Here is a 115,343-nt window from a genome sequence, read left to right as displayed (position 1 = left end):
GCTGCGACAGGATCCGAACATCGCGTTCCAGATCCTGCTCAGCCCGATGGTGTACACGCCGCGGCAGTCGCTCGGCTTCCTCGCCGCGCAGGACTTCGCGCTCGTCGGCGCCAACGACGGCTACCAGTCGATCGTGCGGCGCGTGTTCAGCGCGGACGCGACCGTGATCGGCCTGACCAACTTCGACCTTCCCGACGTGCCGAACACGGCCGCCTACTCGATCCCCACATTCGTCGCCTACGGCTCCAAGGACGTGATGACCGCGCAGGTCGAAGGCACCGAAACGATCTTCGACCTCGCGCGGCAGGCCGGCAACACGGACGTGACCGTGCGCGCCTATCCGATCGCGAACCATGTCATGCGCCTCGGCAGCGACGAGGAACCCGGCACGCCGTTCGCCGACGACTACGTGCGCGACCTGACCGACTGGGCCGTGGGCACCGTCGCGGGGCTCGTGCAGACCAGCGAGCGCGTCGCCGGCGACTCGCTCTACCAGTCGATCGCCGTGCCCGACGACCTGACCGCGCGCCGCGGCATGACCGTCTACGGGCTGATATTGCACGCGTCGATGCTCGTCATGGTGCTGGTCGACCTGATCGTGACGATCGCGGCCGCAATCGTCACGCTGCGGGCACGGCTGGGCCGCCGGCGCCAGCGCAATGCGCTCGGCTTCGCACACGGATTCGGCAACGCATTGCTGACCATGACCCTGACCACGCTGGCGACGCTGCTCCTGTTCGCCGCCGGACTCGGACAGGTCGTCATGGGCGTGGTGCGGCTCGCATGGGGCAGTGCGCCCGACGACGACCCGGGGCTCACGCAATGGAGCTGGCCGGTCATCCAGATCGTGTGCACGCTCGTCGTGTGGGCGTGGAGCGGCGTGTTCGCGCGGCTCATCGAAGTGGCCGCCTCGCGCGGCATGCTCCAATGGCCGCCGCGGGCCGGTTCGATCCGCGCCGTGGTCAGCGGGCGCGAACCGGTGCTCGCCTCCACGCGGCTCGGACGCGTGCTGTTCTGGATCACGGCCGCCACCATGCTGTACGTGCTGCTGTTCTTCGCGTTCTGGGGGCTGTTCGTGTACTGAGGGCGCGACCGAACAAGCCCGAACCGATTTCGAACAAGTCGAAAGGAGCCGACAGCATGCCGCTGTACCGAGACGAAGCCGTCGTCCTGCGCACCACCAAACTCGGCGAAGCCGACCGCATCATCACCATGCTCACGCGCTCCCACGGCAAAATCCGCGCCGTCGCCAAAGGCGCGCGCAAGGTCAAGTCGCGTTTCGGCGCCCGGCTCGAACCGTTCATGCGCGTCGACGTACTCGTCGCCGTCGGTCGTTCGCTCGACGTCGTCTCCCAAGCCGAATCGGTCGCCGCCTACGCCGCGCCCATCGCCGCCGACTACGACGCGTACGTGGCCGCCAACGTCATCGTCGAAACCATCGACCGGCTCGTGCCGACCGAGCACGAACGTGTGCCGGCGCAGTACCGGCTGCTCATCGGCGCGCTCAACGTGCTCGCCAAACACGCGCACGCCCCCCAGGCGATCGGCGACTCATACGTGATGCGCGCGCTCGCGCTCGCCGGCTGGTCGCCGCGGCTCGTCTCGTGCGTCGTGTGCGGCGAGCCGGTCGGGGCTCCCGCGTGGATGTCGGTCGCGTCCGGCGGCGTGATGTGCGAACGCGACCACACGCCTGACGCGCACCGGGTCGAACCGGCCGTGCTGCGGCAGTTCACGGCGCTCGTGCACGGCGACTGGAGCGTGCTGGACGGGCCTGTTGCCGAGGTTTCGGATGGGCTGCCGGATGGTCTGCCGAATGGTCTGCCGTCTCACACGACGGCCCGGACGATTTCGACGCATGACGGTCCATTGCTGCCGGCGACGCGGCGTCTGGTGGAGGAGTGGAGCGAGTACTACATGGAACGGCCGATTCGTTCGCTGCGCTTGCTAGATTAGCGGGTATGGCTTTTGAGAACGTCGACTACACGTCGCTGGACATTCCGGCGGCGCCCTTTTCCGACCCGTCCATCATCCCCGATTTTCCGAAGAACAAGGTGCCCCGCCATGTGGGCGTGATCATGGACGGCAACGGCCGGTGGGCCAAGCAGCGCGGCATGATCCGCACCAACGGGCATCAGGCCGCCGAGCCGGTGGTGTTCGACACGATCGCCGGCGCGATCGAAGCGGGCGTGCGCTACCTGTCGCTGTACACGTTCTCAACCGAAAACTGGAAGCGCTCCCCGCAGGAAGTGCGCTTCCTCATGGGCTTCTCGCGCGAGATCATCCACCGCCGCGTCGCGCAGATGGACGAGTGGGGCGTGCGCGTGCGCTGGTCCGGCCGCCGGCCGAAGCTGTGGAAGTCGGTGATCGACGAGCTGGAGATCGCGCAGGAGCGCACCAAGAACAACAAGGTCATCGACGTGGTGTTCTGCATCAACTACGGCGGCCGCGCCGAAATCGCCGACGCGTGCGCGGCGATCGCGCGCGAGGTGCGCGACGGGCGCATTTCCGGCGACCGCGTGACCGAAAAGATGATCGCCGATCACCTCTACCTGCCCGACGTGCCCGACTGCGATCTGGTGATCCGCACGTCCGGCGAGCAGCGGACCAGCAACTTCCTGCCGTGGCAGGCCGCCTACGCCGAGCTGGACTTTGTGCCCGAACTGTTCCCCGACTGCGGACGCGAGGTGCTGTGGCGGTCGATCGACCACTACATCCACCGCGACCGTCGCTTCGGCGGGGTGACCAAGTAGGGTTGCTTGGCTTTTAACGCGACGGGTTCTGACTACCCCTCAGTCACTTCGTGACAGCTCCCCTGACAAGGGGAGCCGAGAAAAGAAATGGGGCAGTCTCAATCCGATAAAGTGGTAAAGGTTGCAAGTTTTCTGGTTCCCGGGATTCGGTCCGACAATCCCGGGAACCAGCAGCCGCACAATAACGAACAAAGGCCGGAACCACATTGGCGTGATTCCGGCCTTTGGCATGTTCAACTGAACACGCTCCGGTTCCCGGGATTTTTGCGGGAAATCCCGGGAACCGGAGCTGGGCAGGGCGGGGAGACTACTCCAGCCCGATGGACTTGAGATGGTGGATCTTGAGCGCATCCACCTTGAGCGACCCGGACTCGGCCACCAGCTTGACCGCGCGCGGGCCTTCGGAGGCGTAGGCGTAGGAGCTCAGCACCTGATGGCCGTGGTTCACGTACACCTCGACCGAACCACGGTCCACGAACACGCGCAGCTCCAGCTTGCCGGTCAGCTCGTCCGCGTCGAGCGGCGCGGCGCGGTAGCCTCGGTCACCATTGCGCATCGCGCCGCGGTCGACCACCACGCGGCCGATCTGCTCATCGAAGCCGATCGCCGTATACGCGCCGTCGCCGGTCGCCTGCACGCGCAGGCCCGCACGCTCCGCGGTCGACGCGTCCAGGTCGATCGTCATCTCGATCTCCACGGCCTCGGCGTCGTCCAGCAGCACGCGCTCGCCGTCCTGCGGCAGTTCGATCGCGCCGAAATCGATCGTGTCCTCGCGTAAGGCCTCGACCTCCGCGACCGGCGCGGTGTGCAGATCGCCGCAGCGCGAGCCGAGCGTGATCTCGCGCGGGAGCGTGAGCTGGCCGCACCAGCCGTCGTCCTGCATCGGGACCGGCTCGATGAACGGGCTCATCCAGCCGTACATGATCTGGCGGCCGTCGCGGCCCGGCGTCTCGGTGTCGCCGGGAACCGTGTTGAACGACTGCGGCGCGTAGAAGTTGTGGCCGCAATCCCACAGGCGGAACTCGGATTCCGGCACGAACGCCTCGCCCGGCGTCCACGAGCCGATCATGTAGCCGGCGGCCGACGTGCTGTGGATCTCGAAGCCGCGCTTCTTCGCGCCCATCGCGGAGAAGCCGATGACCCACTTCTCGTTGCCCTCCGCGTCGCGGATCGGGAAGAAGTCGGGGCATTCGAGCATGAACACGTCCGGATCCGGATGTTCGAACAGCACGGTCCTGAACGTCCACTCGACCATGTCGTCGGACTCGTACAGCCACATCTGGCCGCGCTTGTCGGCCGAGCTCACGCCGAACGTCATCCACCACTTGCCGGCGGTCTTCCACACCTTCGGATCGCGGAAGTGATGGTCGACCTTGCCTTCGGGGCAGTCGATGATCATGCCGCGCTTGGTCTCGTGCGTCAGGTCGTCGTCGTCCGGCTCGGCGAGCATCTGCACCTGCCAGTCGCCGCCCGTGTTGTCCACACCGTTCGACCATCGGTGGCCGGTGTAGTAGAACTTGAGCTTGCCGTCGTCGCCGATGACCGCGGAGCCGGAGAACACGCCGTTCTTCTCCTGTTCGAGGCTCGGCGCGAACGCGATCGGCTCGCGGCGCCAGGTCACCATGTCGGCGCTGGAGACGTGGCCCCAGTGCATCGGGCCCCACTGGGAGCTGTACGGATGCAGCTGGTAGAAGACGTGCCAGCGGCCCTTGTAGAAGCACAGGCCGTTCGGATCGTTGATCCAGCCGCCGTTGGAGGCGATGTGGAACTTCGGGTACCAGCGGTTGTTGCGGGTGGCGGCGAGGGCCGCGACGCCGGCTTCCGCCTTGGCGAGCTCCTCGTCGTGGTCGGCGAACGGGGTGAGGGTCGGTTCGAATGCGCTCATCGTTGAGTGTCCTTTCCTGCTAGGTTGCGGATGCCGCCGGCGGCTGGCCGGAACACCCGTTGATTTGGATTGTAGGTGGTTTGCTGTGGTTGTGGGGGAGGCGGCGAGTCCCGCCGACCGGGCCCGGATTGTCTGCGGGCGCCGGCCGACAAGGGGAAGCGGGATCCGCCGCCGGTTGGCGCCCGGGCAAAAAGGGGAAGCCCGGGCGCCAAGTCTTGCATTGCCGTCGTCAGGCCTTGGCCGCGGCCATCGCGCGCAGCTGGCGGTCGGTGTGGAACGGGTCGCCGCCGACGTCCTGATCGTCCTTCTTGATGACGAAGAAGCCGTAGATGAGCGCCGCGAGCACGATCAGCGAGATCAGCCAGAAGGTGACGCGCGAACCCATGTCGTTGTTCGGCAGCAGCGTCTTCATCTGGCCGTGGAACCAGCCCAGCGGTGCGGAGAAGACGATCTGGCCGACCTGCGAGGCGATCTGGAAGCCGACCATGTACAGCGTGGCGGACAGCTTGGTGTCGAAGTGCAGCGTGAAGTAGCGGAACGCCGGCAGGCAGAACAGCGGCACCTCGATGGAGTGGAACAACTTGACGATGGAGACCATGACCGGGTCGTGGAACACGCCGCACAGGCCGATGCGGGCGAACATGACGAACGCGCCGAGCAGCAGCGAGTTGCGCACGCCGATCTTGCGCATGATGATCGGCACGACGCCCATCATCGCGGACTCGAGGAAGACCTGGAAGCCGTTGAGCGTGCCGTAGGTGGCTTGGCCGATTTCCGGGGTGGCGAACAGGTTACGGTAGTAGACGGGGAAGAACTGCTGGTCGAACACGACGTAGAAGGTGTTGGTGAACAGCATGAACACGACGAGCACCCACAGGGTCGGCATGCCGAGCACGGCGACCATTTCCTTGAACGTCGGGCCGGACTTCTCGGCCTGCGGGTCGGCGGCCTTCTTCAGCTCCTCCTTCTGCTCGACGGGCACCCAGAACGCGTAGATGCCGAGCATGGCGAGGCCGCAGATCGAGCCGACCCAGAAGTTGATCGTCGGGTTGACGTTGAACATGAAGCCGGCGCACAGCGCGACGATCGCGTAGCCGAAGGAGCCCCATGCGCGGGACTGGCCGTATTCGAAGTTGAACTTGCGGCTGTAGCGTTCGGTGACGGCCTCGAGCAGCGAGCAGGCGGCCATGAAGCCGGACGACAGCACGATCGCGCCGATCAGCGCGCCGATCCAGCGCACCGCGCCGCCGGCCATGAGCATCGGATGGTAGACGAACTGGACGAACGGCCCGACGAGCGCCGCGATGACGGAGATGACGATCACGAGGTTGCGCTTGATGCCGAGCTGGTCTTGGATCGCGCCGTACGCGAACATGATGAGCATGGTCGCCACGGAGTTGATGGAGTAGATCCAGCCGATTTCGGTGTCGCCCAGATTGAGCGACTCGAGCCAGATGCGGAAGAACGACCACCACACGCCCCACGAGCAGAAGAACATGAAGATGCCGAACGAGCTTTGCAGATAGGAGGGGTTCCTCCATGCGCGGTTTTGCGCTGCCATTGTTTCTCTTTCCCCCGAGACGGCCCGCTGCCGCGCGGTCCGTCGATGTGCCGTGTTGTGTGTCGGATGACTGCCGTAACGGTTTCCGTCGCGGGCTTCCGTGCCGCTCGTGAAGCCGTCACGGAAGCGATGATAGAACGTCAAACGATTTACGTCAATCGTTTGACGCTTGGCGTGTCGTTCACGCCGCGGGAGACGGGGCGCATAGCCGCGCCGACGATGATTGCGCTCGTCGGGATTGCGCAATGCCGACGAGCGATACGTGCGGCCGATGCCGGCATCGCGCGTCGCCAAAGCCGGCAGTTGACGACCGTCGATGCCGTGCGTCAGTCTCGCACGGACCCCTTCTCGATCAGCGTGCAGTGGATCTTCGCAGGCGCCGGCGTATCCAGCGGCGGCAGGGGGGCGGTGGTCGTCGGCGGGGTGAAATCCGCGAGGTCGCGGTCCTCGATCATCGACACCAGCTTCATCGTCGACCAGTAGCCCATCTCGTAATGCGGAAGCTCGACCGTCGTCAGCTGCGGATAGAACGTCTCCGCGAACACGCGGTGATTGTCCACGCCGACCACGGAGATGTCGCGTCCGACGGTCAGCCCGTGTCGGGCCGCGCACTCGTACACGTACCATGCGCGCGCATCGTTGAAGCAGAAGAACCCGTCCGGCCGCTTCCGGTCGAACAGGTCGCTCACCGCCTGCAACGCCGGCCCGTTGTTGAACACGTTCGTCACCAGCGATTCGTCGTATGTGCGTCCCGCGTCCTCGAGCGCGCGGCGATATCCCGCCAGACGCCCCTCCTGCGCGAGCATGGTCTCCGCGCACCCGACGTATGCGATGCGCTCGCAGCCGGCCCTGACGAGCCGGGACGTCGCGTCGTACGCGATGCGGAACTCGTCCGGCTCGATGCTCGGGTAGGAACCCTCCCGGTCGGTGGCGTCCACGAGCACCAGCGGATAGTCGCGCAGCACGTCCGGCACGTCGGTGTACCGGTTGGACATCTTCGCGTACATGAACCCGTCCACGCCGTAGCGCTTGAGCGCGGCGATCTCGCTGTCCTCGTTCGCGCGGCCCTCCGTGTTGACGGTGAGCAGCATGTAGCCGAGCGCGCTGGCCGCGTCCTGCGCACCGAGAATGATGCCGCCCGCGTACGGCGTGGTGGCGATCTGCTCGCTGACGAAGCCGAGGATGCGCGTCTTGCCGGTGCGCAGCGAGCGCGCGAGCGGGTTCGACTTGTAGCCGAGTCGCGCCGCCGTCTCGCGGATCGTCGCGGCGATTTCCGATTTGACGCGGCCCTCGTCGCGATGGTTGAGCACGAGGGACACGGTGGATACCGAAACGCCGGTTTGTTTCGCGATTTCCTTCATCGTCGTCATAGGTCAAACGATACACCGATGATGTTCGATTACGGGGGCGCGTCGGTGTGATCTCGGTGCGTGTCGCGTGAGCGTGCGCGTGAGTTGAGGATGTCTGTTCCATGCGGCGCGGATGATGCAAACGTATTCGCCTTGCAATGCGAAAACGTGACACGTTTCACAAAATGAAATGCTGAAAATGATGGCAATGCGGCGTTTCTGTCGCGACACGCTGCTATCGCGCGCGTGTAGGGCTCCCGATAGCATGGATGGGCCCCTTCCTCTTGAGGTAGTGCGGGGTATGCGGTGAACAGAGAGGAAGGTGCTCGAAGTGACTGCCGACAAACCGGTTCGATACGCGGCCGGCATCGCCGACAGGTTCGTGGATGCGGCCCAGCAGCGTCTTGCGCGCACCATGTACTGGCGTTCCGTGGTGAACGTCATGTTCATGGCCGCCGACGCGCTCATGTTCGTCATCGCCGTGCTCGCCGTGCAGCTGTTCCGCGACGATCTGCGCGACCTCAACGCCGCGCGCATCAACTGGCTCATGCCCATGATCGTCGGCGTGCTGTGCTCGGCCGTCATGTGGGTGGTCAGCCTGTCCGTCGCCGGCATCTACCACCGGCACGTCATGGGCGACGGCTATCAGGTCAACGTCATGATCCTCAAGGCCGGCATCATCTGCTGGTTCATCCAGTGCGCGTTCAGCTTCGTCGCCGACCTCGACCTCGCGCTGGCCGGCCTCAACCTCGCGCTGGCGCTCGGCGTGGTGCTCACCATGATCGAACGCATGGCGCTGCGGCCAGTCGTTGTGCGCACGCGCAACCGGCGCATGTTCTCCTACGCCACCGCCGTGGTCGGCTCGCCCGAGGGCATCCGCGACACGCTCGACTTCCTTGGGCAGCGCCAGCAGCTCAGCTATCATCCCGTCGTCGTATGCCCCATCCGCTGGAACGCACGCGATCGGCGCATCGAAGCCGACCGGTCGTGCGGCGCGGCGGACTTTACTTCGAACGGAACCCCGATCGCCGTCGTCGAATACGCGCCCGCCCGCTTCACCGGCAAACTCGCGGAAGCCGGCGTACAGACCGTCATGGTCTGCGACGTATTGCACCGCTTCTCCGACGCGTTCAACACGTTCTCCGTGCGCATGGAATCCATGGGCATGGAGGTCGCGCTCATCACCTCCGCGGCCGACGCCGCCGGACACGAAACGCAGATCCGCTCCATGCAGGACACCACCATCCTCACCCTGCGCCTGCCCCAATACTCGGCAGGTACGCGCATCGTCAAGCGCGTCTTCGACGTGGCGCTTTCCGTCATCGCGCTCGTCGCCTCCGCGATCGTCACCGTTCCCGTGGCCATCGCCATCAAGCTCACCGACGGCGGCCCCGTGTTCTACACGCAGCGGCGCATCGGGCTCAGAGGCGAACCGTTCGACATGATCAAATTCCGTTCCATGGTCGTCAATGCGGACGCGCTCAAGGCGCAGCTCGCCAAAGACAGCGGCCAGGAAGGCCGGTTCATCTTCAAAATGAAGGACGATCCGCGCATCACCCCCGTCGGCAAGTTCATCCGACGGTTCTCCATCGACGAACTGCCCCAGTTCATCAACGTGCTGCGCGGCGACATGTCCATCGTCGGCCCGCGGCCGCCGCTGCCCGAGGAACACGAACGCTACAACCAGATCTACGCCACGCGCATGCTCGTCAAGCCCGGCATCACCGGCCCATGGCAGGTCTCCGGCCGTTCCGACCTGAGCGCGGAGGAAAGCGAGCGGCTCGACGTCTCTTACGTGCAGAACTGGTCGATCGTCGGCGACATCGTGCTCATGCTGCGCACCGTATCGGCGGTCGCCATGCAACGGGGAGCGTACTAGCCCGCACCGCATCGCACGTCATTCACCGACCCATCCAATCCGCGCCGTGACAGCAACGGCCCCAACGACCTTCCCCACACCAACGACATGCAACACGGAACCCGCAACAGTAAGGAACAGCAAGTGACCATCGCAGACATCCTCCAAACGCTGAAGAAGCATCTCGTCGCGGAACTCGTGGTGCTGCTCGTCGTGCTGGCCGGCGGCTTCGTCTACGTCAGCCGCCAGACGCCCCAGTACACGGCCACCGCGCAAATGTTTGCCAGCTTCAACCACAACGTGAGCAGCTCCGGCGAGGAGACGTCCAAGCCCGGCTTCGCGCAGATCCAATCCGAATCCGACTACGTGACCTCCATGCTCGGCACGCTGCCCACACTTGTCACCACGCCGGCCGTGCTCGACCCGGTCATCGACCAGCTCGGCCTCGACACGACCGCGACCGCGCTCGCCGCGAACATCGCCATCGGCACGTCGTCCTCGTACTTCGTGAACATCGCGGTGAACGACACCGACGCGCAGCGCGCCGCCGACATCGCCAACGCGGTCGGCGAAAGCCTCAAGACTCAGCTGTCCGACGACTCGTACAGCTCCGAGAAAACGTACGTGCTCAGCTACCTCAACCTGTCCGTCGTCAAGGAGGCCACCGCGCCCGGCGAACCCAGCTCGCCCAACGTCAGGTCGTTCATGTTCAAAATGGCGCTCATCGCGCTCGTGGCGGCAGCCTGCGTCGGCATGACCATCGAAGTGCTCGACAGCCGCCTGCGCCAAATGGCCGACCTGCAGCGCATCGCCGACGCGCCCGTGCTCGGCACCGTCATGAAGGACGCCGAATTCCGCGCCGGCAAGCCCGTCGTGGTCGCCAACCCCTCCGGCAACGCCTCCGAAAGCATCCGCCGACTCGCGATCAACCTGTCGTTCGTCTCGCCTGACCGCACCAACCGCTCCAACGTGATCGTCGTCACCTCCAGCGGCGCCAACGAAGGCAAAACCACCATCGCCGTCAACCTCGCCGCGGCGCTCGCCGAGAACGGCGCCAAGGTGCTGCTCATCGACACCGACCTGCGCAAGCCGTCCGTCGCCAAGCAGCTCGGACTCGACGGCACCGTGGGACTCAGCCACCTGCTCACCGGGCAGGCGTCCTCCTCCGACGCCATCCAGCAGTACTGGAAGCCGAACCTGCACGTGCTGCCGGCCGGCGAGCAGACCACCAATCCAAGCATCCTCATCAACTCGAACGCCATGAAAACGCTGCTCGACAAGATCTCCGGACTCTACGACCACATCATCATCGACACCACGCCGCTGCGCGTCGCCAACGACGCCGCCGTGTTCGCCAAGGACGGCGCGCGTCTGCTGCTCGTCGCCAGCCAGGGCGTGACCATCAAGCGCCAGCTCAAGGACGCGGTGCAAGAGCTCGCCATGATCGACGTGACCGTGGTCGGCTCGGTGTTCAACCAGATGCAGGCGCGCAAGGGCGGCGACGATTACTACTACCACTACGGCTACTCCGGCAGGAACAAGGGACATAAGGGTCTCGAACTGCCGTCGTTCGGCAAGGACCAGTCATGAGCCGGCTGAGTGCGTGGCGGAGCATGGGCCGCACGGGCCGAGGCCGGGATGCAAGCCGAGGCATGGGCCGGCGGGATATGGGTCGGGACATGAACCGAAACGCGGCGCGCACGCGCGTGCTGCTCATCCAGGAGGCCATGGGTGGCTGCGGACGGCACGTGGTCGACCTCGTCAACGGGCTTGACCCGGAGCGCTTCGACGTGACCGTGGTCTACGGCACGTCGCGCATCGACGACTACTATCGCGCCGCACTGCCCAGCATGTCGGAACGCGCGCGCATGATCCCGTGCGCCGACCTCGTGCGCGACATCAGCCCGAAGCATGAAATGCGGGCGGTGCTGACCGTGGCGCGCGTCATGCGCGAATTCCGCCCCGACGTCGTCCACTGCCACAGTTCCAAGGCCGGCGTGATCGGCCGCGCCGCCGTGGCCCTGTGCGGCCGGTTCTGCGGTGTCAGGCGCGTGTTCTACACGCCGCACGCCTACTCGTTCCAGGCACCCGAATTCAGCGGGTCCAAGCATCTCGTGTTCGTCGCGCTGGAACGCTGGATGAGCCGGCGCATCACCGACACGACGTTCAACGTGTCGTCGGGGGAGCGGGACGCGGCGCTCGCCAAGCACGTCGACCGCCCGGACAAGTTCGAAGTCGTGTACAACGGCATCGCCGACGAGCCGGTACCGTCGCGCGCCGAGGCGCTTGCGGCGCTGGGGCTGGCCGGCGTGATTCCGGACGGGGCTCCCGTGGTGGGCGTGACCGCGCGGCTGGTCGAGCAGAAGGATCCGATGACGTCGCTCGGCGTGGTGCGCCGGGTGATCGCGCTGCGTCCGGACACGCACGTCGTGTACGTGGGCGACGGCCCGTTCGAGGACGAGATGAAACACTACTGCGCGGCGCACGGCATTGCCGACCGCGTGCATTTCGCCGGATACCGCACGGACGCCGAGCGCATCGTCGCCGCGTTCGACGTGTACCTGCTCACGTCGCTGTACGAAGGCATGCCGTATTCGCTGGTCGAAGCGCTGCGCGCCGGCGTGCAGATCGCCGCGACCGACACGGCCGGCAACGACGAGATCGTGCAGCCGATGGTCAACGGCATGCTGTTCCCCGTCGGCGACCCCGACGTCGGCGCTGGCGTGGTGGTCGACCTGATCGACCACCCGCTGCCGAAGGAACAGGTGCGGCGGACGTATCTCGACCGGTTCACCGTGGACCGGATGCTGGACACGATCAGCGCGCATTATCTGGGGAAGGCTGCGGCTGACGGCGGTGACGTTGCGGCTGGCGGAGCCGACGTTGCCGTTGACGGCGACGCTGTGGATGAGGCTGATACGGCGAACGACGGAAAGGACCTGCGATGATCCTGTTCAAGCTTTGGTACCACTTCACCGGACTGCTGCTCAAGGCACTGTACAAGCTCGTGTACGGTCGGCACATGCGCTGGGGGCGCAACTTCCACATGCGTAAGGGCTTTCAGGCAACCTGCGACCGCGCGGGCGGCGGCCGCACCGGCGACATCGTGATCGGCGACAACGTGTTCTTCAACAACGGGTGCGCCGTGCACGCGATGGAATCCATCACCATCGGCAGCGAGACGATTTTCGGCGAAAACGTGCGCATCTACGATCATAACCACCGCTTCGCCGACCCGACGCTCGCCATCAAGGAGCAGGGATATTCGACCGCGCCGGTGCATATCGGCTCGCACTGCTGGATCGGCTCCAACGTGACCATCCTCAAGGGCGCGAACATCGGCGACAACTGCGTGATCGGCGCCGGATGCGTCATCAGCGGCGACATCCCGTCCGGATCCGTGGTGCGCGCGGAAACCACGCTGCGCATCGACCCGGTGCGTGCGGCTCAGTCGGCGGGGACGACGCCCGGTGCCGTCGATCCTGCCGTCTCAGCCGTTGCCGCGGCTTCTTCCGAGGATTCCCCCGCGACGCCGACTCCCGTGTCTTCCGTGTCTTCCGCGGCACAGAGCCCCACCCGAGTGCTCGTGCTCGACACGGTCATGGACCGCGGCGGCGCCGAAACCATGATGATGAACTACCTGCGCCACATGGATCGCGGCAAGGTCACCTACGACTTCCTTGTCAACCGCGACTACCGCGCCGCCTACGAGGACGAGATCGAGGCGCTCGGCGGGCGCGTGTACCGCATGTGCCCAATGTACCCGCAGTATTTCGGCCGGTACAAGAAGGAGATCCGCTCGTTCCTCAAGGCGCATTCCGAGTATCGGATCGTTCATTCCAACCTGGAGGAGCGCAGCTACTTCGGCCTGCGCGAGGCGGCCAAGCTCGGCGTGCCCGTGCGCATCGCCCACGCGCACAACCGGCCCGTCGGATTCGACGTGAAATCCGTGTTCCGCGAATACTTCCGCCTGCGCCTGCCACGCTACGTGACGCACATGTTCGCATGCGGCGAGGAGGCGGGCGACTGGCTGTTCGGCGCGAAGAACCGTGGCCGCGTCATCCAGCAGCGCAACGCCATCGACACGTCGCTCTACCGGTACGATCCGGCGGTCGCCGCTAAAGTGCGCGCCGAATTCGGAGCGGGCTCCGACACGTTCGTGCTCGGCCATGTTGGTCGGTTCTTCCCGCAGAAGAACCACGAGTTCCTCATCGACATCTTCGCCGCGCTGCACAGGATCCGCCCGAACAGCGAACTGTGGCTGGTCGGCGGCGGCGAACTGAACGACGAACTGAAGAATCGCATGCGGGAGAAGGTCGCCTCGCTCGGTCTCGACGACGCGGTGCGGTTCCTCGGCGTGCGCTCGGATGTGAACCGCATCATGCAGGGCATGGACGCGTTCGTGTTGCCCAGCCTGTTCGAGGGACTGCCCGTCACCATGATCGAGGCGCAGGCCGCCGGCCTGCCATGCACGATCTCCGACCGTGTGCCGGTCCAGTGCGACGTCACTGGCAACGTGCAGGTCGTGGCGTTGGACGCCGCTCCCGAAGAGTGGGCGAAGCGCATTCTCGCGCAGGCGGAATCGTATTACGGGAGCTGTGTGACCGTTGCCGGTGACGGTGCCGCGTACGCGGCCAAGCGCGAGCGTGGTCCGGAACTGGTCACCAAGGCCGGCTTCGACATCACGGCCAACGCCGAATGGCTGCAGCGATTCTATCTGGACGAACTGGCCAAGGCTGAACGCGGTTCCGCGTCTCGGGGCGTGCGTTCGTCGGCGGCCAATCCGTCCGCCCATGCAGAAACGAGCCGTCGATGAGCGCCACGATGACCCCCGCCGCCATTCGCGGCATGACCCGCACGGAGCGTCGCCGGCGCAGGTTCGCCCTCGAGACGCGCAACAAGAACACGCTCCTCGCACTCGTTGTGCCGGTGATGATCGCCGCCAAGATCATGGTGGCGTATGTGTTGCCGCCGAAGTATTTTTACGACAACAACCGCATTCTTGGGCAGGTCACCGGCAACGGTTTTATGCAAGCGTGGGGCGGTAGCTATGAGGTCGCCGCCGACCTGTTCCGCAGCGTCAACTTCTTCGCTCTGGAGACGATGGTTGACTGGTCGATCTGCCTGGGCATCATCTTCACGGCACTGGCGGTGCTCATGATCATCCGCGCCGACGCGCCCGACTTCCTGCAGTCACTGTTCGTCCTCGCGACCGTGGGACTGCTCAATATCTACATTTTCACGATCGGCAAGGATATCATCCAGTTCTCGTTCTTCCTCGCCGTGTACATGATACTGCTGTTGCCGATCGACAACTCGCTGGTGAAGATCCTGCTCAGCTGCGGTGTGCTGTATTACGAAAGCACGTTCTTCCGCGAATACTACGTGATGATCGCCGCGCTGATCCTCGCCGTGTATGTGATCCTCGCGCTCTTCCACAGTCGGCAGCAGCTGGGCGTCGGCTCTATGCTGATCATCATCGCGCTGCTGTTCGCAGTGATCTATGCGATGATGATGACTGCGCAGCGCATCATGCCGGATGAGTATCGGCAGATCATGGATCTGCGTGCCGGATACGACATTGCGTTCGGCGACAGCGCCGATTCGGCGACACTGATACTTAACCTGATTCCCGGCGACGGTTTGCCACTGTTCATGGTCAACTACGTCATCAACGCGTTCCGCATGATGATTCCGATCGAACTGGCCATGCGCGGCGTGTATTATCTCCCGTTCTTCGTGTTCCAGTGCATGGTGACCGCATACATGGTGAATCTGCTGCGCCAGATCAACAGGATCAACGATCCCACGCTGTTCCTCGCCTTGTGCGTGTTCCTTGGCTATGCGCTTGGCTCGTTCATCTTCGAACCGGATTTCGGCTCGTGGACCCGCCATGAGGCCGCCACGTTCCCGGTGTTGCACCTGCTCGTGCTCAACCGGTACCAGAAAGTGCCGCTCACGCAGGAGGAACGGTTGCTTGTGAAAGGACTCGACTCATGAACACCGCTGAGCTGATTCGTTCAGACTGTTTCCGCTATGCCGCGGCGTCCTCTCGCAAGGACATGCTGAACACGCGCATGATTCAGGAAGGGTTCAGGTTCACGTCGTTGCTGCGCAAGGCTCAAGCTCATCGCAGCGGATTGCTGCATGTATGGTATCGATTTCGGTTGTTGAGACTGTCCAAAAAGACCGGTTTCCAGATCGGATACGGCGCTCGCATTGACACCGGACTGTTCATCGGACATCGCGGCACGGTGATCGTGAACGGCGAGACCCGACTTGGCAGCAACGTGAACCTGAGTCCCGGCGTGGTGATCGGACAGGAAAATCGCGGCCGTCGCGCCGGTGTGCCGCGGATCGGCAACCGCGTGTGGTTCGGTTCCAACGCGGTCGTGGTCGGCGGCATCCGCATCGGCAACGATGTGCTCATCGCGCCGAACGCGTATGTGAACTTCGACGTGCCCGACCACAGCATCGTCGTAGGCAATCCGGCCCGCATCATCCATCGCGAGAACGCGACGCAGGGCTATTGCCACAATCTCGTCCCGGAACTGGTTCCTGACGAAGAGTACTCCGTAGCGGAAGGAGGAATCCGATGACCGGCTCCCGGCAGCCTCTGCACGTCGCCTTTTTCTCCGGCGACATCACCCGCTCCGGCGGCACCGAAAATGTCTCCATCATGCTCGCCAACGCCCTAGTGTCTGAAGCCTTGCTGCCTGAGACAAGCAATCAGGAAGCTGGCGGAGCCTCGGCCCCCTCGGCTGGGCCGAGCCGCAAAGAAAACGCCGGAGGTGTTTTTAGGCGAGGAACGAGCGACAGCGAGTCAGACAATGCCGCGCGTAGCGCGTCCGGAATTGCAGGACGGGCTGTCATGCGTAGCATGACTGGGGGAGCGTACGCTCAACTACCTTTGAAGCTCAGCTTCATCAGCCTGTTTGAAGAGAACCCGAAGCCGTTCTTCCCGATCGACCCGCGCATCGCCCGCCACACGATCTACCCGACCGTCACCCACGGCATCCAGCACTACTTCGACACGGTCCGCCGCCTCAAGCGCATCGTCAGGCAGCAGCATGTTGATATCCTCGTCGACATCGACGGCATACTCGACATGTATTCGTTGCCGCTCAAACGAGCCACCGGCGTCAAGGTCATTTCGTGGGAGCATTTCAACTACCACCAGAACCCCGGCGTGCCCTATCGCAGGCTCACCCGCCGCTGGGCCGCCCGCAAGGCGGACGCCATCGTCACGCTCACCGAAGCGGACAAAAAACTGTATGAGGACAACGCGCATCCCAAGTGTCCGGTCATCGCCATTCCCAATCCGATGCAGCGGATCACGCCCGAACCGGTGTACGACGCGGACTCCCGCACCATCATCAGCTCCGGTCGCCTCACCTACCAAAAGGGCTTCGACATGCTGGTGGACATCGCCGCACGAGTCCTGCCCCAACATCCCGACTGGCGGTGGCTGATACTCGGCGAGGGCGAAGACCGTCCGATGCTGGAGGAGAAGATCGCTCAAGCCGGCATCGGCAAACAGCTCATCCTCAAAGGCCGCGTCGACAATATGGCCGACTACTACCGTCAAGCCGCCATGTTCGTCATGACGTCCCGTTTCGAGGGATTGCCGATGGTACTGCTCGAGGCCAAAGCCCACAAGCTGCCCATCGTCAGCTTCGACTGCGAAACCGGCCCCGCCGAGATCGTGGCCGACGGCGTGAACGGCGAACTGGTCGCCCCCGGCGACATCGCCGACATGGCCGGTCGGATAGACCTGCTGATCGACGATGAGGAACGGCGCGTCAAATACAGTGCTCAGACATTGGACGATGCGGAAAAGTTCGATATGGCAACGATCGTCGAACAATGGCAACGATTGCTGACAATGGCCTCATCAGTGTGCTGAATGCGCATGCGCATAATATGCAGGAGCAAATCATGATCAAGTATCAGCCGTTGGTGTCTGTCATCGTGCCGGTGTATGCAGTGGAACGGTATCTGGGTCGATGCGTGGCCAGCATCGTGAACCAGACGTATCGCAATCTGGAGATCATCCTCGTCGATGACGGATCGCCGGACGGTTGCCCGGCGATATGCGACGCATGGGCGATGAAGGATAATCGCATCACAGTGATTCACCAGAGCAACGCCGGCGTATCTGCTGCGCGCAATCGCGGCATCGAAGAGTCGCATGGTGACTATCTGTATTTCATGGACGCCGACGACTATGCGGAACCGAATCTGATCGAGGTGTTGGTTGCACGTGCCACGGCCGATGATGCGCAAATCGTATTTTGCGGGTATGAGACGAATATGCAGATGCCGGATGGTTCGTCGCTGACAGTAGATAGCACTCGCCCGTATGATTTGACGTTTGCCGACAATGCGGCATTCGCGATGAGGTTTGCTGGACTCGCTGCGGAGCGTTTTGCATATCCATCATGGAACAAGTTGTTCCGCACGGATTTTGTGCGTGGAACAGGAGCGCATTTTCCCGTAGGCGTGGTGGCTGATGAGGATTCGTACTTTGATTTCCCGTTGTATGCGGCGGCTGAACGCGTGAGCATGGTGCCGGAGCGCCTCTATCATTATATGGTGCGTTCCGGAAGCGCCGCCAGCCGTTATCAGCCAGCTCTATTCGCCAGCCGCAAGGCGGTGTGGAAGCATGTGGCTCCTATCGTCTCCCGATGGAATCCATCGTTTTCCGATACGTTCGACAACTTGTTCCTGAGTGGTATCGGATTATGCTTGAACTTCCTGTATGAGGATCGTTCTCAGAACGGTCGTTGCCGGCGTGAACAGGTTCGCATGATCGTATCCGATGAGACGGTATATGGTTTTGTGCGCCGGGTCAGGCCGGTTGGAGTGCGCAATAGGTTGATAGCGATGTGTCTTCGCAATGTTGCGGCATCCCATTGTTACGGATGGCTGATCGCCGCTTTGAAACGCTTACGTCGGTGAGGAAGGACAATCGTTGATCCCATATGAATTATCTATCGCCCTTTATGATAAAGCATGTCGATTTTTTTTATCAACCGCAAAGTGCGGTTTTAGGATGCCTTATGTCAAAACAGTGTAACGTCCCCTTTCCATTGGTCTCCATCGTCATCCCGATTTATGGTGTGGAACGGTTTCTGCCTGCATGTCTCGACAATGTCTGCAATCAGACATATTCCCATTTGGAAATCATACTCATTGATGACGGATCTCCGGATCGTTGTGGCGAGATTTGTGACGAATACGCCAGGAAGGACGCAAGAATCGTTGTCCATCATGTTGCTAATGGAGGAGTGGGGGCAGCGCGAAATATTGGCTTAGATGCCGCCAGAGGTGAGTTCGTGCTGTGTATCGATCCTGATGACATACCTGAAACGACATATGTCGAGACCGCTATGAATGCAGCATGGGAGTATGGGTGCGATATCGTCACGGGGCGTTTCCGCTGGATCGACGAAAACGGGAATCCCTATCAGTATGATTCACCGCATAACCGATATGATTCGTTGTTCGTGCTCACGAGAGATGAAGCCGTCGACCAGATATTTCATAATCGCATGGAATCATTTCCTTGGATTTATCTGATCAAACGAGAACTATGGAACAGTCCCAAAACGCGTTTTCCGAGAGGGCGGGTATTTGAAGACGCCGCTACTATGTACAAAATAATTGCCAACAGTACCAAGGTCGTGAAGCTGCCCAATACGCTGTACTCCTACCGGTACCGTCGTTCCTTGGCCACCAATTCGTCGGGCAAACGCCTGACGTTGGCAGCTGCGGAGAACAGCATGGAACGTCTCGTATTTATCAATGGGACTGAGCTTCCCGATGCCGTAAGGCGGGATGCCATCATCAACGGCTTTAACATGTTGATTGCCTGTTATTATGACCTGTTGCGCCGCAACGATGCAAACGATGCGGAAATCAATCATGTGAAGTCATATGTGCGGCAATATGCCCCGAGCGTACGGGATATGCCTTTGCCGAAGTGCACTAGTGTACGGTGGATGCTGATGCGTTTTCATATGGAAAAACCGTTGCTGCTTATCGACGCTATAAGACGAGGATGAACCGTGTGCGGTGCTGGCGGGATGGGTTCATCCCGCCAGCACGGGTTAGCGGAACATTTGGTTCAGGGTGTAATAGAAGCTTGGCCAGTGGCTGAAACAGAAGATGCGTGCCTTACGGGCCAATGACACTTTCTCGTCACGGTAGACGGGTCGGGCGGCTTTTCGTAGCTGCGCAGCGTATTTGCCGATCTGGGCTTTGGGACGATGCGACTGTACCATCGAGAACAGTACATCGTAATGCTTCTGCATGCGGTAATAGCTCATGCCTGCGGTATTGGCGTAGCCCAATGCGTGGAGCTGACCGATAATCAACTCGCCGATGGCGATACGGTCAAAGGAATGCGATGAGAAGGTACTGTTGGTAATGGATCCCGGACGCATACGGTACTGGTACAGAGTTTGGCCTTCGGCATATACGCGGCGTGAAAGATGGAAAGCCATGGCATTGAAATAGTAGTCTTCGCTGCTGAGTCCTATAGGGAATCGAAGAGTATCGGATTTGTCCAACAGTGCTGATCGGTACAGTTTGCCCCACGCGCAGTCCAGAATGGTTCCGGTGCAGTAGAGGAACTCGTCCAAGGCCTGTTCTCCGGTGAACGTTCGGGTCGCCGGCGCCATCGGGGCGATGACGGTCTTGAGATCCTCGGATACCTTATCGGCTCCGCAGGACACGATGTCCGCATCATAGGCAAGGGCATCATTCACCAGTGTCTCGATCATCTTCGGCGCGATGACGTCGTCGCTGTCCACGAAGGAGACGTATTCGCCTCTCCTCGCGTCGATGCCGCTGTTGCGGGCTGCGGAGAGACCTCCGTTGCGTTCGCGATGGATGACGCGAATGCGTTTGTCCTTTTCCTCCCATCGGTCGCACAGTTCGGGGCAACGGTCGGGGGAGACGTCATCGACGATGATGATGTCTAGGTTGCGGTATGTCTGATCGACGATGCTGGAGATGCACTCATCCAGATACCGTTCGACGTTGTACACGGGGACGATGATCGATGCCAACGGTGACTGTTGCATGGGCGATTTCCTCCGACAAGCGAAACCGGGCTTTCTTTATGCTCCAATCGTTAACGGTGGTATGGACGTGTTGCCAGGGGAATGCGCGGCGATGTGGTAGAAGGCATTCGATATATTGGAGACAGCATTCGATCCATTCCTTGGTTTGTGAGATAAGGAAGAATCCTATGGCTTCAAGTGCTTCCGCGAAACGATACGGCATCGTGACCATCAATGATACCGCGAGCAACTACGGCAACCGCCTTCAGAACTACGCATTGGAGATGCTGTTGTCCGACTACGGCACAGCGACGACGATCCAGCATTATCTGGACGCGGCGGATGCCAGTTCCCTCGCGAAGATAAGCGCGCGGAGAACTCTGTCGGAAGCGAAGAAGGCGGTGCTGGGACATGTGCCGAATCCAGCCAAGCTGGAGTACCGCAGAAGGTGGGAGGAGCTCAGATTCACTGCGCGGTACATTGGCCGGTCGCCGGTGACGATCTCTCAGGCCAGAGGGCTTTCCGCCAACGGGAAGAATCTTGACAAGATAGTGCTTGGTTCTGATCAGATATGGAATGACCGTTGTCTGTCGCAAGGCGATCTGAAGATCCGTCTGGGAATGTTCATGCCGTCCGAACAGGTGATATCCTACGCGGCCAGCTTTGGCGTTGACCACGTCAAGAAGGAGCATGAGGGGATTTTCCGTCTGGCGCTGGAACGCATGTCGATGATTGGCGTGCGTGAATTCCGTGCGAAGGAGTTGGTGGAGGAACTGTCCGGCAGGAAAGCCACTGTGGTGCTTGACCCGACATTGATGATTCCCGCCGAGCGGTGGCGGACGATCACACGTGGCTTCGTGCCCGAGGGGGAACGTTATGTGCTCACGTATTTCCTAGGGGGTATCTCGGAAGATCGTGGTGCTGCCATCGAGGCGTTTGCCAAGACCCATGGCTGCAAGGTGCGCAAGATCCTGGATCCGTCAGATCCCGCGACATACGTGGCGGGTCCGCAGGATTTCGTCGAATTGTTCTCCAAGGCTTCGTACGTGTGCACGGACTCCTACCACGCCTGCTGCTTTTCCCTGCTGTTCGGCAAGCCGTTCCGCGTGTTCGCACGTGAGGGAGTTAAGCAGGGCAACGGAATGAACTCTCGTATGGAGACGCTGTTCCGTCTGTTTGATCTCGATGCATCCATCGAGGGCGGTGCGGATGTGACGATGCCGTCACTCGACTATGCGCGAATCGGCGATGATCTGGAGAAACAGCGTGAACGTTCACGTGCATGGTTGAAACAGTCCGTAAACGCGTTGTGAGCAATACGAAGGATATTCGACAGAGAGGAGGCGCTGAATAGGATATGTCGATCAAAAGCAGCTCCATGATTCGTAAGGTTCTGGATTTTCGTTGGGATGTCATGGAAAAACGACGTCTGATGGCGGAAAGCCGTTCTCAGTCGAACAGGTTCAATCGTTTCTATTCACGCACCTATTCCGTGGGGACAGGACAGGTGGAGACGCGGATCCTGTTCCATACGCACCAAATTGAAAAAGGTTTGAGTCATAAGGATTTCCGCCCGGGATTCGGCAAGGACGCGTTGCGTTGCCTTGCCATTGCGTTGGAACAGCTGCGTGGCGATGATCCTCGCTATGAGGGCAATGAAGTGTATCGTATGGCGCTCTCCGCTTTACATGAATATGTGCGTAGACATCAGACATTGAAGTTCGATCTTTCATACATGCAGTCCATGTTTTCCAACGAATTGTGGGACGAAGTGCTCTCGTGCGAAGATAAGGCTGCGGGAAGCGAAACGATTCTGCGTGAGTCGAAACTTGCCAATGAACAAGATACGTTCGCGCGGATCGCTCATGGCAGATATGCCGTACGCGAGTATTCTTCGCACCCTGTTTCTTCAGAAGAACTGTTGAAGGCCGTGGCATTGTCCATGAAGACTCCATCCGTGTGCAACCGCCAGCCGACGCGTGTCCATATCGTTCTCGACAAAACAGTGATTCAACGGCTTCTTGACATACAAGGCGGGTACAGGGGGTATCCGACGCCACCGGCGTTGGTCCTTGTTTCATCAGATTTACGGGCGTTCATGAATCACACCGAACGTAACGAACCGTATGTCGATGGAGGACTGTTCGCGATGTCATTGCTGTACTCATTGGAGTATTACGGATTGGCGGCATGCCCCTTGAACGCGATGTTTGACAAGGCGAAGGAGACCGCGACAAGACCCCTTATCGGATTGCCCGACTATGAGGTTCCCGTTATGTATATTGCGGTCGGCCATTTCGCCGAAGAATCCACTGTCTGCAGGTCCGCCCGTTTTTCGGCAGAACGCATCACTACAGTCATCAAGTGAATTGATTGAATCGATGAGCGAGAAGAAACGATTGGCCGTGAACATGGCCGCCACGGTCATCGCATTCGCGGTGCAGTTCGGCGTCAACTTCTTCCTGACGCCGTATATCGTCAATACGTTGGGGACAACGGCTTATGGCTTTGTCCCGCTGATCAACAACATCATCGGCTACACGTCGATCCTTACTACGGCGCTGAATTCAATGGCCGGCCGATACATCGCCTTGGCATACAACCGCGGAGACATGGACAAGGCGAACATGTACTTCAAGTCGGTGTTCATCGCCAATTCGCTGCTCGCCGTGGTGCTCGCCGTGCCGGGATTCCTGTTCTCCGCGTTCCCGCAGTGGATCATGAACGTACCGGCGAACCTGCTGGACGATGTACGCTGGGCGTTCCTCTTTTCCATGCTGGGCACCGAGATCTCGCTCGTGCTATCGGTATTCGGATGCGTGTATTACGTGCGCAATCGACTGGAGAAATCCTCGCTGCGCAATATCGAATCCAATCTCCTGCGCGCGGCGATTCTCATTGGCCTGTTCGCGGCGCTCCAGCCGAAGATCTACTACATCACCGCCACCATGCTGATCGTCACCGCATATAACTGTGCGGCGAACATCCACTACACGCGGACGCTCACTCCGGAACTCGGGATGAGCAAGGGTCGGTTCCGTGTCAGTGCGATCAAGGAGCTACTGTCGTCAGGTATCTGGAACTCCATCGACTCGTTAAGCTACACCCTGCTGATTACGTTGGGACTGTATCTCGCGAACCTGTTCGTCGGTCCGCAAATCGCCGGCGAATTCTCGTTGGCGAAGACCGTACCCAGTGTGTTGATGTCGCTGGGCAGCACGCTGGTGGGAGTGTTCGCCCCGCAGCTTATGCAGTACTATGCCAAAGGGCGGCAAGCGGATTTCCACCGCTTCATGGAGTTCTCGCTTAAGGTCGTGGCCGTCACGTATGCGCTGCCGGTGGGATTCCTTATTGTGTTCGGCACATCATTCTTCGATCTGTGGGTGCCGGGGCAGAACGTGGAATTCCTGCAATGGATGTCGGTGTTGACGTTGATCCCCACCTTATTCTCGTGCGGCAGTATGGTGCTGAACAACGTGTTCATCGTCACCGGCAAGCTCAAGGTGCCCGCACTGGCGTTTCTCGTATGCGGCGTATTGAACATCGTCATCGTCATTCCGCTGCTACTCTGGACCGATGCCGGCATTTGGGCGATCATCCTTGTGCAGGCGATACTTGACACGCTCAAGAACTTCATCTTCTTGCCGTGGTATGCGTCCCGATGCCTCAGCTATTCGTTTCCGGACATGTTCCGGATGCTGATGCGCAGCGTATGGTGTCTGGCTCCTGTGCTTCTTGTATGTGCGGTGTATGCGTATGTCGTCCCGGTGACGAGTTGGCCGGGGTTCTTTATTGCAGCGTCGGTCTGCATGCCAGTCGCCTTGATCGCGAACTGTCTTATCATGCTGAGTGGCGAGGAACGCGGACGGGCGTTGCTGATCCTCCGTCGCAGGCGTGGGTGATCACGGGACTCGTGATGCGGTTCATCGGCGCCGATGAACCGCATCACTCTGAATTATCGGTTCAGGAACTTCCTCTTCGCGCGTTTGTACTGGAATCGCAGATCTCCGATGAGAATCTTCCGACGATGATTGGTTCTGTGCTTCCATCTTATGGTTTTGAAATTGTCCTTGGTGACGGTATCGGCCGGAAGGACAGTGAACAGCCCGGGCAGAATATGGATTACAGTATTCGCCTTTGTACGGGTCAGTGCCGGATCAACATCCATATGGCGACGTTGCAGGTGCATGTACATGAGTTCATGCGTTCGGAACTCGCCTAAGCGATAGTATGAGCGGCTGAGAATGCCGTTGCTCCATGTATAAACAGCACGCAACGGACGCTCCGTCATATAGGTGTCCAATGCCGCATCATAATGGGTCAGTCGGAATATACTGCTGCGGGAGTCGGTGTTTGCGGACAGATCATTTGTGAAGATGGGAAGGCCGTTCTGGTCGAAGATGCGGTTCACGTTCGTCGGCAGATAGCTTTCGTCGAAGGTGAACGCACGATCTTCGGTAAGGACCTTTCGATAGATCGGTTCGCCGTTCAACGGCAGCATGAACGCGTGGTTGGCGATCTCGTCGTTCTTGTAGATGGAGCAGTGCCCCTGCGCGAAAATCTTCTCGTACCGGTCCAGCATGTCGTCGGTGACGAAATCGCTGAGCTTGCCGAAAATCAGGTCGCAGTCGCAATGACCCCAATGCGAATAGTCGGTCAGATAGTCGGCGAAGAGAAGTCCATATGCCGGTCGGTAGTCGCACAGTTTGTATGGGCTTTTCAGACTGATGGGGAAATCGAAGCAATGTTGTGCACGCTCCTGCATATCCCTGAACGTCTCGTAGCGGACATGCACGTTGGCCGGATAATCGTACTCCGTGCGATCGTCGGTGAAGACCAGCCAATCATAGTCCGGGTTTTTGCCGCAGCTATCTAGGAAAAGCTGGAAATAGTTGGGAAACTTCCCGTAATACGGAATAATGAAGGCGCATTTACGCGTTGCCATGGTCCTCTTTCGTGTCGCTCCGAAATGATTCCATGATACGTGGTTCCGCAGAGAAGCCGGTGCCTTCGTGTCAGCGGTATTCAGGTATCATGTTGCCTGTCATACGAACGGATACGGGTCGGCAATAAAGATTGCCGGCATAGCAAATACGTAGCAGAAAGATAATCCCGATGATTACCCAGCATTTGTCGCACTCGTTCGTCGTTACCGCTTACAAGGACATGGAGAATCTGGAGCGGCTCATCGACCGATTGAAGGACAATCACAATATCTTGCTCCATGTGGATGCGTCGTCCACAGTCATCGGCGATGATGATGTAGCACGTTTTAACATGCTGGAAAACACCTACGCCGAGAAACGGCACGCCATTTCATGGGGAAGTTACAAGCATCTGTTGGCGTTGCTGGAACTGACGCGTCGGGCCGTTGCGTGTACGGAAGGCGACGGCTACATCCATCTCATCTCCGGACAGGACATTCCGATTCGGTCCGATGCGGAATTCGGACAATTCTTCGATGGCGATCATCGCATCTATATGGACTGCCGCACTGTCGACCAGATGGCTCCTCATCAGAAGGCCATGTACCAGTTGAAGAACCGTTTCTGGCGATACGATTACTGGAACAAGACGGTGCATGCCTTGCGCGATATCGACATCGCCCTGCAGAAGACGCTGCATATCGTCAACGATAGTTTCGGCGGGGAGACGAATCTGGCGCAGGGACTGGTATGGATGTCGTTGCCCGTGGACGCGGCGAGGTATGTGCTTGATTTTGTGGATGCCCATCCGAAATTCATGAAGGATCTCTATCAGGCGCAGATTCCTGAAGAGTTCCTGTTCCAAACCGTGCTCGTCAATTCGCCGTATGCCAAAGACATCGTGCCCGACAATCTGCGATATATGGATTGGCATAAGCGCAACGGAAGTCTGCCCGCATATCTGGATGCGTCGGATTACCCCAAGGCGATGGAATCGGGATCCTTCTTCGCCAGAAAAATCGACTCCGGCATCTCGAGGGATTTCCTGCGCAAAGCCGGCTATCTCGTGGACGGGGAGCGCGGTGAATAGCGGGGCAAAGAAGAGCGGTTCAAACAATAATCGCGATGTGCGTTTCGAGATGCTTCGCATCATGGCCATGCTGCTGATTGTCAGCTGTCATTTCGTCGCCAACATGGGATGGGATCTCGAAGACTCGGGGCCGCTTCTTTCACGGTCGGCCGCCTGGGCATGGAATCATTGCGCGGGGCAGATAGGCGTATGCCTGTTCTTCCTGCTATCCGGATATTTCCAGGTCAACAAGGAGTTCCATCTGCGCAAACCGGTTTCGGTCATGGTGCAGACGTTCCTCTATACGGCCGGCATCTTGTTGCTGCAGGCGTGTCTGCTGATCGTGCATCCCACAGACGGGATCCGCGCGATATTCGCGCCGGCGGAGCTGTTCCGCACCCTGTACACCGCCCTGCTGCCGGTATTCAACGGAACGTACTGGTTCATCACGGCTTATGTGCTGATGATGATGGTGTCGCCGTATCTGAACATGGTGCTTCATCATGCGACGCGACAGGCATCATTGCGTCTCATCATGGTGCTGATGTTCGTAAGTCTGATGCCGCTCGTTTCGCTGGCACCGTTGTTCTGGACCACATGGACGTATGCCATGGCAGGCTATCTGATCGGTGGGTGGCTGCGACTGCATGGCGAGAGCAGCCGATTGTACCGATTTGTCAATCGGTGGACCGCATTGGTCGCCATGGCGGTGGCATACCTGGTGCTCGTTCTGTTCATCTATGCGGCGCTGCGATTCGGATTCTGGGATTGGCTGAGGTCCGATAGCCGCAGCGTATTCGGAGTTGTCCCCGCAGTGGAGCTTGTCGCTTCGTCCATGGTGTTCGTCGCCATGATGAAGGCTCCGGCTATTGATGCGGGTCGTATATCACGATATGTCATGCCGGTCAGCGGCAGTGTGTTCGGCGTCTATCTGATTCATGAGAACCCGTACGTCAGGGCCAATGTGTGGACGGTTTTGACCGCCATCCTGCCGCACCCGAACACCGTGCTCACCGTGGTGGGGCTGATGATCCCGACGGTGGCGGGCTTGTTTGCCGCGCTGACGATGTTGGCGTTCGTTTACGATGGCGTCATCGTCAAACCGGTGCAGCGAATGCTCGGGCTTCGTTCCTGAGGGCGAGGGGAGAGACAAATGAGACAGCATAGCAGTGATGTCGTTGGCACATTGCCAGTGTTGCCCGCATCAAGAGGCCGTATCCTCTGGGTGGATTATGCGAAGGCGTTCGCCATTATCGGCGTGTTCGTCATGCACGGTGCGGCGCCGGACGGATTGTCAGCGGTGGTGTCCGCCTATGACATGATGGTGTTCTTCTTCCTGTCCGGATTCGTGTTCTCGACCCGCAAATACCGTTCGTTTCCGCCATTCCTGCGGAACAAGGTGCGCACCTTGATCGTACCCGGACTGTTTCTCAGCGTCGTGCCGTTTCTCGTCGAACGATTGATCGGCCTGCTCCATGGAGAGACTTGGTCTCCTGCCGCATATCTCACATGGTTCGCCGGGTATGCGATCAACTTACGCGGGCATGATGGATTCGGCGTCATTCCTTGGTTCCTTACCTGTCTGTTCATGATGGAGGTCGGCGGCTATGCGCTGCTGCGGTTCCTTGACCGGTTCGGGCTGCGGGGGCGTCGGCGTGATGCCGCATTGGTCGTGGCCGCAGTGATAGCGGTGACGCTGGGTTGGACATACAGTGCGTATGTCTATATCGTGTTGCCGTGGGGTTGCGATGTGGCGTTGTCGATGTTCGGATTCTTCGTGCTGGGCATCCTGTTGCGCCGCCACGCGCGGGCGTTGCGCCGGGCGCTGTCGGCGTGGGTCATTCTGCCGGCCGCCATGGTGCTGATCGTATCGGTGTGGGTGAACGGCCATGTGTTCCATGGGTCGGTGAACCCGTATATGAACGATTTGGGCAATCCGGCGTGTTTCGTGGTCGGTGCTGTTTCGGGTGTGTGGATGGTGCTGGCCGTGTCCCGTCTGATCGCGGATGTACCGGCCATGAATCGTGCGCTGGGAGGGACGCTCTCGTATTGGGGACGTAATACGTTGGTGTTCTATTGCGTGAATGCTCCGATCTATCCGTCGTTGATTCCGTGGCTGCTCAGCCTGATCGGTCTGGATACTACGTCGTCCGATATCGCCATGCGGATGGCATGCTGCTTCGGCGCGATACTCATCAACCTCGCCATTTGCACGCCCTGCGCCGAGATCATGAACCGCTGTCTGCCGGGCATATTGGGCAAGACTCAGCGGTCTTCGGCCGTGGCTGCGTATGACGGCGCGATTCGGTGATCTTGGTTGATGGTACATACCGTCGTCTACGGTCGGCTGGGAGTCTGAGGAATTGTGACATGCACAGGACACCGCTCATAAGCGCGGCACGTCAAGCAGCGTATCGGTGCGCGGTACAACGTGCTGCGGTTCGTCAACGTACGGCTGCGGCACGGCGATCATCTGCGGCGGCTCCCGCGTGACGGTCTGATACAGACATGCGAAATCAAGCTCTTCGCATTTTGGTGTGTACGGGCGTTGTCCCGGTGGTGTCGGGATCACGCTGTCGCGTGATGCTGTGTTGCCGTGAGATTGCGCGATAGCGCAATCCCAGCATCGCGCTGCCGCGCGATGAACACGGCATTGCACTCACGCGCAATACTGTTTCCAGCGGCGGCCCGGCCGCCGCGCTTGCCAGTGTTCAACGCACTATGATGCTGGCGGAGCCTCGGCCCCCTCGGCTGAGGGGGGCTGTCACGCGAAGCGTGACTGGGGGAGCGTCCGCGGCGCCGTGCGCCGCCAACAACACGGCATCGCGCACAGCGCGATTCCGATACCACCCGCGCATCCACTACACTCAACCCATGAGGGAATGTCACAAGGCCAACACGCCTCTAGCCAAACAACTGCGCAAAAACATGACCCCATGGGAGCGCAAACTCTGGTACCGGTTAGCACCCATACGCTGCGCTGGCAGCGGCAGACCCCGATCGGCCGGCATATCGTCGACTTCTACTGCGCGAAGACCAGACTTGTGGTCGAACTCGACGGTGGCGGCCACTACACGTTGAAACAACAGGAAAAGAACGCCATTCGCACCCGGGACTTGGAGAATGAAGACCTGCTGGTGGTGAGGTTTGCGAACAATCAGGTGGATCGCATGTTCAATGAGTGTGCATGGAGATTGACCGGGTGGTAGCAGCAAGGATTGCCATGCGATAAGAGGGCATTGCGGCTCTGGTATTGGTATCGCGCTGCGCGCGATGCCGTGTTGTTGGCGGCACTAACGTGCCGCGACGCTCCCCCAGTCGACCTGTCGGTCGACAGCCCCCTCAGCCGAGGGGGCCGAGGCTACCGCCAGCGTCACAAGCGTTGAACACTTGCCTTGGCGGCAGCTACAGCTGCCGCTGACAGCACAGCATCGCGCGATAGCGCGATTCCGATACCTCGGACCGCACGACTCATACACGCCAAAATGCGAAGAGCCCGAAATCAAGCTCGTCGCAGTCGTGCACGATCCTGTCCTGCGTGCCGGCGATCGTTTTTCATTCGGTCTGCGGCTCGGCGTTCCTGAACTCGCGGGACAATCCCTTGACGTGCTCTCCCATGCACGTCACGGCCATCGCGACGGCGTTCTGCGTCTTGTCGTCGTTGAATTCCTCCTGTCCGTCCTCACTCGTCCGGTTCCGCTCCGCATTGGCGATTTATTTGCCTGAATGATGCCGCCAAGCTGCGGAAAGTTCGATAATCGTTGGAATTCCGCCAAAAATTTATTTGCTTGGTATTTGCTTTGCGGTATGCTGCGGCGATACACTGAAGGCATTGATCGTCATTGTCGAGCGGAAAGTAGGTGGGCCGATGCCCGAAGATTACGTGGCGCTGGTGATTCGACTGGCGCAATCCGTGTCGGAAACGCAGACGATAGAGTTCAAGGATTCCAACGCTCGATTTGAGATGATCGGACGTGATATCGCCGCCTTGGCGAATTCCGCTGTAGTGGAAGGTCAGGATTATGCCTATATGGTGTGGGGAATCGACGATTCCAGTCATGCGGTCATTGGAACATCATTCAATCCGCTGACCGCCAAGCGCGGCAATCAGGAGTTGGAGATCTGGCTTCGCGTGAAGCTGTCCGATAACGCGGAGTTTCAGTTCATTCCCGTGGAAATTGACGGGAAAACCGTTGTGGTGCTGCGAATCTGGCCGGCCATTGGATATCCGGTTTCCTTCGACAACGTCGAATACATCAGATCGGGAACGTCCACACAGCCGTTGCAGAAGAACACGCAACGTGAACAACGACTTTGGGATTTGACGAGAACCGGCGCATTCGAGGATCAGATCGCCATGCGGTGGCTGAGTCGCGATGAAGTACTGTCCAAACTGAATTGGGCCAGATACTTCACCCAAACCGGTATCCCCCTGCCGGAAGGCGGGTCGGGCATACTGCACTATTTGATTGCCGATTCGATAGTCAAGCCGTTGGACAGCGGACAATACGCTATCACCAATTTAGGCGCATTGCTGTTCGCCGTGAAAATGGACGATTTTGAAACCGTTTCCAGAAAGGCTATCCGCATCATCCGGTACACAGGCAAGGATCGGCTATCCGCAACCCGGTCAAAGACATTCCCCGGAGGATACGCGGACATCGACGCCATACTGGATTACTTGCAGGCGCTGCTTCCGGAACGGGAAGAGATCGACCGTGGTCTTCGCGTAACTGTGCAAGGATATCCTGAGCTTGCGATTCGTGAGTTATTAGGCAACATGCTCATTCATCAGGATCTCACGGTGAGGGGCAGCGGACCCTTGGTGGAGATCTTCGAAGATCGTGTGGAATTCTCCAACCCCGGATCTTCTCTGATCGAAGTATCGCGTCTGGTCAACGATCCGCCGCAATCACGGAATCCGAAGCTGGCAAAACTGGCACGGAGACTGAACATGTGTGAGGAAGCCGGTTCCGGATGGGACAAGATCATACGTTCCTGCGAACTTATGCAGCTTCCGGCTCCGGAGATTCAGGAAACACGTGGAGATGCCCCCAGTATGAGAGTGCGGCTCATGCAGCGTCGGCCTTACCGCAACCTGACAGTAGCTGAACGCATGCAGGCGTGTTATTGGCACGCGTGCGTGCAGTATGCCAATGGCGATTTTCTGACCAATGCGTCGTTGCGCATGCGCTTCGGTCTTCCGGCCACGTCCAGCTCGCAAATCTCGCGGCTGATATCGGAAAGCATCGAAGCGGGACTGATCCGCCTAGCTGACGCGGATGCGGCAAACAAGAAGAGGCAGTATCTGCCGGCATGGGCGGGTGTCTCAACGGCTGCGGATATTGCGCAGAATTTATTTGCCTGAATGATGCTGCCAAGCTGGGAAAAGTTCGATAATCGTTGGAATTCCGCCAAAAATTTATTTGCCTGGTATTTGCTTCACGGATGATTCACAGACGATCCGGCTATGTTTATGAGCGCGAGTCTTGAGTCGGGGATGATGCCGAGACGGAGCAGAAGAGCGTCCGCGACCCGTCCCCGCCGCCTCCCGCGCAACCGCAGGGCAAGACCAATGCCGCGTGTCGATGGCGTTCCGTTATACAATGCCAATGATTGCACATACCCGGCCGCGAATCCGGCCAACTCACAGAGAGGGGTCAATGATGATTGAAACGGCACAAGCGTTCGGCGTGGACATCGGCGGTTCCGGCATCAAGGCGGCGCCGGTCGACCTGGAAAAGGGCGAATTCGCCGAGCCGCGCCTGAAGATCCTCACCCCGGCAGTCTCCACCCCGCAGGCCGTCGCCGCGATCGTGCGCCAGCAGCTCGACCACTTCGAGGTTCCGGACTCCGCACCGGTCGGCATTGCGTTCCCGGCCCCGATCAAGCCCGGCCAGAAGCTCGACTTCATGGCCAACCTCGACCAGTCGTGGATCGGCGTCGACGTGACGGAAGTCTTCTCCGAAGCGTGCGGCCGCCCGGTCGTCGTCGTCAACGACGCGGACGCCGCCGGTCTCGCCGAACAGCAGTACGGCGCGGCCAAGGGACAGAACGGCCTCGTCATTGCGACCACGCTCGGCACCGGCATCGGCACCGCACTCATCATGAACGGCACGCTCGTGCCGAATACCGAGCTCGGCCACATCATCCTCGACGAAAAGCACCTCGACGCCGAAAAGTACGCGTCCTCCGGCGTGCGCGAACAGAAGGAACTCGGCTACAAGAAGTGGGCCAAGCGACTCACCAAGTACTACGGCCTGATGGAAAAGTACTTCAACCCGGACCTGTTCGTCGTCGGCGGCGGCGTGAGCCGTCAGAGCGACAAGTTCCTGCCGTACATCGACATCAAGACGCCGATCGTCCCGGCCAAGCTGCGCAACGAGGCCGGCATCGTCGGCGCCGCGTACTTCGCCAGCACCAAGCAGTGACGACACTTCGCGCGTAAATCCTTACCGGCTCCTCCCTTGTGGGGAGCCTTTTTGCTGCCATATGGGCGATGTTGCTCTCCCTCGTGGCGGAAAATGCTCACTGAGATCGCCGTGAGCGAGCATTTTCTGCCACGACGTGGTCGGAGTGGCGGTTTTCGCTCACTGACAGTACTGTCAATGAGCGTTTTCCGCCACGGGTGATTGACGGGTTTTCGTGATGCGTGGCTAGACTGACAGCCATGCGATTTTCCTCAAGAGTCGACATCAGCGCGCCCAATCCGATCGCCGCGGCGGAAGCGGCCGCCAAGCGCCAAGGCACCGTGCTCGGCAAGCTCAACGATTCCAACCCGACCCGTCACGGTCTGGCCCCGGCACTGGTGCCGGAAATCTACACGGCCGATCCGCGCGGCCCGCGCAAGGCGCGCGAGGCGCTCGCCGCGTTCCTGACCGCGACCTATGCTCCCCGTGCCGCTGCCGACGATGATTCCGTCGCATTCGACGCCGACGGCTCGGGATCGGACACTGCGAGCAATCGTACGAATGCGGGGGCGGTTGGTGCCGCCGATTCGGTCGAGCCGGTCAATCCCGACAGCCTCTACATCCTCAGCTCCACGTCCGAAGCGTACTCGTGGCTCATCAAACTGCTGTGCGACGCGGGCGACGCGGTGCTCGCGCCCAAGCCCGGCTATCCGCTCATCGAATCGATCGCCCGTCTCGAATGCGTTGACACGGTCGAATACCAGCTGCAGTTCGACGGATCGTGGTACATCGACGTCGCCGAACTCGAAGCACTGCTCGACGACGCGAACGTTGGCGAGCGCATCCGCGCGCTCGTTCTGATCAACCCGAACAATCCGACCGGCTCGTACGTCAAGCCCGCGGAGCGCGAGCGGATCGTGGCGTTGTGCCGCAAGCGCGGCGTCGCGATCATCGCCGACGAAGTGTTCTACGACTACACGCTCGAGCCGTTCGCCGGCAACGCGCGGCTCGCGGGGGAGCCCGGAGTGCTTACGTTTGCACTGGATGGGTTCTCGAAAATGCTCGCCGCGCCGCATGCGAAGGTCGGCTGGATCCAGGTGTCCGGTCCGGCCGGCGACGTGGCCGAAGCGCAGCGTCGGCTCGACGTGATCGCCGACGACTATCTGCCGATGAGCGACATCATCGCGCGTGATATTCCCGCGCTGCTCGACGCGGCCGGCAGCCAGACGGATCGCGTGCGCGCCCGCGTGCACGGCAATCTCACGACGCTGCACCGGCTGCTCGACGCGGACGAGCACGGGCTGGTCAGCGTGCTGCGCGCGGAGGGCGGCTGGAACGTGCTGTTGCGTGTGCCGAGCGTGATCGACGAGAACGAGCTCGTCCTCGCGATGATCGAACGGCACGGATTGAGCGGCCAGCCGGGATACTTCTTCGACATGGCGTCGAACGGATATCTCGCGATTTCGCTGCTGCCCGAACCGGCCGAGTTCGAGCGCAACGTGCGCGCCGTGCTGGATACGGTCAACGGGCTGGTGGGGTAGCAGTAGCGGTATCACGTTTTGCGTGATGCTGCGTTGATAGCGGCACGCCCGTGCCGCAGACGCTCCCTCAGTCCGCTTCGCGGACAGCTCCCTCAGCCGAGGGAGCCGAGGCTCCGCCAGCTCTTCACGCGTTTACTGACGTTGCTTGGTTTCCTCGTACTTCTTGCGAATGAGATCGGTGTAGCACGCGGCGGCGTCGGCGGGGGAGCCGTCGAAGACGATGTCGTGCTCGTCGAGCACGATCGTGCGGTCGATCGCGTACTCCGGGCGCTGGATCAGCTCGAGGTCGTGCGTGGCGAAGATCACCTGCTTGTCGTAGCTGAACAGGGCGCGCGCCACGTGCGCGGATCCGATCTCGTCAAGTCCCTTGGTCGGCTCGTCGGCCACGATCGCCGCCGGCGCGAAGCTCAGCGCGGACGCGATCGCGAGCAGATGCCGTTTCTCGCTGTCGAGCGCGCTGGCCGGCTGCATCGCCACGGACGTCAGGTCGAAGTGCGCGAACAGCGCGCCGATCGTCTCCTGCCGCGCGGCCTCCGGCACCTTGTGCTTCTTGAGCGGCTGGTCGATCGCCTCGCGGATGTCCTTGGCCTGATAGTAGCTTTCCGGAATCTCCTCGCGGCGCACGCGGCCGACCAGATCCCCGATGCGCTTCAGGTCGCGGCGGTTCGCCGTGTCGAGCGTCTCGCCGCCGGCCGTGACCGTCACCGTGCCGACGGACGGCTTGAGCGCGCCGTCGAGCAGCTTGAGCAGCGTCGTCTTGCCGGATCCGTTGAGTCCGATGATCGCGACGCGGCGCGTGTCCGGGCCGATCGTCAGGTCAACCGGCAGCAGGCCGATCCCGTTGTCGTCGTAGCGGTGGCCGGCGCCGGCGACCGTGAACGTGACGGACGACGGCTTGTCCGCCGCGCTTTTGCCGCCCAGAAAATCAAACAGTCCCATGCTTCCACAGTGTAGTCGGCATGGGACTGTTCGAGATGAATGATGCGGTGGCTCTGACGCTCCCCCAGTCAGCATCATAGGGCGTTTGCAGGCGAGGAGCGAGCGACAGCGAACTGACAACACAGTCAGCCGAAAGACTGTCCTGCATTGCACACGCTGCGGCTACCGCCGGTTCCGGAACGGGCCTGGGATCTCAGGCGAAGTAGAAGCCCTTGAAGTCGTACTGGTAGACGCGGTAGATGTACGCGGTGTTGAGCTCCATCTTGTACTGGACGAGCTGGTTGCCGTCCGCGTCGTACTGGCCGAACAGGCCCTGCATACCCGAATCGATGAGCACGTTGCCGTTGGACAGCACCTGCGCGGAGCTTACGTACGGCGAGTACGGCACGTCGAACGAGGTGACCTCCTTGTATGTGCCGGCCTTCTCGTCGACCAGATACTTGCGGTACTGCGAGTTGGAATCCTTGTCCTTGCTCGACTGCGCGGTCGAAATGCCGCTGATCACGGTCCAGTCGAAGTCGGGGCGGGTCATCGCGTAGCCGAAGTTGTTGTCGAACATATAAATGTAGTACTGGCCGTCCTCCAACGAATCGTCGGCCACGTACGTGATGGAGTGCTGGCCGCCGGTGTCGCCGAAGTCGCCGTCCTTGGTCAGGAACGCGTCGGCGTACGACGTGCCGTCCCACACGGACTTTTCGCCGATCATGTAGTCGAGCGTGGGCGTGCCCTCCAGATCGTTCACCTTGATGATCGTGGACGTCTCGCGCGCGGAGAACAGCGCGGAGCCGTCGGGCAGCAGCTGGATCGTGTTACAGTGCAGCCAGTCCCAGCGGTTCGTGGCGGTCGGGTCGGATTCGTCGATGCCGGAATGGTCGGTGGTGGACTTGTAGTCGGCGAACATTTCGCCGAAGTCGAGCAGCAGCGTCGTCTTGCCGGTGCTCGTGTCGAGCTTGACGACCTGGTCCTGCACGGCGTGGTCCTCGCGGCTCAGATCGGTGGCGAGCAGCACGATGTTGCCGTCCGCGTCGAGCGCGTAGTCGTGGTGGAGGATGAAGTCGCCGCCCAGATCGTAGATCTTCTCGAGCTTGCCGAGACGGTTCATGCCGACCATCGTGTGCGTGGACGCGGAGAACCACATGAGACCATTGTCGTCGAACAGCAGGCGGTGCGAACGGTAGTACTTGACCGGCACTTCGCCGCGCAGCACGCCGTTCGTGTCGTAGTAGTACATGAAGTCCTGCTCGTTGCTGTCGTTGCCGAGGATCGCGTACAGGCCGTTGCCGAGGTCCTCGCCGTCCTTCGCGGAGACGGTCTGCTCGAGCGTGACCGCCTCGGTGCCGAGCAGCTTCGGGCCCTGATGCGTGATCGTGTAGTCGAGCGAGAGGCCGTTGTCGTCGGTGAGTGTGAACTTGATCGTGTTCTCGACGCCCGGAATCAGGCCCAGCACCAGAAACTCGTGTTCGGTCTGGTACTCCTTGTCCTGATAGGCGGTGGCCGTGAAGTCCGGATAGCCGTCGGCGGAGACCGTGTACGTCACCTTGGTCTCGTACTGCGAGTTGAAGTACACGTACAGCGACGTCGTGTTCGTGCCGTACGGGTTGTCCTGCACGTAGATGTCGTCGACGGTGCGCTCCTTGGCGTCGCGCGCCTTGACGAGCTTCTCCTCGGCCATCTGCTGATAGTCGTCGGTGTACACGTTCGCGATCTGCGCGTTAAGCCGTTCGATGCGGTGCTGCTTGATGCTCGCGTCGACGTTGTCGTACGAGAACAGGCACAGGCCGACGGCGACGACGAGCGCGACGGCGGCGGAGACGATGCGAATGGCGGTGCGTTTGCCCGACATGACGGTCTTGGGACGGGTGGGTTGGTTCATGGTTCGATTAGCTCGGTTCCTGCAAGATGAATGGTCGGTAACGTGCGGATGAAGAATTCGCTATCGTCCATTAGTATGACTCGAGACTTGGAAAAACCGGGCGTGTCGCTGAACGTCAGCTGAAATTCAGCAGCGCGAACCAGCAACGCACCTCGTAGAACAGCCCCGGATTGTTGGCGGTCAGCGAATCGTCGCGCCCCGGTACGAAGCACGAGGCGATCATCACGGCCAGGCAGGCGAGCATCACCAGCATCATCAGCAGACGCACTGCGCGCCGGTGCAGCGGCACGCGGCGATACTTCGGATCGTCCGTCTCGTCCGCCTCGTCGGCCAACGGTTCGAACGCGTCGCCCCCTTCCATCAGCCGCAGCATCGCCGGCATTGCGGGCAGCGCGAACAGCCATCCGAAATCGGCCATGTACCGCCATCCAAGGCCGCCGGCCAGCGAGTCGATCACCACCATGGCCAACGCCAGCACCAGCGACACCATCATCGCGCCACGATACGGGCGCGGCACCAGCCGTCGCAGGCGCGGCATCAGCAGCGCCAGCAGCGCCAACGGGCACAGCACGAAGAACCCGCCTACCATCGGCTCCGTGAACCCCCATTGCGGCAGCGGCGCCGGACTGATCGACAGATACGGGAACGACCACGTGAACCGCAACGGCAGCAGCAGATAGTAGACGATCATGTACGGCAGGTCGACGGGCGGCAGACTGTAACGCGTCATGTCCGTGACCGTCAGCTGATAGTCGCTGCCGAAATCGAGCGGACCGCCGAACCGCGCCGCATTGTACGCCATCAGCGGGGCGACGACGACCAGCGCCGGCACGACGATCGCCAGCGGCGCGCGCAACGCGCGGGACAGGCGCACGCGACGGGCCGCCAGCCCGCGCACGATGCCGCGGATCTGCGGCCAGAACAGCGGAAACGCCAGCAGCGCGGACAAGGCGAACGTCGGACGGCAGCCGAAATTCGCGGCGATGCACACCGCGCCGCCCGCCAAATGCGGCAGCGACAGGGGAGCGCCGTCCGCAACCGTCCAATCAGCCACCACCGTCACGCCGCCGTCCGGCCGGCCGTCGCCGACCACGCGGTGCGCCGGCTGGATCGCGCCCAGCCACAGCCACAGGCCCAGACAGGTAAACATCAGCGAAGCGGCGATCGGCACCGAATAGAAATTCGTGCGGAACCACAGATAGCTCGCGTTCGTGGCCAGCAGGAAGAACACGACGATCATCGACGCGCTCGCCACCGACGTGCGCGGCGCGACGCGGGCCAGCAGCCGCACGACCAGCAGGCACGCGAACACGAGAAAACCGAACATGAGCAGCAAATCGGCGGCTCCGGTCGGCAGGCTCAGGCCGCCGTCCACCCACAGCGACGTGACCGCCTGATACGGCACGAACAGCAGCACGGCCGGCAGTACGCCGAAATACGAATACCAGCGGCCGTCATGAAACGCGTGATCCCAGTAGATCGGCGTGACGCCCTCCGCCAGCAGCCGGTTGCGCGTGACGATGTCGTACGGGTTCGCCGCATCCGCCAACGCCTGCGGCACCGGCAGATCCAGCCACGCGTGGCCGTGCAGCAGCGCGTCCGCCGTCTGCGCGTACTGGTCGAAATCGTACGTGTATCCGCCCTGCTCGTGGAACGTCAGCGGGGCGGCGTTCGCGATCTGCCAGCCGACCGCCCACAGCGTCATCACGGCCGGCACCGCCAGCGCCAACGTCAGCATCCGCCGCTGACGGCCGTCCGACGGGTCGAGCCGCGTGCGCCACAGACGCGACCCCGGCCGCCACAGCATCACCAGCATCACCACGAACGCCAGTACGGCCACGCGCAGCCAATCCCACTGGAACGGCACGCGCACGTTCGCGCGCACCGCGGCGATCGGCACCACCGAGTCCTTCGGCTCCTCGACCCACATGCGGATCGTCGACGCGGCGTCCGTGCGCACGAACCGCGAGCGCGGCGACGCCGTCGACACCGCCTGCGCACGGCCCGCATCCATTCGGCCGGTCCGCGTCGTGTCGTTCAGCCGCACATGGAACGTGGACAGCGGGCGTTCCTGCGTGGTCTGCGTTGTGCCTGCGCCGTCGTCCGTCTTGCCGGCGCCGTCGGTCTTGCCGGTGTCGCCAGCCGTGCCTGCGCCGTCCGTCTCGACCAAGTCGACGCGCGCATACGCCGACGTGCCGTCCGCCTTCACCTCGAGCCACGCCCGCGTCGGATCCGTGACCTTCAGCATGCCGCTCGCCGTGCGCTCGAGGCCCGGGCCGAGCGTGTTCTCGGCGGCCGACGTGTCGGTGCTGGCCGCGAGCGTCGTCCAGAACGGCAGATTGAACACGGCGCATTCGAGCGCGACGATCACCAGCATGGACGCGCAGATGCACAGCAGCGTGCGCGGGCGGACGATCGGACGGCGGAACTGACGGAGAGAAGAGGGCATCCCATTATTCTATCGGCTTTATTCTATCGGCTTCATGTCGGGTTGGTCGGGAAGAATGTGGGGCATGCCACAGCACACACCACACCATAATCATGGCCTCGGCGTGCCGGCCGTGATCGATCGGCTGGTGCGTACCCTCGACGCGCGCTTGCGCGGCCGCAGGCCCACGTCCGGCAACTCGTCCAACCCGCTCGGAGCCGCGCTCAACACCCTCGGCGACCATGCCAGTGACGAGGATCTGCTCAAGACGTTCAAGGAACACGCCATCGTGCTGTCGCCGTTCGTCAAGCGGCGCGTGTTCGACCAGCTGACCGGCGTGCCCGACGGCATCACGCTCGGATGGGCGCAGCTGCCCGTCCGGCAGGGCAGCGTGCTCTCGCTCGGCGTGTTCTCCGACCGCACCCATTTCGCGCAGCTGGCGCTCGCCGACAGCAAGGGGCGCGTGTTCATGTGCCATGATCCGGAAACGGACACGCAGGGCATGCAGTGCGCGTTCATGTTCGGCAAGGAAAGCGATCTGAAGCTGCCCGACGGGCCGCGCTTCGGCCATGATGCGGCGGCGAAGGGGCGCGCCGCGGGGCACTCCGGCCGCTCGCCGCGCGTGCTGGACGTGGTGCAGGGCGGCATCGTGGGCCGCGACGAGACCGGACGCATGATCTGGCTCGCCTCGTGGCTGAAGGCGGGCAACCGGTACACGCTCGAACAGGTGCGCGCCGAACTGCCGCCGTCCATGCGCTTCGACCTTGAATACCGCGACGCGATCGCCGTCGCGTTCTTCGCCGCGTACCTGCTGCCGATGTTCCACGGGCTGCTCATCGGATTCGGCGCGGGCAACATCTTCCGCCGACTCAACCGCGAGGCGCCCATGGGCGCGATCCGCCGCTGCCTGCGCGACACGCTCGACGCGCGCGCGCACGGCATGCGCGCCTCCGGACTCGAGGACCATTTCGCGGACCTCATGCACGAGGCCGGCGCGCTCGAACCCACCGCCGGGCTCGAGGCGGTGCACGGCGCCGAGCCGATGCACCTGTACACGTCCACGTATTCGGGCAACTACTTCTTCACCTGGGATTCAGGCCTGCAATTCCCGGCGGCGTTGAAATCGCTGCGCATCGAGGGCAACCTCAACCGGTTCGCGGCCGTGAGCGCGTGGCTGGAACGCAACGCGAAGCTCGGGCTCACGCCGATCGAGGACACGGTCACGCGCGCGCAGGCCGCGCAGATCGACTGGATGCTGCTCGAGGATCCGGCGTTGATCGCGCTGTCCAGCTCGGACGCGACGAACGGGGCCGCGGACGACGAGGCCGGGCGCGACGGCTGGCATGCGGTCATGCGTCTGGTCGACGAGGCGCGTGCGCAGGCCGGGCGTATCGCCGAACGCAATCCGGATCCGGCAGGGGCTTCCGGGGCTTCCGGTGTCGGTGCATCTGGCGTATCCGGTGCATCCGGCGCCGGTTCGGAATGGCTGTACCGGCAGACCGTGTCCACGCTGCTGCGCAGGCTGCGTCTGCCGTACCGCTTCGACGTGGAGTTCCGCTCGAATCTCGCCTCCGGCGAGGCCGCGGTCGGCTTCACCACGGCCGGTCCGATGATGATGCCGTCGAGCCGTTACGATGCGGCGCGCCACATGTGGGTCGCGCTGTCCGACGACGAACGCGCGGCGATGAGCGCCTCGTACAATCTGCGCGTCGGCCTGATGATCGCGGCCATGATGTTCGGTGCGAACGATCGCATCCGCAGCGTGTCGGTGCACGTCGACTCGATCGGGCTGGAGGAGGCCGTCGCCGAACAGGATTCGGCGATTTCCGACATGGCCCAGCAGATGATGCACACGCTTGACCGGTTGCGTTTCGGCGACGTGGGACTCGGCGGCGGCAAGGCCGATCCGAAGGACGGCGACTGGCACGGCGACCCGTCGCGCACGCCGCCCATGTCGGTCGACGAAGGCCCGTCCGCGGACATGCCCGACATGTCCGGCGCGACGGAACCGTCCGATGACGCGCGCGCCGCGGGTCCCGCGCTCGGCGACGGGGCGGACGACGCGTCCGCAGCGTCCGGCGACGGGGACTCCGCCGCGTCGCGGGACATGGACCATGCCGACAAGGCGACCGTCGACAGCCAGTTCGAGGATCTCATGCGCGGCGTCGACTTCGACGAGGTCGCGTTCAACATGCCCACCGGCAACACCGGCGATTCGACCGACGACATGGGCGGCGACGTCGACGACGCCGGCGGCGACGTCGCGCTGCCGGCCGACCCGAGCGACCCGCTCAGCGCCCTGCGCGCCAACCCGACCGTGCGCACGCTGGCCACCGTCACGTTCACACGCGACGCGCTGCTCGCGCGGCTGTATCAGGACGGGCTCGAACACCCCGCCGACACGTACCGCATGTTCGACGCGAACATGTCGCTCGACGGACACGGTGCGCTGCGCGAAACCGACGCCGGCTTCGACCTGCGCGACAGCCGGTTCGCGCCCGCCGGCGCGCAGGAGGAACCCGAACTGTCCGAAGCGGCGTTCGCGCCGGCCGTCTCGCGCGTCCTCGGCGCGCGCGACGCGGCCGACCTGTCCATCCAGCGCGTCGACCTGCTGCAGCACGGCGTCGCCGAATTCCACCGTCTCGCCGCCGACGACGCACTGCCGTCCGTCGACAAGGCACAGCGCGCCATGCGGCTCATCGACCGCATCGCCGACCCCGAGCTCAGCCGTCTCGCGCCGCAGGTCACCAGCGCGCTCATCGACGGCCGGGACACGCCCGACATCACGTTCCAGCTGTCCGACGAGCTCAACCGCGAGCGCGGCAAGGCGCGCGACCTGCTCTTCTCCGGGCAGATCGACCGCGCGATCGACGTCATCGAGGCCGAACTCGAACGGCTCGACGTCATGTACGCGAACAATCCCGGCGTGCCGCGCTACTTCAACTCGTACGCGGAACGCGTCGTGTACAACCGCCTGTTCGCCACCTCCGGCGAACAGACCGTGCTCATTCCCGACGACCTGTTCTACGCGCACATGGAAGTCGCCGACATCCTCTCGCAGGTCAAAGGCGCGCAGGCCGCGCTGCCGCATCTGAACGCGATGGTCTCCTATGCGCCCGCGTATCCGCTGTCGCATCTGAAGCTCGCCATGCAGCTGGCCCGCAGTGAGGACTGGGATTCGGCGCGTGCCGCATGCCTGAACGCGCTGCGCGTCGCGCTCGACCGCGACGACGCCGCGTTCGCCTACTACCGTTTTGCCTACGCGGAATGGATGCGCGACCAGTTCGACGTGGCCGTGGCCGCGTACATCATGAGCGATCACATCAGCCCCGGGCAGATCGGCGCGCTGGACGGCGAACTGCGCGAGCTCGTCGCGCGCGCCGACTCGCAGTGCGTGCCCGTGCCCGACGGCGTCGACGCGGCCAAGGCCGTGCTCGCCGCCCATGATCTGCCGATCTGGCCGCACACCGAGGTCGCCGGCATCGTGAGCGACGCGGCCCGGGTGTGCGTCGACCACGGCATGTTCGTGCCCGCGCGCACCCTGTCGGTCGCGTGCGCGCGCATGAACGACGACGAGAGCGATGGGATCGACGTGATTCAGGCGCAGTTTTTGCGGTCTCTTAATGCTTAGGGCTTAGGGCTTAATGCTCTTAGGGCTTGGGGCTTAGGGCTTAGGGCTTGGGACGGCCGGGGTTTCTTTCTGGTTCCCGGGATTTCGCTGAAAAATCCCGGGAACCAGAAACCTCACATTTTCAAACAATCGTACATTGCGGTTTGGCGGAAAATAGCGGTTGTAACATCCAAAACCTCACACGCCTGGTTCCCGGGATTTTCTCGCCACAATCCCGGGAACCGGGAAGGATCATCCAAACACTCTGGCGAGTCCCATCAGGCGCATCTGCCGCTCCATCATCATCCTGATCACCTGCACGATCCGCTGTCGGGCAGCATCATCAGCCAAGTCGACCGCCGTGACCAATATGATCTCCCATCCAGCCAATCTCAATCTATTGAGCTTTCTGGCATCTGCGCGCATCTGGCTGACTCCGGCATGATATCCGCCCTGATACTCTATGCCCAGTTTGATGTCAGGATATGCAATGTCTATGAAGTAGCAATCGTTTGGCCCAAACGCGACGCGATGGTTGACCGAAGGCGTACCCAGCCCGTTCCTCATCACCAGAACATAGACTTGGGATTCGGGCGGCGAATCGGTGTTCGCCACAAGGAACGGCGCTATATTCAGGCACTTTGTGCGTCCTTGAAATCCTTTGACATCCGTTGCATATCGGACCAGTTCGTCAATGGATGCGACTCTGCGGCGACGGTCCCGGCATGCGAACGATCCCGCTATGACCGCCAGGCTTTCCTCGCTGCAATATCTGGCCATTTGCGCCCATGTCATGGCCGGGCTTGCCACGCCATAGGATCCTGCATGCTTGGTCAGAAAGTCACCTTTCCACGAATGCGTGACCACGTTGTCATATCGACGGCGTTTGGCTTTCTCGGCAAAGACAATATGATGCAGGTCAGTGGACAGCGTGCAGTCGGGAGGCGGAGAGGTTCCCCAGTATTCCAACGCGCTGCAGTGTGAGAACACAGGGGTGATATCCAATTTGCTGGCCAGCGCGGCGCATTGATCGCGTCGTTGCCGCATCAGCTGCAGAGCCTCATCATACATAAAAGAGTTCATGTGGCGAGGCTATAGGCGGAAGCCGGGTATGGCAAGTCAAAACGGGGTATGTGGTCGAAAGGTCCGAGTTATCCACAATCCTTGGTTCCCGGGATTGGGCTGGAAAATCCCGGGAACCAGAAACCTCACATTTTCAAACAATCGCACATGGCGGTTTTGACGGAAAATGGCGGTTTCATCCCCTAAAACCTCACACGCTCAGTTCCCGGGATTTTCCCACCCAAATCCCGGGAACCGGCTGCCTACAGAACCCACGTCAGGAATGGCAGGATGACCGTGCCGACCAGCGCCATGCCGCCGCCAATCCTGGTCATCACAATATAGAAGTCGGTCGGCTCTCCTCCGCGCACGTCAAGGAAATGCTCGATGTGCCACATCGTGTTCGGCGCAAATAGGGCACATGCGCCGCCAGCGATCAGCAAGATCTCCACCAGAACGAACATAAAGATAGTTGACGCGTCCATAATTGCCTCCTTTGGCATACTGATATCAGTTTAGCCAGTTCCCAAGATCGGCATTCGAGAATCCCGGGAACCGGGCGGGTGCGATTTGAACGCGAAGAAGGCCTGGTTTCCGCCAAAACGCCATGTGCGATTGCGCGAAAATGTGCGATCTTCGGTTCCTGAGATCGTCCCGTCCAATCCCGGGAACCAGCAGTCACCGGTAGACTGGAGTGCGATCGATCATGATGGAGGGCTTATGACGGACGAACAACTGGCATGGGATTTTGACGCGCCCGCGGACGGCGACGACGGCAAGGCCGGTATTCCTGCCGTGGTGGACAACACCGGTCTCAACCGGTTCGCGCCGGGCAGCGACCAGTGGATCGCCGCATTGCAGCCGGACGACGAGGACGCGCTGCGCCTCGACCGGCTCGACGTGGACTCGTTGAGCGCCGAAGCGGCCGCGCGACTGTGGGCGCGTGTCGCGGCATGGGTCGAATCCGACCAGATCGCCTACTACATCGACGACGCGCCCGTCTCGTCCGACGCGGCCTATGACGCGCGCTTGCGCTGCCTGCAGAGGCTCGAAGCGTCGTTCCCGTCGCTCGACTCGCCGCAGAGCCCCACGCATCGCGTCGGCGGCACGTTCTCCAACGATTTTGCGTCCGTGCGCCACCCGTCGCGCATGATGAGTCTCGACGACGTGTTCTCGATCGAGGAACTGCGCGACTGGTACGACGGCGTGATTCGCGACCTCGACTGGCCCGAATCCAAGCCGCTGCCGATGAGCTGCGAGGTCAAGATCGACGGCCTCGCGCTCAACCTCATCTACCGCAACGGCGTGCTTGAACAGGGGCTGACGCGCGGCGACGGCGTGACCGGCGAGGACATCACGCTCAACGTGCGCACCATCGGCTCCATCCCTGCAAACCTTGGCGGTCCGGCCGAGGACATCCCCGAATTCGTGGAGATCCGCGGCGAGGTGTTCATGCGCTGGGACGACTTCCGCACGCTGAACGCCGAGCAGGAGGACGCGGGCCGCGCCCCGTTCGCCAATCCGCGCAACGCCGCCGCAGGATCCCTGCGCCAGAAGGACCCGCGCATCACCGCGACCCGACGGCTCAGCTTCTACGCGCACGGCATCGGCACGCTGCGCTGGGGCGAGGGCCGTGCGGCCGGATCGCACGACGTCGTCAACGACCAGTCCGAAGCGTACGAACTGTACACCAAGTGGGGCGTGCCGGTCTCGCCGCACAATCGCACCGTCACGAACTTCCGGCAGATTCTCGACATGATCGACTACTACGGCGAGCACCGCGGCGACATCGAGCACGCGCTTGACGGCATCGTCGTCAAAGTCGATGATCTGGGACTCCAGCGCGCGCTCGGCGCGACGTCGCGCGCGCCGCGCTGGGCGATCGCGTACAAGTATCCGCCCGAGGAAGTCAACACGGAACTGCTCGACATCACCGTGCAGGTCGGCCGCACCGGCCGCGTCACGCCGGTCGCCGTGCTCAAACCCGTGTACGTGGCCGGCTCGACCGTCGCGCGCACCACGCTGCACAATCCGTCCGAAGTCAAACGCAAGGGCGTGCTCATCGGCGACACGGTCGTCGTGCGCAAAGCCGGCGACGTGATCCCCGAACTGGTCGGGCCGGTGCTGGAGCGTCGCAAGGGGCGCGAAGATACGTTGCGCGAGTTCGTCATGCCCGAGTATTGCCCGTCGTGCGGTGCGAAACTTGCGCCGGCCAAGGAAGGCGACAAGGACATCCGTTGCCCGAACGTGGAAAGCTGCCCGGCACAGCTGACCGAACGCATCATCAACCTCGCGTCGCGCAAGGCGTTCGACATCGAGCATCTGGGCGACCAGTCAGCCATCGCACTGACCAATCCGGAGGAGAACCGGCCCGATTCGGTCGCGACCTACGCTCCGGGGCTGACGGAGATCGTGGTCGCGCCGGGCGAGGAGCCGGATCCGTACGAGCCGGTCGCCGGGCTGGAACTGCCGCCCGTGCAGACGCCGGTCCTGTCGAGCGAGGCCGGACTGTTCGGCCTGACCGCCGCCGACCTCAAGGACGTGCGCGTGTGGCGTGAGGCCGCGATCATCGAAGTGCACGAGACGACCGACGCGAACGGGCGCAAGAAGAAGGTGCGCCGCAGGATCGGCGGGTCGGGATTGTGGCATCAGGTGCCCGCGTTCTGGACCGCGCCGACCTCGGCGAAGAAGCTCACGGCCAAGCAGCTGGCCGAGCGGGCGGCCGAGGCCGACGGAGCGGCCGGCGCGCCGACCACGGCCGGCCCTGACGACGTCGTTTCCACGGACACGAATGCGGGCACAGTTTCTGCCCCGTCGACCGTCGCCGCATATCCCGACTACGACGTGCCGGCCGACGCGGTCGTCGTGCGCGTCGAGCACAAGACCACGCGCGCGGGCGCGACCGATGTGCCGGTCATCATCCGGCCGGGCGAGAACACGCGCAAAATGTTCGACGAAATGGACAAGGCACGTCACGCCGACCTGTGGCGCGTGCTCGTCGCGCTGTCCATCAGGCGGCTCGGCCCGCCCACCGCGCGGCTCATCGCCTCCGCGTTCGGCTCGTTGGACGCGATCGAACGGGCGAGCGCTGAGGAGCTGTCGGCCATCGACGGCATCGGACCGGAAATCGCCGAATCGGTGGTGCGATGGTTCGCCGAAGCGCGGGAGCCTGGCAACTGGCGCGGCGCGGTGCTTGACGCTTGGAAGGCGGCCGGCGTGGGTGTCGGACATGCCGAAGTGAGCGGACTGCCGCAAACCCTGGCAGGCAAGACGGTTGTGGTGACCGGCTCGCTTGAAGGCTATTCGCGCGATTCGGCCAAGGAGGCGATCATCGCGCGTGGCGGCAAGGCGGCGGGGTCGGTGAGCAAGAAGACCGACTGGGTGGTTGTCGGCGCCAATGCCGGGTCCAAGGCCGCCAAGGCCGAGGAACTGGGCATCCCCATGCTCGATGAAGCCCAGTTCGCCACGCTGTTGGAGACGGGCGAGATCTGATCTGGTCCTGTTGCCGGTTCCCGGGATTGTGGCCAAGAAATCCCGGGAACCGGGTGTGTGCGGTTTGTCGGGTTGAATCCGCTGTTTTCCGCCAAAATGCTATGTGCGCTTGTGCATCAATGGGCGGTTGCCGGTTCCCGGGATGCGTGTGCCTGATCCCGGGAACCGGTCGATTGCCTCTGGCATGGCGGGCGCTCGCACGCTAGGCTAGGTGGGGCACATAAGGAGGATGATTCATGACAGCAGACACTCGGCACATCGAAGCGGCCATCTATGAGCGGCTCAGCAGGGTCATCGACCCCGAACTCGGCCGGTCGGTCACCGATCTGGGCATGATCGCGGCGATCAACGCGGTGTCGGCGGACGCGACCGACGCAACCGGGGAAACTGGGGAAACCTCGGCGGCCGGGGCGACTGCCGACAGCCAGCCGGCCTACGACGTGACCATCCAGGTCGAACTGACCGTGCCCGGCTGCCCGCTCTCGGAGACGATCACCAACCAGATCAACGGCGCAGTCGCCTCCTATCCGGACGCGCGACTTACCCCGCATATCGAGGTCACCTCGATGAGCCACGACAAGCTCGCCGACCTCGTCGCCGATCTCAAGGCAGAACGCAAGCAGAACCCGTTCAACAAGCCCGGCATCAAGACGCGCATCTTCGCGATCGCCTCGGGCAAGGGCGGCGTCGGCAAGTCGTCGGTCACGGCGAACCTCGCCGCCACGTTCGCCGCGCTCGGCTACGACACCGCCGCCATCGACGCGGACATCTACGGTTTCTCGCTGCCGAAGCTGTTCGGCGTGCACACGCAGCCCACGAACCTCAACGGCATGCTCATGCCGGTGACCGCGTGGGGCGTCAAGCTGATTTCGATCGGCATGTTCGCCGGCGCCGACCGGGCGATCCTGTGGCGCGGCCCGCGCCTGCAGCGCTCGCTCGAACAGTTCCTTGCCGATGTGTGGTGGGGCGAGCCGGACGTGCTGCTGCTCGACCTCGCGCCCGGCACCGGCGACATGGCGATTTCCGTGGCGCAGGCGCTGCCGAACGCGGAACTCGTGGTCGTCACGACCCCGCAGCCGAGCGCGTCCGACGTGGCCGTGCGCTCGGGATTAGTTGCGCTGCAGGTGCCGATGAAGGTGCGCGGCGTGGTCGAGAACATGAGCTGGTACGAGCACAAGGGCGAAAAACTGCGCATCTTCGGCGAGGGCGGCGGACAGCGGGTGAGCGAGCAGCTCACCGACGCGCTCGGCTACGACGTGCCGCTCATGGCGCAGCTGCCGCTCGAGCCCGAACTGCGCGAGACGGGGGAGTCCGGCCGGCCGGCCGTGCTCACGCCCGAAGGCGCGCTGCGGACCGACGGCATCGGACGCGAGTTCCGCACGCTCGCCGAACGGCTGATGCGCTGATTTCGGTGCGGCGATGCGGCGCCGATGATGGCAGGGTCTGCCACCGGGCGCCTGCCATCGGGCGCATCACGCCGCGAACCGACGATAATACGGGCTGATCCGCGCCACTTCGTCCGGCGTGCCGGCGGCCTCCACCGTGCCGCCGTTCAGCACCACCACGTAATCGGCGCTACGGGCCTGCGACGGGTCATGCGTGACCTGCACGATGGTCCACCGGTCCTTGTGCGCATCGAGATCGGCAAGAATGCGCGCCGCCGTCTCGTGGTCGACCGCGGAAGTCGCCTCGTCGAGCAACAGGAAACGGGGAGCGCCTGCGACGGCCCGTCCGAGTGCGATGCGCTGCGCCTCGCCGCCGGACACGTTGGAGCCTCCCTCGTTGAGCATGGTACCAAGTCCGTCCGGGAACGAGGGCACGCGGGCCAGATCGGCGGCCTGCCGCAGCGGCTCATCACTGTCGGCCGATTCGTCACGGTCCAACCCGTAGGCGAGGTTCTGCCCGACCGTGCCGGCGAAAATGTACGGATGCTGCGGCGCGTACCCGAATGCGGCGCGATAGCGGTCCAGCGGAATCCCGGCCGCGGGAACCGCCGCCGACGAGCCCGTCTCTCCCGTCGCATCGGCCTTGCCGTCGCGCAGTCCGATCGATCCCGAGGTCGGTTCGTACAGACGCAGCAGCAGCTTGAGCAGCGTGGACTTGCCGGCCCCGTTGCCGCCGACGATCGCCGTGCGCTTGCCGTGCGGAATGACCAGCGACACGTCGCTGAGCGCGAGACGACCGTCCGGGTAGGCATAGGTCACGTCATCGACGACCAAATCGCCGTCGACCGTCGCGCTAGCCTCCGTTTTGCCCGCGGCATCGGGCGTGACGATCGACGTCGCGCTTCCGACGGCCGACGCCTCCGCATCGCCCGACTCGCCTGTTCCGATCGGTTCGACGGGCAGGCTCATGATGTCGCCGGAATGCTTCAGTCCGCCCTGCGCGCCCTTGATGGCCTGATACTGCACCACGATCTGCTGCAACTGCGTGTTGACGTTGCCCAGATAGGTGGAAAACACGTTGATGCCGTCATGCGGCAGTTCGCGGCGCCGGATCATGCCGCTGCCGAACACGGCGACGGCGATAGAGCTGATCGTGCCGTACAACGTGTTGATCGGCACGATGACGGCGTAGATGAGGCCCATGAACAGTCCGGCCCGGTACTTGACGTCGATGGCGGCGTCGCCCTGCGCCGTCTCGTCGCGTACCGCGTTCTGCGCCTTCACGTAGCGGATGTTCGCCAGGTGCTCGGAGAAGAACTCGGTGGTCGCCTTGGTGCCGTCGTAGTAACGCTTCGCCGCCGCGAAGAACAACCGGCCGCCCAGAACGAACAGCAGGATGAACACCGGCACCAGCAGGAGCAGGAAGCCGGTCAGACGCGCGTTGTATCGGAACAGGACGATGAACGCCTTGCCGAACGCGTACAGCGAGGACGCCAGCGTGATGGTGCTCGTGATCGCATATCCGGCCCATGTCACGGACGTGGTGACGCCCGACACATAGGAGGACGGATTGTCCTGTTCGCTCACGCGCAACGGCAGCCTCAGGATGCGTCCCCACACCAGATTGCGGGCGTTGCGCGTGGTGCGCTGCTCGGCGTACGCGCTGGTCATGCCTTGGGCGAGCGCGAGAATCGAATTGCCGACGGCCAACGCCACGTAGCCGATGATGATGCCGTTGTCGAGCTTGCCGTTGTACAGCTGGACGCTGTATGAGGACACGCGCACGGTCAGATCGCCGTAGACGATGCCGATGACGAAGCTGATCGCATACAGCCACCACGGGATGCGCAGCGTGCGATAGAACGAGAGGAATTGCCTCCACAGCCCCTTGCGCTTGCGGCCATTGGGGCTGGCGCCAGTGCCGATGCCGGCCGTATTGCCGCCGGGAACGGCGTTGCCGGGAAGCGTTGCAGTCGCAGTCGTTGTCATATCAGTCCTCCTCGATTCCGGCGATCCTGCGGTAGTCCGCATTGCGCGTCACCTCATCCGGCGTGCCTTCCGCCACGGCATGCCCGTCATTCACGACGATCACATGATCGGCGCGGCCCAGCGCGCCGTCGTCATGCGAGACGGCCACGATGGTCGCACCCCCGGTCAACTTGCGAAGTCCCGACCATGCGGTTTCGCGCCTGTCGGCGTCAAGGTCGCTCAGTGCCTCGTCCAGCAGCAATATCTGCGGGCGTTTCAGCACGGCCCGGACCAGCGCGAGCAGCTGCCGCTCGCCGCCGGACAGTCCTTCGCCGGACTCCGCAAGCCGGTGATCGAGCCCGCCGTCCAGCGCACGCAACAGACCGCCGGCGCCCACGGCGTCGATCGCCCGTTCGATCTCGTCGTCGCTCACGGTTCGGTTCGCGCCGTACAGCAGGTTCTGCCGTATGGTGCCTTCGAAAAACACGTTGCCCTGCGGCACGAACACCACGGCATTGCGGTAGGAGTCGAGCGCATAGTCCTGTATGTCGGTCGCGGCGTCCGCCGCGCCGGCGCTCTCGTTCGCTACGCGAACCGAACCGGAGTCCGGCGTGCGCAGACGGTCGAGCAGCGTCAGCAACGTCGTCTTGCCGGCGCCGGACTTCCCGACGATTGCGGTGACCTTTCCCGCCGGGATCGTCGCGGACAGTCCGTCCAGCGGACGGCGGTCGCCATAGGCGAACGAGACCTTGTCCAGTACGATGTCGCCGTGCAGGTCGTCGACGGGAACGCCTGTGCCGTCGTCCTCGCCATGCCGCTCGGCGATGTGCGAGATGCGGTTGATCGAACCCTGCGCTCCCTTGAACGAACTCCAGTAGCCGATGGACGCCAGCGAGATGATCTGGCTGGAGAACATGAAGAACGCCACCCACTGCTGCGCGTTGATGGCGCCGGAGGCGAGGAAGGATCGTCCCACGAGCGCCACGACGGTGAACTGTATCGCGGTTGCGATCGCAAACGCCGGGGAGCTGAGCTGCGAGACCCAGCTGCCCTTGACGGTGTACCGGTACAGGTCCTGGATGCGCGAGGCGCTGCGCGCCGCCTCCCGGGATTCGCGCCCGTTCGCCTTCACGACGTCCGCATGCGTCACGGTTTCCGACAGGTTGCGCGTGAATTCGGCGTTGGCGGTGTTCGTGCGGTCCGCAATGCTGTACGACAGCTTGCCGAACACGAAGTGGACGGCCACGAACAGCGGCAGCGTGGCGGCCAGCGCCCAGGTCAGGCGCGGATCGTAAGTGCCGACGGTGTCGAGCACGGCCCACAGCGAGTACACCTGCACGATGAGCTCCAGCACCACGTTCACCACCAGCTGGCTGACGCTCTCCACATCCGAGACCACGCGGGAGATGAGCTCCTTGGGCCGGTTGCGTTCAAAGAACGACAGCGGCAGCGTGAGGATCCTGCGCCACACGGCGCGGCGCATCCGCCGGTCGATCAGCGACGAGCAGACGTAGCTGACGAACGTGGACACCGCCGTCAGGCCGGCGTTCGCCAGCGTGAACGTCACGAACGGCAGCACCACGGTCACGAAGCCCACGTCGCCGGTGTACAGGCGAGCGCTGTACGTGGTGGCGTCGATCGAAAAACGGACCAGTACGATCCGCAGTGCCAGATAGCCGATGATCCATGCGATGGGCAGTCGCGCGATGCGCAGCACATTCCAGAATCGAGCGTAGATGCCGGTGTCCCGCTCGCGCAGCCCGTCCAGAAGACGTGCTTGGCCGGATGCGACCGACCGTTTCCCCAATGATGTGTCCAGAGACATTACGATGTATTCCCCTCATATATGCGCGATAGGTTCGATCGCGCACGCATAGCATAGCCATGACGGTTGGGAAGAAATGCGAGAGTTGATATATCGATAACCTATGACGAGATATCAGCCATATAGTCATCATCAAGCGATATGCACATTAACGTTAACCATGTTCAAGATGACTTATCTCCGACATTGGACGCGTCCGACACGCAAGCATCACTCCCACTTGGCGAGCCACGGCCCGATGTTCGCCGCGATGATCCACGCGCCGCCGATGGTCCATGCGCCGCAGAGCGATCCGAAGACGATGTTCCATGCGGTGTTCCCGTGGGGCCGGTTGAACGTGGCTCGCGCGGCTTTCGGGTCGTCGGGATCATAGTCGATGTCCATCGGGTCGCCGGAGTGGTATTCGCGGTCGTAGTCGATGCCGCGCGTGTTCAGCTCGTACGGGATCCCGTCCACCTCGTACCGCACCACGTAATGGTGGTCGATGACCGTATCGTCGGAGCCCTTGTCCTCGACTCTGCGCAGCACGGTGCCGACGGTCATGGCGGTGGCCCGCTTGGTCAGACGATGCTCGCCGAATATGTCCGCGACGAACATGAAGAGCATTAGCAACCCGGACACCACCATGATGGCGCCTCCAAACAGCATGACGCCCCCCCTTGTCACCCGTTCGTTAAACCGATACCCTCATTATCCCACTCCGACCCCTGAAGAAGAAGTGGCCGCGCTGACAGGTATCCCGCCGAAACATGTGCGCGCCGAGGCAAGAGTGGGTGGCTGCGATGCCGACTGAGATGGAGTAGCAAAAGAACCCCCGTCAACATGGCGGGGGTTCTTTTTACATTTAGCTTGTATCCCAGTTCGTTAAGAACTGGCGGAATCAAGCCATTTTCAACACCTGAAGATCAGATGTGGAAGTACAGCTCGTACTCGAGCGGGGTCGGGGCCAGACGGGCCTGATCGATCTCGCCGCGCTTGATGTCGATCCACGTCTCGATCAGGTCGTCGGTGAACACGTCGCCGGCGGTCAGGAAGTCGTGGTCGGCCTCAAGGGCGTCCATGGCCTCGGCCAGGGAGCTCGGGACCTGCTTGATGCCCGCGTGCTCTTCCGGCGGCAGCTCGTAGAGGTCCTTGTCGACCGGCTCCGGCGGCTCGATGTGGTTGAGGATGCCGTCCAGACCAGCCATGAGCTGGGCGGAGAAGGCCAGGAACGGGTTGCAGGACGGATCCGGAGCGCGGAACTCGATGCGCTTGGCGGCCGGGGAGGTGCCGGCCAGCGGGATGCGGATGGCGGCGGACCGGTTGCGGGCCGAGTACACCAGGTTGACCGGGGCCTCGAAGCCCGGGACCAGACGGTGGTAGGAGTTCAGCGACGGGTTGGTGAAGGCCAGCACGGAGGAGGAATGCTTGATCAGGCCGCCGATGTACCAGCGGGCGATGTCGGACAGGCCGCCGTAGTTCTTCTCGTCGTAGAACAGCGGCTTGCCGTCCTTCCACAGGGACTGGTGGCAGTGCATGCCGGTGCCGTTGTCGCCCGCGAGCGGCTTCGGCATGAAGGTCGCGGCCTTGCCGGCGAGAGCGGCGGTCTCGTGGACCACGTACTTGTACTTCATCAGGTCGTCGCCCGCGTGCTGCAGGGAATTGAAGCGGTAGTTGATCTCCTGCTGGCCGGCGCCGGCGACCTCGTGGTGGGAACGCTCGAGGATCAGGCCGACCTTCTGCAGGTTGGCGACCATGTCGTCTCGCAGGTCCTGGGTGTGGTCGATCGGCGGAACCGGGAAGTAGCCGCGCTTGACGCGGTTCTTGAACGCGATGTTCGGGGTGCCGTCCTCTTCGGTGTCGAGGCCGGTGTTCCACGGGGCCTCGATGGAGTCGACCTCGTAGAAGGAGCGCTGCATGGAGTTCTCGTAGCGGACCTTGTCGAAGATGAAGAACTCGGCCTCCGGCGCGAAGGACGCGGTGTCGGCGATGCCGGTGGACTTCAGGTAGGCCTCGGCCTTGCCGGCGACCTGACGCGGATCGCGGGAGTACGGCTCGTCGGTCAGCGGGTCGACGATGGAGAAGGCCACATCGAGGGTCTTGTGCTTGCGGAACGGATCGACGAAGGCGGTCGTGACGTCCGGCACGAGCTTCATATCGGACTCGTTGATGGCCTGGAAGCCCTCGACGGAGGAACCGTCGAACGGCATGCCGTCGGTGAACGCGTCCTTGAGGAACTCGCTCGCCGGCACGGTGAAGTGCTGCTGAACGCCGATCAGATCGGTGAAACGAACGGAGACATACTCGATGCCTTCCTTGTTGATAAGGGCCTCGGCGTCTTCCTTGGACTTGAGTTCGGTCACGGGACCGCTCCTTTCGTGAAGTAACTTACAGGCTTACAGTCTAGGAACGAGCGTTTCGCCCGCTCGTCATTTCGGTTACGAGCATGTTTCGTACGGGCGACGCCGACGTGCCGGCGGACCTGATTCCGCGGAATATCTTGATTTTTCGATTACGTCGTGGTAAGCGGTGCGGTTGCGGTGCGTTCGATTGGTGAGATCGGATATGGAAAAGCCCCGGGAGTCGGTTGACTGCCGGGGCGATGATGACGGCCTGACACGGCCGTGCGGCCGGACTGGTGCCGTTGCCTGATGCCGCTGCCGCGATCAGCGGCCGCGCATGGCGCGACGGCTGACGCGCTGCGGTCGGTTCGGATCGATGCCCTTCGGGATGCCGTAGCCGGCCTTGGTCTGCAGCGTCTTGAGACGGGCGTTGAGCGTGTCCAGCTCCTCCTTGGTGAGCATGAAGCGCGTGGTCGGCTTGATCTTGTACCACATGGTGTCCCACCAGCCGGTCGGCTGGGACTTGGGCTGGTACGCCTTCTGCTTGAGGATGGTCTTGCGCAGGTTCTGCAGGCGGACCTGATGCTCGCCGGTGCCCACGTAGATGCGGTAGACCGGGATGCGCGAGCCGGCGGTGACGCCCTTGATGCTCTGCTCCTGGCGTTCCATCGGGCGCTGCAGGCGGTTGTAGTCGCCTTCGGCGAGCAGGTAGATGCCGTTGTATCCGGTGCCGCGCCAGATCGCGTCCTTGGTGCGCGGGTCGATCCACACGGGCTGTTCGGGGAAGCTGAAGCCGGCCTTGCTGATGTTGCCGAGCACGCTGACGGCGGCGCCCGGACGGCCTTCGATCTTCTTGTATCCGACGCGGTCGGCGCGGTTGGTGAGCACCATGGTGGCGAGCAGCATGCCGAGCATGATCGCGGTGATCACCAGCAGGATCCACGACAGGATCGTCCAGTGGAACGCGATGCCCAGAATGATGAACAGGACCAGCGGACCGAAGCCGGCGCCGGCGAGCATCCACGGCAGGTTCTTGTCGTCGGCGACCGTGTACTTGTAGATCTTCCTGATCTGCTCGATGGTGGTGGCCATGTTCGAGAACAGGCCCTTCTTCTTCGGCTTCTCGGCCTTGTCAGCCATGTAATTCCTCACTTGCTCATGGGTGGACACACTATTCCACCACCTTACCAGCACCGCCGCCCCGCCGCACCGCTTCACCGCGTGTGCAGCGGTCGGCCGTCGGCCTTGAGCAGCGCCTCGCCGAGCGTCTCCGCGAACGTGGGATGCGGGTGGATGAGCCGGGCCGCATCGTGTAGCGGCACCCGGTTGCCGACCAGTTGCTCGGCCTCGGCGATCAGATCGGAGGCGAGCGGCGAGACGATGTGCACGCCGAGCACGACCGGCACGTCCGGATCGGACGCGTACGCGCCGGACACGATCGACATCGATCCGGCCGAACCGGACATGAGCATGCGCGCGTTGCCGAGCATCGGGTACACGGTTTCGCTGACCGACTCCAGATCGTCGCGCGACTGCGCCTGATCGAGCGTGAGTCCCACGCTGGCCGCTTCGGGCGCGCTGAACACGACCTGCGGCACGGTCGCGTCGTCGACCGGCTTGGGATCGATCCCGGCGATCGCCTCGGCCACGACGATGCCCTGTTCGAACGCGCGGTGCGCGAGCGCCGGGCCTTCCGTGATGTCGCCCACGGCCCACACGCCCGGCAGGTTGGTGCGGCACCGGTCGTCGGTGACGACCATGCCGGCCTGGTCGAGCGTGACGCCGGAATCGGCGAGCCACGCGGCGTCGGTGATCGGATCGCGGCCGATCGCGGCGAGCGCGATCTGCCCCCATACCGTGTGCTCGCCGTCCTCGCCGTCGCGCGTGTAGCGCACGGTCGCGCCGAGGTTCGCGCCCGTGTCGATGCCGGTGACGTGGCTGTGCGTGATGATCTTGACGCCGTGACGCTTGAGTTCGCGCGTGAGCGTCACGCCGGCGCGGCGGTCCCATCCGGACAGGACGCGGTCCTTGCGGATGAGCAGCGTGACGTCGCAGCCGGCCGAATTCCACATGGACGCGAATTCGAGCGCGATCGCGCCGGAGCCGACGATGACGGCGCTGGCCGGGAATTCGTTGATTTCGAGCGCATGCGTGGAGTCGATGACGGCCGCGTGGAACGGGATGCCGGGCAACGGGCGCGGGCGCGAGCCGGTGGCGAGCACGACGTCGCGCGCCGTGACCGAAACGGTTGCGCCGACGGGCTCTCCGACGCCGGCCTTCGCATAGCGTTCGACCTGGCCGTCGGCCGCGGCGGGGGAGGCGTCGACGGTGAGCGCGTAGCGTGCCGCGTTGCCGTCGCCGTGATCGGCGAGCGCCGACAGTCCGGCGACTTCGCCGCGGTACACGGTCACGCCGCGGTGCGCGAGCAGGCCGGCCAGTCCCTTGGTCATCGTGTCGATGATGTGCAGGCGATAGTCGTGCAGCCGGCCGAAGTCGATGCCGTCGACGCTCGCGTTCACGCCGAGTTCGGACACGCGACGCACGGTGTCGATCGCGTGCGTGGCGGTGATGAGCGCCTTGGAAGGGATGCAGCCGCGGTTCAGACAGGTGCCGCCGAGCGTCGCGTCGCGTTCGATCAGGGCGACGCGACGGCCGAGCTGCGCCGCGCGCAGGGCCGTGGAATAGCCTCCGGGGCCCGCGCCGACGATCGCGATGTCGTACTGTTCTTGTTCAAGCTGTGTCACGATTGCCTCCTTGCCGCTTTCCTGGCCCCCTCGGCTGAGGGGGGCTGGCAGCGAAGCTGACTGGGGGAGCGTCAAAGCCGCGGAACGTTCCGAAGTTGTTGACTACCCCTCAGTCATGCTGCGCATGACAGCTCCCCTGGCAAGGGGAGCCGAGAGAGGATGGATATGAAAAATGGCTCCCCGCGCAGGGGAGCCATGGACGATCACTCGGGGAAATGACCGCGCTTGGGGTAGCGCGGCTTCGGCAGCCTCCAGCGGCGCACCTGAATGGCGCGGCTCCAGGCGTACGTGCCGGAGCGCATGCCCTTGGCCACGGCCTTCTCGCCGTACTTTTCGACGAGCTTGACCTTGAGCTTGCGCCACATGAGCCACACGTCGATAATCACCGCGAACAGGTAGACGTACATGAGGATCATGAGCGGCAGCGACAGCTGCGGGTAGACGGTGGTGACGATCATCGAGCCGAACAGGATGACGATCGCGACCGGAATGAAGAACTCGCCGAGGTTGAAGCGGGCGTCCACGTAGTCGCGGATGTACACGCGCCACGGCAGACGCTCCGCCTTTGGCATGTGGTTGATGTCGCCGGTCTGCATCGCCTCGTACTCCGCGTCCTCCTTGGCGCGCAGGCGGGCCTTCGCCTCCTTGGCGCTGGCCTTGCGGTCGGCCGGCACCAGCGGACGCAGGTTCTGGTTCTGCGCCTGCTTCATCTTCGGGGTGGGGCGGTTCTTCTTCTCGCCCCTCGCCGGTGCGGGGGTCTTGGCCTCCTCGACCGGCTTCTGGGCCTCTTCCTTCTTGAACGGATTCCATGTCATGTCTGCCCACACTACGGGCACGCATAGACGCGCTGGCGGGCCGCAAGCCGCCGCGACAAGCCGTTAGAATGGCTTGCGGAATCGTACGAAACACAACGAAGGAGCATCATGGCAGCACTTACCGCCAGCGACATCCGCGCCCGCGTCGAGGGCGACTGGAGTCGCATCGTCGAACTGCTCAGCCGCAAGGTCGCGCTCAAATCCGTCTCCGCCGAGGGCATCACCGGCGAGCACATGAAGCGTTCGGCCGAATTCGTCGCCGACGAACTGCGGCAGGTCGGCGTCGATGCGAAGGTCGTCCAGTCGCACAACCCGGACGGCACCCCGGGAGCGTGGGAGGTCATCGGCTCGCGCATCGTCGATCCGAACGTGCCCACCGTGCTCCTGTACGCGCACCACGACGTACAGCCCGTGCCGGACCCGGCCGAATGGGACACCGACCCGTTCGTCGCGACCACCGTCGGCGACCGCCTGTACGGCCGCGGCTCGGCCGACGACGGCGGCGGCATCGCCATCCACTCCGGCGCGCTCAAGGCGCTCGGCGACGATCTCAAGGTCAACGTCAAGGTCTTCATCGAAGGCGAGGAGGAGATGGGCTCGCCCAGCTTCATCCCGTTCATCGAGGAGCACGCGGCCGAATTCGAATCCGACGTGATCGTCGTCGCCGACTCGGGCAACTGGGCGGCCGACATCCCGTCGCTCACCACGTCGCTGCGCGGCAACACGACCGTCGACGTGACCGTCCGCTCGCTCACGCACCCCGTCCACTCCGGCCAGTACGGCGGCCCGATCCTCGACTCGAACACGCTCGCCGCGATGCTCATCGCGTCCCTGTACGACGCCAACGGCGACATCGCCGTGCCCGGCATCGCCGCGGACGAGCCGGTCGGCGGCCTGCAGCGTGACGTCGACGAAGCCGGTGTGCGCGCCGACGCGGGCATCGTCGACGGCTACCGTCTCGCCGGCACCGGCTCGCTCGCCTCGCGCCTGTGGACCAAGCCGTCGCTCACGGTCATCGGCTTCGACGCGCACCCGGTCGACGGCTCGTTCAACGTGATCAGCCCGGCCACGCGCTTCCGCCTGTCCCTGCGCACCGCGCCGAGCCAGCGGACCGAAGAGGCGCAGGCGGCGCTCGCCGATTTCCTGCGCGCGCACGCGCCGTTCGGCGCCGAAGTGACGGTCGAAGCCGGCGACAACGGCATGGGCTGGGCCATGGACCCGAACGCGGAGGCCACCAAGGACGCGCTCGAGGCCATGAAGGAGGCGTTCGGCGTCGCCCCGATCAACCAGGGCCAGGGCGGCTCGATCCCGTTCATTCCCGAACTGCAGCGCATCTTCCCGGCCGCGCAGGTGCTCGTGACCGGCCCGGAGGATCCGAAGGCCAACGCGCACAGCCCGAACGAGTCGATTTCGCTGCCGGGACTGCGCGACAACGTGATCACCGAAGCGCTGCTGCTCGCCAAGCTCGGCAAGTAGCAACGGCCGTGTGTCGGCCGGCTCGCGGTGTTCGTTCTCGGATGCCGCGGGCAGGTCGCCGCCCGTGCAAGGCGTCGCGGCGGCGTACGCGGAACGAAAATGGACGGAAGACGGCCGAAATGATGGACAACGGGAACGGTATGGGTTATGCTCGGGAGCGTTGACACGGGGGCCGCGGCGGGCGCACAGCGCACACGCCGGGGCTGAGAGGGGTTTCTTCCCGACCGATTGAACGTGAATCCGGGTAATGCCGGCGCACGGACGTCGCTCTTCCTCCCGTGCCTTGAAGACGCGCCGAACAGCGGCGCGCGAAAGAGAGAAAGGCACATCATGACTGCTGCAACCGTAAACTTCAAGTGGCGCGTCGTCGACATCGCCGTCGCGTCCGTGATCGGCGTGGCCAGCGCATTCATCTACTGGATCGTCGCGCTCGTCATCAACGCGCCGTGGGCCGCGCTCGACGCGATCATCCCGGGCCTGGCCGGCCTGCTCAACGGCCTGTGGCTGTTCGCCGCGCCGCTCGCCGCGATCATCGTGCGCAAGCCCGGCGCCGCCGTCTACGCGGAAGTCGTCGCCGGCGTGCTCGAAGCGCTCATGGGCAACCAGTGGGGCGGCCTGTCCACGTTCGCCATCGCCCTCGTGCAGGGCCTGTTCGCCGAACTCGCGTTCCTCTTCGTGGCCTACAAGGTGTGGAACCTCGGCATCACCATCCTCTCCGGCGCGCTGTCCGGCGTCGGCTGCTGGGGCTACAGCTTCTTCAGCAACCTGCAGGCCATCGACCTGACTGGCCCCTACGGCATCATGTACCTCGTCTCCACCGCGCTGTCCGGCCTCGTGATCGCCGGCGTGCTCATGTGGTACCTGTACATCGCCATCGCCAAGACCGGAGCGCTCGACAAGTTCGCCTCCGGCCGCGAAGTGCGCGGCTGAACGCCGCCGCATCGCCGGAATCGCAATCCAATCATGACGCACATGACGCACGCGCGCATCCGCACGCCGCACATCGCCGTCATGTGACGATCGATTCATGACGCGCCGTCCGCGCGAACCGGAACGCCAGACCGGCATCCGGTCGCGCGAACGGCCGTTTTCGTATCATCGCAGTCTGCGCGGCCATCGAACCATCCGACGTTCGGACGCAACGGACGAACGTCGCCGCACATCAATCCAACCGAGGACCATCGTGCCGAACACCACTTCAGCGAACACGACCACCACGAACGCAACCGTCCGCAACACGGCGACGGACAACGCCACGCTTACCTTCGACGGCTGGGGCTATCGTCACGCCTCGCGCAAGCATTTCGCCGTGCGCGGGCTCAGCCTGACCGTCGAAGCCGGGCAGCGCGTGCTCCTGCTCGGCGCGTCCGGCATCGGCAAATCCACGATCCTCGAAGGCGCGGCCGGACTGCTCGGCGCCGACAGCCAAGCCGTCACCGCCGACGACGGCACCGTCAGCCAGCTCGACTCCGACGGCGGCGTGACCGAAGGCCGCGTGCTCATCGACGGCGTGCCCGTCAACCAGGCGCGCGGACGCGTCGGACTCGTATTGCAGGATCCGGACGCGCAGGCGATCTTCCAGCGGCTCGGCGACAACGTCGCGTTTGGACCGGAAAACCTCGACGTGCCGCGCGACGAGATCTGGAAGCGTGTCGACGACAGCCTCGCGGCCGTCGGCATGGCCGGCGTGCAGCTGCACCGCTCCACCATGCACCTCAGCGGCGGGCAGATGCAGCGGCTCGCGCTCGCCGGCGCGCTCGCCATGCGCCCCGGCGTGCTGTTGCTCGACGAGCCGACCGCGAACCTCGACCCCGACGGCGTCACGCAGATCGTCGGCGCGGTGCGCGACGTGCTCGACCGCTACCATTCGACCATGGTGCTCGTCGAACACCGCGCCGGCCCGTGGATCGACATGATCGACCGCGTCGTCGTGCTCGGACTGGAAACCGACGACATGCAGCGGGCGCGCGTCGCGCAGACCGGCGACGAGGACGAAGTCGACCGCAGCGGCTTCCGCCGCACCGTGATCGTCGCCGACGGCACGCCCGACGACGTGTTCCGCAACCCCGACCTCGACTTCGCCGAACTCGGCATCTGGGTGCCGGCGAAATACCGCCGACCGGGCGACGAGATCACGCGCATCCACACCGTCGACGAACCCTCGTATTCGGCGCGCACCGGCAACGGGCAGGTCGTGCTCACCACCGACGACCTCGCCATCGGCCGCAACGGCAAGGCGATCGCCGAACACATCGACCTCGCGTTCTCGTCCGGACAGATCACCGCGCTCGTCGGCATGAACGGCGCCGGCAAATCCACGCTGTCGCTCACGCTCGCCGGACTCCTCGAACCGGTGTCGGGACGTGTCCGGGTGTCGGACGAACTCGCCGCGGGGGCGAGCGGCGACGACCCGTTCGCGTGGAAATCCACCGAACTCGCCTCGCGCATCTCCTACGTGTTCCAAAACCCCGAACACCAGTTCGCGCGCGGCAGCGTGCTCGAGGAAGTCATGCTCGGCCCCCTGCGCACCGGCTGCGACGAGGCCGAAGCGGAACGCCGCGCGCGCGAACTGCTCACCCGGTTCAACCTCATCCAATACGCGAAGGCCAACCCGTACACGCTCTCCGGCGGCGAAAAGCGGCGGCTCACCGTCGCGGCGTCCCTGGCCGCGGCTCCGCGCGTGCTCATCCTCGACGAACCGACGTTCGGACAGGACCGGCGCACGTGGATGCAGATCGTCACGCTTATCCACAGCCTGCGCGGCGACGGCGTGAGCATCATCGTCGTCACGCACGACCGCGAGCTCGTGACCGCGCTCGGCGCGCGGCTCGTCGAACTCGTGCCGGCCGACACGGCGGGGGAGTGGCGCACGCGCGAGGCGGCGCAGACCGACCAGTCGCACGCGGGCGTCCCTCAGGTGGTGCCGGTGAGCGCGGTCAACGAGCGCACCGAACCGCCGAAGCCGTCCAGCCGCTCGCGCGTGCTCGCCTCCATGAACCCGGCCGTGCGCCTCGGCGGCGCGTTCCTGACCGCCCTGCCCATGCTGCTCAGCCTCGACTGGGTGTCCGCGTCGGTGGCGCTCGGCCTCGAATTCGTGGCGCTCATGGCCATCGGATTCACGCCGTGGCGCATCGTCAAATCCACCTGGCCCGTGTGGGTCGGAGCGCCCGGATCGGCGCTCGCCGTGCTCCTGTACGGCAAGGCCGGCGGCGACACGTGGTGGCAGTGGGGCATGATCCACATCACCGACCGTTCGTCGCAGCTGGCCATCGCCACGGCCATCCGCATCCTCGCCATCGGCATCCCCGCCATCATCACCGTGCTCGGCGTCGACGCGACCGACCTGGCCGACGCGTTCAGCCAGAAACTGCGCCTGCCCGACCGGTTCGTGTATGGCGGCCTCGCCGGCATGCGGCTCTTCTCCGTGCTGCAGGACGACTGGTCGGCGCTCACCGCGTCCCGCCGTTCGCGCGGACTCGGCGACGACAACAAGTTCAAGGCGTTCTTCCCGCAGGCGTTCGCGCTGCTCGTGCTGTCCATCCGCCGCTCCACCACGCTCGCCACCGCCATGGAGGCGCGCGGGTTCGGCGGCGACGGGCCGCGCAGCCACGCGCGCGTGAGCGAAACCCACGTGCGCGACTGGGTGTTCATGGCCGTGTGCCTCGCCATTCCGGTCGTGGCGCTCGTGTGCGCCGGATTCGCCGGCACGTTCGCGTTCCTCGGCGGCCAGTAGGGCGGCGACCGAGGCAAAGCCTCTTCAGACAACATTCAGGAAACGGTCACAAAACTGGGACGGGACGGCCAGAGACGGTACAGTCCCGTTCCAGCGGTTTGCCACGCGACGGCGGTTTCATGGCACAGTAGACGGACCGCCCAAGTTCGGTCCGGTTGAAACCACAGGCATACCGACCAAAGGACCATCATGTTCGTAGTGAAGAACGCATGGCGGAACGTCATACGCAACAAGGGGCGCAACATCCTCATCGCCATCATCGTCGCGATCATCGCCGCGGCGGCCACCATCGGCCTCGCAATCCGGCAGGCGGCCGTGACCGCGCGCGAAACCGGACTCGAAAACACGACCATCACCGCGCAGATCAGCTTCGACCGCAGCAAGGCGATCAGCGAACTGCGCGAATCGTCGTCATCCTCCGACTCGTCGTCATCCGATTCTTCATCGGACTCGTCGTCCGACTCCTCCGACTCCAAGCCCGACTTCGACGCGATGCGCGAGGCGATGAGCGACAAGCAGCTCACGCTCGCCGACTACCAGAAGTACGCGAAGGCGTCCAGTGCGGTCAAGTCCACGTACTACACGGAAACCGCGTCGCTGGCCGCGACCGACGACTTCCAGCCGGTCGAGGATTCGACGTCCGGCTCGTCGTCATCGTCTGACTCAAGCTCTTCCTCTTCTTCGTCTTCCGATTCGTCGTCCGGCTCGTCTGATTCGTCCGACACGTCCAAGTCCGACGCGAACGGCAACGGCGGCGACGGCCAGCAGCAGCCCGGCGGCCAGGGCGGCGGTGACATGGGCGGCGGCATGGGCGGCATGACCATGACCACCGGCGACTTCTCGCTCGTCGGCTTCTCCTCCGACGAAGCCGTGTCCAACGCCGAAAACGGCACGTTCACCATGAGCGACGGCGAAGTGTTCGGCTACGGCACCGACTCCGACGGCGACGTCATCATCTCCAAGGAACTCGCCGACTTCAACAACCTGTCCGTCGGCGACACGATCACCGTCGAAAACGCAAGCGACAGCGACACCACGTACAAGCTCACCATCGTCGGCATCTACGAAAACAGCACCGAATCGTCCAACCAGATGGGCGGCCCGATGCGCTCCACCGCATCCGACCCGGCCAACGCGATCTACACGTCCGTCTCCACGCTGAAGTCGCTCGGCCTCGACGCCGACTCGACCACCGAAACGACCGATTCGAGCGGCAACACCACCGAAACCGCGGCCGCGCAGCTCAACTACACGTACGTGTTCTCCAGCAAGGACGACTACGAGACGTTCGTCTCCGACGTCGCCAAGGCCGGCCTGAGCGACGACTACACGGTCTCCTCCGCGGACGTCGAACAGTACGAGTCCAGCCTCGTGCCGCTCAATAACCTCGCCCAGTTCGCACTCACCCTGCTGCTCATCGTGCTCGGCGTCGGCGCGGTCGTGCTCGTCGTCATCACCCTGTTCAACGTGCGCGAGCGCAAGTACGAGGTGGGCGTGCTCACCGCGATCGGCGTGAAGAAGGCCAAGGTGGCCGCGCAGTTCACGTTCGAGCTGCTCGTCGTCACGATGATCGGCCTCGCGCTCGGCGCGGCGGGCGGCGCTATCGCCTCCGTGCCGGTCTCGAACCAGCTGCTCGCCGCGCAGGTCGCCCAGCAGGAGTCGCAGGCGTCCAGCCAGAACGCGCAGTTCGGCCGCGACATGCAGGGGCCGGGCGCGCAGGGGGCGTCGAATTCTGCTTCCTCCGACTCTTCCGACGCGTCGTCTTCGTCCGGTTCTTCTTCGTCTGATTCGTCTTCCAGCTCGTCGACGTCCGGCAGCTCGTCCAACGCGAACGCGTCCGGCGCGAACAACGCCGGCCGCCCGAACGGCCCCGGCGGCATGATGGGACAGGCCGTCAGCTACGTCTCCAACGTCAACGCGACCGTCAATCTCAAGATCGTCGGCCAGTTGCTCGCCATCGGACTCGGACTCACGCTCGTCGCCGCGCTCGTTGCCGTTGTGTTCGTCATGCGCTACGAGCCGCTGCAGATCCTCGCCGACCGTTCGTGACCATCGTCCCGCGCGTATATTCCGCACTTGCATTCATCAATAAGGAATCGTCATCATGACCGCAACAACCGCAACCAACGCAACATCCGCAACAACCGCCGCAAAGCCCATCCTCGAACTCGACAACGTAAGCTACTCGTACACCAAGGGCGGCAAGAAGGTGCTCAAGAACATCACGCACGCCTTCCGCATCGGCGAAGTGCACTCCATCACCGGACCGTCCGGCGCGGGCAAGACCACGATGCTCTCGCTCATCTCCGGCCTCGCCAACCCGACCGAAGGCAAGGTGCTCTACAACGGCAAGGACCTCGCCAAACAGGACCGCTACGACTACCGCAGCCACGACATCGGCGTGATCTTCCAGAGCTTCAACCTGCTGCCGCAGCTGACGGTGGCGGAGAACATCATGCTGTCCATGGACGCCTCCGGCAAGAAGTTCGACAAGCCGAAGAAGGAGCTCGCGGTGGATCTGCTCGAACAGGTGCACCTGCCGGCCGAGTATGCGAACGAACGCATCCTGCACCTGTCCGGCGGCGAGCAGCAGCGCGTGGCGATCGCGCGGGCCCTCAGCTACGGGCCGTCCGTGATCGTGGCCGACGAGCCGACCGGCAACCTCGACATGGGCACGCAGGAGGACATCATGTCGATCTTCCGCACGCTCGCCCACGAGCAGGGCGTGTGCGTGATCATCGTCACCCATTCGCCCGAAGTGGCCGCCGCCAGCGACGAAGTGTTCGAACTGGCGCCGCTGCGGAGGCGGTGATGCGCGGCCGGGCGCGGGCGTAGAAGGCGCTTGTCAAGGATTGTGTGGGCATAGACGGTACGCTGAGGGGGCTTCCGAGCTCTCGTGCTGTACCGTCTATGCCCACGTTTGTTGTTTCGGGCCTGTTGTGGTTGTTCGATTGACGTCGTTTGGGCGCGACATGGATGGCTTGAAATGGGATGCATTCCGCCATGCGGCAGGAAAGGGGGTAGGATGGGAGTTGCTTGGGAGACGAGGGTCATCGTACGACGCCGTGCGTTCGTGTGTATGCATCGGGCGGCGCGTGTGTTTGCGCGTGGGAGTCTCGTTTCCAAGAAGACATGAAGAGCTCCGAGGAAAGGTCCGCGCATGGTTGTTGCGCAGCATTATTCCGGCGTCACTCGCAACGCCGATCCCACCACCACTCTGAAGGCCGCCACCGCGGGCGTTGCCGCACTCGTCGCGGTCGCCACGATGACGCCGGGCGCGATCGCCGCCGAAACGAACCCGACTCCGGCCGTCGCTGCCGTGGCCGAGGCGGGTGATGATCTGGCGCAGGCGCAGGCCGCGCTTGCCGCCGCGAAGAAGACGGTTGCGGAGAAGCAGGCCGCGTTGGATGCCGCGAAGAAGCTCACCGCCGGTGATTTCAAGGATGACGCGGACGTGAAGGCCGCGTCCGACGCGCTCGCCAAGGCCGAGGTTGAGCAGAAGTCGGCCGAGACCGCGGTTGCGGACGCGCAGAAGGCGTACGACGCGAAGATCAAGGAGCTGGGCATCGACCCGCAGCAGCTCGCCGCCGCGCAGAAGGCCGCGTCCGACGCGAAGACCGCGTACGATGCGGCGCAGGCGCTTGCCGACGCGAAGGGTAAGGCGGTTGAGGCCAAGTCTGCCGAGGTTGCCAAGCTGGCGCAGGCGAAGACGGCTGCCGATGCGGCGTTGGCGGAGGCGTCGAAGAAGGCCGAGACTGCGAAGCAGGCTGCCGATGATGCGCAGTCCGCCGCCGACAAGGCCGGTGCGAGCGCGGAGGCCGTGGCCGCGGCTCAGAAGAAGGTCGATGAACTGACCGCTGCCGCAAAGGCGGCTCAGACTGCCGCGGACAAGGCTGCTGCGGAGAAGCAGGCCGCGCAGAAGGTCGCCGCCGATGCGAAAGCCGCTGCGGACAAGGCCGCTGGCGAGCTTGCCGCTCTGCAGAAGCAGCATGAGGCTGCCGTGGCGAAGGTGGCTTCGGCGAAGCAGGCGTTGGATGCGGCGAAGGCGTATGAGAGCCTTGCCACGCTCAAGCAGGCGTACGAGCAGGCGCAGAAGGATTACGAGTCCAAGCAGACCGCGGCCGGCAATGAGAAGACCGCGGCCGAGTCTGCGCAGAAGTCCGCCGATGATGCCAAGACCGCCGCCGAGAACGCGCAGAAGACGGCCGATGCTGCCGCGGCTGCGATTGCGGATAAGAAGAAGGCCGCTGATGCTGCTCAGTCGCAGTTGGACAAGGGGCTGCTTGGCTTCCTTGACGAGAATGGTTCCGACGCTGCGAAGAACATCATGAACAATGATGAGACGTTCAAGAAGTGGGTGAAGGACGGATGGGTCAGCGAGGGTGAACGGAGCTCGTTTGCTCTTTCCAACGTGCGTAGGAGTCTGTCCTATATTGACTATTCCAACCAGCTTCGTAAGAATAATAATCTGCCTGCGTTAAAGGTTTCTGACTACCTTATGTTCACTAGTGCGGCTGACAATGAAGCTATTCAGCACAATGGGTTCGAACATCCTCGGGTTGAGGGGTGGAAAACCGATGAAAACATTGCTGCTGCTGGTACTACTGGGGTGGATTTCAACCCCTTTGGTGGCTGGTACGATGATGAAAAGAAAACGTTCGATTTCTGGTCGGCAGATGATCCGGAATTGGAGGCTCATCGTACTGACGCGCTCTGGGTGTACCAGAACAGAAGTGATATTTTTGCCAGCACTGGTCATTATCTCAACATCATCGATAAGAATGCTATTGTTACTGGATATGCCATGGGATATCAGGAAAATTCCAATGGGACGAATGGCGTTTATGCTACACAGAATTTCCTTGGTGAGTATTGGGGTGAGAATCTTCCTGCGGGTGAGCAGAAGGTTTATGCGACGACTGCTGATTTCTTGAAGGCGATCAACGATTGGGAGCAGTCGAAGAAGGATATCGTCGCCGCGTATTCGACTGCGAAGGCTGATGCTGATAAGGCGCAGGCTGAGGCGAAGTCTCTTGCTGAGGCGGCTTCGCAGAAGCGGCAGGCTGCTGATGAGGCGGTTGCCGCGCAGAAGTCGGCGGAGCAGGCCGTGGCCGACCAGTTGAAGGTGGTCGAGTCCGCGAAGAAGGCGTATGAGGATGCGGCGAACGGCAAGCCGGTTGACCCGCCGTCGCCGGAGGAGATCGCCAAGTTGCAAAAGGCGTATGACGATGCCGTTGCAACCGAGGCGAAGCTTGCCGGCGAGGTGAAGGCGAAGTCGGCTGAGTCGACCAAGCTGAACGATACGGCGACCGCGGCGAACAAGGCATTGGCCGAGAAGACCACGGCGGACGCCGCGGCGGGCAAGGCGCTGGAATCCGCGAATAGTGCGTTGAAGACGGCTTCGGATTCGTTGTCGTCGTTGAAGGGCCTGCGCGGCAAGGCCGATGCCGCGGCTGCGGCCTATCAGCAGGCGGCCAAGACGGAGGCCGAGGCGAAGACCGCCGCGAAGACGGCCGACGACGCGTGGAGCACGGCGAACGCCTCGTTGGAGTCGCTGGCCAAGGAACAGCAGGCGCTGCAGGCCGATGCGGACGCGAAGAAGACGGCATGGCAGCAGGCTGACAAGGCGTGGCAGGATTTGGTGACGGCTTCGGGCAGCGAGGACGTGCTGAATCTGAAGAAGGCGTTGGATGCGGCGAACGCGAAGCTGGAGGCCGCGAAGCAGGGCCAGCGGTCCGCGCAGAAGGCGTTGGACGATCTGGTCGCGAAGAAGGTGTCCGAGGCTGTGGCGAAGGCCGAGGCCGAGTTGAAGGCCGCGGTGAAGGCCGAGGAGGAGGCGCAGAAGAAGGTGGACGAGCTGACCCCGTCCACGCCGGATCCGACGCCCACCCCGACCCCGGATCCGGAGCCGTCTCCGGAACCCGAGCCGACGCCGACCCCGACGCCGCAGGCGGAGTCGCAGGACGTGTATCGCCTGTACAATGCGCATACCGGCGAGCACTTCTATACGGCGAACTCGGTGGAGCGCGACGTGCTGTCGGCCCGCGGCTGGACGTATGAGGGCGTGGGCTTCAAGGCCGCCAAAAAGACCGGCGTTGAGGTGAAGCGCTACTACCGTGCCGGTGGCAAGCACATGTTCACCACGAGCAAGGCCGAGCAGGCGACACTGGCGAAGGCCGGTTGGACGTATGAGGGCGTCGCGTTCCTCGCACCGGAGGACAAGGACGGCACGAATGACGTGTACCGCCTGTACAACGCGAAGAACGGCGACCACCTGTTCACCGTGAGCGCGGCGGAGCAGACCACGCTCGCCCAGCGCGGCTGGAACGACGAGGGCGTCGGCTACCTCGCCGTCAAGTAATCCCAATTCGCATCACCCATAGCAACGTCCCGCGAGCCCATCCCGGCCCGCGGGACGTTCCGTATTCTCCTTCACCCATGCCGCATGGACGATTGACGGCTCTTTGCAGGATGACGCGTTCGCCCGGCCTGTGACATCGGAATCGCGCTGTCGCGCGATGCTGTGCTGTCAGCGGCAGCTGTAGCTGCCGCTGACAGCACGATTCCGATACCTTGGACCACACGCTCATATACGCCATCATGCGAAGAGTCCCTTTTCGGGAGACGATGGGCGCGGGGATGGGGTAGGGTGGCGGGTATGCCGATTTCCGCAGAAGTACTGGCCAATGTGAAGGCCGAACGCATCCGTCGTGTATCCGATCTCGCCAACCGCCGCAGCCGCGAACGGTACGGGAAATTCCTGATCGAAGGACCGCAGTCCGTGCGCGAGGCCGTCACGTGGCAGCCCGAAGTCGTGCGCGACCTGTACGTCGAGGCCGCCGGCAGCGACCCGGACTCGCCGTTCGCCAACCCGACCATCGCGAAGATCGCGGGACGCGCGCTGCAGCATGGCATCTACGTGCACAAGGCGACGCGCGACGTCATGGCGAGGATCAGCTCCGACGCGCAGGGCATCGCCGCGGTCGGCGACATGGACGCCATGCGCGAGGCGCTGCGATACGACGAGACGAGGCACGACGGCGACGGCGAGCCGTTCGTCGCCGCGTTCTGGCAGGTGCGCGACCCGGGCAACGCCGGCACGGTGATCCGCGCGGCCGACGCGGCAGGCTGCGACGCGGTCGCGCTCGTCGACGAATGCGTGGACCCGTTCAACCCGAAAGTCATCCGCTCCACCGCCGGATCGCTGTTCCACCTGCCGATCGTGGCGATGGGAACTGACGAATTCCTCGCGTGGTCGCGCGGACAGAACATGGCGGTGATCGCGGCCGACGTGTACGGCACCGACGGACGCAGCCCCGAATCCCTACCGGACGTGCTCGCCGAACGCCGCGACGCGAAGGCCGCCGGCGCAAGCCCGGCCGGTGAGGCGATCCTGTTCGGCAACGAGGCGCGCGGCCTGCCCGAAACGCTGCTCGCGCAGTGCGACCGCATCGTGTCCATTCCGATCTACGGCAAGGCGGAATCGCTCAACCTCGGCACCAGCGCCGCGGTGATGCTCATGAGCCTCGCCATGACGCGGTGACGCGAACGGGTGACGTCAGCACGGCCCATGCCCGTATGGGATGCGCACGGCGACGCGCGGCCCGTATGGCCCGCGCGGCCGGCGGCATGACGTGTCCGCGCATCGGCCGATGTGAACCCTCACAGCCGGCCTATGTCGAGTCGTCTGGGAAGAATGGACAGTTGGTAAAACGCTTGAAAAACGCATGTTTTCACGCATGCGACGCTTGCAAGTCAAGGAAAGGGTGCTCGTGGCAGAAGCGCAATTCGATGCCCAGTCGGTGACCGATGCGGTGACCGACGGCATTGCCAAAATCGAGAACGCCTCCACTTCGGAGGAACTGAAATCCATCAAAAGCGAGGTCATTTCGGCGCTGACCCTCGCCAGCAAGGGCATCGGCGCCTTGCCCGTCGACCAGAAGAAGGACGCCGGCAAGCTCATGAGCAAGCTGCGCGCCGACTTCGGCCGCGCGTTCGGCGCCAAGGAGGCGCAGGTCAAGGCCGACGAGGAAGCCAAGGCGCTCGCCGCCGAAACCGTCGATATGACGCTGCCCGTCGAGCGCAAGCCGCTCGGCGCACGCCACCCGATCTCCAAGGTCATCGAGGACGTGGAGGACTTCTTCACCTCGATGGGCTGGCAGATCTCCGCCGGCCCCGAAGTGGAAACCGAATGGTACAACTTCGACGCGCTCAACTTCGGCCCCGACCACCCGGCCCGCCAGATGCAGGACACGTTCTACGTCAAGGGCAATCAGGCCAAGGACGCCGCCGGCTTCGTCGGCTCCAACATGGTCGTGCGCACGCAGACCTCGTCCGATCAGGTCCGCGCGCTCCTCACCCGCGGCGTGCCGCTGTACATTGCGTCCCCGGGCCGCGTGTTCCGCACCGACGAGCTCGACGCCACCCACACGCCGGTCTTCCACCAGTGCGAGGCGCTCGCCGTCGACAAGCACCTGACCATGGCCGACTTGAAGGGCGTGCTCGACAAGCTCGCCGTGGCCATGTTCGGCCCCGAGGCGAAGACCCGCCTGCGCCCGAGCTACTTCCCGTTCACCGAGCCGAGCGCCGAGCTCGACCTGTGGTTCCCCGACAAGAAGGGCGGCGCCGGCTGGCTCGAATGGGGCGGCTGCGGCATGGTCAACCCGAACGTGCTCAAGTCCGCCGGCATCGACCCGGACGTGTACACCGGCTTCGCGTTCGGCGTCGGCATCGAGCGCACGCTGCTGCTGCGCCACGACATCAACGACATGCACGACCTCGTCGAAGGCGACGTGCGATTCAGCGAACAGTTTGTGATGGGGGAGTGAGATAGCCCATGCCCATGATCGATATCGATTGGCTCAAGGACCACGTCGAGGTTCCCGCGGACCTCACCTATGAGCAGCTCGCCAAGGACCTCGTGCGCGTCGGCCTCGAGGAGGAGGAGATCCATGCCTCCCAGGTGACCGGCCCGATCGTCGTCGGCTACGTGGTGGACGCCACGCCGGAACCGCAGAAGAACGGCAAGATCATCAACTGGTGCCACGTCGACTGCGGCCCCGAATTCAATGAGACCGACGAGAACGGCAACAAGGTGCCGCGCGGCATCATCTGCGGCGCGCCCAACATGAAGGCCGGCGAAAAGGTCGTCGTGACCCTACCGGGCGCCGTGCTGCCCGGCGACTTCAAGATCGAGCCGCGCAAGACCTACGGCCACATCTCCAACGGCATGTGCGCCTCCGAGCGTGAGCTCGGCCTCGGCGACAACCACGACGGCATCATCCTGCTGCGCAACTACGGCTTCACCCCGGCCGAATACGACGCGCTCAAGCCCGGCGACGACGCGATGCACCTGCTGCATCTCGACCAGCCGCTGCTCGAGATCAACATCACGCCGGACCGCGGCTACGCGTTCTCCTACCGTGGCGTCGCGCGCGAATACCATCATTCGACCGGCGCGGCGTACGTCGATCCGGCGATCGAGTACGGCGAGAAGGCCCCGGCCGCGACCGGCGACCCGAACGTCAAGCCCGACATCGAAGTGATCATCGACGACGAGAACCCGATCCACGGCGTGCCCGGCTGCGACCGCTACTACGCGCGCGCCGTGCGCGGCTTCAACCCGAACGCACACACGCCGAACTGGATGCGCCGCCGTCTCGTGCGCGCCGGCATGCGCTCCATCTCGCTCGCCGTGGACGTCACCAACTACGTGATGCTCGACCTTGGCCAGCCGATGCACGCCTACGACATGGACAAGATCGAAGGCCCGATCGTCGTGCGCCGCGCCCATGAAGGCGAGAAGCTGACCACGCTCGACGGCAAGAACCACGACCTGAGCACCGAGGACCTGCTCATCACCGACTCACCGAACGGCGAGCGCGGCTCGCGCATCCTCGGCCTCGCCGGCGTGATGGGCGGCCTGTACGGCGAAGTGACGGCCGAGACCAAGAACATCCTGCTCGAGGCCGCACACTTCGATCAGGTGACGGTCGCGCGCTCCGCACGCCGCCACAAGATCCCGTCCGAAGCGTCCCGCCGCTTCGAGCGCGGCGTCGACACGCAGCTGCAGCCGGCCGCCGCGCAGATGGCCGCCGAACTGCTGTCCCGCTACGGCGACGGCGAGCCGAGCGAGCACCCGGCCGACGTGAACAACGTCGTCTTCCGCCGTCCGATCCACTTCAAGGCCAGCGAAGTCGCCCGCGTGGCCGGCCTGAACCTCGACGTGAACCGCATCAGCGACATCCTCACCGACATCGGCTGCCGTGTGGCCGGCGGCGGCAACGGCGAGTTCTCCGTGACCGCGCCGAGCTGGCGTCCGGACCTCAACGAGCCGTGCGATCTGGTCGAGGAAGTGGCCCGACTCGTCGGCTACGACGAGATCCCGGTCACCGTGCCGCCGGCGCCGGTCAAGGGCGCGGTCGGCCTGACCTCCGAGCAGCGCCACCGCCGCCAGATCGCCAACGAGTTGGCCGAGTACGGCATGGTCGAGGCGCTCAGCTACCCGTTCATCGGCGACGAGGAATACAAGGAGTTCGGCTACGACGCGGACGCGATCAAGCGCGTGAGCGTCGAGGTCGCCAACCCCCTGGCCGGCAACCGCCCGTTCCTGCGCCGCGACATCCTGCCGACCCTCGCCGGCACCGTGCAGCTCAACCTGCGCCGCGGCCTTGAGAACGTCAGCCTGTACGAAATCGGCCACGTCTACCTGTGGGATCCGAACGCGCCGGCCATTCCGGCCCTGCCGGGCGGCGTCAAGCCGACCGACGAGCAGCTCGCCGCGCTCGACGCCGGGCTGCCCAAGCAGCCGATGCACGTCGCCGGCATCTTCACCGGACTGGCCGAAAACGACGGCTGGCTCGGCGACAAGCGTCCGGTCGACTGGAGCGACGCCGTCGAAGCGGTGCGCCGCATCGCCAAGCTGCTCGGCGCGAAGCTGACGCTCGACCAGCCGGCCGCCGCCGACGTGCCCGCCCAGTGGCATCCGGGCCGCGCGGCCCGCGTCATGGCCGGCGACACGTTCGTCGGCATGGTCGGCGAACTGCACCCGCACGTCAACGAGGCGCTCGGCTTCCCGGTCCACTCGGCCGCGTTCGAGCTGGATCTTGACGCGCTGTTCGCCACGCTCGACGGCAAGCCGGTCCAGGCCAAGCCGATCTCCACGTTCCCGCCGGTCAAGCAGGATCTCGCGTTCACCGTGGCCGACACGGTCAGCGCCGATCAGCTGGAGCAGGTGATCCGCGAGGCCGCGGGCGACGCGCTCGAGTCGATCGAGCTGTTCGACGTGTTCACCGGCGACCAGATCGGCGAGGGATTGAAGTCGCTCGCGTTCGCCGTCGTGTTCCGTGCGCCCGACCGCACGCTCACGGCCGAGGACAGCGAGGCGATCCGCAAGGCGATCGTCGACAAGGCCGCCGAACTCGGCGCCCAGCTGCGCGCCTGATCGCGCGGAGCCGAGCCGCACGATGTGAGATGGGGCTTTCCGCCGCAAGGGGAAAGCCCCATCATTGATATGACGACCATGCAAGGATGGTGACCATGACCGATTCCCAGAACACGAACGGCGAGCAGCCGGCCGAAGGCCAGACCGCCGGGGCGGCGTCGAATGACGCGCCGCAGTACGGGCAGTACCAGCAGCCGGAATACGGTGCCATGGCCAGCCAGTATCCGGCGGGATACAATCCGTACGTGTACGGGGCGCCGGATCCGACGCCGGCGACGCTGGCCGCTCCGGCAGCGAACGCGCAGCCGAATGCGGGTGCGGCGGGGCAGGCGAACGCCGGCTACGGACAGCCGCCGTACGCGCCACAGTCCCAGCCGCAGCAGCCGGCCAACGGAGCATGGGGACAGCCCAACCCGTACGTCGCGTCCGGGCAGCAGCCGGCCGGCGGCAACGCGGGTTACGGCCAGCCGCCGTATATGCAGCAGTCGCAGCAGACCGCCGACGGGCACACGCCGCGCTACTTCCACGGCATCGACGTGAACGATCCGCGGCAGAACCCGCTGTACGGGCATTGGGACGCGTACGCGATCATCGCGCTGGTGTGCGCGCTGTTCTTCCCCGTGCCGGTATTGCCGGCCGTGATGGGCGCGATTTCGATGTGGCGCACGCGCATGCTCAACATGAAGGGCTTCTGGCTTGCATTCGCGGCCGTGTTCATCAACGTGTTCTTCACGATCATGAGCGTGTGGCTGATGCTCAACGGCATGAGCGTGCTCGATTATTACCAGCAGATGCTCACTATGCTCGAGGGCGGTTCTGCAGGCAGCGGCGGCACGGACGGGCCGATCAGCGCGTGACGGGAGGGGCTGCGGACTTTCTGCTCCGGATGATCAAGCGTCGCGAGAACGTAATGCGATGGGTTTGACTACCCCTCAGTCACTGCGTGACAGCTCCCCTGACAAGGGGAGCTGAGAAGAATAGGGTGTCTCGAAACGACACTGCATAGTTATGCAATGTACTGCATAAAGTGTATAGTGTCGTGATGTTCACGCACATCAAGGAAAAGAGACATGACATGGCGAAGCATACGGTAGCCGTGGCAGGCGCGACCGGATACGCGGGAGGCGAGGCGCTGCGCATTCTCGCGGCCCACCCCGATTTCGAGGTCACCTGCGTGGCCGGCCATTCGTCGGTGGGGGACAAGCTCGGCAAGCATATGCCGCACATCCCGCAACTGGCCGACCTGACCGTCGAGGACACCACGCCCGAGGCGCTCAACGGCCACGACGTCATCATCCTCGCACTGCCGCACGGCGCGTCCGGCGCGCTGGCCGCCCAGCTCGACCCGAACGCCGTGGTCGTCGACCTCGGCGCCGACCACCGGCTCGAGGACAAGGCCGCATGGGACGAATACTACGGCGGCGACTTCTACGAGCACTGGACGTACGGCATGCCCGAACTCATCGTCGGCAAGGACGCCGACGGCGGCTACCGACGCCAGCGCGAGGCCCTGCCGGGCGCCAAGCGCATCGCCGGACCGGGCTGCAACGTGACCGCCACCACGCTCGCCATGCAGCCGGGCGTCGCCGAGGGTCTCATCGAGCCCAAGAGCATCGTCGCCGACCTTGCCGTCGGCTATTCGGGCGCGGGCAAGAACCTCAAGCGCACCAGCCTGCTGGCCGCCGAGGCGTTCGGCTCCGCCGTGCCCTACGGTGTGGGCGGCACGCACCGGCACATCCCCGAAATCCTGCAGAACTTCGCGCACGCCGCCGGGCTCGACGCTTCTAAGGCCAAGGAGTTCACGCTCGGATTCACGCCGATCCTCGTGCCGATGGCGCGCGGCATCCTCGCCGTCGTCTCCGCGCAGCTGACCGACAAGGCCGCCGCGATGAGCGACGACGAGATCCGCGACGTATGGCTCAACGCCTACGCCGGACAGGATTTCATCAGCGTGCTGCCCGCCGGCACGCTGCCGGCCACGGCCAACATCGTCGGCTCCAACGCGGCCCATGTGCAGGTCGCCGTCGACCGCAAGGCGAACCGCCTGCTCGCCTTCGCCGCCATCGACAACCTCAACCGCGGCACTGCGGGACAGGCCGTCCAATCCCTGAACATCGCACTCGGCCTGCCGGAAGACGCGGGCCTTACCAAGATCGGAGTAGCACCGTGAGCGTGACATTCGCACAAGGCTTCTCCGCGGCCGGCGTGGTCGCGGGCATTTCCGCCGTCGAAGGCAAGAAGGATCTGGCGCTCGTCGTCAACAACGGCCCGCTGGACGCGGCCGCCGGCGTGTTCACCTTCAATCGCTTCTGCGCCGCCCCCGTGCAGTGGAGCCGCAAGGCCGTGGCCGACGGCCACATCAAGGCCGTGATCCTTAACTCGGGCGGCGCCAACGCGTGCACCGGCGAAGCCGGCTACGCGCAGTCCCAAGCCACCGCCGAAACCGTCGCGTCGCTCGTCGGCACGGACGCGAACGACGTCGCCGTGTGCTCCACCGGCCTGATCGGCGAACTGCTGCCGCTCGACAACGTGCTCGCCGGCGCGAAGTACGCCTACGCGGCGCTCGCCGACACGGCCGAAGCCGGTGCGGACGCCTCGCACGCGATCATGACCACCGACACCAAGCCGAAGACCGTCACGCTGGAAAGCAAGGCTGGCTGGCGCATCGGCGGCATGGTCAAGGGCTCGGGCATGATCGCCCCGCAGCTGGCCACCATGCTGTGCGTCATCACCACCGACGCGGTCGTCACGGCCGGGCAGCTTCAGGCCGCGCTCGCCTCCGGCGTCGACACGTCGTTCAACCGCATCGACGTGGACGGCTGCATGTCCACCAACGACACGGTGCTGCTGCTCGCCTCCGGCGCGTCCGGCGTCGAACCCGACCCGGACGAGTTCAACCGGTTTGTCGCCGACGCGTGCGCGTCGCTCGCCCGCCAGATCATCGGCGACGGCGAAGGCGCCAGCCACGACATCCGCATCACCGTCACCGGAGCGACCACCGAGGACGCGGCCCTCGCCTGCGGGCGCGCCGTCGCCGCCTCCAACCTGCTCAAGTGCGCAATCAGCGGCAACGACCCGAACTGGGGTCGCATCGTCTCCTCGCTCGGCACCGTGCCGGTCGACGTCGCACCCTACGACTCGAACAAGGTCACCGTCGACGTCAACGGCGTGCGCATCTGCGAAAACGGCGGCGCCGGACGCGACCGCAGCGAGGTCGACATGACCCCGCGCGAAGTCCACATCGACATCGACCTGAACGCGGGCGACGCGGCCGCCACCGTCTGGACCGACGACCTGACCCACGAATACGTCCACATCAACGCAGACTACGAAAGCTGACAGTACGAGACCATGGCAACAGAACTGAAGGGACCCGGATTCCACTTCGACGTGCACACCGACCTGCGCGCCGACCAGAAGGCGGAAGTGCTCATCGAGGCGCTCCCGTGGCTCGAGGAATTCGCCGGCAAGCGCATCGTCATCAAATACGGCGGCAACGCGATGATCGACGACCATTTGAAGCAGTGCTTCGCCGAGGACATGGTGTTCCTGCGCCAGGTTGGCCTGCACCCGATCGTGGTGCACGGCGGCGGCCCGCAGATCTCGCAGATGCTCAAGGCGCTCGGCATCAAATCCGAGTTCAAGGGCGGTCTGCGCGTCACCACGCCCGAGGCCATGGACGTGGTGCGCATGGTCCTCACCGGCAAGGTGTCGCGCGAGCTCGTCGGCCTGATCAACGCGCACGGCCCGCTCGCCGTCGGCCTGTCCGGCGAGGACGGCGGCCTGTTCTCCGCCATGCAGCGCAAGCCGATCATCGACGGCAAGCCGACCGACATCGGCCTCGTCGGCGACGTGGTGAGCGTCGACGCGTCCGCGGTCGAGGACCTGATCTCGGCCGGACGCATCCCCGTCGTCTCGTCCGTCGCGCCGAACGAGGACGACGCGACCGAAGTGCTCAATGTGAACGCCGACTCGGCCGCCGCCGCGCTCGCCGCCGCGCTGGGCGCCAGTAAGCTCGTCATCCTGACCGACGTGGACGGCCTGTACGCCGACTGGCCCGACCGCAACTCGCTGATCGGCCGCATCGGCGTGGAGAACCTGCGCGACATGCTGCCCGACCTCGAGTCCGGCATGCGCCCGAAGATGGAGGCGTGCGTGCGCGCCATCGACGGCGGGGTGCCGAAGGCCCACATCATCGACGGCCGCAAGCCGCATTCGATCCTGAACGAGATTTTCACCAGCGCCGGCATCGGCACCATGGTCGTGCCCGAGGACGGCGTCGAAATGAGGAGTTCGTATGGTTACTGAGCAAACGGAAAAGCTGGGGTCCGAGGACTCCAAGTGGCTGGGGGAGTACTCCCAGGTGCACATGAACGTGTTCGGCACGCCGCTGCGCGTGCTCGACCACGGCCAGGGCGCGCACGTGTGGGACGTCGACGGCAACGAATACCTCGACTTCCTCGCCGGCATCGCCGTCAACTCGATCGGCTACGCGCACCCCAAGTGGGTCAAGGCCGTCTCCGAGCAGGCCGCCAAGGTCGCGCACACCAGCAACTATTTCGCCACCGAGCCGCAGATCAAGCTCGCCGCCAAACTCGTCGAACTGGCCGGCGCCCCGGAAGGCTCCCACGTCTACTTCGGCAACTCCGGCGCGGAGGGCAACGAGGCGGCCATCAAGCTCGCCAAGCTGTACGGCCGCACCCTGCCCGGCGCCACGCCGTCGATCGGAGGCAAGCCGGCGCGCATCATCGCGCTCACCCACGGATTCCACGGCCGCACGCTCGGCGCGCTGTCCGCCACATGGAAGCCCTCCATCCGCACGCCGTTCGAGCCGCTCGTGCCCGGCATCGAATTCGTCGAGGCCGGCAATCCGATGGCCCTCTACGAGGCGTTCGCCCAGACCGGCCAGGGCCACTACGGCAAGGGCCCGGTCGCCGCGGTCATCATGGAGCTCATCCAAGGCGAGGCCGGCGTGCGCCCGCTCGGCGCGGACTACGTCAAGAAGGTCCGCCAGATGTGCGACATCAACCACGCGCTGCTCATCATCGACGAGGTGCAGACCGGCATGGGCCGCACCGGCAAGTGGTTCGCGTTCCAGCGCGAGGACCTCTCCGGCGGCGTCACCCCCGACATGGTCACCTTCGCCAAGGGCGTGGCCGGCGGCTTCCCGATGGGCGGCATGATCGCCTTCGGCTCCAAGCTGTCCGCGCTGTTCACCCCCGGCTCGCACGGTTCCACCTTCGCCGGCAACCCGCTGGGCGCGGCCGCCGGCCTTGCCACCATCGGCGTGATCGAAGACGAAAACCTCGTCGCCAATGCCGAGGCGCGCGGCCGGCAGCTGCGCGACGGCATCATGGCCACCGGCAACCCGCTGTTCGAATCCGCCCGCGGTCGCGGCCTGCTCGACGCCGTCCAGCTGAGCCACCCGTGCGCGCACGCGGCGATGAACTGGGCGCTCGAACACGGCCTGATCGTCAACGCGGTCGCGCCGGACGCGCTGCGCTTCGCGCCGCCGCTGAACATCACCGAACAGGACGTCGACCAGGCGCTCGCGATCCTCGCGCGCGTCCCGGACGACCTGCCCAACGACTGACGGCGACGGCGTGCGCCGATACCTGCGCCAGTCGAACGCCAATCAACAACGTCACATGAACCGTAAATAAGGAGTACCAATGACCGGTCAGCTTCGCCATATGCTGCGCGACGACGATCTCAACCACGAGGAGCAGAAGCAGGTCCTCGAACTCGGCATGAAGTTCCGCGAAAACCGCTTCTACAAGCAGCCGTTCGCCGGCCCGCAGGCCGTCGCCGTGCTGTTCGACAAGCCCAGCACCCGCACCCGCTCCAGCTTCTCCATCGGAGTCGCGGAGCTCGGCGGCTATCCGCTCGTCATCGACAAGTCCGGCTCCCAGCTCGGCCGCGGCGAGCCGGTCGCTGACACCGCGCGCGTGCTCACCCGCATGGCGTACGGCATCGTCTGGCGCACCTTCGGCCAGGACCGCGTCGAGGAGATGGCCAAGTACGCCACCTGCCCGGTCGTCAACGCCCTGACCGACGACTTCCACCCCTGCCAGGTGCTCGCCGACTTCCTGACCATCGCGCAGTTCCGCGGCGGTGTGGACGCGCTCGCCGGCAAAACCATCGCCTACGTGGGCGACGCGGCCAACAACATGGCCAACTCGTACCTGCTGGCCGGTGCGGTCGCCGGCATGCACGTGCGCGTCGCCGGCCCGTACGGCTACTTGCCGCGCAAGGACATCGTGGCCGACGCCGAGCGCATCGCCGCCGAAAACGGCGGTTCGATCCTCGTGACCACCGACGCGCGCGAAGCCGTGGCCGGCGCCGACTGCATCTTCACCGACACGTGGGTGTCCATGGGCGAAGAGGCCGAGTACGCGATCCGCTCCAAGCCGTTCTGGGACTATCAGGTCAACGACGAGCTCATGGCGCTCGCCAAGCCGGACGCGCTGTTCCAGCACTGCCTGCCCGCCTACCGCGGCAAGGAGGTCACCGAGTCGGTGATCGACGGCCCGCAGTCCGTGGTGTGGGACGAGGCCGAGAACCGCCTGCACGCGCAGAAGGCGCTGCTCACCTGGTTGGTCGGCCAGCAGCGCGGCGACGAGAGTCTGCTCGCCTGATCCACGATCCACGGTCGTATCCGGCGCGCCTGTCCGATCGCGGTCGGGCGCGCCGGTCCCATTGACCGAAGGAGTGCTCGAAACCATATGAGTGATTCCAATACGCCGGTGCAGCGGCCGGCGACGCGGGCCGCGCGCCTGAGCATGATTGAGGAGATCCTGCTCAGCCACATCATCACGTCGCAGTCGCAGCTGTCCGGCATTCTCTCCGACGAGGGGATCGACGTGACGCAGGCCACGCTCAGCCGCGACCTCGACGAGATCAACGCGATGAAGACGCGGCTCAAGGACGGCACGATCGCCTACACGGTGGGCGACGCCGCCGTGCATCAGGCCGCCGGCATCGGCGAGAAGGCCGAACAGCAGATGGCCAAGGTGCTCGGCGGGCTGGTCACGTCGGTCGCCGCGGCGCGGAACCTCATCGTCGTGCACACGCCGTCAGGCGCCGCGCAGTACGTGGCCAGCGTGATCGACAAGCAGCCGATCGACGGCGTGCTCGGTACGATCGCCGGCGACGACACGGTGATGGTGATCTGCAGCGACGACGAGACCGCGGAAGCGCGCGCGCAATGGCTGCTGTCGATCGCGTCGAAGAACTGAGTGCGGCACCGGGTCCGGCAATGGCCGGGCTGCGCGACGGCAGCCGCGCGTCCACCACGCGGACATTCGACGCGCCGACATTGCATAAATATACAGACTTGTGCATATACTTGCGTCAGCTGACTTTACAGAAAGGCAATCATGAGCGATAACAAGCGCATCGTACTCGCGTACTCCGGCGGTCTGGACACGTCCGTCGCCATCTCCTACCTCAAGGAGCGCACCGGCAAGGACGTCGTGGCCGTCTCCCTCGACGTCGGCCAGGGCGGCGAAAGCCTCGAGACCATCAAGCAGCGCGCCCTCGCCTGCGGCGCCGTCGAATCCTACGTGGTCGACGCGCGCGACGAGTTCGCCAACGAATACTGCATGATGGCCCTCAAGGCCAATGCGCTGTACGAGGGCGTGTACCCGCTCGTCTCCGCCATCTCCCGCCCGCTCATCTCCAAGCACCTCGTGCGCGCCGCCCACCAGTTCGGCGCCGACACGATCTCGCACGGCTGCACCGGCAAGGGCAACGATCAGGTGCGCTTCGAGGTGTCCATCGCCTCGATCGACCCGACGCTCAAGGCCATCAGCCCGATCCGCGACCTGTCCCTGACCCGCGACGTGGAGATCGCGTTCGCCAAGGAGCACAAACTGCCGATCACCCAGACCGAGAAGAGCCCGTACTCCATCGACCAGAACGTGTGGGGCCGCGCCATCGAGACCGGCTTCCTCGAGGATCCGTGGAACGCGCCGACCAAGGACTGCTACTCCTACACCGACGATCCGGCCTTCCCGCCGGTCGAGGACGAGGTGACCATCGAGTTCAAGCAGGGCATCCCGGTCAAGATCGACGGCCGCGACGTCACCCCGCTGCAGGCCATCGAAGAGATGAACCGCCGCGCCGGCGCGCAGGGCATTGGCCGCATCGATCTGATCGAGGACCGTCTGGTCGGCATCAAGTCCCGCGAGCTGTACGAGGCCCCGGGCGCCATCGCGCTCATCACCGCGCACCAGGAGCTCGAAAACTGCTGCCTCGAGCGCGAACAGCACCGCATCAAGCGCAACATCGACAAGCGCTGGGCCGAGCTCGTCTACGACGCGCAGTGGTTCTCCCCGGCCGTCCGCTCGCTCAACGCGTTCATCGAGGAAACCCAGAAGTACGTCTCCGGCGAGATCCGCATGACCCTGCACGGCGGCCGCGCCGTCGTCACCGGCCGTCGCTCCGACTCCTCGCTGTACGACTACAAGCTCGCCACCTACGATTCCGGCGACACCTTCGATCAGAAGTCCTCCAACGGCTTCATCGACATCTACGGCCTGCCGTCCCGCGTCGCCGCCGCCCGCGACGTCCGCTTCGGCAACGGCATCGAAGTGCCGGAGAACGCCGTCGAGTGACGTCATGACCGCAACGGTCTGACATCTCATTGCAATCAAAGCCCTCCCTGCTCTCGGCAGAGGGGGCTTTTGCATGGATAGAGGGCAGCCCGACTGCCTGCGTGGCGGTTTTCGCTCGCTGAACATATGTTCAGCGAGCGAAAACCGCCACGCACCACAACGGCGAGCACGTATGAATGGTTACGGAGACTGGTAGGCTTTCAGTGGTTTACGAGCATGAACGCCAAGAAGCACAAGGAGTATCGCATGGCTGACAGCGCCGAGCAGAACACCGAGCACCTCGCCCTGTGGGGCGGCCGTTTCACCTCCGGCCCGTCGCCGGAACTCGCCCGACTGAGCAAGTCCACCCAGTTCGACTGGCGACTTGCCGACGACGACATCGCCGGCTCCCGCGCCCACGCGCGCGCCCTCGGCCGCGCCGGCCTGCTCACCGCCGACGAGCTGCAGCGCATGGAGGACGCGCTCGACGAACTCCAGCGCCGCGTCGACTCCGGTGCGTTCGCCCCGATCGAAGACGACGAGGACGAGGCCACCGCGCTGGAACGCGGCCTGCTTGCCATCGCCGGCGACGAACTCGGCGGCAAGCTGCGCGCCGGCCGTTCGCGCAACGACCAGATCGCCTGCCTGATCCGCATGTGGCTGCGCCGCCACAGCCGCATCATCGCCAAACTGCTGCTGTCGCTCGCCAACGCGCTCATCGAACAGTCCGTCGCCGCCGGCCGCACTGTCATGCCCGGCCGCACGCACATGCAGCACGCGCAGCCCGTCCTGCTCGCGCACCAGCTCATGGCCCACGTCTGGCCGATCCTGCGCGACGTGCAGCGTCTCGCCGACTGGGACAAGCGCATCGACGCGAGCCCGTACGGCTCCGGCGCGCTCGCCGGCAACACGCTCGGCCTCGAGCCGGTCGCGGTCGCCCGCGAGCTCGGCTTCTCGAACGTGACCGCCAACTCGATCGACGGCACCGCCTCGCGCGACCTCGTCGCCGAATTCGCGTTCATCGCCGCCATGACCGGCGTCGACATCTCCCGCCTTTCCGAGGAGATCATCATCTGGAACACGCAGGAATTCGCGTTCGTCAAGCTCGACGACGCGTATTCGACCGGCTCGTCGATCATGCCGCAGAAGAAGAATCCGGATATCGCCGAGCTCGCGCGTGGCAAGTCCGGCCGCCTGATCGGTGACCTGACCGGCCTGCTTGCCACACTCAAGGGCCTGCCGACCGCGTACGCGCGCGACCTGCAGGAGGACAAGGAGGCCGTGTTCGACCAGGTCGACACGCTCGAAGTGCTGCTGCCCGCGTTCGCCGGCATGGTCGCCACCATGCGCTTCGACCACGACCGTCTCGAGGCCGAAGCGCCGACCGGCTTCGCGCTGGCCACCGACATCGCCGAATGGCTTGTCAAGCACGGCGTGCCGTTCCGCCACGCGCACGAGCTGTCGGGCGCGTGCGTCAAGATCGCCGAAGGCCGCGGCCAGGAGCTGTGGGACCTGACCGACGAGGACTTCGTCGACGTGTTCAAGGACTTCCTGCCGGCCGACCTCGCGCCGCAGGTGCGCGAAGTGCTCTCGACCGAAGGCTCCGTCTCCGCCCGCAACGGCAAGGGTGGCACGTCGCCGCTGCGCGTGCGCGAGCAGATCGTCGCTGCGAAGACGTCGATCGAGACGCTGCGCGCGTTCGCGAACTCCGTGTCTGACGGCCCGGCGTACAAGACGCCCGAATCGCTGCTGCAGAAGTAGGATTCGCGGATTGCGGCCGGCCGGCATGGTCGGCGACTGACACACGACACAACGGCACACGGCGGAAGGGGCGCGCGGATATGGCGATGAACGACGAACAGCTGGAACGCTACGCCCGGCATCTGATCCTCAAGGGGGTCGGGGCCAAAGGGCAGAAGCGGCTGTTGGCCGCGAGCGTGCTCATCATCGGCGCAGGCGGGCTCGGCTCGCCGGTCGCGCTGTACCTTGCCGCCGCCGGCGTCGGCCGCATCGGACTCGCGGACGGCGATGTGGTCGATCTGAGCAACCTGCAGCGCCAGATCATTCACACCACCGCACGCGTTGGCCAGCCCAAGGTCGAGTCGGCCGCCGCATCCATCCGCGCGCTCAACCCCGACGTGACTGTCGACGAACACAATGAACTCGTCGACGCAGGCAACATCGCCGCGCTCATCGCACCGTACGACCTCGTCATCGACGCGACCGACAACTTCTCGACGAAATTCCTCATCAACGACGCCTGCGTGCTCGCCGGCAAGCCGTTCATCCACGCGGGCGTCGTCGGCTTCGCCGGCCAGCTCATGGACGTGGTGCCCGGCGAAGGGCCGTGCTACCGCTGCATCTTCGAGGAGATGCCGCCGGCGGGCGAAGTGCCGACCTGCAAGGAGGCGGGCGTGCTCGGCGCGGTCGTCGGCGTGATCGGCAGTCTGGAGGCCACCGAGGCGGTCAAGCTCATCGTCGGCGTGGGGGAGCCGTTGATCGGCCGCATGCTCACCGTCGACGCGCTCACCATGAACGTGCGCCGCGTGCCGCTGCCCGAACGCGTGCCCGAGTGCGCGGTGTGCGGCGACCATCCGACCATCACCGCGCTCGACCCGGCGCGCTATGTGCAGCCGGCCTGCGCGGTCTGATTCGGATGAGGTTCGCGACAGTCGACAGGCTCATCGCCGGATACGAGGTGACGGGTTTGGCTACCCCTCAGTCACTTCGTGACAGCTCCCCTGACAAGGGGAGCCAAGAATAAGGAAACGGTGCATGATCGGCACCGTCACAGGAAGGGGAAACGATATGGCCATCGCACTGCACGGGGGATTCGGGGAAGACGAGTCGAACGAATACCGGCACATCACGCCGGGCGAATTCGCCGCGCTTGACCGCAATACGGTCACGTTGCTCGACCTGCGCGAGCCGGACGAGGTGATCGTGCATCCGATTAAGGGCGCGCTCAACATTCCGTTCGGCCAGATCGGCCAGCGGCTCGGCTTGGTGCCGACCGGCAAGCCGGTCGTTGTGTTCTGCCGTGTGGGCGACTGGAGCGAGCAGGTGTGCGAGATCCTCGCCGACCGCGGCTACGAGGCGATCAATCTGGACGGCGGGTTCGCCGCGCTGCGCGACGCGGGATACGCGGACGACGTGACGGCGGCGGATGCGCAGGCCGGTGATGCCGAGACGTCCACGACGACCGGCGCTGCGGGTGACGGCACGGATGCCGGCGCGGCCGGCCGTGCCGTTGACGATGCGACCGCGCGAAATGCGACGGCAGAGAACGATGCGGCGGGAGAGCTGGTCTCGTCTGTGTCCGCTGCGCTCCCCGCCCCCAAGACGCTGCACGTCGACGCGAAGGGGCTCAAATGCCCAGGCCCGATCGTCGCCGTCGCCGACGCGCTGCGAAACGAGCCGGCCGGCACCCGGCTTACGGTCGAGGCCACCGAGGACGCGTTCTGCTCCGACATCGCCGTGTGGGCCGAACGCACCGGCAACACGCTGGTCAGTCTCACGCGCGACGGCTCGGACGGCGTGATCCGCGCCGAACTGGAAAAGGGCGCGGCAAACGGGACCGTGAACGGTGCCGTGGCGAACGCCGACGGCACGTCGGCCGACGCGACCTGTCCGTCCTGCGCGTCCGCATCCGCCCGCACGGCCTCCGCCGGCGGCGACGTGCTGCACGACAAGACGTTCGTCGTGTTCAGCGGCGACCTCGACAAGACCATCGCCGTGTTCATCATGGCCAACGGCGCGGCCGCCATGGGTCGCAAGGTCACGATCTTCTTCACGTTCTGGGGCCTCAACATCCTGCGCAAACCCAAGCGGGTGCGCGTCTCCAAGAACCTGATCGAGCGCATGTTCGGCTTCATGATGCCGCGCGGCACCAGACGATTGGGCCTGAGCCGCATGAACATGGGCGGCATCGGCGCGACGATGATCCGCTGGATCATGAAGTCCAAGAACGTCGCCTCGCTCGAGGAACTCATGAAGCAGGCCACCGACCACGGCGTGCGGCTCGTCGCCTGCCAGATGTCGATGGACATCATGGGCATCCGCAAGGAGGAGCTCATCGACGGCGTCGAACTCGGCGGCGTGAGCACGTTCCTCGGCGCGGGCGAAACCAGCGACATGAGCCTGTTCGTCTAGCGGGAGGAATCGGTCGCACGGCCGACGAGACCACGTCGATTCATTCCGACGGATGAACCCGTCGGTGGGCCGCACGTCATACAATCGTGCCCGATGAGCTGGGCCGGTGGAACACGCGGCCCGAGAATGATACCGAACATCGGACGGCAGGAGATCAGCGGTGCTGACACGCAACCAGATACGAGCACTCGTCAACGAGCACGGGCACGACATCATCGAACACGAGCACATGCACATCGAACGCGGCTGCTACCAGCACGGCTGCATCACCACGTTCGCGCATTCCATCCGCGTCGCCTGCCTCGCCGTCTGGTTCGCGGACCGGCTGCACCTGTGGAACCGCGTCGATCTGCGCTCGCTCGTCCGCGCCGCACTGCTGCACGACTACTTCCTGTACGACTGGCACGACTGGGACAACGGCGACCACCGCCTGCACGGCTTCACGCACGGCCGGACCGCCCTGCGCAACGCCCTGCGCGACTTCAAGCTCAACGCGATCGAACGCGACTCCATCGCCCACCACATGTTCCCGATGACGCCCGTGCCGCCCAGCTACGTCGAGGGCTACCTCGTCACCATGGCCGACAAGGTGAGCGCCACGCGCGAAACGATCAGCCTCAAGCGGTTCCACAAGCCGGCATTGCCGCAGCGCGTGCGCATGGCGTATGCGGCCGAAAGCGGCCGCGGCGCAGCAACCGCGAAGGCCGAATCCCGTCGCAACGCCGCGCAGGCATCGTCGGAAGGCCGTGGCTGATGACGATGACGCTCCACCTTGAATACGTGTTCCTCTGGTTCCTGTTTTACAGCTTCTGCGGCTGGGTGTACGAGTCGATTCTCGTGTCCGTGCAGGAACGCCGTCCCGTCAACCGCGGGTTCCTCAACGGCCCGCTGTGCCCGATCTACGGCACGGGCGCGGTGATGGCGGTCGAACTGCTGGGCGCCATCCGCAATCCCGCGGTGCTGTTCGTCGTCTCCGCGCTGGGCGCATGCGTGCTTGAATACGCGACCTCGTGGGGCATGGAGCGGCTGTTCCACGCGCGATGGTGGGACTATTCGCATTTCCGATTCAACCTCAACGGCCGCATCTGCCTGCTCGGCGCGATCGTGTTCGGCATCGGCGGCGTGGCGATCGTCGACGGCGTGCAGCCGTGGGTCGCGCGTGTGACCGGTATGGTGCCGCTGCCCGTGATCCACTGGGTGAGTTTCGTCTGCCTGGTGTTGGTCGTGATCGACACGGCCGTGACCGTGGCCGGCATCGTCAACTTCGAGCAGAGCCTCGACCAGCTGTCTGCGATGGTCGCCAAGTACGGCGACGCGATGCGCGAGAGGGTCGGGGACGCGGTCGACGCGGTGGGCAGCGCGTCCGACCGCATGACCGGCAAAGTCGGCGGCCTGGTCGGCGACAAGGTGAGCGACATGGTCGGCGGCGCGGCCGACGCGATGAGCGGACCGTTGCAGTCCGGCCGCGAGATGTCGACCGAACTCATGCTCAAGATCAGGGAAACGGCCGATTCCGTGTTCAACCGGCAGCAGCGGCGCATGATCGCGTCGTTCCCGCGTCTGCGCGCCGAACGCAACAACGAGGCGCTCCAGCAGCTGCGCGACGCGTTCGAGAAGCTCCGCGGCGGACGCCGGTGAGACGAAGCCGGTCCGTCGCCCGGCCGCAGCCGGGCCGGCGTCCCGCCTGTCGGCCTGTTCTGCGAGACTGATAGGCGCATAAAACCCACAATTTGATAGGGAGACACCACAGTTATGGCTCACGTCATCGATTTCAAGGAGGCCGGATTCGACTCCGTCCTCGATGAACTGGAATGGCGCGGGTTGATCTCGCAGTCCACCGACCGCGATCAGCTCGCCGAAGCGCTGAATGGGGAGCCGGTCACCTATTATTGCGGGTTCGATCCGACCGCCGCGTCCCTGCACATCGGCAACCTCGTCCAGCTCATCAACATGCGCCACCTGCAGGCGGCCGGCCATCATCCGATCGCCCTCGTCGGCGGCGCGACCGGCCTGATCGGCGACCCGCGCCAGTCGGGCGAGCGCACGCTCAACCCGAAGGACGTCGTGGCCGGCTGGGCCGAGCGCCTCAAGAACCAGATCGGCGGCATCCTCGAAACGACCGGCGACAACCCGGTGCGCTTCGTCTCCAACTACGACTGGACCGCGCAGATGTCCGTCATTGACTTCCTGCGCGACGTCGGCAAGAACTTCCGCCTCGGCACCATGCTCGCCAAGGACACGGTCGCCCGCCGCCTCAACTCCGAGGAGGGCATCTCCTTCACCGAGTTCAGCTATCAGGTGCTGCAGGGCAACGACTTCCTGCACCTGTTCGACGAGTACGGCTGCACGCTGGAAATCGGCGGTTCCGACCAGTGGGGCAACCTCACCTCCGGCATGGACCTGATCCGCAAGGTGCGCGGCGCCACGGTGAACGTGTTCACCAGCCCGATCATCACCGACGCGAGCGGCAAGAAGTTCGGCAAGTCCGAGGGCAACGCCGTCTGGCTCGACGGTACCATGCTTAGCCCCTACAAGTTCTACCAGTTCTGGTTCAACCGCCCCGACGTGGAGATGGAAGGCCTGCTCAAGGCGTTCACGTTCCTGCCGAAGGCCGAGATCGAACGTCTGGTGGAGGAGTCCAAGACCAATCCGGGCGCCCGCGAGGCGCAGCGGACGCTGGCCTGGGAGGTCACGAGCTTTGTGCACGGCGAGGCCGCGACGCAGGCCGCGATCGACGCGTCGGCCGCGCTGTTCGGCCGCGGCGGCGACCTCGGCACGATCGACGAGGGCACGCTCGAGGCCGCGATCGACGGGCTCAAGGTCGAAGGCGAGGACGGCGTCAAGGCGTTCGCGGCCGTGGCCGCCGGTGACCGCGTGGTCGAGGCCGGCGTGAAGGCCGGACTGTTCAAGTCGATTTCCGAGGCGCGTCGCGCGGTCAAGTCCGGCGGCGTGTACCTCAACAACAACCGCGTGGAGGACGAGGAGCAGACACTCGGCGACGCCGACTTCCTGCACGGTCGCTTCGCGCTGATCCGCCGCGGCAAGAAGGCCCTCGGTGCGGTCGAAAAGCACTGATTTCACCAAGAGCAAGTAAGTAGTCAATAACCTCGGCTCCTCGCAAGGGGAGCCGAGCGCGTCAGTGAAGGACATCAATGGCAGAAGAACAGGGCCGCTCGGGCGGCAAATCCTACGGCAATCGCAAGTCCTACGGCTCCGGCCGTTCCGGCGGCAACGGTCACGGCAACGGCGGCCGTTCCTTCGGCGGTTCCCGCGGCGGCTTCCACAAGGGCGGCAAGTCCGGCGGCTTCCATAAGGACGGCTATCGCAAGGACGGCGGTTTCCGCCGCGATCGCGAGGGCGCCGGCGAAGGCCGCGACTTCAACCGCGAGGGCGGCGAACGCCGCGACTTCAAGCGCAACGACGGCGAGCGCGGTGGTTTCCGCGGCGGCAAGTCGGGTGGCTTCCACAAGGGCGGGTTCCGCAAGGACGGCGAGCGCGGGGGATTCCGTCGCGAGGGCGGTTTCCGCCGCGACGACGACCGCCGTGATTTCCGTCGTGACGATCGTCGTGACGGCGATCGCCGCGATTTCAAGCGCAACGACGGCGACCGCCGTGACTTCCACCGTGACGGCGAGCGCCGTGACGGCGGTTTCCGCCGCAATGACGACCGTCGCGGTTTCCGTCGTGACGATCGCCGTCAGGGCGGCGACAATCCGCGCTATCAGCGTGACGGCGAGCGTCGCCCCTTCCGCCGCGACGGCGAGGACCGTCGCGACTTCCGCAAGGACGGCGAGCGTGGGGGATTCCGTCGCGAGGGCGGTTTCCGTCGTGACGATCGTCGTGACGGCGATCGTCGTGATTTCAAGCGCAACGACGGCGAGCGCCGTCCGTTCCGCCGCGACAACGATCATCATGATCGTCGCGACTTCCATCGTGACGGCGAGCGTTACGAGCGCAACGATCGCCGTGACTTCCGCGGCGAACAGTCCCGCGCGCAGGGCGATGCCGCGGAGCGCCGCGAGTTCACCACCGAGGAGAAGCGCGAGTACCGCGAGACCAAGCGCCGCGAGTACATGGAGCGCGGCCCGCGCCGCAACTCCGACGGCACGATGAGCTTCCCGTCGCAGAACCCGTACACCGCGCGCCGCCCCGACGAGCCGAAGATGCCGAAGGGCATGGAATGGTCGATGCTCTCCACCGATGAGCGTGAACGCCTGCGCGGCCTGTCCAAGGAGCACGCCGAAAACATCGGCCTGCACATCCTCGCCGCCTACGCGCTCGAGGAGTCCGATCCGCAGAACGCGCTCGCGCACGCCAAGTGGGTGGCCCGCCAGGCGTCCCGCATCGACTTCGCGCGCGAAACCCTCGCGTTCGTGGCCTACCGTCAGGGCGACTACAAGCTCGCGCTCAAGGAGTTCCGCACCGCCTACCGCATGAACGGCTTCCTCGACTACCTGCCGTTCATCGCCGACTGCGAACGCGGCACCGGCAACCCGAAGAAGGCCATCGAAGTGGCCACGTCCGACGAGGGCAAGCAGCTGCGCGGCGAGTCCAAGGTCGAAATGTTCCTCGTGTACGCCGGCGCTCTCGCGGACCTGAACCAGATGGACAAGGCCATCGAGATCGTGCACACGATCGGCCGTTCCAAGGGACTGCCGGGCGAGTACCGCATGCGCGCCATCCAGGCCGAGCAGTACTTCCTCGAGGAGGCCGGCCGAGGCGAGGAGGCTGCCGATCTCGACCCGCTGCTCGACAAGCTCGAACTGCAGTACGCCGACCAGGACGTCGATCCGGACGACATGGTCATCGACCACGATCTCGAACGCTTCAGCGACGACGAACTCGACATGCTCGGCATCAGCGAGGACGACGCGCAGTACGCGCCGGCCGACGATGACGACGAGGACGGTTCCGACGCGTCCGACGAGGACGGCGACGAGTCCGCGGATGCCGCGGCGGACGCCGACGATGCGGAAGCCGTGAAGGAAGTTGCCGGCATGGACGAGACCGCGGCCGACGGCGACGACGATGCGCACGCCGATCAGGCTTCCGCCGCCGCGGACGACGAGTCCACGCTGCCGGCCGAAGAGGCCGAGGCCGGCTCCGACGCGAACGCCGAGCCCGAGACGGGCATCGACGACGCGGCGGACGCCGACGACGCCGCGGACGAGTCCGCGGACGCGGCAGACGCGGAGTGACGCGGGCCATGCTCAAGTCCACGGACAAGTCGATCGCCGAAACGTACCGCTTGGCGCTGCTCGACCTCGACGGCGTGGTGTACCGGGGCAAGAACCCGGTCGAATACGCCGCCGAGTCGATCCGCGGCGCCGAGCAGCTCGGCATGGCGATCGAATACACGACCAACAACTCCTCGCGCTTCCAACGCGTGGTCGCCGACCAGCTGCGCGGCTTCGACCTCGACGTCGAACCGCATCAGGTCATCACCTCCTCGGTGGTGGCCGCGCGCATGGTCGCCCGTCACGTGCCGGCCGGATCCAAGGTGCTGGTGCTGGGCGCCGAACACCTGCGCGAGGAAGTCGCCTCGCAGGGGCTGACCCTCGCCGACGGGCCGGAGGACGATCCGGTCGCCGTCATCCAGGGATGGTATCCGCAGATGACCTGGCAGGAAATGGCCAACGTGTCGTTCGCGGTGGAGCGCGGGGCGATGTATCTCGTCACCAACCGCGATCTGACGATCCCGCGCGAGCTCGGCATCGCGCCGGGTTGCGGTTCGATGATCCAGGCCGTCATCAACGCGACCGGCGTCGAACCGGTCGCCTCCGCAGGCAAGCCCGAATCCGCCATGTACGACGAGGCGCGACTGCTCGCGGCCGGCGACGGCGAAGAGCCCGTCGCCAAGGATCTGTGCCTGGCGATCGGCGACCGGCTCGACACCGACATCGAAGCGGGCACGCGCGGCGGCTACGATGCGCTGGCCGTGCTCACCGGCGTCACCAATCCGCATGAGCTCATGCTCGCGCCCGCGCACCTGCGTCCGACGTACATCGTCAAGGACCTGCGCGGACTGCTCGAAGCGCAGCCCGCGGCGACGCGCAGCGACGACGGATCGACGTGGGTCTGCGGCAACGCCACGGCCACGCTCGACGAGACGGCCGGCACGCTGACCGTCAGCGACGCGACCGACCTCAACGCGCTGCGCGCGGCCTGCAACGCCATGTGGGACTACGCCGACCGCGGCGGCGACCCGACGGCGGTCGACCTGCCGCAGTTCGCGCTGTAACGACACCATCGCACGACTGACGAGCCCCCTGCATCGAGGGGGCTCTTGTCATCTCAAAGGAGTTTCCATGACCGACGCAACGACCGAACCGGCGCGAACGGACGAACTGACGCAACGTTTCCCCGAACTCGCCGAACTCGATCGGATGGACGACGACCAGCGCATCGCCGCGTTCCGCAGCGCGCTCGACCGGCTCGCGCACGAACTCGACGAAAGCCGCTGACATGCAACGGCTCGACTCACTGCTCGTGGACCTCGGCCTCGTCGACAGCCGGTCCAAAGCGCAACGGCTCATCAAGGCCGGGCGCGTCGTCGTCGACGGCAAGCCGGCGACCAAGCCGGCCATGAACGTGTCCGACGTGTCCGCCATCAGCGTCGACAAGGGCGACGACTACGTCTCGCGCGGCGCGTACAAGCTCGTCGGCGCGTTCGACCTGTTCCGCACCGGCGCCATCGGTGCGCTCGCGAACCTGCGGCCGGGCGTCGACGGCGACGATCCGCGCGTCGGACTGCCCTCGCCGGACGGTCTGCGCTGCCTCGACATCGGCGCGTCGACCGGCGGATTCACGCAAGTATTGTTGCGGCGAGGAGCCGCGCGGGTCATCGCGCTCGACGTCGGCCACGACCAGCTCGACGCGCGCATCGCCGACGACTCGCGTGTCATCCGCATGGACGGCGTCAACATCCGCGACGTGACCGCCGACAGTCTGCCGTACCGGCCGGAGATGATCGTCTCCGACGTGTCGTTCATCTCGCTCACGTACGTGATCCCCGTCATCGCGCGCATCGCCGCGCCCGGCGCGCACATCGTGCTGCTCGTCAAACCGCAGTTCGAGGTCGGACGCGCGGGACTCGGCAAGAACGGCATCGTCGAGGATCCTGCGTTGCGTGAACGCGCGCTGCGCGACATCGTCGCATGCGCGGGCGAACACGGGCTGCATGTGATCGCGACCGCCGACTCGCCGATCGAAGGCACGCACGGCAACGCGGAGTATCTGTTGTACGCGCGGGCCTGAGTACGGCTCAGCCTTGTATGAACTTGTCGATCTGGTCTTCCTTGCCCATGATGATGAGTTCGTCGTTGCGGTGCATGACGAGCTCCTTGGAACCGTACTGGAACTCCTTGCCGGGCGACTTGATGCCGACCACGGTGATGCCGTAGCGCTCGTGCACCTTCGCGTCCTCGATGCTGTAGCCGACCACGTGCGGGGGAGTGTGGATCTTGACGACCGTGTGCGCGCCCTCGATTTCGATGTAGTCGAGATAGTTGCCGGACACGAGATGGCCGACGCGCTTGCCCGCGTCCGTCTCCGCGTTGATGATGTGCCGCGCGCCGATGCGCTGCAGGATGCGCGCGTGCTCCTTCGACACCGACTTCGCCCAGATGTCCGAAATGCCGGCGTCCAGCAGGTTGCCGGTCGTGATGACCGACGCCTCGACGCTGTCGCCGATCGCGACGATCGCCGTGTTGAAGTCGGATGCGTTGAGCTGCTCGAGCGCGAGCACGTCCGTCATGTCGGCCTGCACGGTCGGGATCTGCGACGACCAGCGGTTCACGAGTTCCGCGTCGCGGTCGACGGCGAGCACGTCCTGGCCCATCGCGTCCAGCGTGGTCGCCACCGCGCTGACGAAACGGCCCAGTCCGACGACCAGAATGCTTCTGCCGTTGTTTGCCATGCTGTCTCCTGCCTTGTCTGCGTTGTCTGTGTGGTATCGGCTTTGTCGTTGGTTTGCGTGTGCCTCGCGGAATCCGCCGTCAGCCGACGACCAGCGGTTCGGTCGGATAGCGCACCGCCTCGAGCGCGCGCGGCCGGCTGATCGAATACGCGATCGTCATCGGCCCGAGCCGGCCCACGATCATCGTGATCGCCAGAATAGCCAGCGCGGCCGGATTGTCCTCGCGCGCGACGCCGACCGTGTAGCCGCCCAGCCCGAACGCCGAGCACGCGTCGAACAGCGCGTTCGTGAACGACGCGTCGGCGACGAGCATCAGCGCCATCGACGCGGCGAGCACGAGCATCAGGCACGTCGTGGTGATGCTCACCGCCGTCATCGCGACGTTCGTGTGGATGCGGCGGCGGAACGCGTTGATGTCCTTGTGGCCGGTGAACGACGCGCGGCACACGAGCAGGATCACCGCGAACGTGGTCACACGGATGCCGCCCGCCGTGGACGTGCTGCCGCCGCCGATGAACATGACCGTGCTCATGAACACCTTCGTCGCCTCGCTCACCTGCGGCATCCACGACAGGTCGAAGCCGGACGAGCGCGGCATCACCGCCGCGACCATCGCGTGCCTCAGGCGCGTCTCCACGTCCGCGTCCTTGAACAGGAACGGATTGTCCCATTCGACCGCCAAAAACCATGCGAGCGAGGCCGCGACGATCAGGAACGTCATCGTCAGCGTCACCTTCGTGTGCAGGCTCCAGCGGCGCGGCGGCACGTGCTTGCGCGCGCAGCGCATGAGGTTCAGTAGCACGGGGAAGCCGAGCGTGCCGCAGAATGCCGACATCATGATCGGCATGCCCACGGCCCAGTTGTTCACGTGCAGGCCCGCGCCGTCCGGCGTGAATCCGGCGTTGTTGTACGACATGACCGCGAAGAACAGCGCCTCCCACGCGGTTTTGCTCGTGTCCCCCCTGTTGACCGACCACAGGCCGGGAAACAGCGCCAAAAACGTGATGATCTCGATGACGAACGTGGTGGTGACGACCACGGTGAGCACGCCCTTGATCTCGGACAGCTTCGTCGTGCCCAGCTCGCTCGCGGTGAGCAGGCGCTGCGTGGCCTTCATGTGGTGGTTCACCGCGAGCGCGATCATCGACGCGAACGTCATCACGCCGAGGCCGCCCATCTGCACGGACACGAGCAGCACCGCCTGACCGAACGTGGTCCAGTGCGTCGTCGAGTTGACGATGGAGATGCCGCATGTGGACAGCGCGGACACGGCGGTGAACATGGCCGTCGAGAACGTGGTCGTCTCGCCGCGCGGCGTGGACTGGGGCAGCATGAGCGCGCTCGCCGACAGGACGACGAGCGTCATGAAGTAGATGATGGTCAGGCGCCCGGGATGGGCGGTCATGTGCTGGCGGAACGTGTGCCTGTGGCCGCGGCGCTCCTCGGCGGCGGCCTTTTCGAACGTGTCGCCCGAGAACCACCATGCGTAGCCGCGCGACGCCTCGCGGTTGGCGGAGGATTCGTCGAAGACCGGGTTCGCCATCGTGCTCGCACCCTTTCCTTTCCGCGTCCTTCGCGTGTTCGTGCCGTGTGACGCGCGCCGTGTCGCGCATGCCGTAATGCAAACCGAACGACTATATCACCACTACGAGTGTCCATTGTAATTCGCACGCATGATGCGCTGCGGCGATTCCCGGGGCGATTCATGGCGGGGCCGCGGGCTTTTCGTTGATATGACGCGCGACATGCGAACATGTGTTCGAGAATCGGCCGGATCGGCTAGACTGAAAGGCAGTTGACGGTTCTTCTGCAAAGGGGTGACTATGGCCGGCGTTCGACATGCGGTGGTGGTGACGCACACGCGCCTGCGCGAGAGCGGCACGGTGGTGTCCGAGGCCGTGGAGCAGCTGCGGCAGGCTGGGTTCGAGGTGTCCATCATCGACAACACGGAGGCGCCGGAGTTCGGGTCGCGGCCGCCGGTGGTGCGCGACGACACGGAGATCGTCGTGGTGCTGGGCGGCGACGGCACGATCCTGCGCGCCGCCGAGCTCGTGCACTGCACCAGCGTGCCGATTCTGGGCGTCAACCTCGGCCACGTCGGTTTCCTCGCCGAATTCGAGAGCTTCCAGATGAGCGAGGCGATCCGGCGCGTCGCCGAACACGACTATTCGATCGACGAGCGCATGATCGCGCATGTCGACGTGTGGCTGCCGGGCGCTTCCGCGCCGCTGGAGGACTGGGCGCTCAACGACATCACGCTCGAACGTGCCGACCGCGGCAAGATGGTCGAACTGTCGATCCGCGTGGACGACGTGGAAATGAGCTCGTTCGGCTGCGACGGTGTGATCGTCTCCACGCCCACCGGCTCGACCGCCTACGCGTTCTCCGCCGGCGGCCCGGTCATCTGGCCGAACGTCAAAGCGCTGCAGCTCGTGCCGCTCGCCGCGCACGCGCTGTTCGCCCGCCCGCTCATCATCGGCGCCGGGTCCACGTTCGCCATGGACATCCTCGACGACTCGACGTCCGACGGCTGGATCTGCTGCGACGGCCGCCGCCAGCGCGCCCTGCCGAAGGGCACGCGCGTCGAGGTGCGCCAGTCGAAAGACACGCTGCGGCTCGCCCGACTGTCCGGCGCGCCGTTCACCAACCGTCTCGTCACCAAGTTCGACCTGCCGGTGGTCGGCTGGCGAGAGCAGGCACGCGGGGGAGCGGCCGGGGCCGCGGCCGTGCGGCACGGGCACGTGTTCCCCGAAGGCGTCGGCGAAACGCTTTCCGAACGTGCGGCTGGCGGCGTCGCGTCCAACGCGACAGATGCAGCTGGCTCGGCCAGCGGGAACGGGGATGCCCGCTGATGCTTGAGGAACTGGAGATCCGCGACCTCGGCCCGATCCGGCACGCGCTGCTCACGCCGGCCGCCGGCATGACGGCGATCACCGGCGAAACCGGCGCCGGCAAGTCCATGCTGCTCAGCGCGCTCAAGCTGATTTCCGGCGGTACGGCTGATCCGGGCCGCGTGTCCGCGGGTGCGAAGGAATCGTGGACACAGGGCGTGTTCGCGGTCGGCGGCGACGCTGCGGCTGATCCGGATAGTGACGCAGCCGGCGACAGCTCGGCGGCGACGCGCGATGCCGTGGAACCAGCCGTTGTGTGCATCGCACGCGATGCCGGCGTCGCCCCGCAGGACGGCGAACTGTTCCTCTCCCGCACCGTGCCGGTCTCCGGCCGATCGCGAGCCGTTGTCAACGGACGATCCGTGCCGCGCGCGTTGCTCGGCGATCTGGCCGGCGAACTGGTCACCATCCACGGGCAGGCCGACCAGCTGCGCATCGCCTCGCCCGCACGCCAGCGCGAATTCCTCGACATGGTCGCCGGCGACGAACGCGAGCTCGCCACCTACCGGACCGCGTGGGATGCGCTGTGCGCGATCGACGAACGGCTCGAACGCATGGAGCATCAGGAGGCGTCCGCCCGCCAGCAGGCTGACTATCTGCGCGAATCCATCGAACGCATCAACCGCGCCGACCCGCAGCCGGGGGAGGACGAGGAGCTCAAGGCGAAACGATCCCGCATCGAAAACGCCGCCGACATCGCGCAGGGCGTGTCCGGCGCGCTCGCCGCACTCGACGCGTCGCAGGTGAGCGCAGACGCCGACGAGGCAAGCGCGTCCGAGCTCATAAACCACGCCGTCCAGGCGCTGCGGTCGATCCGCGCCGACGGCGACTTCAACGAGCTCGCCGACCGTCTTGAATCAGTCAACGCCGACCTGTCCGACATCGTCTACTCGCTGGCGCGTGAACTCGACGTGGAGGACAACGTCGACGACCTCGACGAGATCAACGCGCGCATCCACGAACTCGGCGAACTGACCCGGCGCTGGGGGCCGACCCTGGCCGACGTGATCGCATGGCGCGACAAGGCCGTGTTCGACGTGGAGGACCTTGACGCCTCGCCGGAGAAGGTGGCCGAGCTCAAGGCCGAACGGGAACGGCTATTCTCCGACGCGATGGCCGCCGCCGACGCGCTGAGCGAGGCGCGTGAAGCCGCGGCCCGCTCCTTGGCCGCTACGGTGACCGGAGAACTCTCGTCGCTGGCGATGGACGGGGCGGCGCTGAACATCCGCGTCACCCGCCGCGGTGCGGACGGCGGCAACGGCGTCGGCAAAGGCAAGACGCCGACCTGGCCGCTCGACGCGAACGGGCGCGACGACATCGCGTTCCTGTTCACGCCCTACGAGGGCGCTCCCGAACTGCCGATGGGCAAAAGCGCGTCCGGCGGCGAGCTGAGCCGACTCATGCTCGCCATGGAGCTGTCAGCCGCCGATCGGCACGCCGGCAGCGAGGCGCCCATGACGTTCATCTTCGACGAGGTCGACGCCGGCGTGGGCGGCAAAACCGCCGTCGAACTCGGCCGGCGGCTCGCCCGGCTCGCGCGCACCGCGCAGGTCATCGTCGTCACCCACTTGGCGCAGGTCGCCAGCTGGGCCGACGCGCAGTTCGTCGTCACCAAGGAGCCGCCGGACGCCGACGACGACGCGGTCGGCGTCGTCACCACCGTCGCCGCGGTGCAGGGCGACGGGCGTGTGCGCGAAATCGCGCGCATGCTCTCCGGTTCCGAATCCGAAGCGTCGCTCGACCACGCGCGCGAACTGCTCAGCTCGTCGCGACTGGGCGATGCGGCCGATCTCGTCGCGTAGCCGGGCCACGCCCCAGCCCATCCCGTTCCAACGTCGTTCGCCATACCGCCGCCGGACCGCATCGGGGCCATCATCGGCAGCCGCGGCAACCGCACTCAAGGGAGACATCGCATGACCATAGACAACACCGGCAAGGCCGCTATCTTCGACCTCGACGGCACACTGCTCGATTCGATGGGCGTGTGGGATCAGGTCGACATCGACTTCCTCGGCCGTCGCGGCATCGCGGTGCCCGACGACTACATGGCTAAGGTCGCGTCCATGCAGTTCCGGCAGATCGCCGAATACACGATCGCCCGGTTCGGCCTGCCGGACACGCCCGAACAGCTCATGGACGAATGGGACGAAATGGCCCGCGTCGCCTACGCCACCGTGGTCGAGGCCAAGCCGCACGCCGTGGAGTACCTTCGCCATCTCAAGAAGTCCGGCGCGAAGCTCGCCGTGGCGACCTCCCTGCCGCCTGCCCTGCGCGAACCGGCGATGGAGCACGTCGGCATCCGCGGCTTCTTCGACACGGTCGTCAGCGTCGACGACGCGGGCGACGCCGGCAAGGACCAGCCCGACGTCTACCTGCTCGCCGCCTCCCGGCTCGGCGTCGCTCCCGCCGACTGCACGGTCTTCGAGGATCTGCTCGTCGGCGTGCAGACCGCCAAGTCCATCGGCATGACGGTCTGGGCCATGCACGACGACTCCTCCGACGCCGACTGGCCCACCATCTGCGACGCCGCCGACGGCGTCCTCTTCGACTTCGCCGACGCGCCGCAGACCCTGTGACGTGACGTCGGTTCATGTGCCCGACAGGGTGGCGCGACTATGCCCGGGATCGCATGCGGGCGACATGCGAAGGGGCTTCTCCCGGCCTGAATGACCATGATGATCATGGCCGGGAGAAGCCCCGGTAACAGTTGGCTATGAAGTCAGAGAATTGATGATCACAGCGCCTTGGCGGCGGACTCCACGAAGGATTCCATGCCGTCGATCGGCACGACCGTCTTGAAGCGCACGGCGGCGTGCTCGAGGCCGCGCAGCGCGGCCGGAGCCGTGGTGCCGGTCTCGCGCGCGAGCACGTCCATGCACTCGAAGTCGGTGCCGGTCGCGTCGAAGCCGAGCGATTCGTTGACCACGCGCGGGAACTTGTACGGGCTTGCGGTCGCGAGGATCACGCGCGGGGTGAACGGATCGCGCGGCATCTGCTGCGCCACGTAGTACGCGCACGCGGTGTGCGGGTCGATCACGTAATGGTGCTTCGTCCAGCAGTCGGCGATCATCGCGCGCACCTGATCCTCGTCCGCCCAGCCGCAGCCGAACAGGTGACGGATCTTCGCGAGCACGTCGTCCGGGATCTCGTACGCGCCCCACTGCTTGAGATCGTTCATGAGCATGGAGATCAGGCGCGTGTCGCCGTCGGTGAAGTAGTAGAGCATGCGCTCGAGGTTCGACGAGACGAGGATGTCCATCGACGGGGAGATCGTCTGGAAGAACGGGCGCTGGCGGTTGTACGTGCCGGAGGTGAGGAAGTCGAACAGCACGTTGTTCTTGTCGGACGCCACGACCAGATGCTTGACCGGTAGGCCGAGGCGCTTCGCGTAGTAGCCGGCGAGGATGTCGCCGAAGTTGCCGGTCGGCACGACGAACTCGACCTCGTCGCCCACGTTGATGACCTGCTGCTCGAGCAGCTGCGCGTACGCGGAGAAATAGTAGACGACCTGCGGCACGAGGCGGCCCACGTTGATCGAGTTCGCGCTGGAGAGCACGACGTGCGAGTCGGCGGCGAGGCGCTCGGCCAGTTCGCGGTCGCCGAAGATGCGCTTGACCGCGGACTGCGCGTCGTCGAAGTTGCCTTCGACCGCGGCGACGTTCACGTTCGAGCCGGTCTGTGTGGTCATCTGCAGTTCCTGCACCTGGCTGACCTTGCCCTCCGGGTAGAAGACGGTGATCGCCGTGCCCGGCGCGTCCGCGAAGCCGGCCAGCGCGGCCTTGCCCGTGTCGCCGGACGTGGCGGTGAGGATCATGATCTTCTCGTCCGCGTCGCCGCCGGCCGGCGTGGTGCGCGCCATGAAGCGCGGCAGGATCTGCAGCGCGACGTCCTTGAACGCGGAGGTCGGGCCGTTGAACAGTTCGAGGATGTAGTCGTCGCCGACGGGCTTGAGCGGCGTGATGCGCTCGTCCGACCACTGCGCGCCGTACGCCTCGGCGATGCACGCCTTGAGTTCGTCCTCGCCGAAGTCCGGCAGCAGCGCGTGCAGCACGTCGTACGCGATCGCCTGATACGGGCGGCCGGCGAGATTCGCGACGTCGACCTTGGTCTCGCCGAGCGAATCGGTGACGAACAGGCCGCCGTCGTCGGCGATGCCCTTGCGGATGGCCTCCTTGGAGGTCAGCGAGTCGGTGGTGGAACGCGTGGAATGGAACGTGGTCATGGAAACCCTTCGCGTAAGACGAATAACGACGATACCGATCCAGTCTATCGCCCGCGGTGGGCAGGGGAGCGGCGGTTTCCGGATGATGAGGAAACATCCGCGAACATGAGACGGAACCTGTTCGTAACATGCCGCGGGTCTACACTTTGCACAACCGCAACCGCGGAATTATCGGTATTGCTGAAAGGAGCGCAGATGACTGCCTCGCCGCTTGCACAAACCCCCACCGACGCCTTCAACTCGCCGATCGCCGAAACCGATCCGGAGGTCGCCGACATCCTGACCGCCGAGCTGCACCGCCAGCAGGACGGCCTCGAGATGATCGCGTCCGAAAACTTCGTGCCGCGCGCCGTCCTGCAGGCGCAGGGCTCCGTGCTCACCAACAAGTACGCCGAAGGCTACCCGGGGCGCCGCTACTACGGCGGCTGCGAACAGGTCGACAAGCTCGAGACCATCGCCCGCAACCGCGCCAAGGAACTCTTCGGCGCCGAATACGCGAACGTGCAGCCGCACTCCGGCGCGCAGGCCAACGCCGCCGTCTATCAGGCGCTCGTCAAGCCCGGCGACACCGTCCTCGGCCTCGCGCTCGACCACGGCGGCCACCTCACCCACGGCATGAAGATCAACTTCTCCGGCCGCTTCTACCACGCCGAAGCGTACGGCGTGAACCCGGAGACGTTCCGCATCGACCCGGAGATCATCCGCCAGCGCGCGCTCGAAGTGCACCCGGCCATGATCATCGGCGGCTGGTCCGCCTACCCGCGCATCGAGGACTTCAAGGCCATGAAGGAGATCGCCGACGAGGTCGGCGCCAAGTTCTGGGTCGACATGGCCCACTTCGCCGGCCTCGTCGCCGCCGGCCTGCACCCGAGCCCGGTCCCGTACGCCGACGTCGTCTCCTCCACCGCGCACAAGACCCTCGGCGGCCCGCGCTCCGGCTTCATCCTCGCCAAGGAGGAGTACGCCAAGAAGCTCAACTCCGCCGTCTTCCCGGGCCAGCAGGGCGGCCCGCTCATGCACGTCATCGCCGGCAAGGCCGTCAGCTTCAAGGTCGCCGGCACGCAGGCGTTCAAGGACCGCATGCAGCGCACCCTCGACGGCGCGAAGATCCTCGCCGAGCGCCTGACCGCCGACGACGTGAAGGCCAACGGCATCTCCGTGCTCACCGGCGGCACCGACGTGCACCTGGTAATGGTCGACCTGCGCAATTCCGAGATGGACGGCAAGCAGGGCGAGGACCTCCTCGCCGCCTGCGGCATCACCATCAACCGCAACACCGTGCCGTTCGACCCGCGCCCGGCATCGGTCGCCTCCGGCCTGCGCATCGGCACCAGCGCGCTCGCCACCCGCGGCTTCGGACCGAAGGAATACGAGGAGGTCGCCGACATCATCGGCACCGCGCTCGCCGCCGGTCCGTCCGCCGACGTGGACGCGCTCAAGGCCCGCGTCGACAAGCTCGTCGAGGACTTCCCGCTCTACCCGGGCCTCGATCAGGTCCACTGATCCGGGTTCCCGACGCGTTCGTACGTCGTCGTCGGCGGCGTGACGCTCACGTAGTGTTCAAGGCTCCCCTGGATACGGGGGAGCCTTGCTGTTTTTGGTTTGCATGCCGGGTTTGCGCGCCGGATGCGCTAAGGTGGGTGGGTATGACGAATGGTGAAGAGGCCCGCGTGTCCGCGGCCGTGTTCGACGCGGTATGCGCGAAGGCCGATGCGGCGGCCCGCGCGCAGAAGACGCTGGCGCGCGCGAACGCCGAGGCGAAGAACGAACTGCTGAATGCGATCGCCGACGCGCTTGACGCTCGCGCCGACGAGATCGCCGGCGCCAACGAACTCGACATGATCGCATCGCGCGACGCCGGCATGGACGCCGGCAAGCTCGACCGGCTGCTGTTCGACGTGCCGCGCGTGGCCGCCGCGGCGCAGGGCGTGCGCCACGTCGCCACGCTGCCCGACCCGATCGGCGAAATCGTGCGCGGCTACAATCTGCCCAACGGGCTGCGTCTGCAGCAGACGCGCGTCCCGCTTGGCGTCATCGGCATGATCTACGAGGCGCGCCCGAACGTCACCGTCGACGTCGCGTCGCTGTGCCTCAAATCGGGCAACGCGGCGATCCTGCGCGGCGGGCACGCGGCCGAACGCACCAACGCGGCGACGCTCGCGATCATCCGCGACACGCTTGTCGAACACGGCTTCGACCCGGCGCTCGTCGACACGGTCGACGAATACGGCCGCGACGGCGCCACCGCCATGATGGAGGCCCGCGGCCACATCGACGTGCTCGTGCCGCGCGGGGGAGCGGGGCTCATCCAGGCCGTCGTGCGCAACTCCAAGGTGCCGGTCATCGAAACCGGCGCCGGCAACGTGCACATCTACGTCGACCGGTCCGGCGACCTCGACAAGGCGATTCCGATCATCATCAACGCGAAGACGCAGCGCGTCGGCGTGTGCAACGCGGCCGAAAAGCTGCTCGTCCACCGCGATGTGGCCGCGCGGTTCCTGCCGGCCATCGCACGAGCGCTCGCCGAGGCGAACGTCGAACTGCACGCCGACGACGACGCGTACGGCATCATCGACAAGGCCGGCATCGACGGCGTGAACCTGCTCGCCGCGACCGACGAGGACTGGGACACCGAGTACCTTGCACTGACCATGGGCGTCAAGGTCGTCGACTCGCTCGACGAGGCGATCGAGCACATCAACGCGCATTCCACCGGCCACACCGAATCGATCGTCGCCGAGGACTATTCGGCCGTCGAGGAGTTCACGGGCCGCGTCGACTCGGCCGTGGTGATGGTGAACGCCTCCACGCGATTCACCGACGGCGGCGTGTTCGGCTTCGGCGCGGAGCTCGGCATCTCCACGCAGAAGATGCACGCGCGCGGACCGATGGGCCTGCGCGAAATGACCACGACGAAATGGATCGGCTACGGCACCGGCCAGGTGCGCGGCTGACGGCGGGCGCGGGCCGGAACGTCCGTGCGCAACGACCATGACGGGAGGATATCGACGATGAGCGAAACGAACGAAACGCCGCAGGCGACGGCGCTGCCGACGGAAGGCGACATGGCGGCTCGCCCGGACGCGCACGGCGTGCGGAACGAGCGGACCGCGCAGGATGCCGCCGTGCCGACGACGGACGCCGGCACGCCCATCACCGACCTGCGTCCCGACATCGACCTCGACGACCCGCGGCTGGGACTGAAGATCGCGGCCGAACGGCTCAGCATCGTGCGCTACGTGTTCCTCGTGCAGATCGAGGACGGCATCGCCTCCGCCGGTCAGCGCGCGTCGCTCGAATACGCCGACGCCGTGCTCATCGGCTGGCCCGACGAGCATTCCGACGAGGTCGTCGACCTGAACGACGACCAGCTGAGGACCGTGGTCGAGCAGATGCAGATGATGGAGCAGTACATCGGCAAGTTCAGCGCGATGGAACGCGCCGGCGATGTGGACGGCATGACCGACACGCTGATCCGCGTCACCGAGCGCGTCGCCGAGGTGCGCCGGCTGTACCAGCCCGATTTCGCGCTGCCCACGTTCGCGGAGATCCGCCGCGTCGTGCAGGACGAATGGGACGAGGACATGGGCAAGATCGACCCGCAGGAATCCGATCCGACCGCCGGCGAGATCGCGCGCGAATCCGCGGAGGAGGACCGCCAGCAGGAGGCCGAGGCGTGAGCGAGGAACTGACCCGGCGCATGTCCGACCTGTCCGACGAGCCGGCCGACATGCTGGCCCCCGGCGCCGAACGGCGGCGGCTGTCCACGCGCGGCAACCTGCACGCCCGCCCGCGCATCGGCATCATGGGCGGCACGTTCGACCCGATCCACAACGGGCACTTGGTGGCCGCGTCAGAAGTGGCGTGGGTGTACGACCTCGACGAGGTGCTGTTCGTGCCCACCGGCCGGCCCGTGTTCAAGCTCGACAAGAAGGTCACCAACGCGGAGGACCGGTACCTGATGACCGTGATCGCCACCGCGTCGAACCCGAAGTTCACCGTCTCGCGCGTCGACATCGACCGTCCGGGCGTCACGTACACGATCGACACGCTGCGCGACATCCGCGCCCAGCACCCGGACGCCGAACTGTTCTTCATCACCGGCGCGGACGCGGTCGCCGAAATCATGCAGTGGAAGGACGCCGAGCACATGTGGGACCTCGCGCACTTCGTCGCGGTTACGCGTCCCGGCTATTCGTCGCCGGACGGCGTCAAACTGCCCGAAGGCAAGGTCGACACGTTGGAAATCCCCGCATTGGCGATCTCCTCGACCGACGTGCGCCGCCGCGCCGAACACGGCGAGCCGGTGTGGTATCTCGTGCCCGACGGCGTGGTGCAGTACATCGGCAAGCACGGGTTGTACCGGTAGCTTTCCGCCGGCCGACGCGCCCGGCATGCGGACGGGCGTCCGCGGACGCGAACACGCGCCGGCCGCCGGTCGGCGCGGACGGTTACTATGAGGGCAGTCACTTCAACGAAGCCGAACGTTTGGAGATATGGTGAGCGCAATCCTCGAAGGGAAGCCCGATAAAAACCTCATCCTGGTGACTGGTCGCACGCATCCGAAGCTGGCGGCGGACGTCGCCGAACAGCTGGGGATCGACGTTCTGGAAACCACCGCATATGATTTCGCGAACGGCGAGATGTACGTGCGCTACACCGAATCGGTGCGCGGCGCGGACGTGTTCGTCCTGCAGTCGCATTCCCTGCCGGTGAACAAGTCCATTATGGAGCAGCTCATCATGATCGACGCGCTCAAGCGCGCCTCCGCCCGCTCCATCACCGCCGTGTGCCCGCTGCTGGGCTACTCCCGTCAGGACAAGAAGCACCGCGGCCGCGAGCCCATCTCCTGCCGTCTGGTGTTCGACCTGCTCAAGACCGCCGGCGCCGACCGCATCATGAGCGTCGACCTGCACGCCGCGCAGTCGCAGGGCTTCTTCGACGGCCCGGTCGACCATCTGATCGCCATGCCGGTGCTCGTCGACTACATCCGCGACCGTTTCATGAACCAGCTCGACAACGTCACCGTCGTCTCCCCGGACGCCGGCCGCATCCGCGTGGCCGAGCAGTGGGCGCAGCGCCTCGGCGGCGGCCCGCTCGCGTTCGTGCACAAGACGCGCGACATCACCCGCCCGAACCAGGCGGTCGCCAACCGCGTGGTCGGCGACGTGGCGGGCAAGGACTGCGTGCTCGTCGACGACCTGATCGACACCGCCGGCACGATCGCCGGCGCCTGCCACGTGCTCGCCGACGCGGGCGCCAAGTCCGTGACCGTGGTCGCCACGCACGGCGTGCTCTCCGGCCCGGCCATCGAACGGCTCAAGGGCTGCGGCGCACGCGAGGTCGTGCTCACCGACACCGTGCCGATCCCCGAGGAGAAGCGCTGGGACGGCCTGACCGTGCTGTCGATCGCGCCGCTGCTGGCCAGCGCCATCCGCGCCGTGTTCGAAGACGGCTCCGTGGCCGAGCTGTTCGACACCTACCCGGAGCATCACGGACAGGGCTTCCTGTTCGCCTGAGCCGCTTCGGCCGCTTCGGCTGGTCCGTGCCGATCGCACGGCAAAGCCGATTTGACGTGGCCGGGTCTTATGGCATAATGAACACTTGGCGGAAATTCCGGTTTCCGCCGGTCCCCCATGGTGTAATGGCAGCACACGGGTCTTTGGAACCCTTTGTCTTGGTTCGAGTCCAGGTGGGGGAACTCGCCAGTCGCCCGGCTTGCGCGTCCTGCGGAACAACCGCGGACGGGCAAGCCGGGCGTTCTTGTCTGGCCAACGGTTTCACCGGCGCGCGTGGGCGCCCGGCACGAACAGAATGGGAGATTCCCGATGGCACTATCCGCCGCAATCATCCTCGCCGCAGGCGAAGGCACCCGCATGCGCTCCGCCAACCCCAAGGTGCTGCACACCTTCGCGGGCAAGACGTTCCTCAACCGCGTCATGGACTCCGTCGCCGCGCTCGAGCCCGACACGCTCGCCGTCGTCGTCCACTATCAGGCCGAACGCGTCGCCGCCGCCGCGCGCTCCTACCAGCCGAACGTCGAAATCGTCAACCAGGACGACATTCCCGGCACCGGACGCGCCGTGCAGTGCGCCATGGCCCAGCTCGAAGCCGAGCACAAGCTCAATGGCCACGTGCTCATCGCCGCATCCGACATGCCGCTGCTCGACGCCGAAACGCTGCGTGGCCTCGTCGCCTTCCACGAGCAGAGCGGCAACGGCGCGACCGTGCTCACCACCATCCTCGACGACCCGACCGGATACGGCCGCATCATCCGCGACCGCGACGGCCACGTGCTGCGCATCGTCGAGCAGCGCGACGCCAACCGCAGCGAACTGGCCGTGCAGGAGGTGAACACGTCCGTGTACGTGTTCGACGCCGAACTGCTCGGCCGCGCCATCGCCGACCTCAAATCCAACAACGCGCAGGGCGAGTTCTACCTGACCGACGCGCTCGAAACCGCGCGCTCCGCCGGCACGGTGGGCGCCTTCACCGCTCCCGACCCGCTGAGCGTCGAAGGCGTGAACAATCGCGTGCAGCTCGCCGCGCTCGCCAAGGCGCACAACCGCCGCGTGTGCGAGGCGTGGATGCGCTCCGGCGTGACCATCCTCGACCCCGACACCACGTGGATCGAAGACGACGTCGAACTCGCACGCGACGTGACCGTGCTGCCCGGCAGCTTCCTGCAGGGCCATACCGTCGTCGGCGAGGCGGCCGTGATCGGCCCGTACACGACGCTCATCGACGCGACCGTCGACGCGGAAGCCGTCGTCGAACGCTCCCGCGTGCAGGAATCGCACATCGGACGCGGCACCAACATCGGACCGTGGACCTACCTGCGCCAGGGCAACGACTTCGGCGAAAACGCCAAGGCCGGCGCCTTCGTCGAAATGAAGAAGGCGCACATCGGCAACGGCACCAAGGTGCCGCACCTGAGCTACGTGGGCGACGCCGAACTCGGCGAGCACACCAACGTGGGCGGCGGCACCATCACCGCCAACTACGACGGCGTGCACAAGAACCGCACCAAGATCGGCTCCGGCGCGCACATCGGCGCCGGCAACCTGCTCGTGGCTCCCGTCGAGGTCGGCGACAACGTCACCTCCGGCGCGGGTTCCGTGATCCGCCACAACGTGCCGAGCGACTCCATGGTCTACTCCGAGAACACGCAGCACGTCGTGGAGGGCTGGAAGCCCAAGTGGGAGCGCTGAGATCGGGCCTGCGCGCCGCATCGCAACGTCCGACGCATTCGACACATCCGACACACCAACAGAAAGAGAACTGATTTGACCGCAGCGCAGAATTCGATCGACGCCATCCGCATCGCCGCCGAAGCGGCGGACCGGCTCAAGGCCACCGACATCGTCGCCTACGACGTGAGCGACCTGCTCGGCATCACCGACCTCATGCTCGTCGCCACCGCGGCGAACGAACGTCAGGTGCTCGCCGTCGCGCAGGAAGTCGAAAAGGACCTGTATCTCAAGGACGGCAAGCGCGACCCGCGCTCGCGTGAAGGCTTGACCGAAGCGCAGTGGGTGCTGCTCGACTACGGCGACTTCATCGTGCACGTCATGCACGAGGACGCCCGCGACTTCTACCGTCTCGACCGCCTGTGGAAGGACTGCCCGACCGTCGACCTCGAGTTGGCGCACCCGGAAACCAGCGGAACCGCCGAGTCCGCGGAACCGGCCGACGCCTGACGCGCACACGGCTCCCCTCAACGCGAGGGGAGCCGTTTCGTTTCCGCTCCGGTCATCGCGCAACCATCGTCAATCCCCATACGGGACATCTCCGTACAGGACGCAAAGGAACACACCATGAACGCAACCAACCACGTCCGTTCCATCACGCTCGTGCGCCACGGGCGCACCGCATACAACGCGCGGCACTGCTTCCAGGGCCAGATCGACATTCCGCTCGACGAAGTCGGCCGCTGGCAGGTCGCCCAGACCGGCGCCGCGCTCACGAAGCTCTACGTCGACGGCCAGCCGGACGGACGCCGCCAGCTCGTCGTCGCCTCCGACCTGAGCCGCGCGGCCGCCACCGCGCACGCCTTCGCCGATCCGCTCGGACTCGAGGTGCATCTCGAACCGCGCGTGCGCGAACGCAGCTTCGGCCAGTGGGAGGGCCTCGAACTGGCCGAACTCGAGCGCAAGTATCCCGAGGACTACCGTTCGTGGGCGGAATTCCGCGGCGGCGAGCTCAAATACGGCGCCGAACCGAAGGCGCACGTTGGCGCGCGCGGCGCCGAGGCGATCGACGACTGGGCGCACCGGGCCGGCGATGACACCGATCTGTTCATCTTCTCGCACGGCGCATGGATCATGCAGACCACGCTCACCCTGCTCGGGTCGTTCGTCGCGCACCCCGACTTCGCCGATATGCTGTCCATGCGCAACGCGCACTGGGCGCGCTTCGTGCCCGCCGACATGCCCGACGGCACGCTGCGCTGGCGCATGGTCGACTACAACCACGGCCCCGCGCTCGCCGACACCGACCAGTGGGAGCATCCGGCGCTCTGACCGCGGGCGTCTTGACGGGACGATTTGACGGGACAAGCATGACCGTAAAACCACGGTGACGGCCTTATGCTGGAGACGACGGCATTCGCCCGACGCAAGGAGAGTCGCGATGACCAACGATCCGAACCTCAACACGATCTGGTGGCAGGTGTATCCGCTCGGCTTCACCGGCGCGCCCATCCGCCCGCAATCCGACGCCGAACGCGCGGTCACGCCGCGGCTCGACATGATTACGTCGTGGCTTGACTATCTCATCGACCTCGGCGCGAACGGACTCATGCTCAATCCGGTCTTCGTGTCCACCAGCCACGGCTACGACACCGTCGATTACTACCGCATCGACCCGCGCCTCGGCGACGACGCGGCTTTCGACCGGCTCGTCGCCGCCTGCCACGAACGCGGCATCCGCATCATGCTCGACGGCGTGTTCAACCACGTCGGCCGCGAATCGGCGCTGTTCCAACGCGCGCTCGCCGGCGGCGATCCGGGCGCGGAGCGCATGTTCCGCATCGAACGCGACGCGACGACCGGCAAGGCGACCGACTACGCGAAATTCGAAGGTAACGGCGACCTGCCGTCGTTCAACCACGACGATCCGGCCGTGGCCTCGCTCGTCGGCGACGTGATGCGCCACTGGCTGCGCCGCGGCGTCGACGCGTGGCGGCTCGACGCGGCCTACGCCGTGCCGCCCGCGTTCTGGACGCGCGTGCTGCCCGACATGCGTTGCGAATTCCCGCACGTATGGTTCATGGGCGAGGTCATCCACGGCGACTATGCGGCCATCGCGAGCGAATCCGGCATGGACTCGGTCACGCAGTACGAGCTGTGGAAGGCGATCTGGAGTTCGATCAAATCCGGCAACTTCTGGGAACTCGACTGGAGCCTCAAACGGCACAACGCGTTCATGCGCGCGTTCACGCCGCTCACGTTCGTCGGCAACCACGACGTGACGCGTATCGTCAGCCAGATCGGCGAGGCGGAGGCGGCCGTGGCGATGGCCGTGCTGCTGACCGTCGGCGGCGTGCCGAGCCTGTACTACGGCGACGAGCAGGCGTGGCGCGGCGTCAAGGCCGACGCGATGGGCGGCGACGACGCGGTGCGGCCCATGTTTCCCGCCGCGCGAGACGGGCTCGGCCACGACGGCGAGTGGATGTTCCGTTTGCTGCAGGGGCTGATCTCGATCCGCCGGCGCAATCCGTGGATGACGCGGGCCGTGACCGAACCGACCAACGTGAGCAACCGCGCGTACTCGTACGACGTGGTCGGCACGGGGGAGGACGCCGGGCGGCGACTGCACGTCGATTTGCGCCTTGGCGCGAAACCGACCGCCGACATCAGCGAGAACGGCGCGAACCTGTACCACGTCGAGCACTAGGCCTTTGCCGGACTTAGCGTGACGGGTCCTGACTATCCCTCAGTCACTGCGTGACAGCTCCCCTGACAAGGGGAACCGAGAACAATAAGAACGCAGCAGTTAAAGTCCGGCAAAATACCAGGCCGAACAAACTGGTCGGACCGACCCGTATACTGTTCTGGGCCGTTTTCACGCGGCCGCACTCCGCAGCATCGCACGACGCGATCGAAACAGAGAAGAGCAGTATGAGCCAGTCCGACATCGACACCGTCACCGGCAAGACCGCAACGGACGCGACGCGGCAGTCGCGATCCGCGCAATCGGCCGACGCGGCATCCTCCGCAGCCGCCGAACCGAACGCAACCGACCATCATCGCAAGCACGCGCTGCACACCAACCTCAAACGCGGCATGGAATCGCGGCACCTGCAGATGATCTCGCTCGGCGGCGTCATCGGCACGGGCCTGTTCCTGAGCTCCGGCTACACGATCCAGCAGGCCGGACCGATCGGCACGATCCTCGCATACGGCATCGGCGCGCTCATCGTGTACCTCGTCATGCTCACGCTCGGCGAACTGTCCGTCGCGATGCCCGTGACCGGCTCGTTCCACGTGTACGCGGAACGGTTCATCGGCCCGGGCACCGGATTCGTGATCGCCATCCAGTACTGGCTCACGTGGACGGTGGCGCTCGGCTCCGAATTCACCGCCGCGGGCCTGCTCATGCAGCGATGGTTCCCGCACACGCCCACATGGATCTGGTCGGCGGCGTGCATCGTGCTCATCTTCACCGCGAACGCGCTGTCCGTGCGCTTCTTCGCCGAAGCCGAGTTCATCTTCGCGTCGATCAAGGTGTTCGCGATCTGCGCGTTCATCGCCATCGGCCTGCTCGCGATCTTCGGCATCATACCGATCGCCGGATACGAGCACGCGCCCATGTTCGGCAACCTCGTGCGCGACGGCATCTTCCCGAACGGGTTCATGCCCGTGTTCGCCACGATCCTCACCGTCAACTTCGCCTTCTCCGGCACCGAGCTCATCGGCGTGACCGCCGGCGAGACGCGCGACCCGGAAACCGCCGTGCCCAAGGCCATCCACACCACGCTGTGGCGCCTCGTGCTGTTTTTCATCGGTTCGATCGTGGTCATGTGCGCGCTCATCCCGTGGCGTGAGGCCGGCGTGGGCGAAAGCCCGTTCGTGCTCGTGTTCAACTCGATCGGCATCCCGTACGCGGCCGACATCATGAACTTCGTGGTCCTCACCGCCGTGCTGTCCGCCTCCAACTCCGGCCTGTACGCCTCCACGCGCATGGTGTGGTCGATGGGCAACGAGGGCATGATCCCGCGCTGGTTCGCCAAGACCAACCGCCGGGGAGTCCCGATGCTCGCCCTGTGCGCGGCCATGGCCGGCGGCCTGCTGGCGTTACTGAGCTCCGTGATCGCCGCGTCCACCGTGTACCTGGTGCTCGTGGCGCTGTCGGGCCTGTCCGCGGTGGTGGTGTGGATCGCCATCGCGTACTGCCAGATCGTGTTCCGCCGCCGGTGGATCGCCGGCGGGCATGCCGTCGACGAGCTCAAATACCGCACGCCCGGCTACCCGTACACCTCGTGGGGCGCGTTCATCCTGTGCACGGCCTCGTTCCTGCTCGTGTTCTTCGACAAGGAGCAGCGGTTCGCGCTCGTCGCCGAGCTCCTGTTCATCGTCGTGTGCTATGCGGCCTACTTCGTGCAGGCGTGGTGGCGCAAGCGGCATCCGGCCGAACCCGAACTGCAGCTGCCATAGCCTTTGCCGGCTCCTGGCGGCTTTGACGATTACCGACAAAGCCAGTTCGACCGGGAGTTTGACGATCGAGAGGCTAAATTCGCGCATTGCACGGTTCGGTTTGACGATTGAGAGGCTGTGCGCCGCGCATATGGCGTCAGCGGCGACGCATCGTGTGACGGAAAACCGCGATATGGCGTCGCTGAAGGGCCGATAATGTCGGCCTGAATGCCTCTCGATCGTCGAACTGACCTGTGCAGAAGCAGGAAACAGCCTCTCAATCGTCAAACATCGGGCACCAAACGCGGCGACTATCATGGAGACCGAAGAGGTGGTTGCCATGATGCGGTTGTTCCACAGTACGACTGTCGGTGACGGCGGCGATGATGCCGCCCG

Annotated in this window: 84 protein-coding genes, 1 tRNA gene and 2 pseudogenes (1 of these 87 running past the window's edge); 67 read left to right on the top strand and 20 right to left on the bottom strand. The window is 64.7% G+C overall.

Translation table 11 applies throughout. The features are described from left to right. The 3 genes in view from KIH79_RS01960 to KIH79_RS01950 are tightly spaced (at most 56 nt apart) and all read left to right on the top strand, a layout consistent with a single transcriptional unit that may run on beyond the window. Nucleotides 1-1,084 carry the 3' portion of an alpha/beta hydrolase family protein gene (locus KIH79_RS01960; protein WP_420829338.1) on the top strand. 737 nt of this gene lie to the left of the window's left edge, so only the last 1,084 of its 1,821 coding nucleotides appear in the window; the start codon falls outside the window, past its left edge; its stop codon occupies nucleotides 1,082-1,084. Between the two features lie 56 nt (nucleotides 1,085-1,140). Beyond that, on the top strand, nucleotides 1,141-1,953 hold the full coding sequence (recO, locus tag KIH79_RS01955) for a DNA repair protein RecO (protein ID WP_219057843.1): 813 nt from the start codon (nucleotides 1,141-1,143) through the stop codon (nucleotides 1,951-1,953). Nucleotides 1,954-1,958: 5 nt separating this feature from the next. Then, the gene (locus KIH79_RS01950) at nucleotides 1,959-2,750 is read left to right on the top strand and encodes an isoprenyl transferase (protein ID WP_219057842.1); all 792 of its coding nucleotides are present in this window, start codon (nucleotides 1,959-1,961) and stop codon (nucleotides 2,748-2,750) included. Between the two features lie 307 nt (nucleotides 2,751-3,057). Here KIH79_RS01950 and KIH79_RS01945 read toward each other — a convergent pair whose 3' ends face one another. The 3 genes from KIH79_RS01945 to KIH79_RS01935 form a co-directional block, all read right to left on the bottom strand. Then, a complete protein-coding gene (locus tag KIH79_RS01945; protein ID WP_219057841.1) occupies nucleotides 3,058-4,635 on the bottom strand; it encodes a glycoside hydrolase family 32 protein in 1,578 nt (525 codons plus the stop codon). A 229-nt stretch (nucleotides 4,636-4,864) separates the two neighbouring features. Further along, a complete protein-coding gene (locus tag KIH79_RS01940) occupies nucleotides 4,865-6,196 on the bottom strand; it encodes an MFS transporter (RefSeq protein WP_219057840.1) in 1,332 nt (443 codons plus the stop codon). Between the two features lie 326 nt (nucleotides 6,197-6,522). After that, a complete protein-coding gene (locus KIH79_RS01935) occupies nucleotides 6,523-7,566 on the bottom strand; it encodes a LacI family DNA-binding transcriptional regulator (RefSeq protein ID WP_219057839.1) in 1,044 nt (347 codons plus the stop codon). Between the two features lie 310 nt (nucleotides 7,567-7,876). Between KIH79_RS01935 and KIH79_RS01930 the strand changes: the two genes are divergently transcribed. From KIH79_RS01930 to KIH79_RS01885, 9 genes are all read left to right on the top strand, one after another. Next, complete coding sequence (locus KIH79_RS01930; RefSeq protein WP_338023104.1) at nucleotides 7,877-9,424, top strand: sugar transferase; 1,548 nt, start codon at nucleotides 7,877-7,879, stop codon at nucleotides 9,422-9,424. Nucleotides 9,425-9,547: 123 nt separating this feature from the next. Beyond that, a complete protein-coding gene (locus tag KIH79_RS01925; protein WP_219057838.1) occupies nucleotides 9,548-10,993 on the top strand; it encodes a tyrosine-protein kinase domain-containing protein in 1,446 nt (481 codons plus the stop codon). 89 nt (nucleotides 10,994-11,082) lie between these two features. Continuing rightward, nucleotides 11,083-12,351 (top strand): glycosyltransferase, encoded by a 1,269-nt coding sequence (locus KIH79_RS01920; RefSeq protein WP_219057837.1) that lies wholly within the window; start codon nucleotides 11,083-11,085, stop codon nucleotides 12,349-12,351. Further along, nucleotides 12,348-14,219, top strand: coding sequence for a glycosyltransferase (locus KIH79_RS12735; protein WP_236023530.1), 1,872 nt, complete (start codon nucleotides 12,348-12,350; stop codon nucleotides 14,217-14,219). The genes KIH79_RS01920 and KIH79_RS12735 overlap by 4 nt, the downstream gene beginning before the upstream one ends. Further along, nucleotides 14,216-15,403: a hypothetical protein gene (locus tag KIH79_RS01905; RefSeq protein ID WP_219057836.1), complete on the top strand. Its 1,188-nt coding sequence runs from the start codon at nucleotides 14,216-14,218 to the stop codon at nucleotides 15,401-15,403. Before KIH79_RS12735 ends, KIH79_RS01905 begins: the two co-directional genes overlap by 4 nt. Continuing rightward, a complete protein-coding gene (locus tag KIH79_RS01900; RefSeq protein WP_219057835.1) occupies nucleotides 15,400-16,002 on the top strand; it encodes a serine acetyltransferase in 603 nt (200 codons plus the stop codon). The genes KIH79_RS01905 and KIH79_RS01900 overlap by 4 nt, the downstream gene beginning before the upstream one ends. 17 nt (nucleotides 16,003-16,019) lie before the next feature. Continuing rightward, complete coding sequence (locus tag KIH79_RS01895) at nucleotides 16,020-17,309, top strand: glycosyltransferase family 4 protein (RefSeq protein WP_420829340.1); 1,290 nt, start codon at nucleotides 16,020-16,022, stop codon at nucleotides 17,307-17,309. Beyond that, nucleotides 17,270-18,364, top strand: coding sequence for a glycosyltransferase family 2 protein (locus KIH79_RS01890; protein WP_219057834.1), 1,095 nt, complete (start codon nucleotides 17,270-17,272; stop codon nucleotides 18,362-18,364). Before KIH79_RS01895 ends, KIH79_RS01890 begins: the two co-directional genes overlap by 40 nt. A 23-nt stretch (nucleotides 18,365-18,387) precedes the next feature. Further along, complete coding sequence (locus tag KIH79_RS01885; protein ID WP_219057833.1) at nucleotides 18,388-19,470, top strand: glycosyltransferase family 2 protein; 1,083 nt, start codon at nucleotides 18,388-18,390, stop codon at nucleotides 19,468-19,470. Between the two features lie 45 nt (nucleotides 19,471-19,515). Here the strand turns inward: KIH79_RS01885 and KIH79_RS01880 are convergent, their stop codons facing one another. After that, entirely contained in the window at nucleotides 19,516-20,493 is a 978-nt protein-coding gene (locus KIH79_RS01880; protein WP_219057832.1) for a glycosyltransferase, read from the bottom strand. Between the two features lie 167 nt (nucleotides 20,494-20,660). Here KIH79_RS01880 and KIH79_RS01875 point away from each other — a divergent pair, with 167 nt between their 5' ends. The 3 genes from KIH79_RS01875 (at nucleotide 20,661) to KIH79_RS01865 (ending at nucleotide 24,374) form a co-directional block, all read left to right on the top strand. Next, on the top strand, nucleotides 20,661-21,785 hold the full coding sequence (locus KIH79_RS01875) for a polysaccharide pyruvyl transferase family protein (protein ID WP_219057831.1): 1,125 nt from the start codon (nucleotides 20,661-20,663) through the stop codon (nucleotides 21,783-21,785). A gap of 65 nt (nucleotides 21,786-21,850) precedes the next feature. After that, nucleotides 21,851-22,840, top strand: a complete 990-nt coding sequence (locus tag KIH79_RS01870) for a nitroreductase family protein (RefSeq protein WP_219057830.1) — start codon at nucleotides 21,851-21,853, stop codon at nucleotides 22,838-22,840. 13 nt (nucleotides 22,841-22,853) lie between these two features. Further along, on the top strand, nucleotides 22,854-24,374 hold the full coding sequence (locus tag KIH79_RS01865; protein ID WP_219057829.1) for a lipopolysaccharide biosynthesis protein: 1,521 nt from the start codon (nucleotides 22,854-22,856) through the stop codon (nucleotides 24,372-24,374). A gap of 53 nt (nucleotides 24,375-24,427) precedes the next feature. Here KIH79_RS01865 and KIH79_RS01860 read toward each other — a convergent pair whose 3' ends face one another. After that, a complete protein-coding gene (locus KIH79_RS01860; RefSeq protein WP_219057828.1) occupies nucleotides 24,428-25,417 on the bottom strand; it encodes a DUF6625 family protein in 990 nt (329 codons plus the stop codon). Nucleotides 25,418-25,587: 170 nt separating this feature from the next. On the opposite strand from KIH79_RS01860, the gene KIH79_RS01855 reads away from it, so the two are divergent. The 7 genes from KIH79_RS01855 to KIH79_RS01825 all read left to right on the top strand — a co-directional run bounded on the left by KIH79_RS01855 (nucleotide 25,588) and on the right by KIH79_RS01825 (nucleotide 34,417). Continuing rightward, a complete protein-coding gene (locus tag KIH79_RS01855; protein ID WP_219057827.1) occupies nucleotides 25,588-26,487 on the top strand; it encodes a beta-1,6-N-acetylglucosaminyltransferase in 900 nt (299 codons plus the stop codon). Beyond that, nucleotides 26,480-27,601: an acyltransferase family protein gene (locus KIH79_RS01850; RefSeq protein WP_219057826.1), complete on the top strand. Its 1,122-nt coding sequence runs from the start codon at nucleotides 26,480-26,482 to the stop codon at nucleotides 27,599-27,601. The genes KIH79_RS01855 and KIH79_RS01850 overlap by 8 nt, the downstream gene beginning before the upstream one ends. Nucleotides 27,602-27,619: 18 nt before the next feature. Beyond that, nucleotides 27,620-28,777 carry an acyltransferase family protein gene (locus KIH79_RS01845; protein WP_236023528.1) on the top strand — a complete coding sequence of 386 codons (1,158 nt, stop codon included), beginning with the start codon at nucleotides 27,620-27,622 and terminating at the stop codon, nucleotides 28,775-28,777. Nucleotides 28,778-29,402: 625 nt separating this feature from the next. Next, nucleotides 29,403-29,675, top strand: a complete 273-nt coding sequence (locus tag KIH79_RS01840) for a DUF559 domain-containing protein (protein ID WP_219057825.1) — start codon at nucleotides 29,403-29,405, stop codon at nucleotides 29,673-29,675. Between the two features lie 659 nt (nucleotides 29,676-30,334). Further along, on the top strand, nucleotides 30,335-31,834 hold the full coding sequence (locus KIH79_RS01835; protein ID WP_051923778.1) for an ATP-binding protein: 1,500 nt from the start codon (nucleotides 30,335-30,337) through the stop codon (nucleotides 31,832-31,834). A gap of 298 nt (nucleotides 31,835-32,132) precedes the next feature. Beyond that, nucleotides 32,133-32,897 carry a polyphosphate--glucose phosphotransferase gene (ppgK, locus tag KIH79_RS01830; protein ID WP_219057881.1) on the top strand — a complete coding sequence of 255 codons (765 nt, stop codon included), beginning with the start codon at nucleotides 32,133-32,135 and terminating at the stop codon, nucleotides 32,895-32,897. A gap of 239 nt (nucleotides 32,898-33,136) precedes the next feature. Next, a complete protein-coding gene (locus tag KIH79_RS01825) occupies nucleotides 33,137-34,417 on the top strand; it encodes a pyridoxal phosphate-dependent aminotransferase (RefSeq protein ID WP_219057824.1) in 1,281 nt (426 codons plus the stop codon). A gap of 132 nt (nucleotides 34,418-34,549) precedes the next feature. Here KIH79_RS01825 and KIH79_RS01820 read toward each other — a convergent pair whose 3' ends face one another. The 3 genes from KIH79_RS01820 to KIH79_RS01810 all read right to left on the bottom strand — a co-directional run bounded on the left by KIH79_RS01820 (nucleotide 34,550) and on the right by KIH79_RS01810 (nucleotide 39,678). Continuing rightward, nucleotides 34,550-35,356 carry an ATP-binding cassette domain-containing protein gene (locus KIH79_RS01820; RefSeq protein WP_219057823.1) on the bottom strand — a complete coding sequence of 269 codons (807 nt, stop codon included), beginning with the start codon at nucleotides 35,354-35,356 and terminating at the stop codon, nucleotides 34,550-34,552. 193 nt (nucleotides 35,357-35,549) lie between these two features. Further along, nucleotides 35,550-37,199, bottom strand: a complete 1,650-nt coding sequence (locus KIH79_RS01815) for an aryl-sulfate sulfotransferase (protein ID WP_219057880.1) — start codon at nucleotides 37,197-37,199, stop codon at nucleotides 35,550-35,552. Nucleotides 37,200-37,344: 145 nt separating this feature from the next. Continuing rightward, the gene (locus KIH79_RS01810) at nucleotides 37,345-39,678 is read right to left on the bottom strand and encodes a glycosyltransferase (RefSeq protein WP_236023527.1); all 2,334 of its coding nucleotides are present in this window, start codon (nucleotides 39,676-39,678) and stop codon (nucleotides 37,345-37,347) included. 64 nt (nucleotides 39,679-39,742) lie between these two features. Here KIH79_RS01810 and KIH79_RS01805 point away from each other — a divergent pair, with 64 nt between their 5' ends. Then, nucleotides 39,743-43,288 carry a tetratricopeptide repeat protein gene (locus KIH79_RS01805; protein ID WP_219057822.1) on the top strand — a complete coding sequence of 1,182 codons (3,546 nt, stop codon included), beginning with the start codon at nucleotides 39,743-39,745 and terminating at the stop codon, nucleotides 43,286-43,288. 231 nt (nucleotides 43,289-43,519) lie between these two features. Here KIH79_RS01805 and KIH79_RS01800 read toward each other — a convergent pair whose 3' ends face one another. Continuing rightward, a complete protein-coding gene (locus KIH79_RS01800; protein ID WP_219057821.1) occupies nucleotides 43,520-44,338 on the bottom strand; it encodes a hypothetical protein in 819 nt (272 codons plus the stop codon). A 254-nt stretch (nucleotides 44,339-44,592) separates the two neighbouring features. Next, nucleotides 44,593-44,814 (bottom strand): DUF6199 family natural product biosynthesis protein, encoded by a 222-nt coding sequence (locus KIH79_RS01795; RefSeq protein ID WP_219057820.1) that lies wholly within the window; start codon nucleotides 44,812-44,814, stop codon nucleotides 44,593-44,595. Between the two features lie 235 nt (nucleotides 44,815-45,049). Between KIH79_RS01795 and ligA the strand changes: the two are divergent. The 3 genes and pseudogenes from ligA to KIH79_RS01785 form a co-directional block, all read left to right on the top strand. Further along, a pseudogene (gene ligA, locus KIH79_RS01790) lies at nucleotides 45,050-47,050 on the top strand (NAD-dependent DNA ligase LigA); the annotation flags it as partial. 102 nt (nucleotides 47,051-47,152) lie between these two features. Then, nucleotides 47,153-47,821: pseudogene (locus KIH79_RS13165) on the top strand (helix-hairpin-helix domain-containing protein); the annotation flags it as partial. A 236-nt stretch (nucleotides 47,822-48,057) separates the two neighbouring features. Then, nucleotides 48,058-49,227: an Mrp/NBP35 family ATP-binding protein gene (locus KIH79_RS01785; protein ID WP_219057818.1), complete on the top strand. Its 1,170-nt coding sequence runs from the start codon at nucleotides 48,058-48,060 to the stop codon at nucleotides 49,225-49,227. A gap of 66 nt (nucleotides 49,228-49,293) precedes the next feature. Here KIH79_RS01785 and KIH79_RS01780 read toward each other — a convergent pair whose 3' ends face one another. The 7 genes from KIH79_RS01780 to KIH79_RS01750 all read right to left on the bottom strand — a co-directional run bounded on the left by KIH79_RS01780 (nucleotide 49,294) and on the right by KIH79_RS01750 (nucleotide 58,879). Then, the gene (locus tag KIH79_RS01780; protein ID WP_219057817.1) at nucleotides 49,294-51,195 is read right to left on the bottom strand and encodes an ABC transporter ATP-binding protein; all 1,902 of its coding nucleotides are present in this window, start codon (nucleotides 51,193-51,195) and stop codon (nucleotides 49,294-49,296) included. A 1-nt stretch (nucleotide 51,196) separates the two neighbouring features. Then, entirely contained in the window at nucleotides 51,197-52,999 is a 1,803-nt protein-coding gene (locus tag KIH79_RS01775) for an ABC transporter ATP-binding protein (protein ID WP_219057816.1), read from the bottom strand. Nucleotides 53,000-53,209: 210 nt separating this feature from the next. Then, a complete protein-coding gene (locus KIH79_RS01770; protein WP_219057815.1) occupies nucleotides 53,210-53,647 on the bottom strand; it encodes a DUF3592 domain-containing protein in 438 nt (145 codons plus the stop codon). A gap of 257 nt (nucleotides 53,648-53,904) precedes the next feature. After that, on the bottom strand, nucleotides 53,905-55,341 hold the full coding sequence (gene glnA / locus KIH79_RS01765) for a type I glutamate--ammonia ligase (RefSeq protein WP_163229209.1): 1,437 nt from the start codon (nucleotides 55,339-55,341) through the stop codon (nucleotides 53,905-53,907). Nucleotides 55,342-55,644: 303 nt separating this feature from the next. Then, nucleotides 55,645-56,460, bottom strand: coding sequence for a DUF4191 domain-containing protein (locus KIH79_RS01760; protein WP_219057814.1), 816 nt, complete (start codon nucleotides 56,458-56,460; stop codon nucleotides 55,645-55,647). A gap of 74 nt (nucleotides 56,461-56,534) precedes the next feature. Next, complete coding sequence (locus tag KIH79_RS01755) at nucleotides 56,535-58,064, bottom strand: FAD-dependent oxidoreductase (protein ID WP_219057813.1); 1,530 nt, start codon at nucleotides 58,062-58,064, stop codon at nucleotides 56,535-56,537. A gap of 203 nt (nucleotides 58,065-58,267) precedes the next feature. Further along, entirely contained in the window at nucleotides 58,268-58,879 is a 612-nt protein-coding gene (locus KIH79_RS01750) for a DUF3043 domain-containing protein (protein ID WP_219057812.1), read from the bottom strand. Between the two features lie 108 nt (nucleotides 58,880-58,987). Here KIH79_RS01750 and KIH79_RS01745 point away from each other — a divergent pair, with 108 nt between their 5' ends. The 27 genes from KIH79_RS01745 to KIH79_RS01615 all read left to right on the top strand — a co-directional run bounded on the left by KIH79_RS01745 (nucleotide 58,988) and on the right by KIH79_RS01615 (nucleotide 95,537). Continuing rightward, complete coding sequence (locus tag KIH79_RS01745) at nucleotides 58,988-60,355, top strand: dipeptidase (RefSeq protein WP_219057811.1); 1,368 nt, start codon at nucleotides 58,988-58,990, stop codon at nucleotides 60,353-60,355. 330 nt (nucleotides 60,356-60,685) lie between these two features. Next, nucleotides 60,686-61,285, top strand: coding sequence for an ECF transporter S component (locus tag KIH79_RS01740; protein WP_219057810.1), 600 nt, complete (start codon nucleotides 60,686-60,688; stop codon nucleotides 61,283-61,285). Nucleotides 61,286-61,538: 253 nt separating this feature from the next. Beyond that, on the top strand, nucleotides 61,539-64,088 hold the full coding sequence (locus tag KIH79_RS01735; protein ID WP_338023103.1) for an ATP-binding cassette domain-containing protein: 2,550 nt from the start codon (nucleotides 61,539-61,541) through the stop codon (nucleotides 64,086-64,088). 189 nt (nucleotides 64,089-64,277) lie between these two features. Beyond that, entirely contained in the window at nucleotides 64,278-66,137 is a 1,860-nt protein-coding gene (locus tag KIH79_RS01730; protein ID WP_219057808.1) for an FtsX-like permease family protein, read from the top strand. A gap of 55 nt (nucleotides 66,138-66,192) precedes the next feature. After that, nucleotides 66,193-66,900, top strand: a complete 708-nt coding sequence (locus KIH79_RS01725) for an ABC transporter ATP-binding protein (RefSeq protein ID WP_219057807.1) — start codon at nucleotides 66,193-66,195, stop codon at nucleotides 66,898-66,900. 348 nt (nucleotides 66,901-67,248) lie between these two features. Next, nucleotides 67,249-70,449, top strand: coding sequence for a CAP domain-containing protein (locus tag KIH79_RS01720; RefSeq protein WP_219057806.1), 3,201 nt, complete (start codon nucleotides 67,249-67,251; stop codon nucleotides 70,447-70,449). A 297-nt stretch (nucleotides 70,450-70,746) separates the two neighbouring features. Continuing rightward, nucleotides 70,747-71,631: a TrmH family RNA methyltransferase gene (locus tag KIH79_RS01715; RefSeq protein ID WP_219057805.1), complete on the top strand. Its 885-nt coding sequence runs from the start codon at nucleotides 70,747-70,749 to the stop codon at nucleotides 71,629-71,631. Between the two features lie 196 nt (nucleotides 71,632-71,827). Next, a complete protein-coding gene (gene pheS, locus KIH79_RS01710; protein WP_219057804.1) occupies nucleotides 71,828-72,916 on the top strand; it encodes a phenylalanine--tRNA ligase subunit alpha in 1,089 nt (362 codons plus the stop codon). 8 nt (nucleotides 72,917-72,924) lie between these two features. After that, on the top strand, nucleotides 72,925-75,531 hold the full coding sequence (pheT, locus tag KIH79_RS01705) for a phenylalanine--tRNA ligase subunit beta (protein WP_219057803.1): 2,607 nt from the start codon (nucleotides 72,925-72,927) through the stop codon (nucleotides 75,529-75,531). A gap of 95 nt (nucleotides 75,532-75,626) precedes the next feature. Continuing rightward, nucleotides 75,627-76,388 (top strand): hypothetical protein, encoded by a 762-nt coding sequence (locus tag KIH79_RS01700; protein ID WP_219057802.1) that lies wholly within the window; start codon nucleotides 75,627-75,629, stop codon nucleotides 76,386-76,388. A gap of 218 nt (nucleotides 76,389-76,606) precedes the next feature. Further along, on the top strand, nucleotides 76,607-77,701 hold the full coding sequence (gene argC, locus KIH79_RS01695; protein WP_219057801.1) for an N-acetyl-gamma-glutamyl-phosphate reductase: 1,095 nt from the start codon (nucleotides 76,607-76,609) through the stop codon (nucleotides 77,699-77,701). Next, nucleotides 77,698-78,870 (top strand): bifunctional glutamate N-acetyltransferase/amino-acid acetyltransferase ArgJ, encoded by a 1,173-nt coding sequence (argJ, locus tag KIH79_RS01690; RefSeq protein WP_219057800.1) that lies wholly within the window; start codon nucleotides 77,698-77,700, stop codon nucleotides 78,868-78,870. The genes argC and argJ overlap by 4 nt, the downstream gene beginning before the upstream one ends. A gap of 12 nt (nucleotides 78,871-78,882) precedes the next feature. Next, nucleotides 78,883-79,839, top strand: a complete 957-nt coding sequence (gene argB, locus KIH79_RS01685) for an acetylglutamate kinase (protein ID WP_219057799.1) — start codon at nucleotides 78,883-78,885, stop codon at nucleotides 79,837-79,839. Next, complete coding sequence (locus KIH79_RS01680) at nucleotides 79,829-81,124, top strand: acetylornithine transaminase (protein ID WP_219057798.1); 1,296 nt, start codon at nucleotides 79,829-79,831, stop codon at nucleotides 81,122-81,124. Before argB ends, KIH79_RS01680 begins: the two co-directional genes overlap by 11 nt. A 79-nt stretch (nucleotides 81,125-81,203) precedes the next feature. Beyond that, nucleotides 81,204-82,169, top strand: a complete 966-nt coding sequence (gene argF / locus KIH79_RS01675) for an ornithine carbamoyltransferase (RefSeq protein ID WP_033493198.1) — start codon at nucleotides 81,204-81,206, stop codon at nucleotides 82,167-82,169. Nucleotides 82,170-82,256: 87 nt separating this feature from the next. After that, on the top strand, nucleotides 82,257-82,769 hold the full coding sequence (gene argR / locus KIH79_RS01670) for an arginine repressor (RefSeq protein ID WP_219057797.1): 513 nt from the start codon (nucleotides 82,257-82,259) through the stop codon (nucleotides 82,767-82,769). Between the two features lie 141 nt (nucleotides 82,770-82,910). Next, the gene (locus KIH79_RS01665; RefSeq protein ID WP_219057796.1) at nucleotides 82,911-84,149 is read left to right on the top strand and encodes an argininosuccinate synthase; all 1,239 of its coding nucleotides are present in this window, start codon (nucleotides 82,911-82,913) and stop codon (nucleotides 84,147-84,149) included. A gap of 246 nt (nucleotides 84,150-84,395) precedes the next feature. Then, nucleotides 84,396-85,889, top strand: coding sequence for an argininosuccinate lyase (gene argH / locus KIH79_RS01660; protein WP_219057795.1), 1,494 nt, complete (start codon nucleotides 84,396-84,398; stop codon nucleotides 85,887-85,889). Nucleotides 85,890-85,969: 80 nt separating this feature from the next. Further along, a complete protein-coding gene (gene thiF / locus KIH79_RS01655; protein ID WP_219057794.1) occupies nucleotides 85,970-86,779 on the top strand; it encodes a thiazole biosynthesis adenylyltransferase ThiF in 810 nt (269 codons plus the stop codon). Between the two features lie 157 nt (nucleotides 86,780-86,936). Further along, nucleotides 86,937-88,280 (top strand): DsrE/DsrF/DrsH-like family protein, encoded by a 1,344-nt coding sequence (locus KIH79_RS01650; RefSeq protein WP_219057793.1) that lies wholly within the window; start codon nucleotides 86,937-86,939, stop codon nucleotides 88,278-88,280. 160 nt (nucleotides 88,281-88,440) lie between these two features. Beyond that, entirely contained in the window at nucleotides 88,441-89,034 is a 594-nt protein-coding gene (locus KIH79_RS01645) for an HD domain-containing protein (protein WP_219057792.1), read from the top strand. A gap of 5 nt (nucleotides 89,035-89,039) precedes the next feature. Further along, entirely contained in the window at nucleotides 89,040-89,918 is an 879-nt protein-coding gene (locus KIH79_RS01640; protein ID WP_219057878.1) for a putative ABC transporter permease, read from the top strand. A 114-nt stretch (nucleotides 89,919-90,032) separates the two neighbouring features. Further along, entirely contained in the window at nucleotides 90,033-91,355 is a 1,323-nt protein-coding gene (gene tyrS, locus KIH79_RS01635; protein WP_219057791.1) for a tyrosine--tRNA ligase, read from the top strand. Between the two features lie 77 nt (nucleotides 91,356-91,432). Beyond that, nucleotides 91,433-93,478 carry a helicase gene (locus tag KIH79_RS01630; protein WP_219057790.1) on the top strand — a complete coding sequence of 682 codons (2,046 nt, stop codon included), beginning with the start codon at nucleotides 91,433-91,435 and terminating at the stop codon, nucleotides 93,476-93,478. 8 nt (nucleotides 93,479-93,486) lie between these two features. Further along, a complete protein-coding gene (locus KIH79_RS01625) occupies nucleotides 93,487-94,521 on the top strand; it encodes an HAD-IIA family hydrolase (RefSeq protein WP_219057789.1) in 1,035 nt (344 codons plus the stop codon). Nucleotides 94,522-94,588: 67 nt separating this feature from the next. Continuing rightward, complete coding sequence (locus tag KIH79_RS01620; RefSeq protein ID WP_219057788.1) at nucleotides 94,589-94,744, top strand: hypothetical protein; 156 nt, start codon at nucleotides 94,589-94,591, stop codon at nucleotides 94,742-94,744. Between the two features lies 1 nt (nucleotide 94,745). Then, nucleotides 94,746-95,537 carry a TlyA family RNA methyltransferase gene (locus KIH79_RS01615; RefSeq protein WP_219057787.1) on the top strand — a complete coding sequence of 264 codons (792 nt, stop codon included), beginning with the start codon at nucleotides 94,746-94,748 and terminating at the stop codon, nucleotides 95,535-95,537. Nucleotides 95,538-95,544: 7 nt separating this feature from the next. Here KIH79_RS01615 and KIH79_RS01610 read toward each other — a convergent pair whose 3' ends face one another. Together KIH79_RS01610 and KIH79_RS01605 are read right to left on the bottom strand one after the other, a co-directional pair. Beyond that, nucleotides 95,545-96,198: a potassium channel family protein gene (locus tag KIH79_RS01610; RefSeq protein WP_219057786.1), complete on the bottom strand. Its 654-nt coding sequence runs from the start codon at nucleotides 96,196-96,198 to the stop codon at nucleotides 95,545-95,547. A gap of 79 nt (nucleotides 96,199-96,277) precedes the next feature. Next, complete coding sequence (locus tag KIH79_RS01605) at nucleotides 96,278-97,741, bottom strand: TrkH family potassium uptake protein (RefSeq protein WP_219057785.1); 1,464 nt, start codon at nucleotides 97,739-97,741, stop codon at nucleotides 96,278-96,280. Nucleotides 97,742-98,021: 280 nt separating this feature from the next. Here KIH79_RS01605 and KIH79_RS01600 point away from each other — a divergent pair, with 280 nt between their 5' ends. The 3 genes from KIH79_RS01600 (at nucleotide 98,022) to KIH79_RS01590 (ending at nucleotide 101,665) form a co-directional block, all read left to right on the top strand. After that, complete coding sequence (locus tag KIH79_RS01600; protein ID WP_236023525.1) at nucleotides 98,022-99,050, top strand: NAD kinase; 1,029 nt, start codon at nucleotides 98,022-98,024, stop codon at nucleotides 99,048-99,050. Next, entirely contained in the window at nucleotides 99,050-100,891 is a 1,842-nt protein-coding gene (gene recN, locus KIH79_RS01595; protein ID WP_219057784.1) for a DNA repair protein RecN, read from the top strand. The genes KIH79_RS01600 and recN overlap by 1 nt, the downstream gene beginning before the upstream one ends. Nucleotides 100,892-101,002: 111 nt before the next feature. Beyond that, nucleotides 101,003-101,665 (top strand): HAD family hydrolase, encoded by a 663-nt coding sequence (locus tag KIH79_RS01590; protein ID WP_219057783.1) that lies wholly within the window; start codon nucleotides 101,003-101,005, stop codon nucleotides 101,663-101,665. 158 nt (nucleotides 101,666-101,823) lie between these two features. Here the strand turns inward: KIH79_RS01590 and thrC are convergent, their stop codons facing one another. Beyond that, entirely contained in the window at nucleotides 101,824-103,311 is a 1,488-nt protein-coding gene (gene thrC / locus KIH79_RS01585; protein ID WP_219057782.1) for a threonine synthase, read from the bottom strand. Between the two features lie 195 nt (nucleotides 103,312-103,506). Between thrC and glyA the strand changes: the two genes are divergently transcribed. The 11 genes from glyA to KIH79_RS01530 all read left to right on the top strand — a co-directional run bounded on the left by glyA (nucleotide 103,507) and on the right by KIH79_RS01530 (nucleotide 114,968). Next, entirely contained in the window at nucleotides 103,507-104,814 is a 1,308-nt protein-coding gene (glyA, locus tag KIH79_RS01580) for a serine hydroxymethyltransferase (RefSeq protein ID WP_033493228.1), read from the top strand. 143 nt (nucleotides 104,815-104,957) lie between these two features. After that, a complete protein-coding gene (locus tag KIH79_RS01575) occupies nucleotides 104,958-106,265 on the top strand; it encodes a glutamate-5-semialdehyde dehydrogenase (protein WP_219057781.1) in 1,308 nt (435 codons plus the stop codon). A 57-nt stretch (nucleotides 106,266-106,322) separates the two neighbouring features. Then, entirely contained in the window at nucleotides 106,323-106,991 is a 669-nt protein-coding gene (locus KIH79_RS01570; protein WP_236023524.1) for a phosphoribosylglycinamide synthetase, read from the top strand. Between the two features lie 20 nt (nucleotides 106,992-107,011). After that, on the top strand, nucleotides 107,012-107,680 hold the full coding sequence (gene nadD / locus KIH79_RS01565) for a nicotinate-nucleotide adenylyltransferase (protein WP_219057876.1): 669 nt from the start codon (nucleotides 107,012-107,014) through the stop codon (nucleotides 107,678-107,680). 127 nt (nucleotides 107,681-107,807) lie between these two features. Then, nucleotides 107,808-108,830, top strand: coding sequence for a ribose-phosphate diphosphokinase (locus KIH79_RS01560; protein WP_219057780.1), 1,023 nt, complete (start codon nucleotides 107,808-107,810; stop codon nucleotides 108,828-108,830). Nucleotides 108,831-108,941: 111 nt separating this feature from the next. Continuing rightward, a tRNA-Gln gene (locus KIH79_RS01555) sits at nucleotides 108,942-109,012 on the top strand. Between the two features lie 127 nt (nucleotides 109,013-109,139). Next, complete coding sequence (gene glmU, locus KIH79_RS01550) at nucleotides 109,140-110,522, top strand: bifunctional UDP-N-acetylglucosamine diphosphorylase/glucosamine-1-phosphate N-acetyltransferase GlmU (protein WP_219057779.1); 1,383 nt, start codon at nucleotides 109,140-109,142, stop codon at nucleotides 110,520-110,522. A 75-nt stretch (nucleotides 110,523-110,597) separates the two neighbouring features. Beyond that, on the top strand, nucleotides 110,598-111,011 hold the full coding sequence (gene rsfS / locus KIH79_RS01545; RefSeq protein ID WP_219057778.1) for a ribosome silencing factor: 414 nt from the start codon (nucleotides 110,598-110,600) through the stop codon (nucleotides 111,009-111,011). Between the two features lie 117 nt (nucleotides 111,012-111,128). Further along, on the top strand, nucleotides 111,129-111,833 hold the full coding sequence (locus KIH79_RS01540) for a histidine phosphatase family protein (RefSeq protein ID WP_219057777.1): 705 nt from the start codon (nucleotides 111,129-111,131) through the stop codon (nucleotides 111,831-111,833). Between the two features lie 109 nt (nucleotides 111,834-111,942). Beyond that, nucleotides 111,943-113,208: an alpha-amylase family protein gene (locus KIH79_RS01535; RefSeq protein WP_219057776.1), complete on the top strand. Its 1,266-nt coding sequence runs from the start codon at nucleotides 111,943-111,945 to the stop codon at nucleotides 113,206-113,208. Nucleotides 113,209-113,432: 224 nt separating this feature from the next. Then, the gene (locus KIH79_RS01530) at nucleotides 113,433-114,968 is read left to right on the top strand and encodes an amino acid permease (RefSeq protein WP_338023102.1); all 1,536 of its coding nucleotides are present in this window, start codon (nucleotides 113,433-113,435) and stop codon (nucleotides 114,966-114,968) included. Nucleotides 114,969-115,343: the final 375 nt, after the last annotated feature.

This window comes from Bifidobacterium miconis, from assembly GCF_019331735.1.
In the GTDB taxonomy this organism is placed as follows: Bacteria; Actinomycetota; Actinomycetes; order Actinomycetales; family Bifidobacteriaceae; genus Bifidobacterium; species Bifidobacterium miconis.
Note: the sequence above shows the minus strand (reverse complement) of the source record. Positions and strands in the feature narration are given on the sequence as shown.

What these genes read in the sequence shown, in the direction of transcription:
- recO (WP_219057843.1), top strand. Translation starts at nt 1,141, where the DNA reads ATGCCGCTGTACCGAGACGAAGCCGTCGTCCTGCGCACCACCAAACTC.
- KIH79_RS01950 (WP_219057842.1), top strand. Translation starts at nt 1,959, where the DNA reads ATGGCTTTTGAGAACGTCGACTACACGTCGCTGGACATTCCGGCGGCG.
- KIH79_RS01945 (WP_219057841.1), bottom strand. Translation starts at nt 4,635, where the DNA reads ATGAGCGCATTCGAACCGACCCTCACCCCGTTCGCCGACCACGACGAG.
- KIH79_RS01940 (WP_219057840.1), bottom strand. Translation starts at nt 6,196, where the DNA reads ATGGCAGCGCAAAACCGCGCATGGAGGAACCCCTCCTATCTGCAAAGC.
- KIH79_RS01935 (WP_219057839.1), bottom strand. Translation starts at nt 7,566, where the DNA reads ATGACGACGATGAAGGAAATCGCGAAACAAACCGGCGTTTCGGTATCC.
- KIH79_RS01920 (WP_219057837.1), top strand. Translation starts at nt 11,083, where the DNA reads ATGAACCGAAACGCGGCGCGCACGCGCGTGCTGCTCATCCAGGAGGCC.
- KIH79_RS12735 (WP_236023530.1), top strand. Translation starts at nt 12,348, where the DNA reads ATGATCCTGTTCAAGCTTTGGTACCACTTCACCGGACTGCTGCTCAAG.
- KIH79_RS01905 (WP_219057836.1), top strand. Translation starts at nt 14,216, where the DNA reads ATGAGCGCCACGATGACCCCCGCCGCCATTCGCGGCATGACCCGCACG.
- KIH79_RS01900 (WP_219057835.1), top strand. Translation starts at nt 15,400, where the DNA reads ATGAACACCGCTGAGCTGATTCGTTCAGACTGTTTCCGCTATGCCGCG.
- KIH79_RS01890 (WP_219057834.1), top strand. Translation starts at nt 17,270, where the DNA reads ATGGCAACGATTGCTGACAATGGCCTCATCAGTGTGCTGAATGCGCAT.
- KIH79_RS01885 (WP_219057833.1), top strand. Translation starts at nt 18,388, where the DNA reads ATGAATTATCTATCGCCCTTTATGATAAAGCATGTCGATTTTTTTTAT.
- KIH79_RS01880 (WP_219057832.1), bottom strand. Translation starts at nt 20,493, where the DNA reads ATGCAACAGTCACCGTTGGCATCGATCATCGTCCCCGTGTACAACGTC.
- KIH79_RS01875 (WP_219057831.1), top strand. Translation starts at nt 20,661, where the DNA reads ATGGCTTCAAGTGCTTCCGCGAAACGATACGGCATCGTGACCATCAAT.
- KIH79_RS01870 (WP_219057830.1), top strand. Translation starts at nt 21,851, where the DNA reads ATGATTCGTAAGGTTCTGGATTTTCGTTGGGATGTCATGGAAAAACGA.
- KIH79_RS01865 (WP_219057829.1), top strand. Translation starts at nt 22,854, where the DNA reads ATGAGCGAGAAGAAACGATTGGCCGTGAACATGGCCGCCACGGTCATC.
- KIH79_RS01860 (WP_219057828.1), bottom strand. Translation starts at nt 25,417, where the DNA reads ATGGCAACGCGTAAATGCGCCTTCATTATTCCGTATTACGGGAAGTTT.
- KIH79_RS01855 (WP_219057827.1), top strand. Translation starts at nt 25,588, where the DNA reads ATGATTACCCAGCATTTGTCGCACTCGTTCGTCGTTACCGCTTACAAG.
- KIH79_RS01845 (WP_236023528.1), top strand. Translation starts at nt 27,620, where the DNA reads ATGAGACAGCATAGCAGTGATGTCGTTGGCACATTGCCAGTGTTGCCC.
- KIH79_RS01840 (WP_219057825.1), top strand. Translation starts at nt 29,403, where the DNA reads ATGGGAGCGCAAACTCTGGTACCGGTTAGCACCCATACGCTGCGCTGG.
- KIH79_RS01835 (WP_051923778.1), top strand. Translation starts at nt 30,335, where the DNA reads ATGCCCGAAGATTACGTGGCGCTGGTGATTCGACTGGCGCAATCCGTG.
- ppgK (WP_219057881.1), top strand. Translation starts at nt 32,133, where the DNA reads ATGATTGAAACGGCACAAGCGTTCGGCGTGGACATCGGCGGTTCCGGC.
- KIH79_RS01825 (WP_219057824.1), top strand. Translation starts at nt 33,137, where the DNA reads ATGCGATTTTCCTCAAGAGTCGACATCAGCGCGCCCAATCCGATCGCC.
- KIH79_RS01820 (WP_219057823.1), bottom strand. Translation starts at nt 35,356, where the DNA reads ATGGGACTGTTTGATTTTCTGGGCGGCAAAAGCGCGGCGGACAAGCCG.
- KIH79_RS01815 (WP_219057880.1), bottom strand. Translation starts at nt 37,199, where the DNA reads ATGTCGGGCAAACGCACCGCCATTCGCATCGTCTCCGCCGCCGTCGCG.
- KIH79_RS01810 (WP_236023527.1), bottom strand. Translation starts at nt 39,678, where the DNA reads ATGCCCTCTTCTCTCCGTCAGTTCCGCCGTCCGATCGTCCGCCCGCGC.
- KIH79_RS01805 (WP_219057822.1), top strand. Translation starts at nt 39,743, where the DNA reads ATGCCACAGCACACACCACACCATAATCATGGCCTCGGCGTGCCGGCC.
- KIH79_RS01800 (WP_219057821.1), bottom strand. Translation starts at nt 44,338, where the DNA reads ATGTATGATGAGGCTCTGCAGCTGATGCGGCAACGACGCGATCAATGC.
- KIH79_RS01795 (WP_219057820.1), bottom strand. Translation starts at nt 44,814, where the DNA reads ATGGACGCGTCAACTATCTTTATGTTCGTTCTGGTGGAGATCTTGCTG.
- KIH79_RS01785 (WP_219057818.1), top strand. Translation starts at nt 48,058, where the DNA reads ATGACAGCAGACACTCGGCACATCGAAGCGGCCATCTATGAGCGGCTC.
- KIH79_RS01780 (WP_219057817.1), bottom strand. Translation starts at nt 51,195, where the DNA reads ATGACAACGACTGCGACTGCAACGCTTCCCGGCAACGCCGTTCCCGGC.
- KIH79_RS01775 (WP_219057816.1), bottom strand. Translation starts at nt 52,999, where the DNA reads ATGTCTCTGGACACATCATTGGGGAAACGGTCGGTCGCATCCGGCCAA.
- KIH79_RS01770 (WP_219057815.1), bottom strand. Translation starts at nt 53,647, where the DNA reads ATGCTGTTTGGAGGCGCCATCATGGTGGTGTCCGGGTTGCTAATGCTC.
- KIH79_RS01760 (WP_219057814.1), bottom strand. Translation starts at nt 56,460, where the DNA reads ATGGCTGACAAGGCCGAGAAGCCGAAGAAGAAGGGCCTGTTCTCGAAC.
- KIH79_RS01750 (WP_219057812.1), bottom strand. Translation starts at nt 58,879, where the DNA reads ATGACATGGAATCCGTTCAAGAAGGAAGAGGCCCAGAAGCCGGTCGAG.
- KIH79_RS01745 (WP_219057811.1), top strand. Translation starts at nt 58,988, where the DNA reads ATGGCAGCACTTACCGCCAGCGACATCCGCGCCCGCGTCGAGGGCGAC.
- KIH79_RS01740 (WP_219057810.1), top strand. Translation starts at nt 60,686, where the DNA reads ATGACTGCTGCAACCGTAAACTTCAAGTGGCGCGTCGTCGACATCGCC.
- KIH79_RS01730 (WP_219057808.1), top strand. Translation starts at nt 64,278, where the DNA reads ATGTTCGTAGTGAAGAACGCATGGCGGAACGTCATACGCAACAAGGGG.
- KIH79_RS01725 (WP_219057807.1), top strand. Translation starts at nt 66,193, where the DNA reads ATGACCGCAACAACCGCAACCAACGCAACATCCGCAACAACCGCCGCA.
- KIH79_RS01720 (WP_219057806.1), top strand. Translation starts at nt 67,249, where the DNA reads ATGGTTGTTGCGCAGCATTATTCCGGCGTCACTCGCAACGCCGATCCC.
- KIH79_RS01715 (WP_219057805.1), top strand. Translation starts at nt 70,747, where the DNA reads ATGCCGATTTCCGCAGAAGTACTGGCCAATGTGAAGGCCGAACGCATC.
- pheS (WP_219057804.1), top strand. Translation starts at nt 71,828, where the DNA reads ATGCGACGCTTGCAAGTCAAGGAAAGGGTGCTCGTGGCAGAAGCGCAA.
- pheT (WP_219057803.1), top strand. Translation starts at nt 72,925, where the DNA reads ATGCCCATGATCGATATCGATTGGCTCAAGGACCACGTCGAGGTTCCC.
- KIH79_RS01700 (WP_219057802.1), top strand. Translation starts at nt 75,627, where the DNA reads ATGACCGATTCCCAGAACACGAACGGCGAGCAGCCGGCCGAAGGCCAG.
- argC (WP_219057801.1), top strand. Translation starts at nt 76,607, where the DNA reads ATGGCGAAGCATACGGTAGCCGTGGCAGGCGCGACCGGATACGCGGGA.
- argB (WP_219057799.1), top strand. Translation starts at nt 78,883, where the DNA reads ATGGCAACAGAACTGAAGGGACCCGGATTCCACTTCGACGTGCACACC.
- KIH79_RS01680 (WP_219057798.1), top strand. Translation starts at nt 79,829, where the DNA reads ATGGTTACTGAGCAAACGGAAAAGCTGGGGTCCGAGGACTCCAAGTGG.
- argF (WP_033493198.1), top strand. Translation starts at nt 81,204, where the DNA reads ATGACCGGTCAGCTTCGCCATATGCTGCGCGACGACGATCTCAACCAC.
- argR (WP_219057797.1), top strand. Translation starts at nt 82,257, where the DNA reads ATGAGTGATTCCAATACGCCGGTGCAGCGGCCGGCGACGCGGGCCGCG.
- KIH79_RS01665 (WP_219057796.1), top strand. Translation starts at nt 82,911, where the DNA reads ATGAGCGATAACAAGCGCATCGTACTCGCGTACTCCGGCGGTCTGGAC.
- argH (WP_219057795.1), top strand. Translation starts at nt 84,396, where the DNA reads ATGGCTGACAGCGCCGAGCAGAACACCGAGCACCTCGCCCTGTGGGGC.
- thiF (WP_219057794.1), top strand. Translation starts at nt 85,970, where the DNA reads ATGGCGATGAACGACGAACAGCTGGAACGCTACGCCCGGCATCTGATC.
- KIH79_RS01650 (WP_219057793.1), top strand. Translation starts at nt 86,937, where the DNA reads ATGGCCATCGCACTGCACGGGGGATTCGGGGAAGACGAGTCGAACGAA.
- KIH79_RS01640 (WP_219057878.1), top strand. Translation starts at nt 89,040, where the DNA reads ATGACGCTCCACCTTGAATACGTGTTCCTCTGGTTCCTGTTTTACAGC.
- tyrS (WP_219057791.1), top strand. Translation starts at nt 90,033, where the DNA reads ATGGCTCACGTCATCGATTTCAAGGAGGCCGGATTCGACTCCGTCCTC.
- KIH79_RS01630 (WP_219057790.1), top strand. Translation starts at nt 91,433, where the DNA reads ATGGCAGAAGAACAGGGCCGCTCGGGCGGCAAATCCTACGGCAATCGC.
- KIH79_RS01625 (WP_219057789.1), top strand. Translation starts at nt 93,487, where the DNA reads ATGCTCAAGTCCACGGACAAGTCGATCGCCGAAACGTACCGCTTGGCG.
- KIH79_RS01620 (WP_219057788.1), top strand. Translation starts at nt 94,589, where the DNA reads ATGACCGACGCAACGACCGAACCGGCGCGAACGGACGAACTGACGCAA.
- KIH79_RS01615 (WP_219057787.1), top strand. Translation starts at nt 94,746, where the DNA reads ATGCAACGGCTCGACTCACTGCTCGTGGACCTCGGCCTCGTCGACAGC.
- KIH79_RS01610 (WP_219057786.1), bottom strand. Translation starts at nt 96,198, where the DNA reads ATGGCAAACAACGGCAGAAGCATTCTGGTCGTCGGACTGGGCCGTTTC.
- KIH79_RS01605 (WP_219057785.1), bottom strand. Translation starts at nt 97,741, where the DNA reads ATGGCGAACCCGGTCTTCGACGAATCCTCCGCCAACCGCGAGGCGTCG.
- KIH79_RS01600 (WP_236023525.1), top strand. Translation starts at nt 98,022, where the DNA reads ATGGCCGGCGTTCGACATGCGGTGGTGGTGACGCACACGCGCCTGCGC.
- recN (WP_219057784.1), top strand. Translation starts at nt 99,050, where the DNA reads ATGCTTGAGGAACTGGAGATCCGCGACCTCGGCCCGATCCGGCACGCG.
- KIH79_RS01590 (WP_219057783.1), top strand. Translation starts at nt 101,003, where the DNA reads ATGACCATAGACAACACCGGCAAGGCCGCTATCTTCGACCTCGACGGC.
- thrC (WP_219057782.1), bottom strand. Translation starts at nt 103,311, where the DNA reads ATGACCACGTTCCATTCCACGCGTTCCACCACCGACTCGCTGACCTCC.
- glyA (WP_033493228.1), top strand. Translation starts at nt 103,507, where the DNA reads ATGACTGCCTCGCCGCTTGCACAAACCCCCACCGACGCCTTCAACTCG.
- KIH79_RS01575 (WP_219057781.1), top strand. Translation starts at nt 104,958, where the DNA reads ATGACGAATGGTGAAGAGGCCCGCGTGTCCGCGGCCGTGTTCGACGCG.
- KIH79_RS01570 (WP_236023524.1), top strand. Translation starts at nt 106,323, where the DNA reads ATGAGCGAAACGAACGAAACGCCGCAGGCGACGGCGCTGCCGACGGAA.
- nadD (WP_219057876.1), top strand. Translation starts at nt 107,012, where the DNA reads ATGTCCGACCTGTCCGACGAGCCGGCCGACATGCTGGCCCCCGGCGCC.
- KIH79_RS01560 (WP_219057780.1), top strand. Translation starts at nt 107,808, where the DNA reads ATGGTGAGCGCAATCCTCGAAGGGAAGCCCGATAAAAACCTCATCCTG.
- glmU (WP_219057779.1), top strand. Translation starts at nt 109,140, where the DNA reads ATGGCACTATCCGCCGCAATCATCCTCGCCGCAGGCGAAGGCACCCGC.
- KIH79_RS01540 (WP_219057777.1), top strand. Translation starts at nt 111,129, where the DNA reads ATGAACGCAACCAACCACGTCCGTTCCATCACGCTCGTGCGCCACGGG.
- KIH79_RS01535 (WP_219057776.1), top strand. Translation starts at nt 111,943, where the DNA reads ATGACCAACGATCCGAACCTCAACACGATCTGGTGGCAGGTGTATCCG.
- KIH79_RS01530 (WP_338023102.1), top strand. Translation starts at nt 113,433, where the DNA reads ATGAGCCAGTCCGACATCGACACCGTCACCGGCAAGACCGCAACGGAC.